Below are 111,017 nucleotides of genomic sequence, written 5' to 3' on the forward strand. Positions count from 1 at the left end.
GTAAAAATGATTTACCACTTGACGAATACGGTGCAGGGTGCACTGTGCATGTTAGAGCTATTCCAGAAAAGTTTGGGTCTGTCCATCCAGTCTGGCATGGCGCGAAAACGATGCGTTACGACCGCTCCGGTTCTCAAGCGAGGATGAAAGCCGGGACGGCATTTGAGGGCTGGCGGCGCCTTGACGAAAAGGGCCTGACCAGCGGCGGAGGAGCAAATGAGCGGATTGATTATGCCGGAGCCGGATGCGTCCGTTATGCAGCGGCGCGGGCAGATCGTGGATGATCTGCGCGGCATCGTACCGGGCGAGGGCGTGGTCGATACCGTCAATGCAATGCGGGTGTTCGAGAGCGACGGCCTGACTGCGCATCGCTCGCTACCGCTGGTGGTTGTGCTGCCGGAAACGGTCGATCAGGTCTCACAAGTTCTGCGTTATTGCCACGAAAACGGTATTCGCGTCGTGCCACGCGGCGCGGGCACATCGCTGTCCGGCGGCTCGATGCCCTTGCAGGATGCGGTGCTGCTCGGCATGTCCCGCTTCAATCGCATTCTTGAAATCGATTATCCAAACCGCGTTGCCGTGGTGCAGCCGGGCGTGACCAATCTTGGCATTACCAAAGCCGTCGAGCATGAGGGCTTTTACTATGCGCCCGATCCCTCGTCGCAGATTGCCTGTTCCATCGGCGGCAATGTCGCAGAAAATGCAGGTGGCGTGCATTGCCTCAAATACGGCCTGACCGCGAATAATGTGCTCGGCATCGAAATGGTGCTGATCACCGGTGAGGTGCTCCGCCTCGGCGGCAAACATCTCGACAGCGAGGGCTATGATCTTCTCGGTCTGATGACCGGCTCGGAAGGCCTGCTTGGCGTGGTGACGGAAATCACGGTGCGCATTCTGCAAAAGCCGGAAACGGCGCGCGCCGTGATGGTCGGCTTTCCATCCAGCGAACAGGCTGGCCAGTGCGTGGCCGATATTATCGGCGCAGGCATCATTCCCGGCGGGATGGAGATGATGGATCGGCCTGCCATCAAAGCGGCGGAGGATTTTGTCCGTGTCGGCTATCCGCTTGATGTGGAAGCGCTTCTGATCGTCGAACTCGACGGTCCGCCAGTCGAGGTCGATCACTTGATCGGTCGGGTCGAAGCGTTGGCGCTGCGCAATGGTTCCACGACCTGTATTCTGTCGCAGTCGGAAGAGCAGCGTCTGGCTTTCTGGGCCGGACGCAAGGCGGCTTTCCCGGCGGTGGGGCGCATTTCACCCGATTATCTGTGTATGGATGGCACCATTCCGCGCAAAGAGCTGCCGCGCGTGCTGTCAGGCATGCGCGACTTGTCCGAAAAATACGGATTGCGGGTGGCCAATGTGTTCCATGCAGGCGACGGCAATCTGCACCCGCTGATCCTCTATGATGCGAATATTCCGGGTGAACTGGAAGCTGCTGAAAACTTCGGCGCGGACATTTTGCGGCTCTGCGTGAAAGTTGGTGGTGTTCTCACCGGCGAGCATGGCGTCGGCATCGAAAAGCGCGATCTGATGCCGGAAATGTTCAACGACATCGACCTCGACCAGCAGATGCGCGTCAAATGTGCCTTCGATGCCAAGCATCTGCTCAATCCCGGCAAGGTGTTTCCGCAATTGCGCCGCTGCGCCGAGCTTGGTCGCATGCATGTGCATCGCGGCGAGCTGTCCTTCCCGGATATTCCCCGATTCTGAGTTGTGGTTTTGATCATGAGCGATGCAAATATTCTAAAGCCGCAAGATGAGGCGGGTGTTCTGGATGCGGTGCAGGATGCGCTGGCCAGTTCCACCCCGCTGGAAATCATCGGCCATGGCTCCAAGCGCGGTATCGGACACAGCGTCGATGCCGGTCGCGTGCTCGACGTGTCGCGGTTGACAGGCGTGACCTTGTATGAGCCGGACGAGCTGGTGCTTTCGGCAAAGGCCGGAACGCCGATGGTCGAGATCGAAAAACTTTTGGCTGACAACAATCAGTGTTTTCATTTCGAGCCGATGGATTACGGCCCGTTGCTGTCGGGCGAGGCTGGTCGCGGCACGATCGGCGGTGCGCTTGCTGCCAATCTGTCCGGTCCGCGCCGTCTCAAGGCGGGCGCTGCGCGTGACCATGTGCTTGGCGTGCGCGTTGTGTCCGGGCGGGGCGAATTGTTCAAATCCGGTGGTCGCGTGGTCAAGAACGTGACGGGTTATGACCTGTCCAAGGGCATGGCCAATTCCTGGGGCACGCTGGGCGTCGCCACAGAGGTGACGTTCAAGGTTCTGCCGAACCCGGAAACGGCAGCCACGCTTGTCGTGCGCGGGCTGACCGATGAACAGGCGGCGCGCGTCATGGCCATGGCGGTGGGATCGCGCGAGGAAGTCGCTTCCGCAGCGCATTTGCCGCCGACGGTCGCCAATCGCTTCCTTGATGGAAAGCTTGGCTGGGAAGCGGCGACCGTGTTGCGGCTTGAAGGTTTCGCGCCTTCGGTCGAGCATCGCAGCCGCCAATTGCAGGCGCTGCTTCGCCAATCCGGCGCGGTGGAAACGCTCGACGGGGCGCAGTCGCAGCAGCTTTGGCGCGAGGTGCGCGATGTGTTGCCTTATGCCAATGCGGGCGACAATCGCGCTGTCTGGCGCGTTTCAATGACGCCGATGCAGGGTTGGCAGATGGTGGACGAATTCCGCCGTCACGCGGGCGTCGACGCCTATTACGACTGGCAGGGTGGCTTGATCTGGATGCGGATGGAAGCAGATCCGGAAGCGCAGATCTTGCGCAAACTCATTGCCAGATATGGTGGCGGTCACGCGACGCTGGTGCGCGCGCCAGAGACGGTCCGTGCTGGCAATGATGTGTTCGAACCGCAACCGGCAGCGCTTGCGGCTTTGTCGCAGCGGTTGAAGCAGCAATTCGATCCGGAAAATATTCTCAATCCGGGCCGTATGCATTCTCATCAGGTTGGAGCGTGACACGATGCAAACTCATTTCAGCCCCGACCAGCTGCGCGATCCCGGTGTTCTGGAATCGGAAAAGATCCTGCGCAAATGCGTGCATTGCGGCTTCTGCACGGCCACATGCCCGACCTATGTGACGCTGGGCAATGAACTCGACAGCCCGCGCGGGCGCATTTATCTGATCAAGGACATGCTGGAAAACGGCCGTCCGGCGGATGAGGAAGTCGTGCGCCATGTCGACCGCTGCCTGTCGTGCCTGTCCTGCATGACGACGTGCCCTTCGGGCGTCAATTACATGCATCTGGTCGATCATGCCCGCGCGCATATCGAGAAGACCTACAAGCGCCCGTTCATGAACCGCTTTCTGCGTGGTGTTCTGGCGCAGGTTCTGCCCTATCCGGGCCGGTTCCGTGCCGCGCTGAAACTGGCGAAACTGGGCAAGCCGTTTGCTCCGCTGTTGCGCAAGAGCGACGCCCTGAAACCCATGGCGGCCATGCTTGATCTCGCGCCGCAAAACCTGCCAGCGGCAGTTCCCATCGAAACCGTCAGCGCCGCCAAGGGCGAAAAGCGCGGTCGCGTGGCAATTCTCAACGGTTGTGCGCAGCCTGTGCTCAATCCGGGTATCAATGCCGCCACGTTGCGGCTTTTGAACCGCTTCGGCATCGAAGTGGTGACGCCGAAAGGCGAAGGCTGCTGCGGTTCGCTGGTTCACCATATGGGCCGTGAAGAACAGGCGCTTGAACAGGCGCGGCACAATGTCGATGTCTGGACGCGCGAGATTGAGGCGGGCGGTCTCGATGCGATCATCGTCACGGCGTCCGGCTGCGGCACGACGATCAAGGATTATGGTTACATGTTGCGGCTTGATCCGGCCTATCAGGATAAGGCTGCGCGGGTTTCGGCGCTGGCAAAGGATATCACGGAATATCTCACCGGCATCGACCTGCCGGAACCCGATGCGCCGCAGGCGCTGACGGTCGCCTATCATTCGGCCTGTTCGATGCAGCACGGGCAAAAAATCGTGCGGCAGCCGAAAGATCTGCTCTCGAAGGCAGGCTTTACGGTAAAGGAACCGCTGGAAGGGCACCTCTGCTGCGGATCGGCTGGCACCTATAACATCATGCAGCCGGAGATTGCTGCCAAGCTGCGTGACCGCAAGGTGAAGAATATCGAGGCAACCGGCGCCACCCTCATCGCGACAGGCAATATCGGTTGCATGACCCAGATCGCCACCGGCAGCAAACTGCCGATTGTTCATACGGTGGAGCTGATCGACTGGGCCTATGGCGGGCCGAAGCCGGTTGCGCTCTCAAACTCCCGTCTTCACTGACGCGGCATAGTGCAACGGAAAGCCCTTGAAGCTTTTCGTTTCCTTCAAAACGAAGGTCGTCTGCATTTCCTTGATACGGGGCAGGCGGCGCAGGGTGGACATGGCGAAATCGGCGTAGGTGTCGAGATCGCGTGAGACCACCTGAAGCAGAAAATCAGCATCGCCAGCGATGCTGTAGCAGGTGATCACGTCGTCGAGCCCCATCAGCTCGGCGGCAAACTGTTCCGCCTCCAGCTCGCTGTGACTGTCAATCTTGATCCGCACGAAAGCCATGACGCCAAGGCCGATTGCCTTGCGATTGAGGCTAGCCCGATAACCATCGATCACGCCATCTTCTTCCAGCTTGCGCATCTTGCGCCAGCTTGGCGACGTGGACATGCCGACCTGATCGGCGAGAGCCTGATTGGTCAGGCGACCGTCTTCCTGCAAAGCTTCGAGAATGCGAATATCGGAAGGTTCCAGCACGCTCAAGAAATCCACCTCAATGTCGTCAGTTTAGGGTAGAATCTACCTTATCATGGCAATCAAGAGGTAAGAAAGGCAGGATCGACCAGAAGATGCAGTGTATTTCTCTCGCGGAAACACTGTAACTCTGGAGCCATCATGCAGGAAGATCTGCGTCTTGCCGTTATCGTCAACCCTGATCTGGCCCAAGGCCTGCTGGCAAACACGGTCGCGGCCATCTCGATCGGACTTGGCGCGCAACTGCCTTATGTTGCTGCGCGGCAGCTGGTTGATCGCTCAGGCGTCGCCATCGATATCAGCTCGGACCGTCCTGTGCCGATCCTGCAAGCGGACGCGGAAACGATCCGGTCGATACTGTTGAAGGCGGCGGTACATGAAGACAGGGAGGCGGTTGTCGCCTTTCCAGCCTTCGCACGGGCAATGCATGTCTATGCGGAATATGAAACCACGTTTCCGAACCGCGATCTTGCCGCCGAGCTCATCGATGGGGTGGGGATCGCCGGTCCTGCCAAATGGGTTCGCTCATTGACCGGCAGCCTGAAATTGCTGCGATAAAAAAAGCCGGGCAATTGCCCGGCTTTTTGTTCATATGTTTTGAATTAGCCCGCCGAGAATGTCGCCGGGTTCGGGCCGATACGGCCATCGGTCTTGTCCAGCTTGGTGATGGCATCGTGATCGGTGCCATTGAGGCTGAAATCGAAGACCTCGAAATTTTCCTTGATGCGGGCAGGCGTGACCGACTTCGGAATGACGATATTGCCGGTCTCGATATGCCAGCGCAGGATGACCTGCGCGACGGACTTGCCGTGCTTGGCGGCAATCGCCTTCAGCTTCTCGTCTGCCAGAATCTTGCCCTGCCCAAGCGGGCTCCAGGCTTCGGTAGCGATGTTGTGCTTGCCGTGGAACAGACGCAGCTCGTCCTGCTGGAACTGCGGATGCAGCTCGATCTGGTTGAGAACCGGCGTTACGCCGCTTTCCTTGATCAGGCGTTCAAGATCGGCCGTGCGAAAGTTCGACACGCCGATAGACTTCACGAGGCCTTCTTCCTTCAGCTTGATGAAGGCGCGCCAGGTTTCCATGAACAGGTCTTTGGAAGGCATCGGCCAGTGAATCAGATAAAGATCGACATAATCCGTGCCGAGCTTTTTCAGGCTGGTCGCAAATGCTTTCAGCGTCGATTCATAGCCCTGATCGCTGTTCCAGAGTTTCGTCGTCAGGAAGATGTCGCCGCGTGCAACGCCCGAATTGTTGATGGCTTTGCCTACGCCTTCTTCATTGCCATAGATGGCGGCGGTGTCGATGTGCCGGTAACCCGCTTTCAGCGCCTCGCTGACGGCTGTAACCGCTTCATCATTGCCCACCTGCCAGACACCGTAACCGAGCTGCGGAATATGGTTGCCGTCGTTTAGTTTTACGGTCGGTACGGTCATGATCTATCCTTTCCCTCCATCCAAATGCGACACCGGTTCATAATTCCAATACAGCCGCATTTGTGGCCGCCCTCTGGCGGCGCCGTCCATGTTTTTTCAAATCATCATTGGCAGCATATGGGTGTTCGCGGGAAAAGCAAAAGCCTTTTCAGGTTGTTTTTGGGCCTGTGGCAGGTTGATTTCATCAAAAAAACCAATGTTTCAGTATTATGAATGTAAAAAAGCCGCCCTGCGGAGAGGGCGGCTTCGTTTGACTGTAAAACTGTTCCGGAACGGATCAGCGAACGACAACGCGGGTGCCGATGGGAACACGTTCATAGAGATCGGTCACATCCTCGTTACGCATGCGGATGCAACCCGAAGACATGGCTTTGCCGATGGTCCACGGCTGGTTGGTGCCATGAATACGGTAAAGCGTCGAACCCAGATAAAGGGCGCGCGCGCCAAGCGGATTGTTGACGCCGCCATCCATGCGCGCAGGCAGGATGCGGCCCTTGCGGCGTTCGCGGGCAATCATTTCCTTGGGCGGCGTCCAGGTCGGCCATTCAGCCTTGCGGCTGATGCGCTGCGAACCTTTCCAGCTGAAACCTTGCTTGCCCACGCCGACGCCGTAACGCATGGCCTTGCCGTCGGACTGGACGAGATAGAGAAAGCGCTTGCTGGTATCGATCACGATCGTGCCGGACTTTTCACTGCCGGAATAGGAAACGCTCTGCGGCAGATAGGCCGGGTCGATCTGATGCTTGGATGGAGCTGTGGCTGGATTGCTTGCCGGGCGCTGGTAGGAAACCTGACGATAATTCGCCTTGGATTTCTGCTTTTGCTTGACCGTGGTGCGACGCACCGGCTGCTGGACGGTGCCGTCCGGCATCTGGCGCATGCGTGCCGGCTGGCCATGCAGCTGTGCTACCCACGGTGCGGATAGGTCGGGGCTGACAGCCACCGGCGGCAAGGTCGCGTAACGGTCATTGGCGAAAGCCATGCCGGTGCTGACGATGGAAACAGCAATCGCTGCAAGCGATCCGATCAAAAGAAGATGACGTGGTTGCATGGTCCAGATCCGTCCCTCTTTGCGCCATCATCCCGGTTGCGTTACCTGTCTGGGTCCATTGGCGCGGTTGCCCGGCTGCGGCTCCTGACACGTCCTGTCAGGAGAACAGCCCCTAATTTCATGATGGGATTGTGCGCCCCAATGGAATCGGAAAGGTAAATTTTGGTCGCGTGTTCTGCGCAGGCGACAGTCTAAGTAGAGTTGTGGTTAGCGTCAGGTTGCGTCACATGTTTAATGATCGATGAAGCTTTGCGCATGCCCCCGAAAAGTGGGAAACAGTTTTCGAACAAGGCTATGAGCAGGAAATTGGAGGCGGGAAATGAGTGATATTGCCGAAGTGAAAACCGGTCTGATCGTCAGCGAAGATGGCAAGACCCGTTGCTTCTGGCCTGGCATATTGCCGGACTATCTCGCCTATCATGACAATGAATGGGGTGTGCCGGTCTCCAACGATTATCGGCTGTTCGAGAAGATTTGCCTTGAAGGCTTTCAGTCGGGTCTGTCCTGGCTCACCATCCTGCGCAAGCGCGAGAACTTTCGCGCCGCTTTCGATGGCTTCGATTTCCACCGTGTGGCGCAATATGACGGCAAGGACGTCGAGCGTCTTCTGGCCGACAAGGGCATTGTGCGTCATCGCGGCAAGATTGAATCCACGATCAACAATGCAAACCGCGCCATCGAACTTGTCGCGGAAAAAGGCTCGCTTGCGGCCTATTTCTGGTCGTTTGAGCCGGGAGCGGAGGACCGCCCTGTCGTCGTGGATTATCCGACACTGATTGCCAATCCGAAAACCGATACTTCCATTCGCATCTCCAAGGATTTGAAAAAGCGCGGCTGGTCCTTTGTGGGGCCGACCACGGTTTATGCCTTCATGCAGGCCATGGGTCTGGTCAACGACCATATCGAAGGCTGCCATTGCCGCGCCCATGTCGAAAAGCTGCGGCTGGCATTCAAGCGCCCCCAATAAACCGGAGCCCAATAAACCGGAGATTGATAACCGGCGATCTTTCTGCGAAAAGCAGGGTTCATTCGGAGGAACAGCCATGGATTTGACGTCGCTCATTGCTTTCGCGGGTATTCTGGTCGTAGCCGCAGGCACGCCGGGGCCGAATGTCGGCGCGCTGGTGGCGCGCGTCATCAGCCGGGGGCACAAGGGCGTTTTTCCATTCATGTTCGGTCTCTGGCTTGGTGACGCCGTCTGGCTGTCGCTTGCCGTCTGGGGCCTGTCGGCTTTGGCCAACAGCTTCCACGCCGCGTTTCTAGTGCTGAAATATGCAGGCGTCGCCTATTTGATCTATCTGTCGTGGAAAATGTGGATCGCGCCGGTCGATGAAGAAGCGGATGAAAACGCTATTCCGCGCGAGGGTGAAGGGCGCAAGCTGTTCCTCAGCGCGCTTGCGGTCACGCTCGGCAATCCGAAGATCATGGTCTTCTATATCGCCATTCTGCCAACGGTCGTGGATATCACCCATGTTTCGCTGGTTGGCTGGGCAGAATTGCTCGCTGTCATGTTTGTCGTGCTGGCGGCAGTGGACACAGCCTGGGTGGTGCTGGCCGCGCAGGCGCGGCGTGTTTTGCGCAGCCCGCGCATGATGCGCATCGCCAATCGGACCAGCGCTGGCATGATGGCGGGCGCCGCCGTCGCCATTGCCGCACGCTGAACACGCTTCCTGCACTTGCCGCAACGGGCCTGATCGGTTAGGAAACCGGCAACACTCGGTTTTCGAGTATTTGCCGGTTCTTCCGGCATATATTGTATATACTTAGCGATCAGGCAGGAAAAATGGCCGATAAAGCGGACAAGATGAAGGCGCGGCTGCCGCGCGGGTTTGTCGATCGGGTTCCGGACGACTTGCGCGCCGCCGAAAAGATGATGGCGACGATCCGCGAAGTCTATGACCTCTATGGTTTTGAGCCGGTGGAAACGCCGCTGGTGGAATATACGGACGCGCTCGGAAAGTTCCTTCCGGATCAGGACCGTCCGAATGAGGGCGTGTTCTCCTTTCAGGACGACGACGAGCAGTGGCTGTCGCTGCGCTACGATCTGACTGCGCCGCTGGCGCGCTACGTGGCCGAGAATTTCGAGTCGTTGCCAAAGCCTTATCGCAGCTATCGCAATGGCTGGGTGTTCCGCAACGAGAAGCCGGGTCCTGGCCGCTTCCGTCAGTTCATGCAGTTCGACGCTGACACGGTTGGCGCGCCGAACGTCTCCGCCGATGCCGAAATGTGCATGATGATGGCCGATACGCTGGAGCGTCTTGGCATTCGCCGTGGCGATTACGCGATCCGCGTCAACAACCGCAAGGTTCTGGACGGTGTGCTGGATGCCATCGGCCTTGAAGGCGAGGGCAATGCTGCGAAGCGCCTGAACGTACTGCGCGCCATCGACAAGCTCGACAAGTTCGGTCCCGAAGGCGTGCGCCTTCTGCTTGGCAAGGGTCGCCTCGACGAAAGTGGCGATTTCACCAAGGGTGCCGAACTGGCTGATGCCGCGATTGAAAAGGTGCTGGCTTTCACCGCCGCCGGTGGTGCGACGGGTGCCGATACGATCGCCAATCTTCGCGCTGTCGTTGCGGGCAATGCCAAGGGCGAAGAAGGCGTCACCGAACTCGCCGACATGCAGGCGCTGTTCTCGGCGGGCGGCTATGATGGCCGCGTGAAGATCGACCCGTCCGTGGTGCGTGGTCTTGAATATTACACCGGCCCGGTGTTCGAAGCAGAGCTTCTGTTCGACGTGACCAATGAAGACGGCCAGAAGGTCGTGTTCGGTTCGGTTGGCGGTGGTGGTCGTTATGACGGCCTTGTGTCGCGCTTCCGTGGCGAGCCGGTTCCGGCAACGGGCTTCTCCATCGGTGTTTCGCGTCTGATGACGGCGCTTAAAAATCTCGGCAAGCTGGATGTGTCCGATGTCGTCGGCCCGGTTGTCGTGCTGGTGATGGACAAGGACACGGAAAGCCTCGGCCGCTATCAGAAGATGGTCTCGGATCTGCGCCAGCAGGGAATCCGCGCAGAAATGTATGTCGGTGGTTCCGGCATGAAGGCGCAGATGAAATATGCCGACCGTCGCGAAGCGCCATGCGTGATCATTCAGGGCTCGCAGGAGCGCGAAGCCGGTGAAGTGCAGATCAAGGATCTGGTCGAAGGCAAGCGTCTTTCCGCCGAGATCGAGGACAATGTGACCTGGCGCGAGAGCCGCCCGGCGCAGATCACCGTCAAGGAAGACGGTCTGGTCGAAGCGGTTCGGGAAATTCTCAGCAGTCAGGCGCAGGACCGCGCTCAAGCCGCAAAGTGATCGGAACCATGGCCGCAACGCGCACATCGCCGGTTTTCAACGCGCTTCGCACAGAGCTTGATGCGCGCGATGCCGATCTGGTGGAAATACCGCTGATCCAGCCTGCTGATCCATTTCTGGATATGGCAGGCGAGGATTTGCGCCGTCGTATTTTCCTCACCGAAAACGAAAATGGCGACAGCCTGTGCCTGCGGCCGGAATTCACCATTCCTGTTTGTCGCAACCATATTGCGCTCAATGCTGCGACGCCGAAACGTTACGCCTATCTTGGCGAAGTGTTCCGGCAGCGTCGTGATGGCGCGGCTGAGTTTCTTCAGGCCGGGATCGAGGATCTGGGTGCTGCCGATGAGGCGGCTTCGGATGCGCGCTCGATTGCCGATGCGCTGTCCTGTGTTCGCTCCGTCGTCCCGCAAGCCGGGCTCGATATCGTTCTGGGCGATCAGTCGGTGTTTGCCGGTATGCTCAAGGCGCTCGGTCTGCCGCAGGGCTGGCGCAAGAAGCTGCTGCGCTCCTTCGGCGATGCGCATTCCATGCAACTGGCTCTGGCTGAACTGACGGGCGCGCAACGGCGCGATCCGCTGCCGGAAACACTTGCCGTTCTTGTTGCCGAAGGCGATGAAACCGGCCTTGCGCGCATGCTGGAAACCGAAATGCTGGAAGCTGGCATTTCGCCGGGCGCTGGCCGTTCGCCTGCGGAAATCGCCCGCCGCCTGATCGAAAAGGAAGATCTGGCCGCCACGCGTTTCCCGGCTTCGGCGCTCGATCTGCTCAAGCAGTTTCTGGAAACCCATGTCACGCTGGATTCCGCATCGGTCACCTTGCGCGCTTTCGCATCCGAAAATGCGCTTGATCTTGGTGCCGTGCTTCAGAAGTTTGAAGCCCGGGCCGAAGCGATTGCTGCGGCTGGCATCAAGACCAGCGATATCGTCTATGACGCCTCGTTCGGTCGTCCGCTCGATTACTATACCGGCCTTGTCTATGAAATTCGCGCCTCCGGCGTGGAAAAGGATGCGGTTCTGGCCGGCGGCGGCCGTTACGACCGGCTTTTGACTATGCTTGGCGCTTCCGAAAATATTCCCGGCGTTGGCTTCTCCATCTGGCTGGACCGGCTTCAGGCATTGGCGGGAGCAACGAAATGAGCGTCACACTGGCATTGCCGTCCAAGGGTCGGCTGAAGGAGCAGACGCTCGCCGTTCTCGAAAAGGCCGGATACAAGGTGATCCTGCCGGATGACGACCGCAATTACCGCGCGCGCGTCGAAGGTGAAGACGATCTCGATATTCTGTTCCTGTCGGCTTCGGAGATTGCCCGCGAGCTGGGTTATGGAAGCGTCGATATGGGCGTTACGGGGGAAGACCTCGTGCGCGAAACACTGGCCCATGCCGATGAGCGCGTGGCCATCGAGGCGGAACTGGGTTTCGGCCACGCCGATGTCGTCGTCGCGGTGCCGGAAGTCTGGCGCGATGTGACCAGCATGGCCGATCTTGATGATGTGGCAGCGGATTTCCGCCAGCGTCATGGTCGTCGCCTGCGCATCGCCACCAAATATTGGCGCCTGACGCAGCAGTTCTTCTCGCAGAAGCACGGCATTCAGGTCTATCGCATCGTGGAAAGCCTTGGCGCAACCGAAGGCGCTCCGGCGGCAGGTTCTGCCGACATGATCGTCGATATTACGTCGACCGGCTCCACCCTGCGCGCCAATCGCCTCAAGGTGCTGGAAGATGGCGTCATCCTGCGTTCGCAGGCCTGCCTCGTTTCGGCGCGCCGCAGCCATGGCAATGCGCGCATCGCGGAAATTGCCGAGCGTATCCGCAAGGGTCTTGCTGCCTGACGCTTCTGTTATGGTCCGACATTCAATGAAAAAGCCGGTCTGGGTTCAGACCGGCTTTTGTCATTTTCAGGTTCAGCGTTTCGGTCTGCTGCCGACGAGGCCGTAAAAGGCGATGTAGACATAGCAGATGATCGGCATCAGGAAGGCATGATGAATGCCGACCGTATCGGCCAGCGCGCCCTGTATCAGCGGGATGATCGCACCGCCGACAATGGCCAGATTCAGGATCGCCGAGCCCTGGCTGGTGTGCTTGCCAAGACCGTGCAGCGCCAGACTGAAGATGGTCGGGAACATGATCGAGTTGAACAGACCGATAGCCAGAACCGCCCACATGGAGGCGTTGCCTGTTGTCGCGACAGTGAGGAGCAGCAACAGGATGGCTGCCACAGCATTGAAGGCCAGCGCCTTGCCGTCATCGATATAGCGCATGGCTGCCGAGCCGATGAAGCGGCCAACCATGGCTCCACCCCAGAAATAGGCGACGTGATGCGCAGCATCGGTTTCCGACAAGCCAACCACACTCGGGTCGCTCAGGAAGTTGACGAGGAAGCTGCCGACGCTGACTTCCGCGCCCACATAGACGAAGATGCCGATGGCGCCCAGCACCAGATGCCGGTACTGCCAGGCAGAACCTTCATCCGCGACGGTGCTTTCTTCGGCTTCGACATCCGGCAGCTTCAGGATAGCGAAGACGATGGCAAGAACGACAAAGGCGAGTGCCAGCAAGAGATAGGGGAACTTGACGGCATCGGCTTCGGTGGCGCTGTTGACGGCCCCTGTTGCAGCGGAAAGGATCAGCATCGCACCGAAGAGCGGGGCAAGCGTCGTACCGAGCGAGTTGAATGCCTGTGTCAGCGTCAGGCGGCTTGCAGCCGTTTCCGGCTTGCCGAGGATCGTGACATAGGGGTTGGCAGACACTTGCAGGATCGTGACGCCGGACGCCAGCACGAAGAGCGCGCCGAGAAACAGCCCATAGACCCGGTAGGACGCTGCCGGAATGAACAGGGCGCAGCCGATGGCGGCGACCACAAGGCCGACGACGATGGCGCGTTTGTAGGAGATCCGCTTCACGAGCGCTCCGGCAGGCAGTGAAACGATGAAGTATGCGCCGAAGAAGCAGAACTGGATCAGCATCGACTGGGTATAGTTGAGCTGGAAGACGTTCTTCAGATGCGGGATCAGGATGTCGTTGAGGCTGGTGATGAAGCCCCACATGAAGAACAGAACGGTCAGGCTGGTGAGTGCGAAACCGAAATTTCCAATAGGGGTTGAGCCAGTGGGAGACTGGCTGCTGGCTGCGGAGGAAACAGTCATTTTTCTCTACAATCTATGCTTGGGGAGGAAACTTGAATGCAATTGATCGTTCGCGGAGCGGTTGTTCCTAAACGCTAAAATAAGCGGCTCCATTATCTGACAGGCCAATATTACACAACTACCGGTGGACCGTTTTGAAAAGAGAATTCTGATAAAAATTGTGTGTTCGGGCTGGCGGTGCGAAAGCGGTGGAAAACAGAAAAAAACCGCGCCAGTTTGAAACACCGGGCGCGGCTTTTTTCATTTCATGCGGACCGCAGCCGATGCAAACGGCGGCGGATACGGCTTGTTTCGATCAGCCGCGCTTGGCGTCGATCGACAGCGAACCTGCACCATGCAGAGCAAGCAGGAAGAGGCCGCCAGCGATTGCCAGATTCTTCTGTGCCATCAGGGCGTTCATGCCTTCAGCGAAGTTCATGTGTGCAACGAGCGTTGCACCGATGGTGAACAGGCCGACGATTGCTGCCGCGATACGGGTCTGGAAACCGACCAGAATGGCAATGCCGCCAACAAACTCAACGAGACCGACAACCACAGCCGTAACCATCGGAAGCGGAAGGCCGAGGCCTGCAAAATAGCCAGCCGTGCCGGAAAGAGCCGTCAGCTTGCCGAAACCGGCAATGATGAAGAGGATCGAAAGGAACACGCGGGCGATGAGCGTTACAGCGCCGTTGGACTGTGGGGTAATCGAAGACATGAGGGAGTTATCTCCTGTTGAACTGAGCCACCAATTATCGACTAATGACTGTCAAGAAAAGCCGTATAATTCTCGACAGTTTGTTCACTGCATATAGACGATCATGTACGCCTGATTACTCAGGCGCGATCATGCGCTCCGCCCGGACGAGCCGGTCGTAGTCTTCAGCACTCACCAGCCCACTTGCCAGCGCTTCCTCGCGCAGGGTCGTGCCGTTCTTATGCGCGGTCTTGGCGATCTTTGCTGCACCGTCGTAGCCGATTGCAGGTGCCAGCGCGGTCACCAGCATCAGCGAACGATCCAGAAGTTCCTTGATGCGGCTTTCATTGGCTTCAATGCCGTCCACGCAATGATCGGCGAAGGAAACCATGGCATCGCTGAGCAAACGGATCGATTGCAGGACATTGTAAGCGATGACCGGCTTGAACACGTTCAGCTCGAAATGGCCCTGGCTGGCGGCAACGGTCACTGTGGTCTGGTTGCCGAAGACCTGCGTTGCCACCATGGTCATAGCTTCGGCCTGCGTCGGGTTCACCTTGCCCGGCATGATCGATGAGCCAGGCTCATTTTCCGGCAGGGACAGTTCGCCGAGGCCGGAGCGTGGGCCGGAGCCGAGGAAGCGGATATCGTTGGCGATCTTGAACAGATCAGCCGCCAGCGCGTTCAGGCTGCCATGGAAGTTGAGAATTGCGCCATGGCTGGCCAGCGCTTCGAACTTGTTCGGCGCTGTCTTGAACGACAGGCCGGTGATTTCGCTGACCGCATCAGCAAAGCCGCCGTCGAAACCGATCGGGGCATTGAGACCGGTGCCCACTGCCGTGCCGCCCTGCGCGAGCAGGAAAACATCGGCGAGGGACTGCTCGATGCGATGACGCGCATATTCAAGCGCTGCACGATAACCGGAAAATTCCTGACCGAGCGTGACCGGCGTCGCATCCTGCGTATGGGTGCGTCCGATCTTGATGATGTCCTTGAAGGCTTCTTCCTTGACCTTGAGCGCCTTGGTCAGATGCTCCAGTGCCGGGTAAAGGCGATTGACCGCTTCAACCGCCGTGGCGATGTGGATCGCCGTCGGGAAGCTGTCATTGGACGACTGGCTCATATTGACGTGGTCGTTCGGATGAACCGGCTTTTTCGAACCCTTCTCGCCGCCAAGCAGTTCGATGGCGCGATTGGAGATCACTTCATTGGCGTTCATGTTCGACTGGGTGCCGGAACCCGTCTGCCAGACGACGAGCGGAAAATGATCGTCAAGCTTGCCTTCGATCACTTCGGAAGCCGCAACGGCTACGACCTGACCCAGAACCGGGTCGAGCTTGCCAAGTGCTATATTGGTTTCGGCTGCGGCGCGCTTGACGACGCCCAGCGCGTGAACGAGCGGGAGAGGCATGCGCTCGCCGCCGATCTTGAAATTCTGCAAGGAGCGCTGTGTCTGTGCGCCCCAATAGCGGTCGGCGGGAACATCAATCGGTCCGAAAGTATCTGTTTCGGTACGCGTGGCGGTCATTTCATGTCTCCGGCTAGCTTTCGGCCCGTATCGGGCTCTGACGCAATGAATATAGCACTACCAACGAATTGGTAGCTCCGTCTTTTCCTTACGGAGCTATTTGACAAAATATGATTAGGAAATTCAACTTTATTTGAGCGTGAATTTCTGCGCCGGTCAGTTGCCTTCGTTTTCGTCGTCACCGCCTTCGGTTTCGGAGATCCACGCGGTCGGCTCGATTTTGCGCTGGGTCTTGCTGTCGGTGAATGTCCACCAGCCGGTATCGGTCTCATCCCACTGTCCGCCGCCAGCGTTTAATTGGGCGAGCGAACGATATTGCGCAATCGATTCATTGCGCTGATCGTCTTCGTCAGTCCACACGACGGTAATCTTGCGACCATCCTTGGGGGCAATATCGATTGGCAGTTCCTTACGCATATGATTTTCCGTCCTCTCTCACATTGCGATAACGATAGGGCAAAATCGGCGGGAGGCAAGCTGAAGCAGTCGAGCGCAAGCTTGAGCTGAATTTCGTAGTAAAATCTACGGGCCAGAAATTTGTGAAAATACGCCTTAAAGTGGAAAGGCAGGCCGAAGCCTGCCTTTCCTGTTGCCTGAGACAGGACTTCCGGGGTGCGGGGGCAAACTGGAAGTCCATCTCATGTCAACCGGGATTGACCATGATTGGTTGCCTCAAGTCAATGAGAACTTTCTAAAATAGAATTTTAACATCGGCAAAGGGGTTAAACGGTAAATTTTTTATAAATCACAGATAGTTACGTAATGTAATGAGAAAAGTGCCGATTAACCACTCTCCTGCATATGCGCGGGCTCATTATTGGTCTGGGGGTTTGGCTTAGTATTCGCCAATCAAGGATGACTTTTGGGTCTTTAGACATAAAAAAACCTCCGGCCAAAGCCGGAGGTTCTCTTTAAAGTAGTGCTTTATGGATTTCTTAGAAATCCATACCACCCATACCGCCCATGCCGCCAGGCATGCCAGCCGGAGCTGCATCCTTCTTCGGCAGTTCAGCAATCATTGCTTCCGTGGTGATCAGCAGGCCAGCAACCGAAGCTGCGTTCTGCAGAGCCGTACGGACAACCTTGACCGGATCAACGATGCCGAGAGCGATCAGATCGCCATATTCGCCGTTGGCAGTGTTGTAGCCAAAGGTGTCAGCGCCGTTCTCGAGGATCTTGCCAACGATAACCGAAGCTTCTTCACCAGCGTTGGTCGTGATCTGACGGGCCGGAGCCTGGATCGCACGACGAACGATGTTGATGCCAGCTTCCTGGTCAGCATTGATGCCCTTGGCCTTGATCTGAACCGAAGCGCGGAGCAGAGCGGTACCGCCGCCAGCAACGATGCCTTCTTCAACCGCAGCGCGGGTTGCGTTCAGGGCGTCGTCAACGCGGTCCTTCTTTTCCTTGACTTCAACTTCCGTTGCACCGCCAACGCGGATCACGGCAACGCCGCCAGCGAGCTTGGCAAGGCGCTCCTGAAGCTTTTCACGGTCGTAGTCCGAAGAGGTTTCTTCGATCTGCTGCTTGATCTGGCCAACGCGAGCGTCGATTTCGGCCTTCTGGCCTGCACCGTCGACGATCGTGGTGTTTTCCTTGGAAATCGACACCTTCTTGGCGCGGCCGAGCATGTCGAGCGTAACGCTTTCGAGCTTGATGCCGAGATCTTCGGAGATAACCTGACCACCGGTGAGGATCGCGATGTCTTCGAGCATGGCCTTGCGGCGGTCGCCGAAGCCAGGAGCCTTGACAGCAGCAATCTTCAGGCCGCCACGCAGCTTGTTGACGACGAGGGTAGCAAGAGCTTCGCCTTCAACGTCTTCAGCGATGATGAGGAGCGGCTTGGAGGTCTGAACGACAGCTTCGAGAACCGGCAGAAGAGCCTGGAGGTTCGAGAGCTTCTTTTCGTGCAGAAGGATGTAAGCGTCTTCGAGATCAGCAACCATCTTTTCAGGGTTGGTGACGAAGTACGGCGACAGGTAGCCGCGGTCGAACTGCATGCCTTCAACGACTTCGAGTTCGGTTTCGGCGGTCTTGGCTTCTTCAACCGTGATGACGCCTTCGTTGCCGACTTTCTGCATCGCTTCAGCGATCATCTTGCCGATTTCGGCTTCGCCGTTAGCGGAGATCGTGCCAACCTGAGCAACTTCTTCCGAGGTGTTGATCTTCTTGGCCTTGCCGAGAAGGTTTGCAACAACTTCCGAAACTGCGAGGTCGATACCGCGCTTCAGGTCCATCGGGTTCATGCCAGCGGCAACAGCCTTGGCGCCTTCCTGAACGATAGCCTGACCGAGAACGGTCGCGGTGGTGGTGCCGTCACCGGCAGTGTCGTTGGTCTTGGAAGCCACTTCGCGCAGCATCTGTGCGCCCATGTTTTCGAACTTGTCTTCCAGTTCGACTTCCTTGGCAACCGAAACGCCGTCCTTGGTGATGCGCGGAGCGCCGAAGGACTTGTCGATTACAACGTTGCGGCCTTTCGGGCCGAGCGTGACCTTTACAGCGTCAGCGAGGATATCGACGCCGCGCAGCATCTTTTCGCGCGCAGTGCGACCGAATTTTACGTCTTTTGCAGCCATTTTACTCTCCTGGGAATATCCCGGTCAGGTATGGTGAATTGGTTTTGAGGTAGGAGCGAAACCGCTCCGGGCTAAATGAAATTAGCCGACGATACCCAGCTGGAAGTGTTAGCCGACAATACCGAGAATGTCGGATTCCTTCATGATCAGCAGGTCTTCGCCGTTGATCTTGACTTCCGTGCCGGACCACTTGCCGAACAGAACCTTGTCGCCAGCCTTGACGTCCAGAGGAACCAGCTTGCCAGCTTCGTCACGAGCGCCGGCGCCAGCAGCGACAACTTCGCCTTCCTGCGGCTTTTCCTTAGCGGAGTCAGGGATAATGATCCCGCCAGCGGTCTTTGCTTCCGATTCAACGCGACGAACGACGACGCGGTCATGAAGCGGGCGGAACTTGATATCAGCCATGGTATAACCCTTGGTGTTATAGACGTTGAACCCTGTTATGCGGATCAAACCGATCCGCGCTGTTAGCACTCTCTCTTCCAGAGTGCTAACGTGCCTCTGAGATAGAGGCCTGATCTTTTAATGTCAAGATTGCCTGAAAAATTTGACAGGCGAATGATGGTTAATTTGCACCGTTCGCGAAGGGATCAAGCGACCCGACATGCGGAGGGCCATGTGGCCCGCTCCGCATATGGTGGCTCGGTTTGCAGGATCAACCCGAGATACGCAGGTTTGACAGCTCATCGCCAATCTGGCGGAACGTTTCCGACAGATTGCCACCGGTGGTGTTCCAGAACAGCTTGGCAGGCTTGCCGCCGTCGAGACGGACGCGAGAGTCAGACGAGCAGGTTTTCAGTAGCTCGATCTGGGCTTTCTCGTCCGTCTTGCTGGTGTTCAGGTCCACCGCAACGGTCATAACGATGATATTGGCATCTTTCGCATTGTTGCAAAGCTTGTTGAAGCGGGCATTCATCGCCTTGGTATAGACGCTGTTGTCCTGCGAGACAGACACGCCGCTTTCCTGAAACAGACGGGTCTGGCTGTAGCCCTTCGTGGTGCGGCTCGTATAACCATGCGCCGAATAGTAGGACAGGTTGCTGGCCTTATCCCTGTTCGATCCAGCAAGCGAATTATACGTATAGTACGTATTGGCGCCATCGGTGAGCACGATCACAACCTTGTCGTTGCCGCGGTCGGTCGATGGGCGGCCTTCCGTAAACGGCGCGCCCTGTACAAGTGTGCGCCATCCCCACGCCATGCCTTCGGGCACATTCGTACCGCCATTTGGCTGCATGGCCTTGATCGCCGTCTTGATCGTCGTCTTGCCTGCATCGGTGGAGATGTCGGTCAGGCGCGTGATGGCCGTGGTCGTGCAACTATAGTTTGGCCCACCACCAGAAGACTGCTTCGACAGCACATTGTTCAGATAATATTTCTTGAGGTCGTTCTGGCGGGCCAGGCCCGTCAAGCTGGTGTCGTCTGTCCACCAGCTGTTCAGCGTGAGGTTGGTCGGGTTTCCGTTCTTGTCGGCATCGTAATATTCCGCCGGGCCAAACATTGGCACGAACAGGGTTTCCGGCTTGCCGACGGATGGCGGGGTCACGTCCAGCGCCAGGGTGCCCGGGCGCGCCTCAACGCATCCTGCCCACGGAATCCACGATGCGGACGAGCGCTTTGCGAGATCGGCATAGAGAACAGCGCGGGAAAAGGCCTTGTTATTGTCTGTGCCCCAGCCTGTACCCGATTTAAAGTAAAGGCCGCTGCCTGTCGGGTTCTCGACAATACTGCGCGTGCTGTCGATCTTAACCGGAAGCGTGAAGTTCTCGAGATTGACCGGCGAGGTTCCGCTTGGGTCCATCCATGTTTCTTTGAGATAGCTGGGTCCGATGTTGACGGAGCCCGCGAAAGGCACCAGCGAGAACTGCACTGGCTTTTCAACGCGCGTGATCAGCGCCGATTGTGCAGCCATGGTGTCGACAAGCTGTGTTGCTGCGTCTTTCAGCAGTTGCAGACGCTGCGTGTTCGAGCCGGCGCCATTGTCATTCATGGAGCCTGAGTTATCGAGCACAAGCGCGACTTCGACGGTGTTTTTGAGCCGTACGAAGGAACTCATCGCATATTGCTTGTTGTCCCACTCGTCTGCGGAATTGGTCAGTTGCGCTGCTATGGAGCCGAACAGAGACGTATATTGGAAGTTGGCCGTGGCTTCGATCTGCTGGTTATCGTTCGATGTTTGCGGAAACTTGATGGCAAATGCGACGCGGTCTGCGGAAAGTGCGGTCAGGTTCACATTGAAGACCTTACTGCCATAGTCCTGCATGTCGGCTTCGCTTGCGCCGGTCGAAAAGCGCTTGCCGACTGCCAGCGCTGCAGCATCGAGGGCGGCCTGCACATTGTTGCGTGTGCGCATGAGATTGGTGGCGTCCATGGCGACCATGCCAGCAAGCAACAGCGGCACCAGCAATATCGCCGTCATCATGGCGAAATTGCCGCGTTCATCGCTGCGGAATCGGTTTGTTCTTTCGGAAAGGCTTCCGAAATTGGCTTTGCGCGCAACGCCTGTCATGCAGGCGACGAAAAGCCGCCTTGCTGGTCCGCTCCAATTATTCAAATCCACGCCCGCCCGAAAGGTTGTGTTGTTTTTTGTTAAACTGAAAGGTTGTGCGCTGTTCCTAGCAGCATCTTTCTAACAGTCGGTCACGAAGTGCGGTAAATGATCGGTGAATCTGCTCGACGGCTTATTGAGTCATTTCTTATGGGGTATTTGGACGCGGTGCTTTCTCGGCTTATTGGCGGTAAAGCTCGTGACAGTTTTGATAGGCTGCGTTAGATGGAGCGCATGCGGCTTGCATATGCGGGCGGCGTTCCAGCTCGAAAATGGAATATCAAGAGGAAGACTATGAAGCAGCTTGCAAGCCTCAACGACCTGACCGGCCAGTATGACGTGTTCTTCTGCGACGTCTGGGGCGTGGTGCATAATGGCGTCGCCGCACATCCGGCTGCTGTCGCTGCCTTGAAGCGCGCCCGCGCCAAGGGCGTCACGGTCATTCTCGTTACCAATTCTCCGCGTCCGCATCCGGGTGTCGAAGCACAGCTGGAAACGCTGGGCGTACCGGCGGATACCTATGACCGTATCGTCACCTCCGGCGACGTGACCCGCGATCTGATCGTTGAAGGTCCGCGCAAGGTTCTGCATATCGGTCGCGAAAACGAATTGTCGATCTATGACGGGCTGGATGTGGAACTGGTGGAAGAATTCGAGGCCGATGGCGTCGTCTGCACCGGCCTCGCCGATGACGATGTAGAAACGCCCGCCGATTACGCCGACCTGCTCCAGCGTCTGCGTTCGCGCAATCTGCCTTTCATCTGCGCCAATCCCGACATCATGGTCGAGCGCGGTCCGCGTCTTGTCTGGTGTGCGGGCGCTCTTGCGCGTGATTACAGCCAGTTGGGCGGTCGCACGCTGATCGCCGGAAAGCCGCATCGCCCGATTTATGAGGCCGCGCTGCATGCAGCCGAGGAAGTTCGCGGCGGCCCTGTCGACAAGAGCCGCATTCTCGGCATTGGTGATGGCGTACTGACCGATGTGAAGGGCGCTGCCGGTTTCGGTCTCGATGTGCTTTATATTTCGGGCGGCGTGCATGCTGCCGATTATGCGGACAACGGAACTGTCGATCTTGCAAAGATGGAAGCGTTTCTGGAGAAGCACGGGCATCGTCCGGTGGCGGAGCTTTACGCACTCGTCTGATAATTTCGTACAATGCGGGAATGATCGAACAAGCCCGGACTGAAGCAAGTCAAGACTCAGGCACACCATGACGAATTCTGATTTCCAACGTCTTTCGGGAACCGACGCCTTGCCGGAGCGTCTGCGCAATTGCGTGGTGGCCATCGGCAATTTTGATGGTGTTCATCGCGGACATCAGGCCGTGCTTGAGCGGGCGCTGGAAATCGCGGCCAAGGAAAACCTGCCTGCAGTCGTGCTGACATTCGAGCCGCATCCGCGCAGTTTCTTCAAGCCGGACGAGCCGATCGATCGGCTTACCGACGCGCGTGAAAAGGCATCGATCCTGCGGCACATGGGCTTTCACGCGGTTGTCGAGCAGCCTTTCACTGCCGAATTCTCCAGCCGGTCGGCGGAAGACTTTGTACAGCATATTCTGGTCGAAAAGCTGCATGCCAGCCGTGTCGTGACCGGCTACGACTTTCACTTCGGCAAGGGTCGACGCGGCACGCCGGAATTTCTCCTGCAGGCAGGCGAGGGCGCTGGTTTCCACGTGACGCTGGTGGATGCCTTTACCGATGAAGGCAATAATCTCGTTTCGTCCACACGCGTTCGCAATCTGTTGTGCGATGGCGATGTTGCTGGAGCGGCAGGACTGCTTGGCTATCGCTATGCCGTCTGCGGTGAGGTCATTCACGGCAAGAAGCTAGGGCGCACGCTCGGCTTCCCCACCGCCAATATGAAGGTCAGCGCCCAGACCAGCCTGAAACATGGCATTTATGCCGTTCGTTTCCGCAGGCAGGATGGCAGCCTGCATGACGGGGTTGCCAGTTTTGGCCGCCGCCCGACGGTGGATAGCGATGGCTCGCCGCTTCTCGAAACCTTCCTGTTCGATTTCTCTGGCGACCTTTACGGTGAAGTCGCCTGTGTTTCGTTCTTCGGCTTTCTGCGCGGCGAAGTGAAATTTGACGGGCTGGACCCGCTGATCGAGCAGATGAAGCGCGACGAGGAAGAAGCCCGCGCCTTGCTGGCCGGTGCCCGCCCATTGTCGGAGCTTGACCGTCTTCTTTCGTTTGAGTGAAGTGTAGCGGATTATTTTTCTACCTAAGATTTAAGTCAAATTTTACGTATTTCCGACAGAGAGTGTTAAACACCTTGCGAAGTTTCGAGGTGCTGTTTGTCGGAGATCTTGTTTTGCGTATTCTCTCACTGGCCCTCGTTGCAGGCACTCTCATTCCCGTCACCGGTTCCATTGCTTATGCCGCCGATGTGCAGCAGACAGATATCTATGCGGCGGAAACGGTTCAGCCGGCCCGCAAGCATTTCTGGTCTGGCGACTGGTATCTCAAGGTCGGCGCTGCCGGGCTGGTCGCGCCCAAGTTCGAAGGCTCGAACAAATATCGCTTTTCCGCGCAGCCGCTGATCTCGCTTGGCCGTCAGGGCGAAGCAACGCGGTTTTCCTCGCGCAACGACAATGTTTCCTTCGCGCTGATCGACAATAACCGTTTCCGCGCCGGTCTGGCAGGCAAGCTGCTGTTCGAACGCGACGATGATATTCACGGCCTGAAAGACACCAAGTTCGGTGGTGAAGTGGGTGGCTTTGCCGAGGTCTATCCGACCGACTGGCTGCGCGTACGCGGCGAAGTACGTCAGGGCATCCGCGCGCATAAGGGCGTTGTTGCGGATATTTCCGCCGACGCATTTTATGATGTGACGCCGGTTATCCGCGTTTCGGCGGGTCCGCGTGCAACTTTTGCGTCGAAGGATTACTTCAAGACCTATTACGGCGTTGATGCGCAGGAATCGGCAGCGTCCGGCCTGTCGGAATACAATCCGGGCGGCGGTTTCAAATCGGCCGGTTTCGGCGGCGTTATCAACTGGAAGGCGACAGACAAGATCGATACCAGCCTGTTTGGCGAATATACCCGCCTGCAAGGCCCGGCCAAGGATTCGAGCATCGTCAAGGAGCGCGGCTCACGCGACCAGTTCATGGTTGGCGTGTCTGCAACCTATCGTTTCGACTTCTCACTTGATTAAAGTGGTTCTGGGGTTTGACCACGTGTCAGACCGCATGAAGCGGACGCTACTGTGAAGATTTTCAGGGGCAGGGATGCAGTTTTATTGCGTCTTTGTTCCCCTGGCCTCTTTATTCCTGCAAAGCTCATTGCTAAAAGCGTGCCCATGATGACGGATTTTCGGCTTATCATGACGGCCATACGAATTATTGGCCCGGCCTCCCGCTTTGCCTGAATGGCTGTTTTGCCAGGCAATATCTGGCGCGGAGGTCCGGGAACGACCGGCTGTGCTCTTACAGTCCCCTGTTATCGTTGATCCACATGCCCGCCATTTCTGGCCGAGGCTTCACAGGCGAATACCGATCATGACTGAGACGACCAAGATCGATTACTCTAAAACCCTCAATCTGCCGCAGACGGAATTTCCGATGCGCGCGGGCTTGCCGCAGCGCGAACCGCTGTTTGTCGAGCGCTGGGAGGGGATGAACCTTTACAAGAAGCTGCGCGAGCAGGCGAAAGACCGCCCGCTTTATGTGCTGCACGATGGCCCGCCCTATGCCAACGGCAATATCCATATCGGCCATGCGCTGAACAAGATCCTCAAGGACGTCATCACCCGCTCGTTCCAGATGCGCGGTTACAACTCGAACTATGTTCCAGGCTGGGATTGCCACGGCCTGCCGATCGAATGGAAGATCGAGGAAAAATATCGCGCCGAAGGCAAGAACAAGGACGAAGTGCCGATCAACGAATTCCGCAAGGAATGCCGTGAATTTGCCGCCAACTGGATCAGGGTCCAGACGGATGAGTTCAAGCGTCTTGCGATCCTCGGCGATTTCGAAAACCCCTACACGACGATGAACTTCCACGCTGAATCGCGCATCGCTGGCGAGCTTCTCAAGTTCGCGGCTTCCGGTCAGCTTTATCGCGGTTCCAAGCCGGTGATGTGGTCGGTTGTCGAGCGCACGGCGCTTGCCGAGGCGGAAGTCGAGTATCATGACGTCGAGTCGGATATGATCTGGGTCAAGTTCCCGGTGTGGGGTGCAGGTTCTGCGAAAACTGTTACATCAGCTGAACTTCCCGATGCTTGGAGCCTGATAGGCGACCTCTCCGGTAGCGCCGTAGTGATTTGGACTACTACCCCCTGGACCATCCCCGGCAACCGCGCCGTGTCCTATTCGTCGCGTATCGAATACGGGCTTTACGAAGTCACGGAAGCCGAGAACGATTTTGGCCCGCGTCCGGGCGAAAAGCTCATCTTCGCCGACAAGCTGGCTGAAGAAAGCTTTGCCAAGGCAAAGCTTCAGTTCAAGCGCCTGCGTGGTGTTTCTGCCGACGAGATGCATTCTCTTATTCTAGCCCACCCGTTGAAGGGTTTTGCGGGCGGCTATGAGTTCGCGGTTCCGATGCTCGACGGTGATCATGTGACCGACGATGCGGGTACGGGCTTCGTCCACACCGCGCCAAGCCATGGTCGTGAAGACTTTGAAGCCTGGATGAACAATGTTCGTGAACTGGAAGCGCGCGGTATCGATCCGAGCATCCCGTTCCCAGTCGGTGACGACGGTTATTATACCAAGGATGCACCGGGCTTCGGTCCGGACCGCGAAGGCGGTGCTGCCCGCGTGATCGACGACAACGGCAAGAAGGGCGACGCCAACAAGTCGGTGATGGATCAGCTCATCGCCAATGACAAGCTCTTCGCCCGCGGTCGCCTGAAGCACTCCTATCCGCATTCCTGGCGTTCGAAGAAGCAGGTCATCTTCCGCAACACGCCGCAATGGTTCGTCTATATGGACAAGAACCTCGGCGACGGCACCACGCTGCGCTCGCGTGCGTTGAAGGCCATCGACGATACGCGTTTCGTCCCGGCTGCCGGTCAGACGCGCCTGCGTTCGATGATCGAAGGTCGCCCGGACTGGGTGCTTTCGCGTCAGCGCGCCTGGGGCGTGCCAATCTGCGTTTTCGTGGATGAGGAAGGCAACATCCTTCAGGACGATGCGGTCAACAAGCGTGTTCTCGATGCTTTCGAGGCCGAAGGCGCTGATGCATGGTTTGCCGAAGGCGCGCGCGAGCGTTTCCTCGGCAACCGCGCCAATGAGCCTTGGGTTCAGGTGCGCGATATTCTGGACGTGTGGTTCGATTCCGGATCGACCCACACCTTCACGCTGGAAGACCGCCCGGACATGAAATGGCCGGCAGACGTCTATCTCGAAGGCTCGGATCAGCATCGCGGCTGGTTCCATTCGTCGCTTCTGGAAAGCTGCGGCACGCGCGGTCGGGCGCCATATAATGCCGTCGTGACCCATGGTTTCACCATGGATGAGCACGGCAAGAAAATGTCGAAGTCGCTCGGCAATACGGTAACGCCGCAGGACGTCATCAAGGAATCCGGCGCGGATATCCTGCGTCTGTGGGTCATGACGACCGATTATTGGGAAGATCAGCGCCTCGGCAAGAGCATCATCCAGACCAATATCGATGCCTATCGCAAGCTGCGCAACACCATCCGCTGGATGCTGGGCACGCTGGCGCATGACGAAGGCGAAAACGTTGCTCATGCCGATCTGCCGGAACTTGAGCGCCTGATGCTGCACCGTCTGACGGAGCTGGATGAGGTTGTGCGCACCGGCTATGACACATTCGACTTCAAGCGCATCGCCCGCGCGCTGATCGATTTCATGAATGTCGAACTTTCGGCTTTCTATTTCGACATCCGCAAGGACGCGCTTTACTGCGATGCGCCGTCGAGCGTTCGCCGCAAGGCTGCGTTGCAGACCGTGCGTGAAATCTTCGACCGCCTGACGACCTGGCTGGCGCCGATGCTGCCTTTCACCATGGAAGAAGCATGGCTCGATCGCTATCCGCAGTCGGTTTCGGTCCATGCCGAGCAGTTCCGCCCGACGCCTGCCGCATGGCGTGATGACGTGCTGGCCGAAAAGTGGCGCAAGGTGCGTGCGGTTCGCCGTGTCGTGACCGGCGCGCTGGAACTGGAACGTGCAGACAAGCGCATCGGTTCATCGCTGGAAGCAGCGCCGGTGGTCCACATTTCCGACAAGAGCCTGAGCGATTCGCTCGACGGTCTCGATTTCGCGGAAATCTGCATCACCAGCGGCATTGCGTTCAGCGATGCAGCGGCACCGGAAGGTGCTTTCACGCTTGGCGATGTGAAGGGTGTGGCCGTCGTGCCTGCTCGCGCCGAAGGCGAGAAATGCGCGCGTTCGTGGCGTTATACCACGGATGTGGGTTCCGATCCGGAATTCCCGGAAGTGTCGGCGCGTGATGCCGAAGCACTGCGCGAATTGAAGGCGCTTGGCAAGCTCGAAGCCTGATAACAGAGATTGCAATCCGCTCCGGTTTCATCCGGGGCGGATTGTTTGTTTGTGCGACAGGGGTTGCGGTCTCGCGCGTGAACATGGTGAAATAGAGGTTAATGCCGGATTGCCGCATGGGTTCCTCTCATGTACAAGGCAGTCCTCGAATAAATTCACGATCTGCCTTGGAGTTGCCGGTTTTTTGAGGCAAGGCACGCTGGAGCAAGCCTCGCGAACAAAGAATCGACAGGCGTAAAAGAAGTGGCGCTAATGAAGATTGACGGACGAGTTCTGATACTTATGACGGCTGTAGCGGGTCTTTCGCTGTCAGGCTGCATGTCTTCGCCGACCTACGGAACGGACAAGTCGTCGGGCGCGCAGCTCTTCGACGACGTTTCCAATATGGCGAGCTTCGGTCAGGGCAAGAACAAGAAAGAGCGCATCGATTACAAGCCGCGTCCTGATCTTGTGCGTCCTTCTCCGGGCGATAAGGGCCAGCTGCCTGCGCCGCAGGAAAGCGTTGCAAGTGCTGGCGGTGCAAACTGGCCGGAATCGCCGGAACAGCGCCGCAAGCGTCTGCGCGATGAAATCACCGCCAACCGCGACAATCCGAACTTTGTCTCGCCGGTTGAGGCTGATGGTCCGGTTGCAAGCAACCTGAAGACTGCACTGCCGGGTGGCAACAGCCGTCGCGAAGAATATGATTCCCGTTTGCCAACCGTTGATCCGCAGAAAATGGCGGCCATCAAGGCAGAACGGGCACAGCAGGCACAGGGTTCGGCCACGAACCGCAAATATCTGAGCGAGCCGCCGCTGGCCTATCGTGAACCGGCATCCACCGCCGCCACCGGCGAACTGGGGCAGGACGAGGCGCAGAAGGAACGCGAGCGCAAGAAGGCCGCTGGCAAGTCCAAGGGCTGGCGCGATTATCTGCCCTGGAACTAAGTTCCGGAAATTCTCTATATTAGTTTAAGCAGCCATGGCGGTATAAGCGCTATGGCTGTTTTATTTTGAGTATAGTATGAAGGTTTTCTGAGCGGGCAGGCAGTACCCTTAGAAAATACATTACATTTTTGTCATCTTGAGCATCATGACTTCTATTTGATTTCGATCAAAGACTTCTTGTCTGTATGCAGCATGATAGGGCATCGCTTCAAAGGTATAGTTCAATGAGCAGCGCAAATACGATCTGGGACAGCCGCAACGGTTATGGTGTGGTTTCCCGCAGCTTTCACTGGCTGATGGCGTTGCTGTTTTTATGGCAGTTCATGTCGGCTATTCTGCGTGTTTTGGCGCGGGACAGTGCGGTTTTCACGTTTTTCTGGTCCGCGCACCAGCAGCTCGGCTTTGCATTGCTGGTTCTGGTTCTGCTGCGTGGTATATGGGGCCTTTCCAATATCGGTCACCGTCCGCACAAGGATGGCCTGATGGGCAAGGCGGCTTTGCTCGGTCATCTGGCCATTTATGCGCTGATGTTTGCCGTTCCGGCGCTCGCGCTGATCCGCGCCTATGGTCGGGGGCGGAGCTTTTCTTTCCTCGGCATGCCGATCTTCGATCCGGCTGGCGTGCAGAACGAAACGCTGAACAGCATTGGCAGCACGCTTCACGGGCCGCTCGGCTGGACTTTGCTGGCGGTCGTCGTTTGCCACATATTCATGGCGCTCTTCCACCATTTCGCACTGCGTGACGACACCTTGCGTCATATGACGGGGCATAAGCCGAAGGGCTGACTGGTCTCTTTGTTTTATAAGAATCTGAGGATAAAGAACCCGGCTAGAACGCATAAGGCGGCGCAAAGACCATAGGTCCAGCCGAAGCAACTGAGCCAGATTTTGGCTCGCTCGACCCGATCCTTGTTCTCCGGCGCGGGTGAAGGTTTTGAGTGGGGGCGCGGGAAGATTGTTGAAAGGGCTGCCGCCAGTCCAATGATCAGCACAGCCACAACCAGAAATACCAGTTCGATCAGATATATGGACCGGGTCACAAGGCCCGTCCCATAAGCCCAGCTGTATATCTGCCGTTGAAAAGACAATGGCCCGAACGCCAGTAACAGAGAGAGGGCCGCGACGCTAAGCAGACCGAAGCGCCTCATCGTGACGGCGACGGGCTGCGATTGACGCCTTTCAAACGCTGCGGACTGGCGGCGATTGGTCCGTGCCTGAATCCAGGGCATGTAAATAATCGCAATGAAGCCGACCAGAATGTAATTCAGCACATCTTCCGCCGCGATTGCCGAATCCGGATAATATTTATTGATGAGAATGATTGCGCCCAGCCAGCCGAGAAGCAGGGTGGCGACGAGCAGCACGACAAGCGCAAAAACCAGAATATTCTGTCGGCGGCTTATGGCAGGTTCGGACATGCGGGTTCAGCGCTTCTCGCGGAAAAAATCCTTGAGGATTTTCTGTGCTTCGCCTTCCGAGAAGCCCGGATAGATCTCTGGCACATGATGACATGTGGGCTGGGTGTAGAAGCGGGGGCCGTGCTCGACGCCGCCACCCTTGGGGTCGGAGGCGCCGTAATAAAGGCGGCGGATGCGCGCAAAAGAGATCGCGGCAGCACACATGGCGCAGGGTTCCAGCGTCACATAGAGATCGCAGTCGATCAGCCGTTCTGAACTCAATGCCTCGCCGGCTTGACGAATGACCAGCACCTCGGCATGGGCGGTCACGTCGTTGAGCTCCCGCGTGCGGTTTCCGGCGCGGGCAATGATCTGCCCGTCATGCACGACGACGGCGCCAATCGGCACTTCGCCGCGCGCACCTGCGGCACGCGCTTCATCCAGCGCGGCATCCATCGGTGTTGCTATGTCGGTAACGGTTGCGGAGGCCGCCTTTTTCATGTGCACTCCATTTCATGCACGTCCATTTCATTGCATGGATCGGGAAATTTCGCTCGCAAGCACTGGAGCGATTTGTTACTGCATAATTCTCGAAATCGAAACCGATTTGCGAACAGATTTATACGGCGTTTTCGTTCCAGACATTCCTTTGCCTGCTTTCGACGGTGCAAGGTGACACGGAAACGCTGCTGAGAGGCCAATACCAGATGACTAAAGACGACGATAACAAGGGCGGCAAGCCGCCTCATGGCCGTAACGGACGCCCCGGTGGCGCCGGCGGCGGGCGCTCAGGCGGCCCCAAGGGTGGTTCGGGACGATTTGATCGTTCTGATCGCCCCGAGCGGTCTGACCGTTCGGACCGCCCGGGTCGCGACAGCCGTCCGCGCCGCGATGATGGCGACCGGGACGATGCGCGCCGCGCTGGTCCGCGCCGGGGTGCCCCGCGCGATGTGGAAATCGAAGAAGATACAAGCGAACGTATTGCCAAGCGTCTGGCGCGTGTCGGCATCGCTTCGCGTCGCGAAGCCGAAACGATGATCGCCGCCGGGCGTATCGCGGTAAACGGCAAGGTGCTGGATAGCCCTGCGGTCAATGTGAAGCGCACTGACGTCATCACCGTCGACGGCAAGCCGCTGAAGCAGGCCGAGCGTACCCGCCTGTGGCTTTACCACAAGCCTGCTGGTCTCGTGACCACCAATCGCGATCCGGAAGGTCGCCCAACCGTGTTCGATGCACTGCCAGCTGAAATGCCGCGCGTACTGTCGGTTGGTCGTCTCGACATCAATACCGAAGGACTTCTGCTGCTCACCAATGATGGCGGGCTGTCGCGGGTTCTGGAACTGCCGTCCACCGGCTGGCTGCGCCGTTATCGCGTGCGCGCCCATGGCAAGGTTACGCAGCCGCAGCTCGATGAACTGAAGAACGGTATCGCTGTTGATGGCGTGTTCTATGGCAGCATCGAAGCCGAGCTTGAACGCGTTCAGGGCGCGAACGTCTGGATCAATATCGGTCTGCGCGAAGGCAAGAACCGTGAAGTGAAGAATATTCTCGGCGCACTCGGTCTGACCGTCGGTCGCCTGATCCGTGTGTCTTTCGGCCCGTTCCAGCTGGGTGATCTTGAAGAAGGCGCTGTGCGCGAAATCAAGGGTCGCACGCTGCGCGACCAGCTTGGCGACAAGCTGGTTGAGGATTCCGGTGCCGATTTCGACGCGCCGATCTTCAACGAGTTCTCCAATGCCGCTGTGCAGGGCCGCACTCGTCGCGAGATGGAAGAAGCCCAACCGGAGCAGGAAGGCGAAACCCGCCGCGCACCACGTGAGCGCGAATGGATTTCCAGCCGTCCGGAACGTCGTCGCGGACGCGAAGACAAGACGGAGAAGGTTGAACCGCGCCGTCGCGGCAACGCCAATGTCTGGATGGCGCCCGGTGCGCGTCCAAAGGGTGAAAAGGCCGCTGCCAAGCCTGCCCGCGTCGAGCATCAGGTGCCGCATCGCGGCGCAAAGTTCAGCGGCGACATGCAGGTGCGTCCGCGTCGTTCGGACGATGCAGAGCAGGGTCGCGACGAGGGTGGCGAACGCCGTTACAACAAGCGTTCGGAAGGCCCACGTTCAAGCGGTCCGCGTGCTGGCGGAAAGCCGGGCGCAGAAGGCCGCTCTTACGGCGCTCGCTCTGAGAGCCCGCGTTTTGAAGGTTCCCGCTCTGAAGGCGGACGGCCGGAAACGCGCGAAAAGCGTGAGGACGGTCACAAGGAACGTCGTCCCGGCAAGCGCGAGCGCGCCGAGCTGCGCGATGCCGCTTCCGGCGAGCGCTCGCAGGGTGGTTTTGAGGGTCGCAAGACGTTCAAATCCGACAAGCCATATAAGTCCGACAAGCCGGGCGGTGCACGCGGCGAGGGTCGTTTCGGCGGTTCCGATCGCGATACGCGTTCGGGCGCACGCAGCGGTGCCGGTCCACGCGGTTTCAGCGATGGTCCACGTCGTGGACCTGACGGTGGTAAGCCAGCAGGTAAATCGGGCGGTAAGCCAGGCGGACGCCCAGGTGGCAAGCCGACCGGCGGAAAGCCCACTGGCGGAAAACCAGGCGGTGGCAGATCGGGAGGCGGCGGTGCGGATCGTCGGCGGTAAGTTTCGCGGTCGCCCGCTTGTAACACCGTCCACCAACGCCATTCGCCCCACCACGGACCGCACGCGCGAGAGCTTGTTCAATGTTCTCGCGCACAGCTTCCCCGAAAAGGTGGAAGGTGCGCGCGTGCTTGACCTTTTCGCAGGCACTGGCGCGCTCGGTCTTGAAGCCCTTTCGCGCGGTGCGCGTTATGCGACCTTCGTGGAGGAATCTGCGGAGGGCCGTGGGCTGTTGCGCCAGAATGTCGAGGCGCTTGGCCTGCAAGGTCATACAAAGATTCTCCGTCGTGACGCCTGCCAGCTTGGCATTGTCGGCACGATGGAGCCGTTCGATCTGATCTTCGCCGATCCGCCTTATGGACGGCGCATGGGAGAAAAAGCATTTTTGTCGGCGCTTCAGGGCGGCTGGCTTAATCCTGACGCACTTTTGGTGCTTGAAGAGGCAGCTGAAGCTTCGCTTGAGCTTGACGAACAATTTGTTGTGCTTGACGAGCGCAACTATGGCGGCACAATCATTCGGCTCATCCAACTCAAAGCCGATTGAGATGATTTGCAGCGGTGTTTGCCGCCGCGTTCTTTCTGTTCGGCGGTAGCATCGCCGATATTGATTTGAAGCATGCCGCCCGGAAAGGCCGGGCGGAAATGAAACCGATTGGAGATGTCGCTTGGTGAATAACACCTCCCTCCGACGCCTGTTGTTATCGACCGCTCTTGGTTTCGCGCTGGCTTTGCCGCTCGCAACCGGCTCCGTTGAAGCTCAAAATCAACCAGCCACCCAAACCGATGTCGCCCAGCCGGCCCCTGCGCCACAAGCGCAAGGCGATCAGGCCGCCCTGCCAGAGATCACCCAGTCCGACGGTGTCAGCAATTTCACCTTGCCCAATGGCCTGAAAGTCGTGGTCATTCCCGATCATCGCGCGCCGGTTGTGACGCAGATGATCTGGTATCACGTCGGCTCGGCTGACGAAGTGGCCGGCGTTTCCGGCATCGCGCATTTCCTTGAACATCTGATGTTCAAGGGCACGAAGAACCATCCGGCAGGTGAGTTTTCGTCCAAGGTCGCATCGATCGGCGGCGAGGAAAACGCTTTTACCTCTTATGACTACACCGCCTATTACCAGCGGGTTTCGCCCGAAGCGCTGGAAATGATCATGGGTTTCGAGTCGGACCGGATGGAGAATCTGGTTCTGAACGAAGAGGCCGTGACGACCGAGCGTGAGGTCATTCTGGAAGAACGACGCATGCGCGTCGATTCCAATCCGGGTGCGATGCTGAGCGAAAACACCGATGCGGTGCTCTTCTACAACCACCCCTATCGCAAGCCGGTTATCGGCTGGCGTCAGGAAATGGAAAAGCTGAGCCTCAAGAACGCCATCGACTTTTATCAGCAATATTACACCCCGAACAACGCCACACTGGTCATCGCCGGTGACGTGACGCCGGAACGCGTGCGTGAACTGACGCTCAAGACCTGGGCCAACGTGCCGAAGCGCGCTGAAGTTCTGCCGCGCGACCGCCCGCAGGAACCCGAAAAACACGCGGCCCGCGTGGTGACGCTGCATGATGCGCGCATCAGCACGCCGTCGTTCCGCATGTCCTGGCTGGTTCCGTCCTATGCCAATGAAAAGCGGTTCCCCGATGTGAAGCCGGGCGATGCGCCGGCACTTGATCTGTTGGGTGAAATTCTCGGCGGTTCGTCCCGCTCGCGCCTCTATCAGACGCTGATCGTCAAGAACAATATCGCCGCCAATACGGGTGCGACCTATAGCGGTGACGCGCTCGATGACGGCACGTTCTCCGTCTATGGTGCGCCGCGCGACGGCGCAACGCTGGGCGATGTCGAGAAGGCGGTGGAAGCCGAACTGGCGCGGATCGTCAAGGACGGCGTGACCCAGACCGAGCTGGATCAGGCGCGCAACCGCTTCCTGAAGGCGGTAATTTTCGCCCGTGACAGCCAGGCTGGCATGGCCCGGATTTATGGTTCGACGCTTTCAGTCGGCCAGTCGGTCGAAGATATCCAGAAATGGCCGGATCTCATCAAGTCCGTGACGGTCGATCAGATTCGTGACGTGGCGGAGCGATATCTCGTCAAGGACCAGTCGGTGACCAGTTATCTTCTGCCACCGAATGCCGAGCCGGAAAATGCCCGCGAGAACCCCAACGCGCCCGCAAACGGTGCCAGCGGCAATGGTGCAGAGGGAGCGATCCAGTGAAGACCATGATCATGCTGAACTTCAAACGCGTTTTTGCCTCTCGCGGTCCGCGTTCGCTCGCAAGCGCTCTGGTCGCATCCATGGCGCTTCTCGTAATTTGCGCGTTGCCGGCGCGCGCCATCGAGATACAGGAAGTCGTTTCGCCAAAGGGCATCCGCGCCTGGCTGGTGGAGGACAATTCGGTACCACTGGTTTCCATGCGCTTCTCGTTCAAGGGCGGCACGTCGCAGGATCCGGCTGGCAAGGAAGGCCTCGCCAATCTGATGACCGGTCTGTTCGATGAAGGCGCCGGTGATCTCGATTCCGATGCGTTTCAGGAGCGGATCGATAATCTGGGCGCGGAAATGAGCTTCACCGCCACGCAGGATGCTGTTGCTGGCGGTGTTCGCATGCTGGCGGAAAATCGCGATGCCGTGACCGATCTGGTGGCGCTGGCTGTGAACAAGCCGCGCTTCGACCAGCCTGCGGTTGACCGCATTCGCAGTCAGGTCGTGGCAAGCATTGAGGCGGCGCAGCGCAATCCCGGCACCATCGCATCGCGCCGTTTTGCAGAAGTGCTTTATGGCAACCATCCTTATGCGCGGCCAGATGAAGGCACGGTCAAATCGCTTCAGGCGATAACCCGTGACGATCTCGTGGCGTTCCATCGCAAGAATTTTGCCCGCGACCGGCTGATCGTCGGCGTGGTCGGTTCCATCAACGCCAAGGATCTTGGCGTGATGCTCGACAAGGTGTTCGGCGATCTGCCCGCAGCGGCGGAACTGGTTCCGGTGCCTGATGTCAAACTGGCTCTCGGCACGACCACCAGCCTTTCCTTCGATATGCCGCAGACGTCGATCCGGTTTGTCTATCCGGCAATCCCGCGCAAGGATCCGGACTTCTTCGCGGCCTATCTGATGAACCACATTCTGGGCGGCGGCTTCACCTCGCGGCTTTATGCCGAAGTGCGTGAAAAGCGCGGTCTCGCCTATTCGGTTTCTTCGCAGCTGGTGTTGCACGACCACGTGTCCGCTTTGGCGATCTCCACGGCGACGCGCCCGGAAAAGGCGCAGGACTCGCTCAAGATCATTCGCGAGCAGGTGGCTGCCATGGCCAGTGACGGTCCGACGGAAGCAGAGCTTGCCGCCGCAAAGAGCTTCCTCAAGGGATCTTATGCGGTGAACAATCTCGATTCTTCGGGAGCCATTGCCGAAACGCTGGTCAGCTTGCAGGATGCGGGACTACCGCGTGATTATATCGACAAGCGTTCGGTGCTTATCGATGCCGTGACGCTCGATCAGGTCAAGGCCATTGCCAAGAAGCTGCTCGAAGCCGAACCGGCGATACTGATTTACGGACCCGCTAAGAGTTGAGGCTCTGCGATATTCGGGCAATGGCGGCCTGAAAATGGCGTGGTTTGAGTTTATGCGTATGATCTTATCCGAAAAGTCTGCAACTTTTCGGGATCATACGACTTCCGGTGCTCATGTACTTTAAGTACACTCCGCTCCGGTTCTCAAACCCCACCATTCTCGGCTCTCCATAGCCCGAATCTCATCAGAGCCGAAGGCGCCTCTCAAGAGGATAAAATGTTGGATAATGCCATGCCATCCACGCCCCGCATTGCCGTCGCTTTCGGCGGTGGCGGAGCGCGGGGCATTGCGCATCTGCATATCATCGAAACCCTTGATGAGTTGGGCATCAAGCCTGTCGCCATTGCCGGATCGTCCATCGGATCGATTGTCGGCGCTGGCATGGCCAACGGCATGAGCGGCAAGGAAATACACGACTATATGGCGGCGATTTTCAATCGCCGTTCGGAAGTGGCGCGCCGCATGTGGCAGACGCGTCCATCCCGCTGGGTCGAGCTGCTAAAGGGCGGTTTTCGTGTCAGCCAGTTCAACATCGAGAAAATCATCGATGTCTTCCTGCCCGTATCGCTGCCGGCCAAGGTCGAAGATCTCAAGATTCCGATGAGCATCACTGCGGCAGATTTCCACGCCGCGAAGGAAGTTCAGATCGTCGATGGGGATTTGCGTTCTGCAATCGCCGCTTCCTGTGCCATCCCCCCGGTCTTTGCGCCCGTGCGTCGCAATGGTCGCATTCTGGTCGATGGCGGCCTGTTCAACCCGGTGCCGTTCGATCTGCTTTTCGATAAGGCGGATATCGTCATCGGCATTGATGTTGTAGGCGCGCCGCCCGGTGACGACGATTATATGCCGACGACATTCGAAGCGGTTATCGGCGGTAACCAGCTGACCATGTGCTCGATCATCGAGAACAAGTTCCGCATTCGGCCACCGCATATTTTCCTGCGACCGGATGTCGGCCGGATCGGGCTGCTCGATTTCCTGAAATTCGATCAGATACTTGCCCAGAGCGTCGGTGTTCGCGATGAACTGAAACAGGCCCTCGATCGCATTATCGAGGGCGATAATCTTCCGACTCTGTCTTAGACTGCCACCTTATTCGGCGGGGATTGCATCTTCCATCGTATCATCATTGGCGGCAGGTGACGGCGCATCGACCGTCTTGTCGATACGCTGGCCTTCGCGCGTTGGCTTGACCAGAGGTTCAGGCGTAACCGGCTTGTTGAACAACAAATGCCGTCCGGCCATGATGCCTTCAGAGGCCTGCACATGCAGGCGATCCTCATCGCGCTGGCGCACATCTTCGCGGATGGCATAGGCATTGTTCTCCGCCATGCCCAGACCTTCCAGCGCGCGCTGCCCGAAGAGCAAACCGGATTCGAAGGTTTCGCGTAGCTCGTATTCCACGCCCTGCGCCCGCAACTGCAAAGTATGCTCGCGGTCATAGGAGCGCACAAACAGGCGCACATCCGGATAGTCCGACTGGATCAGATTGACGATATGGTTCGTCGTTTCCTTGTTATGGGTACAAACCGCAACGATCTTGGCCTTGCGAATGCCGGAAGCTTCGAGCACGTCCTTGCGGGTGCCGTCGCCGAAATAGATGCGGAAACCGAACTTGCCAGCGGCGCGCACACGGTTGGGCGACTTGTCGATCACCGTCACGTCGATGCCGCCCGCCAACAGGATCTGCGATGCAATCTGGCCGTAACGGGAAAAGCCGATCATCAACACGTCGGACCCCGCGCCTTCGAAATCCTCTTCGATTTCATCGACGGGCTTGTCCTTGATGAGAAGTTTCGAGCCGATGGCCACGGAAAGCGGGGTCAACGCCATGGATACGGTGACAGCCGCCACCAGTTCGGAGCCGAGAGCGCTTGAGATGATTGCGGCGGCGGAAGCAGCCGAAAACAACACGAAGGCGAACTCGCCGCCCTGCGGTAGCAGGAAGGCGATGCGTACGGCATCATTATGGCTGGACCGGAAGATGCGGCAGAGCACATAGATGACAGCGATCTTCGCCGCCATGAAAACCGGCACGGCCAGAAGGATCGTCTTCCAATATTCGAGAATCACGCTGAGATTGAGCGACAGGCCCACAGCGACGAAGAACAGGCCGAGGAAAATACCGCGGAACGGTTCGATATCGGCTTCCAGCTCGTGGCGATAGGAGGACTCGGCCAGGAGTACACCAGCGATAAACGCACCCATAGCCATGGACAGACCGGCTGCTTGCAACAATCCTGCCGATCCCAGCACGACAAACAGGGCAGCAGCGATCATCACTTCGCGCGCGCCGGTATTGGCGATGATCCGGAACATCGGATTGATCAGATAGCGCCCGGCAACGACGAGCGCGGCAATGGCGGCAACGGCGGTTGCAAGGTGAAAGCCCGCGCTCGCCTGTGACGGTTCATTGGGCGACAGTGCGGGAATGATCGCCAGAATTGGAACGATGGCGAGGTCCTGAAACAGCAGGATGGCGAAGGCGCGCTGCCCGTGCTTCTGGTTGGTCTCGGCGCGATCTTCCAGCACCTGCATGGCGAAGGCTGTCGAAGACAGGGCGAGGCCAAAGCCGATGATAATGGCAGCTTCCGGGTTGAGCCCTGCCAGATAGATTCCGAGCCCTGTCAGAACAGCGCCGCACAAGAGAACTTGTGCCGCGCCCAGCCCGAAGATCGCATGACGCAGTGCCCAGAGCCGCGACGGCTTCAGTTCGAGGCCGATGATGAAGAGCAGGAACACCACGCCAAGTTCGGAAAAGTGCAGGAATTCCTCACCGTCGGCGATAAGGCGCGCAACGGGTCCGATCGTGATGCCGGCAGCCAGATAGCCCAGCACTGTGCCAAGCCCCAGACGCTTGAACAGTGGCGCGGCGATGATGGCGCCGCCAAGGATCATTAGGGCCTGTAGGTAGAGATTTCCACCGGTCGGAATCATGCTGCGTGCTCTTGTGGTTCGGAGACGGACGGGTCTCGCGACTTGAGGATTTGGAGAAATGTGGACGGGCCTGCCTTGATGCCCCTCGATTTCGGCAATATAGAAACAAGATATGGCTGCAATCAGCCCGATGTCGACCAAATTGACGATATTTTTTTAGCAAGTCCCGGTCACGACCCGTTGCACATTGCAATGTCCGGTCAGGCGGAGGCGAGCTTGCCAAAGCGGGATTGTGCAATGATTTCAGATAATTCGGCGGAAAAGCTGGTCGAGCGTGCGGCCCAGTTGGTGAAAGCTGCCGAACGTGCGGGCGCCGATCATGCTGACGCTGTCGTGATGCGTGCCCGCTCTGTCAGCGTCTCGGTGAGACTTGGCAAGGTTGAGGGAACCGAATCGTCGGAGAGCGACGATTTTGCGCTGCGCGTTTTTGTCGGACGGAGGATCGCTAGTGTTTCCGCCAATGCAGGCGCTGATCCCGACCGTCTGGCGGAGCGCGCCGTCGCCATGGCGCGTGTTGCGCCGGAAGACCCCTATGAGCAGCTTGCCGATCCGGCGCTGCTGGTGAAGTCGCCGCGCGATCTTGATCTTTACGACACGACCGAAATCGATACCGAACGTCTGACGCAGGATGCGCTGGCGGCAGAAGCCGCTGCGCGCGAGGTCAAGGGTGTGACAAATTCCGGCGGCGCGGGCGCATCGCGCAGCCTCGGCGGGCTGGTGCTTGTCACCTCCACCGGTTTTGCCGGTCATTATGCCGCCACCCGTTTCGGACGGTCGGTTTCGGCCATTGCGGGCGAAGGCACCAAGATGGAGCGCGACTATGATTTCAGCTCGCGGCTGCATTTTGCCGATCTCGATACGCCAGACGCCATCGGGCGTCGCGCCGGTGAGCGCGCGGTGCGCAGGCTTGGCGCACGGCAGGCGAAGACCGGACCGGTCACGGTGGTTTATGATCCGCGGCTGGCGCGGGGCATTGCCGGGCATCTGGCCAGCGCCATCAATGGCGCGTCGGTCGCGCGCAAGACGAGCTTTCTGCGCGACAGTCTGGGCAAGCAGATATTGAAGCAGGGCATCACGGTGACGGACAATCCGCTGCGCATGCGTGGATCGTCGTCCCGTCCTTTCGACGGTGAAGGCATTGAGGGTCAGCCACTGACCATGGTTGAAGACGGTGTGCTGAAGCACTGGCTGTTGTCTGGTTCCAGCGCGCGCGAACTGGGTCTGACGGGCAACGGACGTGGCGTGCGCTCCGGTTCCGGTGTTTCGCCTGCCTCGACAAATTTTGCCATTGAGCCGGGCACGCAATCGCCGGAAGATCTCATCCGCGCTGTCGGCACGGGTTTCTATGTGACGGAAGTTTTCGGCCAGGGCGTGGATATGATCACCGGCCAGTATAGCCGCGGCGCTTCCGGCTTCTGGATCGAAAATGGCGAACTTGCCTATCCGGTCAGCGAAGTCACCATCGCGTCGAACCTGAAGGACATGTTCCTCAATCTGACACCGGCGTCGGATATCGACCGCAATTTCGGGATGACCGCGCCGACCCTCGTAATCGAAGGCATGACACTTGCCGGAAACTGACAAACACAGCGAAACGCATGACGAACTGGCGCTGTTGCGCGATGCAGCCCGTGAAGCCGGGCGCATCGCGATGCGTTATTTCGGACGCTCGCCTGAAGTCTGGTTGAAGGATGGTCATTCGCCGGTCAGCGAGGCTGATCTGGCGGTTGATCGCTATCTGAAAGACGTGCTTCTGACGGCGCGGCCTGATTATGGCTGGATTTCCGAAGAAACCGGCGACGAGCGCGCCAAGGCAAAGCGGCGGCGGGCTTTCGTCGTCGATCCCATCGATGGCACCCGCGCTTATATTGCCGGTCAGGACCAGTGGTGCGTGAGCATCGCCATTGTCGAGGACGGCAGGCCGATTGCCGGGGTTCTGGAATGCCCGGTTCGCAAAGAACTGATCGAGGCCGGGCACGGACTTGGCGCGGTGCAAAATGATGCGCCGATCCACGTCAAATTGCCGCCGGAAGGCGAGAAGGTCACCATCGCTTCGGCGCGCAACATGACCGCCGCGCTGCCGGAAAAATGGCGTGACAGGGTCAAGCTGCACGCCTATGTGCCGTCGCTCGCCTATCGTATTGCGATGGTGGCGCGGGGCGAGATCGCGGGCACCTTCATTCGGCCAAATTCGCATGATTGGGATTTGGCCGCAGCCGATCTCATCTTGAGTGAGTCGGGCGGGGCTATTCTGACAAACGATGCTCTTCCGCTCATTTATGGCGGTCCGACGCGGAGCCATGGGGCTCTTGTCGCGGCCAGCGGGAATTTGCTGCGTGAAATGTTGAGTGTTGTCGCGGAGTGACCGTTGGGTTAATCATGCCGCGAACCAAAATTGTTCAGGGATTATTGTCATGAGTGTCGAAGGCGACAAAAAGCAGCTTCTTCATCTGGTGTTCGGCGGCGAGCTGTCGAAGCTCGGGACCGTGCAGTTCCGCGATCTCGAAAACCTCGATATCGTCGGCATCTATCCCAACTATGAATCCGCAAAGACCGCCTGGAAGGCCAAGGCCCAGCAGACCGTCGACAACGCCCATATGCGTTATTTCATCGTGCACCTGCATCGGTTGCTCGATCCCGAAGGTGTGACGCTGCAGGCGGACTGAGCAGTTTGCCCGGTCCAGACCAACATACAACCGAAGGCGAAGAGCGTCCGGTCCAGTCAGCGGTAGAACCCGTCAGGCGCAAGAAAAAAGACGGCTTTGCGAAGCGTCTTTGGAAGCGTGTGCGCGGGCCGCTGACGCAGTCGGCTGTCGTCAAAACGATTTTGGTCTGGCTTATCACGAGCTATTTCAAGCTCGTCTATTACACCAATACACGTCTGGAAGGATCGGCCGACCCGCAGGCGCTGGTCGGCAAGGACGATCCTTTCATCGTGACCTTCTGGCACGGCCAGCACCTCATGGGACCGTTCATCTGCCCCAAGGGGATCGAACTTGTTGCCATGTTCTCGCGCAGCGCCGATGCGGAACTGAACGCCCGCGTGGCGGAAAAGCTGGGGCTGATGACGGTGCGCGGTTCCGGCGGACGCAGTTCGCGTGCGAAGCCGGAAAAGGGCGGTGCGCGTGCGCTCCTCACCTTGAAGAACGCGCTGAAAAAAGGACAGTCGGCATCGATCATCGCCGACATTCCTCATGGCACGCCGCGCGAGGCGGGCGAGGGGATCATTTTGTTGGCGAAATTGTCCGGGCGACCAATCATTCCGGTTGCTTATGCCTTCTCAAGAAACCATGTTTTGGAGAAGTCGTGGGACAAGACGACGATTCCACTGCCTTTTGGACGGTCCGTTGTTGTGCGCGCCGACAATGTCTGGGTGGATGCCGACGCCGATGAAACGCAACTGGAAGAAAAACGCATGGAACTGACGCGCCTGCTGAACGATGCCACGGAGCGCGCCCATGCGGCATTGGAGAAAGCGAAATGAGCGAACGCTGGGCGCGCAATCTATTGTCAGCCTATCGTATGTTCGGCTCCGCCGCCTATCCTTTCATGGGGCCTTACATTGCCTATCGCGCATCGCGCGGCAAGGAAGAGCGGCAGCGCCGCGGTGAGCGTTATGGCAAGTCAGCCGTCGCCCGCCCGCAGGGACCGGTCATCTGGGCCCATGCCGCCAGCGTTGGCGAAAGCGTTGCCATTACACCGCTGATCGAAAGCATTGCCGCAACCGGCATTCATATCGTGATGACGACGGGCACAGTGACGTCCGCAAAGCTTGTGGCTGATCAGCTGGGCTCCAAGGTCATCCATCAATATGCGCCGCTCGACCTGCAACCGGCGGTCAATAATTTCCTCAACCACTGGAAACCGGATCTCGCGATTGGCTGCGAATCCGAAATCTGGCCCGCAACGGTGCTGTCGCTCGGCGGTCGTCATATTCCGCAGGTGCTGGTCAATGGCCGCATGTCGGATCGCTCTTTCGCCAGATGGCAGAAGCGGCCTGCGCTGGCCGAAGCCTTGTTCGAAAATTTCGCCCATGTCGTGGCCCAGTCGGAACTCGACGGCGATCGTTTCCGTGCGCTCGGTGCGCGTCCGGTCAGTGTATCGGGCAATCTGAAAGTCGATACCGCGCCTCCGCCTGCCGATCCGCAGGCCTTGTCCACATTACAGCGGCAGATTGCCGGACGGCGCAGCTGGGCGGCGATCTCCACCCATGACGGCGAAGAGGCAATCGCTGCCGAAGTGCACCAGATGCTGAAGGTACGCTATCCGCATCTCGTGACGATCATCGTGCCGCGTCATCCGGATCGCACGCCTGCAATCGAGGCGATGCTGGTGGAAAAGGGTTTGAAAGTCACCAAACGCAGCACTGGCGCGCCGATTGAAGCGGATACCGATATTCTGCTGGGCGATACGATTGGCGAAATGGGGCTTTATCTCCAGCTGACCGAGATTGCTTTCATCGGCAATTCGCTGACCAAGGAAGGCGGACACAATCCGCTGGAGCCGGCCATGATGGGCACAGCCGTGCTGACCGGCAAGAATGTGCAGAATTTCCGCGAGTCCTTCCAGCGCCTGATCAAGAATGGCGGTGCGCGCATCGTGAAGGACCGGAACATGCTCGCCGGGGCGATCAATTTCCTGTTCAACAATCCGCAGCATCTGCGCGGCATGATCAATGCGGGCGTCAGCACCGTCAAGGATATGCGCGGTGCGCTTGATCGCACGCTTGTCGCGCTGGAACCTTTCATCCAGCCGCTTGTGTTGCAGGCGCAGTTCCCCGGCAATCGCAACGAGGTTGCCTACGTCCACGGCGGCATCTGATATGGCGAGCGAAGCGCCGCCATTCTGGTGGGAAAAGCCCGATTGGCGCGCCCGGTCGCTGGCCCCTGCCGCCTGGATTTACGGCTCCATCGCCGGGCGACGCCTGATCCGCTCTGAACCGCCCAAAATTGCTCTGCCCGTTCTCTGCATTGGTAATTTCACGGTCGGCGGCGCAGGCAAGACCCCGACGGCAATTGCCTTTGCCAAAGGTGCAAAGGCGCGGGGGCTGAAACCGGGCATCGTCTCACGCGGCTATGGCGGCAGCTATCAAGGCCTGCATGTGGTGGATCCGGGGCATGACAGCGCCCGCTATGTCGGTGATGAACCGCTGTTGCTTGCACGTCATGCGCCGGTCGCACTTTCTCCTGACCGTGTGAAGGCCGCGCAGCATCTGCAATCGCTCGGCTGCGATTTCATTATCATGGATGACGGATTCCAGAGTGCCCGGCTTCATGCCGATTTTGCGCTGCTGGTGGTGGATGCTGGGCGCGGGATCGGCAATGGCCGTGTTATCCCGGCAGGCCCGTTGCGCGCGCCGCTGACCGACCAGATGCGCAAGACCGATGCGTTGCTGCGGATTGGAAAGGGCGATGCGGCGGATTTCGTGATCCGTCAGGCGGCCCGAGCGGGACGACCGATCTATGAGGCAAAGCTCATTCCATCATCGACGGCAACAGTGGCGGGGCAGCGCTGGCTGGCCTTTGCCGGGATTGGCAATCCGGACAAGTTCTATGCGAGCCTTGCCCAGGCAGGCGGTACGATTGCGGAAACGCGCTCGTTCCCTGATCATCACAGCTTTGAGCCTGACGAAATTCGCGATCTGATCGATACGGCCCGCCGTAACGGTTTGGGCCTGATCACCACAGCGAAGGACCATGTACGTCTGGCGACCATGGTCGGTGTACCGGCTGAATTTCTGTCGAAACTGGCGGTTCTCGATATCGATCTGAAATTTGAGCGCACAGACGCGCTCAATCATATCCTTGATACGGTGATCGAGCGCTTTAAAAGCCGGTCGTTATAAGCGAACTAGGCCTTCTTGCGGCTGCGCATTTCCGGATTGAACTCAAGCTCGCGCTCGAAGGAAATGTGGCCGGTTGCATAGGCTTCCTGCCGCGCAACGCTCCAGTATTTCAGCTCGTCCAGCGGAATTTGCGCGCCGGTAACGGCACAAAGCACATAGGAACCGTGCTTGACGATTTCATAGTCGCCGTCGAGATAACGCAGGACAGCTTCGGAGGATGAGCGGGGCGATTCAAATCTGTTCATATGTGTAAAACCTTTGCACTGGATTCTAGCAAGTGCCGACCTTGGCGTCCAGCGGTGCTGGATGAGCAGCTGTAAGAAAAGCCATTAACGCCTGCCGAAAAGCCGCTCGATATCGCTCAGCTTCAGCTCGATATAGGTCGGGCGTCCGTGATTGCACGTGCCGGAACCGGGCGTTGCCTCCATTTCGCGCAGCAATGCGTTCATTTCTTCCGGCTTGAGGCGGCGTCCAGAGCGCACCGATCCATGGCAAGCCATGGTGGCCGCGACATGGTTGAGCATGGCTTTCAATCCGTCGGAGGTTTCATGCTCGGCAATCTCGTCGGCCAGATCGCGGATCAGCTGCTGCACATTCATTTCGCCCAGCATGGCGGGCGTCTCGCGCACGGCGATGGCGCCGGGTCCGAACTGTTCTACGCCCAGCCCGAACCGGGCCAGCGTTTCGGCATGGCTTGCCAGCCGCTCGGCGTCTTCTTCGGGCAGATCGACCACTTCCGGGATCAGCAGCATCTGTCCCGGTATCGGGCGGGAATGCAGCGCGTTTTTGAGCGCCTCATAGACCAGCCGTTCATGGGCCGCGTGCTGGTCCACGATGACGAGGCTGTCCTCGGTTTGCGATACAATGTAATTGGCATGGATTTGTGCGCGGGCAGCACCCAGCGGCTTTTGCTGCAACTCGGCCGGGGCTTCGCTCATCGTCGCGCGCGCATCGGCAGTCGGAATGTTCACGACGTCGATTGTCGCCTGCTCGCTTTCATGGAAACCAGATGCGCTGCCGAAATCAAGCGGTCTATGCGCTGGATGTGCGGTCTGCGGCGACCATTCGCTTCGAGGCGCTGGCCGATACGGTCGCCAGCTCGTGGAGGCATAGCTGCTGGATGCGGCGCGCGCGCCTAATGAGGACTGTGGCTGAAATCCTTCTGCGCGAAAGGCCTGCAACATGGCTTCCGCACCGCTGGTTGCCGGGCGGATGCCGGATTGGGCCAGCGCTTGCTTGATCGCGCCGACGATAAGGCCGCGCACCAGACCGGGGTCGCGGAAGCGCACATCGGCCTTGGCCGGGTGCACATTCACATCGACCAGTGCCGGATCGAGCGTCAGAAACAGCACCGCGACCGGATGGCGGTCACGGGCAATGACATCGGCATAGGCCCCGCGCAGCGCGCCAAAAATCTGCTTGTCGCGCACCGGGCGACCATTCACATAAGCGAACTGGTGCTGCGCATTGCCGCGATTATGGGACGGTATGCCGACAAATCCTGCAAGCCGAACACCATCACGCTCGGCATTGATGGCCAGCGCGTTTTCGCCGAAATCCTGACCCAGAACCTGCCCGATGCGTTCCAGCGTAGCGTCGGCGCCCGTGCCGGTCGCAGGCATTTCCAAAGGCGAGCGGTCGGTGCCTGACAGCGAAAAGCGCACATGCGGAAAGGCAATGGCGATGCGCTTCAGTACATCTGTGATGGCGGAAGCTTCGGCGCGGTCGGTCTTCATGAATTTAAGACGGGCGGGTGTCGCATAAAACAGGTCGCGCACTTCGGCGATCGTGCCGCGATTGAGTGCGGCAGGGCGCGGGCCTTCGAGATGGCCGCCTGAAACGGAAACCTCGAAACCGGCATCCGCGTCCTGCGGACGCGATTTCAGCGTCAGCTTGGCGACCGAGCCGATGGAGGGCAGGGCTTCGCCGCGAAAGCCGAGCGCTCGAATATCGTGCACGTCGTCGGAAAGTTTGGATGTGCAATGGCGCGAAACCGCAAGCGGCAGCTCGTCGGCGGGAATGCCGGAGCCATTGTCGGTGACGCGCAGCAGCGTCTTGCCGCCGCCGCCGGTCACAACCTCGATACGGGTCGCGCCAGCGTCGATGGCGTTCTCGACAAGTTCCTTGATCACGCTGGCCGGTCGTTCGATGACCTCGCCCGCGGCGATCTGGTTGATGATGGTTTCGCTTAAGTGTCGAATGGGCATGCGGCGATTATAGGCAGATTCGCAGGCCGCTGTAATAGCACCGGGCTGCTTCTGAACCGAACCTTTGAAACCGCAGGACTGACGCCTGCGGTTTGCTGTGTAACAGCGTCAGGCCGCCTGAGCTTCAGCCTCTTCATTGAGGCCGAGCTGAATAGCGGGTGCAGGGTATCCAAGCAGGAAGCCTTGCACCTGATTGCAGCCTTCTTCTTGCAGAATATCCATCTGCGACTGCGTCTCTACACCTTCGGCCAGCACGGGAATATCGAGGCTCTGACCGAGCGCCAGAATGGCGCGCACAAAAGCCTTTGACTGCACATTCTGTTCCAGATCGGTGACAAAGCTGCGGTCGAGCTTGATCTTGTCGAAGGGGAAGGAGCGCAGCGTCGCCAGCGACGAATAGCCGGTGCCGAAATCGTCAATCGCGATGCTGACCCCAAGTGCCTTGATTTCGCGCAAGATTTGCAGGGCACGCGCCTGATCGCGAATGATCGCGCTTTCGGTTACTTCCAGTTCCAGAAGCTTTGGCGAAAGGCCGGTCTCGGTCAGGATATCCCGAACCGTTTCCACGAGGCCGGTATGGCTGAGCTGTAGCGGGGAAATATTGACCGCGATCCTGCGGGCAACGGGCCAGCTTGCCGCTTCCCGGCAGGCCGCACGCAGCACCCATTCGCCAAGCTGGGTAATGACGCCGGATTCCTCGGCTATAGGAATGAACACGGTTGGCGGAACCAGACCATGCACGGGATGACGCCAGCGCAGCAGAACTTCATATCCTGATACGCCGCCATCCTTCATGCTGCGCTGAACCTGAAAATTCAGGAAGAACTGGTTTTCGTCGATGGCCGTCCAAATGTCGCGGGCCAGCGCTGCGCGCTTGCGTGCTGCTTCATCCATGCTGCTTTCATAGTAACAAATCTTGTCTTCGATGCTTTGCTTGGCGCGGTACATCGCCATGTCCGCATTGGACAAGAGCTTTTCCACATCCTCGGCATCGGTCGGATAGATTGCGATACCAAGGCTCGCACCGGGGCGGACAACGGCATTGCCGAGGTCGACAAGATCGCAAAGCGCGGTATTAAGGCGTGACATGAAGCTGCGCAGGTCGTCTTCGTCCTCAAATGTCTTGAGGGCTGCGAATTCATCGCCGCCAAAGCGACCGATCAGCTCACCGCTTTCCAGATGCTCGGTCATGCGGGCGGAAATCTCGCAGAGCAGCCTGTCACCAGCAGCATGGCCGTAGAGGTCGTTGACTTCCTTGAAGCGGTCCAGATCGATGCCGATCAGCGCGATACGATAATGGCCGTTATCGGCATTGATCTTCTCGCGGTTCAGGCGCTCGACAAACTGGGTGCGGTTCGGCAATCCGGTCAGCGAGTCATGGCGGGCAATATGTTGTAGCTGCCGCAAGTTGGACGACTGGACGTGACTGTCGATCAGATAGCTGGCAAGCGCGGTGCAAAGCACGAGCAGACCGACGCCGCCGACCGAAACGGCAAGAGCGAACTTGTCGGCCAGTGCTGCTTCTTGCAGATAGTTCATCGGCGTGACGGTCATTGCTGCCATGCCGGTAAAATGCAGGCTGACAATGGCGATCGTGAAGGTCAAAACTGCCAGACGATATGAGGTTGGATAGCGCAAGCGCATCAGAACCTGACCGGACAGCGAGCCGAACAAAACGGCAAGCACGATGGACGCATAGAAATAATCCATGTTCCATTCGATCAGCCCGTCGACGCGATAAGCCAGCATGCCGATATAGTGCATGGCGGCAATCGAAGCGCCGACCATAGCGCCGCCAATGACCGGGGCGAAACGCGGAAAGCCGCCGGTCATGACTACGAAGCCGATCCCGATGCCGACAACGGCAATCACCAGCGACAGGATGGTCAGGTCTGGCAGCAGCACCACGGGCGCGCTCGGCTCATAGGCCAGCATGGCCACGAAATGCGTGCTCCAGACGGTTGAGCCCGACGCGATGGCCACCAGAAAATGCCAGCCATAGCGAACCGCGCCATGGCATTTCGCTGCCTTGCGGACGAGATTGAGCGTGATCGCTGAACCGACGAGGCAGATCAAGGCTGCCAACGTCGTCAGCCACGCTTCATGCTGCGTGGCAATACAATTGAGAACGGTAATCATGGAGTGGATTGGCCCCGATAGCCCTATTAAACGAGGTCAGGGCATTGAACTGCCCAAAGTGATCGGCTTGGCTGTAAAGTCGGTCCGTTGCGATCCGACAGAAAAACCTGGCTGCTTAGGTGGTCATTACAAATGCAGAGACTCGATAGGAACCGAGCGGCCGATATGCCCAGATCGTATCAACGCACATCGGCGCATCATAGTCGCGTAACACATCTTAGCCTCTAAAAACCCAAGCCCGAATTTGATGATCCTTTGGTTGCATAGCAATTACTGATTAGCGGTTAACGCGAATATCAAGATTGTGGGCAAGTGGAAATTTTCACAAGAATGTTATAATAAAGTGACTGCTTTTACAACGTTTTTGGCGGTAAAGCGCGCTTTTCGCAGGTGTTGAGATGTCGTGATGGTCTGTAAAATAAGCTTATGATTTACATCCTAGGGTTTAGTCGCTTTTAGGTATTCACTGTGCCCTCTTGGTTCCTCGCTTAAATTCCGTTATTGCAGATATTGTTTATTTAACGGGGGATATCGGGCATGGGCGACGGCGCGGAGAGTATTTCATCTTCCAAGCCCCTGGGTGGCATGGCGGCGGCCAGTCCGATTGTCTTTTCTGACACTCTGGGACTATTTCAACGCGCTTCCGGCACATGTCTCGATACGGTTGTCGTGTTTGCAAGCCCCTGGGGGCTGGAAGAGCTTTGCACCACACGGAAATTCTGGCGCATCATCGCCGACAGGCTGGCGAGCCGTGGAATTGCGTCGTTTCGCTTTGACTGGCCGGGCACTGGCGACGGGGGCGATGACATCGACTTTTCTTCCGGGCTGGAACTCTGGCGAAAGACGCTAATCGAAGCGGCGGACAAAGCACGGCTTTTGTCGGGCGCAAGCCGCGTCGTGGTCATTGGACAGAGCCTTGGCGCAGCAGTCGCCGCCGAAACCGGGCCGCGTATCGAAGGTCTGGAAGCGCTGGCGTTGTTGTCTCCGGTGATTTCCGGTCGCTTTTACACGCGGGAGCTGGCGGTGTGGTCGAGCATGGTCGATGCCGATCTGGGCCTGCCCGATGCGCAGCGGATCAAAGGGGCGGTTTCCATCGCGTCTCTGACGATGACGCCCGAAATTGCGACTGAAGTGAAGAAGATCAATCTTCTTTCATTGCCAGAAAAGCCTGCGGACAAATGCCTTCTGCTCGCAAGGATCGACCGCCCGAATGATGCGGAACTGGCAGAGCATCTCGAAAAGCTGGGCGCGGAAGTTACCGTGGAAGCCTTCACCGATTACGACAAGCTGATTTCCAATCCTGTTATTTCGCGATTGCCTTTAAATGTTGCGGATCGACTGGTCGATTGGGCGGTGGCGCTTGCCGGTTCCAGACCGGCCCGGAATAGTGCCGATGAAAGCGGCCTTGGCGGGCAGATCGTGGGCGATGGCTTCATCGAAACGCCGGTCGCATTCGGCGCGCGCAACCGTTTGTCGGGTGTGCTTTGCGAGCCCTTGGGAGAAAGAAAGGGACAGACGGTCCTGTTCCTGTCGTCTTCTTATGATCGGCGCGTCGGGTGGGGGCGGACCACTGTCGATATGGCGCGCAAGCTTGCGCGAGACGGCGTGCCGTCGCTCCGCTTCGATATTGCCAATGCCGGTGACAGCCCGCCCAATCCGGGCATGCCGGAACAGGTGCTTTATACGCACGCGCCGGAGGCCGATGTGGCCGATGCGCTCGATTACCTGGACGAGATTGGGTTTGGGCGTCCGGTGTTGGCTGGGCGTTGCAGCGGCGCGTTTCTTGGGCTGCACTGTGCGGTGCTGGACGAGCGGGTATCGGGCGCGGTGCTGGTCAATCCGGTGACATTCTATTGGTCGCCAGAGCTTTCAGTTGACGATGTGGTCCGGGAAGGCAATCGCACACTGGAAGACTATGGCAGCCGCGCCATGCGTCTTGATACGTTCAAGCGTCTATTCCGTGGAGAACTCGATATTCGCGCCATCCTGCGCAATCTTGTGCGGGGTGTCAGTGGGCGGGTGCTCGGGCTGGCACGCAAGCTCTTGCGCAGTCGCACGGTCGAAGGCCGGGCGATCTATTCTGCTTTCGATGAATTGAAGTTGCGGCAGGTGCCGCTGACGCTGGTCTATGCCGAAAAAGACACTGGTCGCGAGCATTTCAATTACTATTTCGATCAGGCGGGCGACAAGGTGCAGGGATTCGACAATGTGAAGGTTGCAGTCATTCCCGACGCCGATCACAATCTGACGCCGGAACATGCGCGCACGGTCTATATCGATGCTGTCCGCTCGCTGGCTTTGAACGCTGGTTAAAACCAGACGGTTCGCGCCGATCCGGCAATGCGAATTTCGCCGGACGGTTTGCCTTCGCCATCATGGCGGGGGAGAAATGCCACACGTTTCGTCTCGCCGGGGGCGAGATGGAACCAGTTTTCTGCGGCTCTCCAGCCTTCCGCGTCGATGCTGACCGATTGCGCCAGCACGGATGTGCTGAGATCGAGAAACCAGTTGTTGCTGTCTTCCACGACACGGCATTCAATTGTGGCGTCGTGGAATGCTCTGGTTCGCCCCTGCGGAAAATGAAAAGCCTCCGCAAGCGTGGCGTCGCCGCGTTTTAACCGGGCAACCGTCACGTCATGGGCCGGGGGGCCGAAGCGATAGGCATAAGTCGTGTCGAAAAATGCGCCAAACAATTCGGTCGCCGGTATTGTGACGCCTGAACGTGCTGAAAGCGAAAGATCGCGGCGACCGCTTACAACCGTCTGCGCACCGGCGCGCAGGCAGGCGAGTTCCAGTGTCAGATCGTCGGTATGGGGTTGTTCGTTCAGAACATGAATGGCCAGCCCGTTGACGCCTTCGTCGGTCAAGGCAACTTGCACCGGGCGAAAGGCGCGTCTCAACCCATGCCATGCGGGTTTCGGTTCGCAGGTCGCATCGACCACGCCCCAGCCAGCGCCGGGCAACACGTCCTGAAATGTCCAGACCAGAGCGCCGAAGCAGGTGCTTGCCGGACGCCGCCATTCGGCAAAGGTCGCCTCCATTACTTCCGCCGTGACGGCGCGGGAAAGATGGAGATATTGCTCCATGTCCTCCCGCCGCAAGCGGGCAGGGTCGTAGCCATAAAGCATTTCCAGATAGGCATCGCGCACGTCTTCGAAATCCCATGAGACGCCGCGATCACGCGGAACACGGGCTTTCCAGCGCGGATCATGGACTGCGGGCACATCAAGATGTGCCTTGAGCGTGCGCGCTTCTGGAACATTGGAGAAAGCCAGACTTTCGGTCGCAAAGCGCACTTCGGCGCGGCGCGCATCGTCCAGTGGTCGGCAATAGGCGCTCACGCCGTAATAGTGGCTGACGCCTTCATTGCTGATGAAGGGCAGCGCCCCATCGCAGGGCGAGTTCGGCACATAAGGAATGTCAGGGCAGAATTCGCGCACGATGGCAGGCAGAATTTCTTCGGTCAGCGCGCCTTTCCAGATTGTCTCGGGCAGGCCCATCATGGCGCCCTGCTGGTAAATCTCGCTGCCGCCGCATAACACGGTCAGTGAAGGTGCATGGCGGATGGCGGAAAGAAGCTGTCGTGCTTCAACCTGTACCTTGGCGACGAAGCCTTCGTCTTTCACCGGATAGTCGAAATTGGCGAACATGAAGTCCTGCCAGACCATGATGCCGAGTTCATCGCAAAGGGCATAAAAGTCGGGCGTTTCATAGGCCGTAATGCCGCTGATGCGCAGCATGTTCATGCCCGCATCCTGTGCGAGCTGCAACCACGGTTGATAGTCGGCGCGTGCGCCCGGCAGGCGGACAATGTCGGCAGAACTCCAGACCGCGCCGCGACAAAAGACTTTCTCGCCGTTGATCACCAGCGCGAATGATTTTCCGTCTGGTCCGCGATCAACGCCGATGCGGCGAAAGCCGGTGCGTCCAAGCAGCTGCTTTTTGGCGTCGATGGACATTTCCACATCATGGAGCGTCGGCGTGCCATGAGTGTGCGGCAACCACGGTTCCACAGCGGAGATTGTCAGTTTTGCCAGCCAGCGACCGTCTGCTTCCCGGTCACAGGTGATCTGCGAACCTGCGCAATGCAGGGTCAGATTTTCAGCCTTGCCCGCGTAGGTAAAACTGACGGTAAGTACTCCGTCGCCATTTTCATGAAGCGTGGATTGGATGACAATGTCGGTAACAGCTTCCGCGTCGGCTCGGCTGATCGTCACCGGACGCCAGGGGCCAACGGCATGAACTTCCGGGCACCAGCCCGGCATATGACCAAGCGCTGTCGTGCGGATAAGACGCAAGCCTTGCGTGTTCATCAATTGCGTGCGCCAGCGTGCACGCGGGCCCCTCTGCTCCAGCCGGGGACCGAGAGCACGAAAGCAGAGCGCCAGCTCATCCGCACCCGTCAGCGTGACCGGCAGGTCGTGGGCGAGGAACATGCTGTCGCTCTTGTGCACCAAAGCGCCGTTCAAATAGACTTCGCAGATCGTGGCAAGGCCAGCAAAATGCAGCATTGCCTCACCGGGCGGCTCGGAGAGGTCGAGAAAATACCACGCATCCTGATTGTTCAGCGGCGTCGGAGCTGTGCGGCTGAATTGGCCTGCCTTTTCAAACGCTTCCGCCACCGTGCCCGGAACCGGCGCATCGCGATATGCCCCATTGCGCGAGACATCGCCCGGCGTTGCGGCCTCATTGGCTGCGGTCAGGAAAAGCCGCCAGCCCTCAGTGAGCGGGCGGCCCGTGGTAGTTTGTTCAGGCAGCATCGCGACCAAGTTCTGTTTCAAGCGCTCCTGTCATGCGATCCCATGCATCGGCGGCAGGCACCAGCGCGCTTGCCAGCGTATCGAACTTCTTGCGCATCACTGCACGCGCAAGCTGGAACTGCACCGCCTTGGCAGTTTCGGCGATCTGGATAGCGTCGGCGCTAGCAGCGGTAAAACGCTTGCCTTCGCCCAGCCATTGCAGATGGCTTGCGGCCAGTTCGAAATTCGCGCCGAGCTGGCGCAGCGTGTTGAACGCATATTTGTGGAAGAAGCCGAAGGGACGTTCGGCAATAGCTTCCACTTGTGCCGGAAAAACAGTTGCGAAAGCGCGGATCGGATTATCCTTGGGCCTGCGCGCAAAGTGGCGCGGCAACAGAATTTCCGCCACGCGCCGCTGATGCGCTTCACTGGGCACATCCTTCGGGAATTTCGCAAATTCCGTATAGGGCAGGAAGGGCAGGTCGGCTTCCGTCAGGTGACGCTGGAAAACGCCGTCGAAATCCTCGCCCTCCAGATGGTAGAAGCCGCCATTATGGAAATAATCGAGCGAACGGTTCTCTACATCCATGCGGTTGATCGCGATGGTGGTTTTGCCATGCTCGGTGCGATAGCTCACGCCATGCGTATCAGGCATGAAATAGCTGTCCATCTCGACCATGCACAGCCGCCCGCGCACAATCTGTTCCGCGATATGGCCTTCCACACTGTCGAAGATGGCAAGCTCCGTCGCCCGCACGCCGTAGAGCGCTTCGAGGTCTTCGAGCGGCACCTTGAAGAAGGTGAACTGGTCGCCCTCGAAATCCTGCGTCAGTGTAAAGCCCAGCATGGCTTCGGGAGCGACCCGAAGCGATGCCAGCACTTCGATCCAGAGATCGACATAGCAATTGGTTTCAGGCCAAATGCGTGTCTGCGCATGCAGCGCATGCGGCGCGTAGCCTTCTGGCGAGATATGCGGAAAGACTGCCTGCATGTCGCTTTAGAGCGCGTTCCGATCTGATTGAATCAGACCTGCGCTCTAATCCCTTCTATTTTAAGCACAATCTTATCGACCTTCGTTTCACTCCGGTCGGATTATGCTTTAACCCCACAATTCGTTGCGTACGCTCTCCGGCCAGGCTTTGACGTCGAGGCCATGATGATGGAACAGCGCCAGCGCGATGCGTTCCAGTCCGAAGCCGACGCAAGCCGTGTGCGCAACTTCGCCGTCATGCTGCGACAAGCCCCATTTCACACCGAACTGGTCCTGATGATAGTTGAAGCTCATGCAGGCGGTCGGCTTTTCGACGCTGGTGATCGGGATCAGTAGTTCGAATTTCAGGTTCTGGTCGCGCTGGTTGTTGACCAGCATACGGCCTGCGCGTCCGAAGAAGGGATCGTTCGCCACGTCGATTTCAACGGGCAGGCCGACCTTCTTCATCATGTCCGTGCCGCGCTCGATCCAGAGCTGGCGGAATTCCATCACATCGGCTTCTGTGCCCATGCGCACATATTCGCGCATGCGGAACAGCTGCTGACGGGCAGGGTCCACCGAAGGTTCATGACGGAAGCAATAGGATTGCAGGTCATAGAGGCCGCCGCCCTGCGGCAGCGGTCCACGCTTGGCAATCGTTGGATAGAGCGGATAGCAGGCGGCGGGTGTCAGGACGATGTCCGTTGCCTTCTGCTCCAGCGTCCAGTCTTCGCCAGAATCCATGCATTTGATGAGGTTGATATGGTCCAGCTCGCAACCGCAGAAACTGTGCACCGTGCCGGCCAGCTGCGGGAAGCTCTTCATATAGCCGCTTTTTTCAAAGTAAGCGCGATTGAGGCCGGGCGGGAAGCGGATCGTTTCCGCGCCATCAGCACCGCCGGTGCGATCAACGAGGCGCTCGAAGGCGACGATGACATCTTCAAACTGGCCGGAGCGTCCGTAAAGGCCGTCCACGCCGGTTTCAATCAGCAGTCCGGCATCAAAAACCCGGTTGAGAAAAGATCTTTGCGCGTCCATGGCGTTATCCCAAGAGGCTGGTGTTCTGTTTGTGAATGAGCAGCATGGTGGCGGTGTTGCCGAGGATGCGCTCGTTGGAAATCATCAGCTGGGCCGAATGCGCATCGCGCAAATGACGGCCAAGGCTATAGGGCGTGCCGTTCTTGTAGCCCATGATGCCGCACACCAGCATGGCGTGGTTGATCACCTGCAAGATCGTCTGCGAGGCAGCGACCTTCAGATTGTTCATCGCGATGGCAAAGCCCATGGAGGCGAGCTTGTCCGCGTCGTGCTTCGCGTCCTTATAGGTCTTGAGGCAGGCGACGATTTCCGATTTCAGCATTTGCAGCATGTTGGAGGCTTCGGCGACGCGTAAAGCGCCCGGCTGCGGTGCGCCCGGATTACGGCGTGCTGCGGCGCGCACGAAAGCCTGTGCGCGGTTCACGGCATCGACGGCGATGCCATACCAGAGCGAACTCCACAATGTATGGGACTGCGCCAGCATGGACTGCGCGGCGATCTCGGCAAACGGATGCGGCAGGATCTGTACCTTGTCCGCTTCGCCCCGGAACACAAAGCCTTCCGAACAGGTGCCACGCATGCCGAGCGTGTCCCATTCATTGGTCTTTTCCAGCGTGTACTGGTCTTTCCGGAAAACGGTCATGACCTGATCGGATGAGGCCGCATCCTTGTGTGAACGCGACGTGATCAGGATGGCATCGGCATAAACGCCATAGGAAATAACCGTGGCATTCTTTTCCAGACGGCAGGTGTCGCCGTCGATTTCGATCGCGCAGATGGAATTGCGCAAATCGCCGCCAATGCCGCCTTCTGTCGTCGCCGAGGCGAGCAGCAACTGCTCGTTCGCGACGTCACGCATGAAGTTGCGATGCCATTCAACCGATTGCCCATGCTCCACCAGGCTGGAAAGCTTGATGTGGTGCATCGCGAAGATCATCGCGCTTGCAGCACAGGATTGTCCCAGAATGCAGCACAGTTCTGCAATCTGGTCGATCTCGGCGCTTTCGCCGCCCAGATCGCGCGACACCTGAATACCGAGAAGGCGCTCGGCCTTCATCGCATCGATGGCTTCTTGCGGAAAGCGTCCTTCCTTGTCGACGCTATCGGCAAATTTTCCGGCGATGGCTGCTACGCGACCGGCACGCTCGGAAAGACTATTCCCCCCGCCTGCATTCATTACGCGGCCTCATTATCCTTGAGGATGGTGGTGATCGTCTGTTCAATCGCGCTGATGCTCGCAAAAGACTTGCGATTGAGAAACTGGTCCGGAAATTCGATGTCGAACTTGTCTTCAAGGCCAAGCATCAGCTGAACTGAGGCGAAGGACGACAGGCCAGCCGTATAAAGATCGGCATCGTCTGCGATGTCGGTCACGGCTATGGGCAATCCGCCAACTTTGGTCAGAAGTTCCCGAATAGATTCATTCATGATTCATTTCCCCGCGTTTGGTGCACAGATCGACGGAAGCGTCTTCATCCGGCGCACCATTTGCCTATGTCAGCTCTTGAAGGTCTACAACCCCTGCTTGAGGCGATATTAGTATCAGGAAGCCTTTATATTATGTTGACAGGACGGGGCGGTTGTCGGTCAAATGTGCAAAGCGTCGCATATAGTTAAATATTGATGATGGTTGCCGCTGCTGTTAATCTGCAAGATCAGGCCAAAGTTGGGAGAAAGTTGCGTGTAAATTCTTTTCTACGCCTTTAAATTTATCGAAGATAATATTCATATTCCTTTATTGAGAAAATAATATTATTTGGTAAAGATAAGAGAAATACACAATATAATGGCCATGAAGTCTTGAAATGATCGATATCATATACGTTATTACGCCGATATTCGCGCTCATGGCATTTGGTTTTCTTGCGGTGAAGGCGGGTTTATTCCCGGCCGCTGGTGTTGGCAGTCTCATCTCCTTCGTGAATAATTTTGCAACGCCCTGTTTGCTGTTTTACTCGATTACGACGAGCGACTTTCGTTCCGCCTTCGATCTCAAGATCATCGGGCCGTTTTATGTGGCGGCGATTATCTGCTTTGTGCTTGGCATAACGATTGCCCGCAAAGTCTATGCAAACCGTCCGGGCGAAAGCGTGTCTGTCGGTTTCACGGGTACATTCACCAACACAGTGCTGATCGGCTTGCCGATCATGACGCGTGCCTATGGCGATCAGGCGCTGCCGGTCACTTTGTCGATCATCGGTCTGCACGGGGCTATCCTGCTGACGGTCGGCATGATGACGATGGAGCTGGTACGCCGCGACGGCGAGGTTTTGAGCAAGACAATCGTTGTTGCTCTGCGCCGTATTGGCTCCAACCCGCTCATCTGGGGTATTGCCGCTGGCATTATCGGCTCGAGCCTCGGTCTTCAGCTTATAGAACCTGCGGATGCGTTTTTCTCGATGATGGCGCAATCGGTCGTGCCGGTCTCGCTGTTCGGCATTGGTGGTGCGCTGACCCAATTCAAGCTCTCGGAAAACTGGAAACAGGCCCTCATTGCATCGATCATCAAGCTGATGGTGCATCCGGCGCTGGCCTATGTCCTGATGATCTGGGTGCTGAAGGTGCCGGTGGAAGCCGCGCGGTATGGCGTGCTGCTCGCGGCTATGCCCGCCGGTGTGAATGTCTATATATTCGCGACCTATTATAATCGCGCCTCCGGTGTGGCGGCCAACGCCATCCTCATTGGCACACTGCTTTCAGCAGTCACCATGTCTTTCTGGCTTTATGTTCTCGGCAGTTAGTGCGGGGCCGGTTGTGTCTCACACCTGTCAGACTGCGCGTCTGCGCTTCATGGTGATTTCGTAGCGTTCCCACCCGACAAGCACAAAACTGGAAGCGACGATCAGCAAGGCGCCGACGAAAACGTTCGTTGCGGGGACTTCTGCCCAGATCGCGTAGCCGTAGACAAAGGCCCAGATCAGGCCGGTATATTCGACGGGCGCAAGCGCGGAGGCGGGCGCGTGGCGGAAACCTTCATAAAGAAGATATTGGCCAAGCGTGGCGATCAGGCCGAGACCAAACATGAGCGCCCAGCCCATGGCGTCGGGCCATTGCCAGATCCACGGAAAGGAAACCGCGCAGGCGATGCCAAAGATCAGGCTCGTGGCGAACATCTGGGTCAGCGTTGTTTCGCTGCGGCTGACAAGCCGGATCAGGATCGTGCTCCATGCCCAACAAAAGCCAGCCACCACGCACATGATGGCGGGGATCAGATTTGGCGAATGACCGGGGTTGGCCGCGATGAGAACACCGACGAAACCGCCGAAACAGGCGATCCAGCGACCGGTTCCAATGCGCTCCTTCAAAACGAGAATGGACAGGAACATGACCATGATGGGCGCAGAGAAATAAAGTGTGGTCAGTTCGGCAAGACCGAGAAACTTGGCTGCATTATAGAACAAGAGCCACGCGAACAGCATCAGCCCGGCGCGCAGCACAAGTGTTCCGCGATAGGGGCTGTGCATGATCGACGGGTGGCGATAATGGCGCACCAGAACGCCGGTAATCACCACGATGACCAGACTGCGCATGAAGAGGATTTGCGGCACGGCATAACTGGCGACAAGCCATTTTACCAAGGCATCCTGCAGGGCAAAACATGCATAGCCCGCCGATGCCAGCGCAATTCCGACCAGCGGCTTCGTTTCCTGCATGCCCGTTGACATAATGACCCGCCAAACCCGTTATTATTCAACGAGCAGTTACTCCCGGTGCAGAGCAATGTCATGTCAAAAATAATGATCGATTGATCAGGGTTTCTGACAGGACGCGCGCGCAGTTTTTTCCACTCATGCGTGCGGTAATACTCGGGTTTCCATGCAATGTTGAAAATTGTTTTCTGAAGACAATGTAAAATACGACATGTGCCGTATTTTATTAAATGTTTCTTTATGTCTATTCGATGACCTCTTGTCGTAAATACATTTTAGTGACAAATAAAATAAGCAATTCGGGGCAAGGGGACGTTATGCGGTCGGGGACACTGGCGGGGGCGCTTGGCGCGTCGGGATGGCGTTATTTTTGTGCGATGTTGCTGGGGCTTTACGCAATATTGTTCTGTTCGATATCGGCGCATTCTGCCCCGATTATCTCCTCGAACTCTTTCGGTGGTCCGAAAAATACAGCAGTGCCGGGCACACTGACAGCCACGGGGAGCGGAGGCGTGCTTACGTTCAACCTCGTCACTGCTCCTTTAAATGGAACTGTTGTGCTTAATGCCAGTGGAAGTTTTACATATAGGCCTAATGCCGAATACACGGGCGTTGATTCATTCGATTTCGTGGTGACAGAAGTCGGTGGAACGACCGGAGGGTCTTCACAAGGCACTGCTTATTTCACAATATCTGATGTGTTTCCGCAGGTAACTTCCGTGAGTGTTCCTGCGTCTGGCTACTACGAAACCGGCGATACGCTGACGTTCTCAGTAACTTTTGATGCAATTGTAAATGTGGGAGGGCTGCCGTCTATACCTGTCCTTATCGGCGCAACCACACGCAGTGCATTTTATCAATCAGGAAGCGGAACTAACGTTCTAACTTTTTCCTATACTATCCAGGCTGACGATAAGGATGCAGACGGGATTAGTCTTGGCTCAGCGATAGACTTGAATGGCGGCGCCATTCAAGCCATCGGCGGGCTGTCAGCCAATCGCACATTTGTTAATGTTGGCGCGACGAACGGTGTACTTGTCAATGTAAACACGCCCACATTGAGCATCACGAATTCGTCGTCACCTTTCGATAATGTCCAGATGCTTGTGGTTACTTTTTCTGAGGGAGTGACGGGGCTTTCAGAAAATGACTTTATTTTGTCAACAACGGGTACTGTCGGGGCGACCCCTATATTGGTGCCGACGGGGAGCAGTTTGGTCTATTTGCTTCACGTTGTTGTTTCGGGTAGCGGATCGGTTATGGTAAGTCTCCCTGCGGGAGCTGTTATAAATGCCGACGGAATAGGCAATATTGCATCCAATGTCTTGAATGTACCGATAATGCAGTCAGCCGATGCGAATTTGCAGAACCTCATTCCCAGTGCCGGAACGTTAGCGCCTGCCTTTGACCCCAACACGATCTCATACACGCTGAATGTAGCAAACGACGTCGAGACAATTACTTTTACCCCAACGCTTTCGGATACGAGGGGTACGGTTGTCATCAACGGGGCAACAATACCCAATGGAACGGCCACCCCTGCAATTAATCTGGCGGTTGGAAGCAATACGGTTACCACGACTGTAACCGCGCAGAATGGAACCACCACCAAGACCTATACTGTCAACGTTATCCGCGCGCAGTCGGGCAATGCCGATCTCGTGGGGCTGGCTCCCAGCGCCGGAACTCTGGACCCTGCATTTTCGCCGAGCACAGCCACGTATTCGTTGACGGTCCCCACAGATACATCGTCGCTCCAATTGACACCCACATCAGCAGACCCGACGGCCACCATCGCGGTCAATGGAGCAACCGTACCATCCGGTAGTGCGAGCGCTGCACTGCCACTCGGCATCGGTACCACGACCCTGACGGTTGTTGTCACAGCGCAAAATGGAACGACGCGCAGCTATACGGTCAATGTCACGAGAGCTGCATCAGCGGATGCAACACTTGCTAGCCTCGTTCCCAGTTCTGGATCGCTGGACCCGACATTTGACAAAGAGACACTCAGCTATTCGCTCAATGTTGAAAACACGGTCGAGAGCATAACCTTCGCCCCAACGGTTTCCGAGCCCTCCGCTCGCGTAACCGTTGCAGGGGGCAGTGTTGCGTCGGGAAATTCAAGCGCTCCCATAGGACTGGCTATTGGTTCGAACACGGTTTCGATTGTCGTAACTGCGCCAAGTGGGGCCAATCGCAGCTACACGGTTGTGGTCAACCGTGCGGCCATGGTTTTCCCCGATCCGACGCTTGATCCCGAAGTGATCGGTTTGTTGAACGCACAGACAAGTGCCGCACGACGCTTTGCGCAGGTTCAAACCCGGAATTTCCAAAACCGGCTTGAGCAGTTGCATGATGAAGGCGACCGGCGGAAGTCCAGCCTCGGCGTGCGACTTGGCGGTCCATCGTCCGCACAGCAACCGGAAGACCCGGCCAATCCCTCTTCGTCAGCATCGTCGACAGGTATTTCACCTCTCGGCTATGCCCCCGAAAAGCGCGACAGCTTTCCGGGCAAGGCGATCGGCTTGAAAGAGCCGGAGCAGCCTGCGCCGACTATCGATCCAGACCTTGGACCATTCGCATTCTGGAGCAGCGGTTTTGTGAACTTCGGCCAGCGCGATAGCGGCAAGCTCGATCTGGACTATACGCTTGTCGGCGTGAGTGGCGGCATCGACTACCGGTTCTCGGAACGCTTCGTTGCGGGCTTCGGTGTTGGTTATGGACGGGATCGCACAGATATTGGCGACAATGGTACTGAGAGCCGCGCCAATGCTTACAGCGCCGCTGTCTATGGTAGCTTCAAGCCGATCGACAATTTCTTTATCGACGCGCTTGTCGGCGGCAGCATTCTCGACTTTGACTCCACCCGTTTCATCACGACAGACGGCAGTTTGACCGATGGCAAACGGGATGGCCATCAGCTGTTCGGATCCCTGACGGCTGCTTACGAATTTCGTCAGGAGACGTGGCTGGTCTCGCCCTATGGCCGGATGGAAATGTCGCGCTCCTGGCTTGATGCTTATTCTGAAGGCGGCGATAGCATCTACCGGCTGACCTATGGTGATCAGACCGTGGATACTGTCACGGGCGTGGTTGGTTTGCGCGCCAATTACTCCATCGACTACACTTGGGGACGCCTGACCCCTGGTGTCCGCGCTGAATATGCCCATGATTTCCAGGGTTCCAGCCGGGCCGCCATGGGATATAGCGCGCTTGGCGGGCTTCCCTATGCGCTTGATGTTCAGGGCGAGAGCAACGATAGCGCCAATGTGGGTCTGTCGCTTGATTTCAGCTTCGATAATGCCTGGACCACAGGCGTCGAATATCGAACCGGCTTCGGTGGTTCTGGCGCAAGAGATCACGCGATAGCACTGCGGGTTGGTGCGAAGTTTTAATCAAAAGGCGGCCGAATGGCCGCTTTTTTCTTATTCTCCACGCTCGTTCTTCATTTGACGGAACAAAAGTGACACAACACTATTTATAAGGTGAGCAATTATTAGCCGGATGCACTATGGACCGTTATGGTGGGGTTCCTAATCGAAATCTGCCTTTGAACGCAGCGCAAACCAGATTGCCCACTCTGGCCGCAATGGCCGGGGTGATTGCTGTATTCTATTTCGCCAAAGATGTTTTTCTGCCGCTGGCCATTGCAATCCTGCTGACCTTCATGCTTGCGCCGATTGTGGCCTTCCTTCGAAGGTTCGGGCTGCCCAGACTGGTGGCAATCATCACCAGCGTTGCTGGCGGCTTTCTGATCATCGCAGTGTTCAGCGCGATTCTGGCTTTTCAAGTAACGGAAGTTGGACAGAATATTGCAACCTACCAGTACAACATCATCGAAAAGATACGGAACCTGAAGAAGGCAGGTACGGAAGGCGGAATTATCGACCGTCTGAACCGGTTTGCCGAAAGGGTGGGCGCCGAGATCAATAGTCCGGAAGATAAGCCGGACGTTCCCGGCATCAATCCGGAGCCGGAAAGAAAGCCGGTTCTGGTCGAGATATTCTCGCGTCGAAGCCCCATTGAAACACTGGAAAGTATCATAGGGCCACTGGTCAGCCCCTTGGCTACAACCGGCCTCGTCATTGTGGTGGTTGTGTTCATGTTGCTTGAAAGGGAGGAACTGCGCGACAGGTTCATCCGACTTGTCGGCTATGGCGATCTGCACCGAACCACAGAGGCCCTACAGGAAGCTGGTAGTCGTGTGGGCCAGTATCTGCTGACGCAGCTTATGGTCAACATCGCTTATGGTGTTCCATTGGGTATAGGCTTGTGGTTGCTTGGTATACCCAATGCGCTGTTGTGGGGCATGCTTGCCATTGTCTTGAGGTTTGTGCCCTATATCGGACCAGTGATAGCCGCGGTGATGCCGATTTTTCTGGCCTTTGCGGTTTCACCCGGCTGGACTTTGCTTATCTGCACGATTGCGCTTTTTATTGTTGTGGAGCTCATCAGCAACAATGTGATTGAGCCCTGGCTCTACGGGTCCAGAACGGGTCTGTCACCACTGGCAATCATTGTATCAGCCATTTTCTGGGCGTGGTTGTGGGGGCCAGTGGGGTTGGTGCTTTCCACCCCATTGACGGTTTGTCTTGTGGTCTTGGGTCGGCACGTGCCACAGTTTGAGTTCTTCGAGATATTGTTCGGTGATGAGCCGGTTCTTGATCCCGAGGAAAGACTCTATCAACGCCTGCTCGCTGGAGACCCTATTGAAGCGACAGACAACGCGGAAGAGATACTCGAAGAGAAGTTTCTGGTTGAGTATTATGGCACGGTTGCAATTCCAGCTCTTCTTTTAGCAGAGCAGGACAGAGCGCGCGGTGCGCTGAATGACAAGCAGCTCGACGATGTGACGAACAGCGCAAACATGTTGGTCGCCAATCTTCGCATGATCGCGAATGAAGAACTCGACAATGATGAAGATGTCACCGTTGAAACCGCATCCGAGGAGAGGGCCAAGATTGAACTTCCATCCGGTGATGGAAAGGTGGTCGTCAGCATTGGAGGGCATGACGCACTGGACGATATAACTGCCGAAATGGTGGGGCAGGCGCTGTCGGTTCAAGGTGCGCAGGCCACCGTGATTGGCCATGCGGGACTGTTGCCAAGTCAGTTGAGTAGAGAAGCTATTGCCGCAGCATCGGCGGTCGTTGTTTGTTATCTGAATGTGGAATCTGCAATACGCGGCAGGTTTTCAATCCGACGGCTGAAGCGCTTTAATCCAGATGCCCTGATTGGCGTTGCAATATGGTCGCTTGAGTCAACCAAGAGCGACAAGGAAGCCGCGGAGCTTCAAGGTAGAATACAAGCAGACTTTGTGTCATCTGAGATTGTAGACGTTGTGATTAATTGTCTTTCGGATCAGGAGCCTTCAAAGCTACAGGCCTCTGGATCGGCAGGCGGCAAACGGCGACCATCAGCGGAATAGCGTTGTCTCGACCAATCGGCCAATGCGCAACAAAAGGCTCACCACTCTGCTGATTGGGCAGAGATTTGTGTGCTCGCCATTTCGTATCGAAATCGCTCCGCGATGGACCAAGCCAGGAATAACGCACAAGCCACAACAACCGTGGCCACATAAGTGTTCGGGCTCATTGGATTATCCGATGTTCAGTAATTGCAGCGCAAATACTTATCGGGACCGTTGCTGACAAGCTTCAATAAGACATGGCAGCTATGCGCGGCCGCATAAAACCTCGTTTGTGCTAGAAAGGATCGCTCTCGATGTCTTTAAAGGCCCGAATCGAGCGGTTTTTCTTTGAAGCGCAGCCATCAGCGGTATGATCGGCGCTTCAATTTCATCAGAAAATATTGCGAAGCGTCGTGTTCGACGAGCACAGGGATCACAACAAATTAAACTTGACTATTATAGTCATATATAAGATGAGAGGCAGACACGCTGCCTTGTGGCGGCGCGCCAGTTTGTTCATTCCCATCCGACCGGGTTAATTAAAGTTTCGACCAATGTGGAACTTGCACCGTCTCTTCCAGAACCATGCCCGGGAGCTGAACCGGTTCTTTCGGCGCAGGGGGCATAATGCGGAAACGGCTGCCGATCTCACACAGGACACATTCGTCCGGGTTTTGACCGCAACGCCAGAGACGGACAACAACCCCCGCGCTTATCTGCATCAGATCGCTCGCAATCTGTCGATTGACCTCTACCGGCGCGAGTTCCAGCAATCCGATCTCGCAGAAGATGAATGGCAGCGGATTGCCGATACCACGCCGACGCCTGAAGCCGTGGTCTATGACCGGCAGCGTCTCGCGATCATCGAAAGCGCGCTCCTGGAATTGCCTGAAAAGACGCGCAGAGCCTTCGAGATGCATCGCCTTGATGAAAAGACGATTGCTGAGGTTGCATCCGAGCTTGGCCTTTCCGTGTCGCGGACTTGGACACTGATCAAGCGTGCCTATCTGCATTTGCGCCAGCGGCTGAAGGAAGACGCTTCCTTTTGATCGCTGTTCTGCCGCTTGCGGGTGAAAATTTCCGCCGCTCGTCCGTTTCACCAATTATAGAGAGATTGCTCCGGCTTGCGGAGTTGCAGCGCCACGAGGAACCGTTCGTTGATGGATGACAAAGTTTCGAAAAGCGAAAGGCTGTTCGAGGAAGCGCTGGACCTCGTCATCGGCATGCAGGACGATCCCGGTAATCCGGTCGCGCTTGACCTCGTTGCGCGCTGGCGCGCACGCAGCGCCGACCATGAGACGGCCTGGCGTGAGGCAATGGAAATTCATGGCATGGCCGGAAAGGTCATGCAGGCGCAGCGCAGCGCAGGAGGCCCGGGGCGAGGAATGTCGCGCCGTTCGGTTCTGTTTGGCGGCGTAGCCGGTCTGGCTGCCATCGGGGTGGGTTCCATGCTTGGGCCGCAGCTCGTCTTGCAGGCGCGCGCCGACTATCTGACAGCCACCGCCGAACTGCGGCGTGTCGCACTGGAGGACGGAACGCAGGTGACACTCGGCCCGGACAGCGCGATCCGGTCGCGCTTCGGCGAGCACGCCCGCAATGTCGAGCTGTTGGCAGGCATGGCTTTTTTCGACGTCGCGCCAGATACGGCGCGCCCATTTCAGGTGCGGACGGGCAATCTGGTGGCAACGGCGCTGGGAACAGCTTTCGACGTTAGCAATGATGCAGGCTATCTCGCTGTGTCTGTGGATCATGGCGCTGTGGATGTGAAGGTTCAGGCGGAAAGCTTACCCGCACAACCACCGGTCGGTGCAGGCGAATGGCTGTCCTTTGACCCACGCAGTTCCAGCTTCGAGCGCGGCATCCGCGACGTCAGCCAGATCGCGGCCTGGCGGGAAGGGCTGCTGGTGGCGGATCGCGATAGCATTGCCTCGGTTGTGGCCCGTATCGCACGCTGGAAATCTGGTCGCGTGGTGCTGGCTCAGTCGAGTTTCGGTGCTGAGCGCATTTCAGGTGTGTTTGACCTCAACCAGCCGTTATCGGCGCTCGAAGCTGTGGTCGAACCCTATGGCGGCAAAGTCCGCCAGATATCACCCTGGCTCACGATTATTTCCACGATCTGATTTTTCTTCCTCTTTTTTTGAAGCAGGGGGAGAAAATTACACAGCTCCGTCCGTTTCAGATAACAGGGCCGGAAGTTAGCTGCTGCCATACGACAGCCCATTTCCATAAATGGCGGATTGGAGTGGTTGAGCTATGGGGCTTGATGTCAATAATCGTGTTCGGCGGCAGTTTGGAATAGGTATTCTAACCACGGCGCTTCTGGGATCGACCTGCGTTTTCGCACTGTCATTGGCGACAAGTGGTGCCGCGCAAGCCCAGACAACAAGGCAGACTGCGTTCAACATCCCCGCCGGGTCGCTGTCCGGTGCGCTTGCCGCATTCGGCAAGCAGGCGGGATTGCAGGTGACCTATCTGCCGGAACTGGCCTCGGCAAAGCGTTCCACCGGTGTTTCCGGCACGATGACATCAGAACAGGCGCTGACGAGGCTTCTCTCCGGGTCTGACATTTCCTATCGTTTTACAAGCGGCAGTACGGTGGCGCTTTCCGGCCAGGCGGCAGCGGGGCAAGCACCGCTCGATGTGGCTGGAACCACGCTTCTTGATACGATCACGGTGACGAGCGGCAGCGGTGTCGCGGCGTCAGATGCGCCTTATGTGACACCGGCAGCGACGAACTATATTTCCGCCGAGACAATCGAGCGGTTCAGGGGTTCCAGCCCCGCTGATATTTTCCGCGGCACGCCGGGTGTGATGTCGGGCGAAGCCCGCAACGGTGCGGGTGCGGTTGATGTGAATATTCGCGGCATGCAGGGCTTCGGGCGTGTTGCCACCACCATCGATAGCGCAGAAAACGGCATCACTGTCTATCAGGGCTATCAGGGTCTTTCCAACCGAACCTATATCGACCCTGACTTTATCGGTGGCATCGATGTGCGCAAGGGGTCGGACGCCACGTCGCGCGGTATTGCGGGCAGCGTCGCTATTCGCACAGTGAATGCGGACGATATCGTCAAGCCGGGCGACACCTGGGGTCTCCGCGTGAAGGGAGAATATGCCGGAAACTCCGCAACGCCGCATGGCGGCGCGAAGGGCGGTTATGAGTGGCCCTATTCTCCGGCTAACAACCCCGTGGCCGTTCCTTCAAGCGATGGCTTGGACAGGCCGTCTCTTCTTACGCCGACCGCCGGTTCAGGCAGCATCGTGGCGGCCATGAAGGAGGAAAACTACGATCTCCTTGCAGGCTATGCCTATCGCAAGCGTGGCAATTACTATGCGGGCAAGCATGGCCCTGCGGCGGAACCGATCAATGTCGGACCGCGAAGGATCTGCAACAGTTCGGGCAGCTGGTGTGAAAACTGGCCGTCTTATGTCGAGAACGGCGGTCTGACGAATTACCGTGCGGGCGAAGAGGTGTTGAACACACAGCTCCAGACAGAGTCTTATCTGACCAAGGCAACGCTGCGTTTTGACGGCGGCCACGAGCTTCAGCTTGGCTATAACGGTTTTCGCAGCGAGGCGGGCGATCTTCTCGCCTCGCGCTTCACCAGCGAACGCACCCAGCCGACACAGCAGGAGCTGACATCGGGCACCAAGCTCGATACGGGCACGCTGCGCTATCGCTGGAACCCGGACGACAACGATCTGATCGACATGAAGGCCAATCTGTGGCTGACCAAGCTGGAGATGCGCAATCCGCGTCGCGGTTCGCCAATACCGACATCGGAATCGGTGGGTCTTCCGTCCGACTACAGAACTGGTGCGGACACGGTCATGTGGGGCGGCGATGTATCGAATACGTCAAGTTTCGATTTGAGCCGCTATGGTTCGGTCGATCTCACCTATGGCGTTTCCTATCTCAACGAGGATACCAAGCCGAGCGGATATACCGAGCTGCTGGAAGGCTGGTTGCAACTGCCAAGCGTCTATCGCGACGAAGCCGCCGTCTACACCAAAATGTCCTACAAGCCGGCGGACTGGCTGACGTTGAATACAGGTCTGCGCTATTCGCATTACTGGTCGCATAACCGTGGTGAGAGTTCCAATGTGGAAGCGGAGCCGAGCGAGCGTTCGCAGGGCGGGGTAAGCCCGACGGCGGGCGTTGTGGTCGAGCCTTTTGACGGCGCGCAGCTCTATGTGAATTATTCGAACGCACTACGCTTCCCAAGCATCGTTGAGTCCATGGGTGTCTTCACTGTCATCCAGCCTGATCTTGCTCCAGAGCGGGGCAACAATTGGGATATCGGTGCAAATCTCAAACGGAGTGACGTGTTCCAGAGCGACGACACACTCATGATGAAGCTCGGTTACTTTAACTGGGACATCAAGAACTATATTTCGCGTGAATGGTGGAGCAGCCCGCTCGGCTATTCGAGCATGCGCATCCACAATATCGACCGGGCCCAGTTTTCCGGTCTTGAGTTTTCCAGCCGGTATGAGGCTGGTGGTTTCACCGCAGATCTCTCGGCAAACTACTATCTCGACGTGGAGTTTTGCCGAACCTCTGACACATGCGGAAACAAGTCGCTCTATGGCGACTATGCGACCAACCATGTTCCGCCGAAATACTCGGTTGATCTCACACTGTCGCAGAAAATGCTCGATGACCGGCTGACGCTTGGCGGGCGTGTGTCCTATATTGGCCCGCGCGCAATCGGCCATGGCGATGTGACTGCAACCGGCGCCAGCGAGTTCATCTCGCAGACGCGCTGGAAGCCTTATACGCTGGTGGATGTTTTCGCCGAGTACAAGGTCACCGACAGCCTGACGGCGACGGCGCGCATCGAAAATCTGACCGATCAATATTATGTCGATCCGCTGGGTCTGGTGAACCAGCCGGGACCGGGGCGCACCTTCTATGCTGGTCTGACGAGCACATTTGGTGGGGATCAAAAACTGCCGCAACTGTCGCCGTTCTCCCGCTCGCAAGGCGGCGCGCCGGGGATCGACTGGACCGGGTTCTATGCCGGTGTTCATACCGGCATGTCATCGGGGCGGACATGGGGCACAACCACCGCTCTTGATGGCACTGTGGACCCCATCTCTTCATCTGAATCGGCTGATCGCGGCTTCGGCGCTGCGCCGCTCTATGGTGTGCAGGCCGGTTATAACTACCAGTTCGGCAACCGTGTCGTGCTTGGTATAGAAGCTGATGTAAGCAAGACGCGGATGCGTGGTTCGCAGACCGCCATGATGCAGGAAGACTGGCTCCAGCCGGTCAATGACACAATGGGTATTCAGTCCGTGACCCATTACGACGTTGACTGGACAGGCTCGGTTCGGGGGCGTCTCGGCTATGCGCTCGACAATCGCTGGCTTGTCTACGGCTCAGCGGGCGTGGCCTTCCTGCATGAGAGGCAGACACGCGATCAGTACCGCTATTCGATGGACATTATGGGCAAGGAAAGCACGGCCATGTTTGCCGTTGACCAATCTTCGGGGATGCGCGCCGGACTGACCATCGGCGGCGGTGTGGAATATGCGATCAACGACCGCTGGTCGGTGAAGGCCGACTACAATTACAGCCGGTTTGGAAACCGTAACTTCGCTTTCGAAAACGGACGGACCGGAACCAGCGGCAACTACACGACATCGGAACAGATTGGGACGGAGATCGTGCCGCCGGAGCCGATTATCTGCGAAATCCTTGGTGGAGAGTTCTGTGAGCCGAGCGAGCGCCCGATTTACGAGACTGTCGAACACCAGGGAAGTTCCAGTGTCGTGAATGGACGCAAGGCATCGAACTCGCTCGATACGCATACGGTGAAGCTCGGCCTCAACTTCCATTTCTAGGTGGGCGGTAGGAACGGTTCGCACCATCGTCCAGATGGATGAGCCGTTCCTGCGTATCACATGCTCTTGTGAAGGAGATGTTCCAATGAATGCCATTGAACTATCAACCAGCAATGTCGATGTCCCTTCCAGTGAAACAATCCGCTATCCCGATGAAAGGCAGCGCGCTGGCTATCTCTCACTTGGCTTCATGCTTGGCGCTGCTTCTTTGGTTGGGCTGCAAGTCCCGCTGATGCCATCAACCTTGTTTGCCTTCTGTGCGCTTCTCTGCCTTATCCAGCTGTCATCGCGCGCCTTGCACTGGTTCGAGACGAACGGCGTTGCGCGCCATACGCTTTCGCTCTGGCGGCGGCTCGGCGCGTTTCCGCGTCTTTTCCGGTTGGCGATTTTCGTCTTGTTGACGGTGCTTTGTACGGTCGTGCTGGTGCTCGGTCCGCGCCCTTTTTGGCATCTCGAATTGACGATCAACGCGTTGCTTTTTGCAGGACTGCTGCTCTTTGTCGGGCCGCAGCGACGGGCAGGGCCGTGCGCCTGATGTGTCAAAGGATGCAGGCCAGCGTGACATGAACCATATGGACGACAACCGGGGGCTCGAGACCAGTTTTGTGGAGTTTGTCCTGTGGGCTGCGGCTGGGCTTGTGGTTCTGTCCGTTCATGTCGGGGCGGCGCTTTGGCTCCTGCGTGAGCCTGCAATGGCGGCCGCCGACAATACACCGCCTGCCGCGATCATGATCGAGCTTGCGGAAACGCCGGAAGCCCAGATGACGGAAGAAAACGAAATCTCTCCCGATCAGGAAACCGCCGATGCAAGCACGCCTGCGAAGAAGCTGGAGGAGCCGATTGAAGAGCCGGAACAGCCGGAGGAAATAGTGGAGCAGGAGCCTGAGCCGGTTGAAGACGAACCGGCGGAAGAGCTGGTTCAGCTCGACAAGGTCGAGGTTCCGCTGCCGCTCGCAAGGCCCAAGCCGCAGGAACCGGAAAAGCAGACCGTCCGGAAAGAAGAGCCGAAGAAAAAACCAGTGAAACGGCGCCAACAAGAGCAGGCCGCATCGCGGCAGGCCAATCAGGCGCAGGCGCAGGTAACACAATCCAATCGCAATGCGGCCCGCCAGTCGGCATCGGGCATGTTTGCCTCTTCAGTCAGTCCGGCCCGCTGGCAGTCACGGCTGATGGCGCATCTGGAGCGGCGTAAGCGTTACCCGGCGGGCGCGAAGTCTCGCCACGAGGAGGGTGTCGTCTATGTTCGCTTTCGCATCGATGAAACAGGCAAGGTATTATCAGCTTCTCTGGCACGTTCGTCGGGTTTCCCGGAACTCGACGATGAAGTCCTGTCGCTGGTGCAGCGCGCTTCGCCGGTTCCCGCACCACCGCCTGACGTCAACAGGACGGTTACTGCTCCGGTGAAGTTTTCGCGACGCTGACGGTTGCCGGACAATTCGTGGCCGAAAAGGCGGATAGTGACAGCGCGTCTGGTCGTGCTATCACTTGTCACGTGAGGAACCTGATGCTCGGGAGGAGCAATGGCGACGAATACTGTAAAGGGCCCCGCGTCCTATTTTCCGTCTATAGAAGCTAAATACGGGCGTCCGATCGCTGAATGGAAAGAGCTGATCCGCGGCCAAAGCGGTAAGAAGCACATGGAGCTGGTCGCATGGCTCAAGCAGGAACATGGCATGGGCCATGGTCATGCCAATGCCCTTGTCGCGGACACACTGCGCGAGTGATTGCTCGCTAACCTTGGTTCAGCAGATTTTGCATTCGTGTAGATGGCGTCAATCCAACGAATTGGATTGACGCTTTTCGCGGTTATTAGAGGTGATCGCGCGGAATGGTCCGGTTCCATTCGCGGGTCGTCACCGCTTCACCATTTTCCTTTGCCGTCAGCACGCCGGAAATATAGAAATTTGCGGCGTCCGAATGCATTTTCGTAGTGCTTTCGATATCGATCATCCAGCCTTCGCGGCCCATCTGATAGGCCTGTGTCAGCACATAAGATGCCGATAGCGGGTCATTGTCATTGATGCGCAGTTCACGCTTGAGGCTGTGGCTCAATTGCGTGCCGAGATCGTCAAAGCGCAAAATGCCTTCGCCGAACAGTCCACCAATGCCTTCCGTCACATAGAGCGTTTCGCCGGTAACGTGATCCTGTTCAGTCCAGCGGCGCACGCTACCCGGATCAAGCTGGGTCATCGGTGTTGCAGGACCATGCGCGGGCTTCTGGAAGGAAACCTTTGCATCGTCGGCAGACGGCTGACGTACAGGCAGGTCGAGAACCGACGTGGCGGTGTCGAGCGTCAAGGTCACGCGCTTTGGCGATGGCCAGACCATCGGCCAGTAGCCGGTCGCAACCGAAAGACGGATGCGATGGCCCTTCTTGAAGCTGTAGCCGCTATCGTTGAGCTTGATCGCGATCTCATAGGTCTTGCCGGGCACCAGCATTTCCGGTTTGTCGTGGCCGTTGATGTGGTTGAGGTTGAAGACCTGATAGCTGACGCGGGTGATACGGCCATCGGGCAGAACATCGCTCAGACGCAGCGAAACCTGTGCAACCGGCTGATCGACGGTGAATGTCAGGCGAGCAATGGGCGCGCCCAGAATTTCGAGGTCTTCGGCGAGAACAGCGGTGTCGAAGTTGAGCGAACCGCCATCGTCAAGACGCTGATCGGTCGGGTGTTCGCCGGGGCAACCTGTCGCCATCCATTCGCCACCGGCCTTGCCATGGCTGCTAGGCGAGGAGATGGACAATATGCCCTTGCTAGCATCGGCCTTGCCCAGCGTGAAGTCAGCGCCAAGCGCGAAAGGCTTCGGCGTGATTTCGGTCGACGGCCAGTTCTGTTCGCCAACCCAGCGACCGTTGGTAAAGTCACGCGAGCCGGTTGGCTCGATGGTGTCGCAGACATAGGCGCGCAGCTTCGGCTCGTCCATGATGCCGGTCTCTTTGCCCTTGAGCCACTGGTCCCACCAGCGCACAGCTTCCTGCAGGAAGCCGATTGCCGGACCCGGCAGACCGTCCTGCGGATAGACATGGCCCCATGGGCCGATAATACCACGCGCAGGAACCTGAAGGTTTTCAAGCAGGCGCGGAACGGCATTGGTATAGCTGTCGGCCCATGCGCCAATGGCGAGAACCGGGCACTGGATTGCAGACCAGTCTTCGCAGACCGAGCCATGCTTCCAATATTCGTCGTAATGCTGGTGTTCGAGCCAGAGCGCCGGGAAGAATGGCAGGCGCTCCAGACGTTCAATCCATGCATCGCGCCAGCCAGCGCCCACAATCGCCGGATCGAGCGGACGCGACTGATAGGCGAGCATGATCGTGCCCCACCAGAGATTATCATTGAGCAGCAGACCGCCCATGTAGTGGATGTCGTCACGGAAACGGTCGTCGGTCGAATAGGCGGTGATGACCGCCTTCAATGCGGGCGGACGGCAGGCTGCAACCTGGAGACCGTTGAAACCGCCCCAGCTCTTGCCCATCATGCCGACATTGCCGCTGCACCATGGCTGCTCAGCAATCCAGGCGATGACTTCCAGCGCATCGTCCTGCTCCTGCTGGATATATTCATCGGCCATATGGCCATCGGATTCGCCCGTGCCGCGCATGTCAACGCGGATCGCGGCATAGCCGTTCTGCGCGAAGTAGCCATGCATTGGTTCATCGCGGCCACGTGTGCCGTCGCGCTTGCGGTACGGAATATATTCGAGCACGGCAGGAACGGGATTTTCCTCGGCGCCTTCAGGCAGCCACAGGCGCGCACCAAGACGGGTGCCATCCTTGAGAGTAATCCACAGATGCTCTGTGATATTGACGGTCATGATCGGTTCCAATGTCAGTAAAGAGGAGCCGGTGCGGCATTAACGCCGCATCGGTAGTTTAACTGGCGCCACGTGCTTTCAGGATGTCGTCCAGCCAGTCACGGCGCAGCTCCGGAACGGATGTGATGAGCTGCTCCGTATAGGGCTCATAAGGCGGTTCGAAGATTGCCTTCGTGGTACCGGTTTCGACCACCTTGCCCTTCTGCATCACCATGGTGCGGTCGGCGAGCCGACGGACGACGCCAAGGTCGTGGGTGATGAAGAGATATGACACGTGCAATTCGTCCTGCAACTTGCGCAGAAGTCTGAGAATTTCCTCCGCGACAAGCGGGTCGAGCGCCGAGGTGACTTCATCGCAGATGATGAGATCAGGCTTGGCAGCCAGCGCACGGGCGATACACACACGCTGTTTCTGTCCGCCCGAAAGCGCGCCCGGCAGGCGGCTTGCGAAATCGGCAGGCAGGCCGATGAGTTCAAGCAGGCGCTTGACCTCAATCTCGCGCTGGTCCTCATTCATGCCGAAATAGAACTTCATCGGACGACCGATGATTTCACCAACGGTCTGGCGCGGGTTCAACGCCACGTCGGGTAGCTGGTAAACGAGCTGAATGCGGCGCAGTTCTTCACGGCTACGCTTTTTGTAGTTCGCTTCCAGCCGATGCCCGGCAAGCGTGATGATGCCGCTCGAGTGCGGCGGCAGGCCTGCAATGATGCGCGCAAGCGTCGATTTGCCGGAACCGGACTCGCCCACAACTGCAAGCGTTTCACCGCGACGGATATAGCAACCCACATCGGTCAAAACGAGTTTCTTGCCGTAATAGGCGGTTGCGCTCTTCACTTCGAGCAGGATTTCGCCGGTCTTGTGTTCGGCCTGTTCGCCCGAAATGCTGGCTTCACGTTCGGATACCAGACGCTGGGTATAGTCCTGCTTGGGTGCTTCGAGAATTTCTTCCGCAGAACCAAGCTCGACCATCTTGCCATGACGCAGAACCATGATGCGGTCGGCGATTTGCGCCACCACGGCGAGGTCATGCGTGATGTAGAGAGCAGCGGTGTTATAACGCTGGATCAGGCTGCGCAAGAGTGCCAGCACTTCGATCTGGGTCGTCACATCAAGTGCGGTGGTCGGCTCGTCCAGCACCAGAATATCCGGGCGGCAGGACATGGCCATGGCGACCATGGCACGCTGCAACTGGCCACCGGAAACCTGATGCGGATAGCGGTCGCCAAAATTGTCCGGGTCTGGAAGCTGTAGCGCGTGCAGCAGTTCCAGCATCCATGCCTTTGCTTCCGCTTTGGTCATGAGGCCATGATAAAGCGGGCCTTCCATAATCTGGTCGCCGATGCGGTGCGCCGGGTTAAACGACGCTGCCGCACTTTGCGCCACATAGGCGATGCGTGCGCCGCGCGCCTTTTCGCGGGTCTCGCGAGTGCCGTCCATCAACGAAATATCGTCAACGACAATGGTGCCCTCAGCGATCCTGCAGCCGCCACGGCCATAGCCCATCGCGGTCAGACCAATGGTGGATTTGCCAGCACCGGACTCTCCGATGAGGCCCAGCACTTCACCACGCTTCAGCGTCACATCGACATGATCGACAAGCGTTGCGCCATTGGGTGCTTTGACGACGAGGTCGGAGATTGAAAGAACGATATCCTTGCTCATCGATCAGCTCCCTGCGTGGTCGTGCGTCCGGCCAGAAGCCAGTCCACGACAAGGTTGACGCCAACGGTGAGAATGGCGATTGCAGCCGCCGGGAACAGCGGTGCGTAGAGGCCGTAGAGAATGGCCTGCTGGTTGTCCTTCACCATGCCGCCCCAGTCCGCAAATGGCGGCTGGATGCCGAGACCAAGGAATGACAGACCGGCTACGAACAGGAAGGTGAAGCAGAAACGCAGGCCGAATTCCGCGATCAGCGGCGGCAATGTGTTCGGCAGGATTTCACGCCAGATCAGCCAGCCGAGACCTTCGCCGCGAAGACGAGCGGTTTCGGCATATTCCAGTACATTGACGCCCTGCGCCACAATACGCGCCAGACGGAACACGCGGGTGGAATCGAGCAATGCGATGGTGATGATCAGCACCGGGAGAGAAGAGCCGAGCGCCTGAAGGATGACGAGCGCCGAAATGAGGACCGGAATGCACATGACGGTATCGACGATGCGCGACAGGATCGTATCGACCCAACCACCGAAAATGGCGGCAAGGAAACCGAGAGGCACGCCGACGCTGAACGACAACAGCGATGCAGCCAGTGAAACACCAATCGACATCTGCGCACCAAAGAGCAGGCGCGAGAGCATGTCACGGCCATTCTGATCGAGACCGAACCAGAACTGTGCCGATGGCGGATCAAATGGTGCGCCGACAATATCTTCCTGACCATAAGGCGCGATCATTGGGCCAAACAGGAACATCAGGAGGCAGAGGGTGACGATGGCGAGACCGACCCACGCCGTCAGGGGAATAGATTTCTTCATTGTCTTCACCGTGGGTGCCTCAGGCGCGGATTGAGCGCGATGGCAGCGACATCGGCGATGATATTGAGAATGACATAGGCCGCACCGAAGACGAGGGCCGCAGCCTGCACGAGCGGAAGGTCACGCTTGGAAACGGCGTCAACCATGAAGCGGCCAAGGCCGTTATAGTTGAAGACCGCTTCGACCAGCACCACGCCGGTGATGAGGTAAGCGATGTTGAACGCCACCACATTGACGATTGGCGCTGCCGCATTGGGCAAAGCGTGCTTGGTCACAACACGCTTGGTGCGCAGACCTTTCAGATAGGCGGTTTCAACATAGGCCTGATCCATAACCGACAAAACGGCGGTGCGCGTCATGCGCATCATCTGCGCAACGGTCACCAGAACCAGCGTCAGTGCGGGCAGGGCCGTGGCCTGAATCCATTCAAGGAACGTCATGCCTTCATAGGTATCGGCAAGGCTCGGCAGCAGGTTGAAGCGGATCGACAGGAACAGGATCAGCAAAAGGCCGAGGAAATATTCTGGCAGCGAAACGAAGGCGAGCGCCACGATATTCACAACGCGGTCGAAGATGCCGCCGCGCTTAACCGCGGTAATGAGGCCAAAGAGAATGGCGATCGGGACGCTGATGACTGCTGCAAAGGCTGCAAGCGCCATCGTATTCCAGAATCGCGGCCACAGGAGATCGGCAACCGGTTGCTGGTTGGCAAGCGAGGTGCCGAGATCGCCGGTCACGAAACCTGCCAGCCACGCGAAATAGCGTGCGAGGACCGGTTGATTGAGACCGAGGCTTTCGCGCAGCGTCGCAAGCGCTTCCGGCGTGGCATTCTGACCGAGAATGGCGGACGCCACGTCACCCGGCAAGATCTGCGTGCCGGCGAAAATCAACGCCGACACGAGGAACAGCGTGAGGAGCCCGAGCCCCACACGCTTAACAATTAGAACGAACATTTATGCTTCCAGCCAGACTTTTTCGGCAAGGCGCGCACCCATCAGATTGAACATCGGATGCGTGGTCACGCCCTTGAGCTTCTTGGAGGTGGCGTCGAGATAGTCGCCGAACATCGGAATAAGCGCGCCGCCATCATTGCTGATCATGGCCTGCAATTCGGCGTAGCTTTCCTTGCGCTTGGCCTGATCGAGCATCGCACGGGCTTCAAGCAGCTTGGCGTCGAAATCGGCGCTCTTCCAATGCGTATCGTTTTGCGATGCGTTGGATGCGTAGGCGACCGACAGGGCCTGATCGGCGGTCGGGCGACCACCACGATAAGACATGCAGAACGGCGCTTTCATCCAGACATTGTCCCAATATCCGTCAGCCGGTTCACGCTTGATATCGATCTCGATGCCCGACTTGGCGGCGGCGGTGCGGAAGATCGCAGCGGCATCGACAGCACCCGTGAAGGCTGCATCGGAAGCGGATAGCTGGATTTTCAGCGAATCCATGCCAGCCTGTTTCAGATAGAACTTGGCCTTTTCCGGGTCATAGGCGCGCTGCGGCAGTGCGGCGTCGAAGAACGGGTCGGTGCTCGGGATCGGGTTGTCGTTGCCGAGACGTCCATAGCCGCGCAAGGCGGTCTTGAGCATCTGTTCACGGTCGATGGCGTGCTTGACGGCAAGACGGACATTGTTGTCGGTAAAAGGTGCCTGCGTGCAATCCATCAGGAAGGAGAAGTGCTGGCCGCCAGACGACTGGACGATGTTGAGGTTCGGATTGCGCTTCAACAGATCGACGGTCTTGAAGTCGAGCTGGTTGATGGCGTGCACCTGACCGGACATCATGGCGTTGGTACGGGCAGACACGTCGTTGATAACGATGACTTCAACCGCATCGACCCATGCCGTGTTCGGCTTCCAGTAGTTTTCATTGCGCGTGAAACGCGAACGCACGCCTGGCTGGAAACGCTCGAAAACGAAAGGTCCGGTGCCGACCGGCTTGTTGAAATCGGTCCAGTCTTTCGGAACGACGAGGAAGTGATAATCGGACAGGATGTAAGGCAGATCGGCATTGCCGCTCTTCAGCGTGATCTTGACCGTGCCAGCATCGACCTTGGCGACATCGGTGAATTCCGAGGCGAGCGAACGCGCGCCAGATGTAGTTTCGCCGCGATGCAGGTTGATCGAATAAATGACGTCGTCGGCGTCAAGCGTCTTGCCGTTATGGAAGGTCACGCCCTGACGAACCTTGAAGGTCCATTCCTTGGCGTCGGCTGATGGCTCCCAGCTTTCGAACAGTTCAGGCACAGCCTTGTTGTCGGCGTCGATTTCGACAAGGCCGTTCATCAGCATGTAGGCCTGATTGACCGGAACCCAGTCCTTCAGAAGGCGCGGATCAAAATTGTCGGTCGTGCTGCCGCCGCCGATGCCGAGCTTGAGCACTCCACCTTTCTTTGGCGCGCCTTCGCCTGCCGCCGCAGCGGGCGAGGTGATCAGGCCGCTCATGCCGGTGATGCCCACCAGACCGAGGCCGGCTGCGCTCGCCATGAAAGAACGACGCGTCAATTGAAACTGGCTTTTTTGCTCAGGCATTCTGTACCCCTGTGTTTAAGTCATAGCTTATCGGCTTTTGCGGGTGGGGTAGCTTACTGTAGCCCTTATTTTCAAGGGTTGATGTCGGATTTCTGGGTATGACTTTTAAGCATACCCCCATGCGAAATGTGTGTCTTGGCATTTGCGCGAACAGGAATAAAGGAGCGTCCAACAGTACCGGCAGGGGCGCCTTTCCGTAGGGGAAGCCGTCTCTGCTTTTTCAGATTTGGATGATCCTGGAGATCGAAAATGGGTTTGCCGGATGTTATCGGCTTGGTGGGCGCGTTCTTTTACCTTCTTGGCTATGCGCTGATTCAATTGCGTATTTTTACCGTCGACGATCCGGTCATTCCGCTGCTGAATGTGCTGGGCGGCGTCGCCCTGATCTATTCGCTGGCCTGGAATTTCAACCTCGGCTCTTTCATTTCGCAGGTTGCCTGGCTGGTCATCACCGTTTTCGGATATATCCGCTTCCGCATGGTGTCGCGCCGCCGCGCCGCACTCCCGCAGGAATGATGCGTTTCGCCGGTCCCATCATCTTTACGTGATAGGATCGGTTCCATTGCTTGCAATCAGCCAGTCGGCCACTTCCCGCACGATTTTGCGCTGGTGACGGTCGGCTGGCCGCATCAGATAGAAATAGGCGTCCGACCGCATCATATGGCTGTGTACGGGCACCAAAGTCCCGCTCGCAAGCTGCTCCTTGATCAGCCATGTCCAGCCGAGCGTGATACCGATGCCTTGCGTTGCCGCGGCGACGCAAAGGCCGTAATCGCCAAGTCGCCATTCCAGCGCGCCGGGCGGCGGCGACAGTCGGGCGTCGTGCCACCATTCCGGCCATCCCTGCCACTCGCGCATCGTATCTTCGATAGCGAGCAGCACTGGCGCTTCCTGCTCCATGATGTTGGGCACGCCCGGCGCTGATACCGGCACGACTTCCTCTCGACCGAGGACCGTCAGATTGACGCCAATGGGGCGTTCTTTGCGATAAAACAATGCAAGGTCAAACTCATCGAGCCGTAAATGGGCGACGTCATCCGTCACGCGCAGCCGGATTTCGATGCCTGAAATCTCTGCTTTCAACTTGCCTATGCGCGAGAGAAACCACTGGTCGGCAATGCCGCGCGAACAGGCGATGGTGATCTGCCGGGGGCCGATCCACGCCCGAAGGCCATCTGTGACAGCGCTGAGATCGCCAAGCAGTCGGCTGACTTCCGAGGCATAACTTTCGCCGATAGCGGTCAGCTGTACGCCGACAGGCAGACGATTGAAGAGCTTGGAACCAATGAAAGCTTCCAGCTTGCCGATCTGTCGGCTTACGGCGCTCTGGGTCAGGCCCAGTTCCAGACCTGCACGGGAGAAACTGCCAAGTCTGGCTGCGCTGTCGAAAACCACCAGCGCATTGAGCGGCGGCATGGATTGACGACCGACTGCCACTGTTGACTACTCCCGTTTGCCAGAAGGCATGAATTACAATTTCGGTTTGGTTTTGTGTATCCGAACCGCGTTCGTCAAGCCCCTGTCAGGGAATATCCAACCGCTCAGAGAAACGGTTTGCCAGCCTAAGACGCTTTCGGTGTGGCGATATCTTCGAGCAGAGCGGAAGCGTTGGCGGATAAAGGGCAGCCTTTTTCACCGAGATACTGCACGGCATTGCGCGCCAGGGTGCGATCTGCGGCATTGCCTATGAACGTTGTCAGCGAATTTTTGAACTCCAATACGATGTTCTCGGTTCCTCGCATGGTGCGATAGTCAACGCGCGACACGCTGGAATATGGCCTGGAGCGCAAGCGAAAAAGCCGGAATTCAATGCGGTCATCATGGAGCGTAAGCCGCGGCCCAATATTGTTGTGACCCCAAGCTATCCAGGGAATGGCTTTCCATCCGCCGAAAGATGCCCTCAGCGGTATATTCAATGAGTTCTGCGTGTTCATTGCTTCTAGCTAATGGAAGAGCGGGTCGGAGGAAAGTCGATTGTGGCTGCGCTGTAGCGGCGCTGACAGGATGGCTGCCGTTGGTGTCGTGTTGTGCGGACGAGACCAAACAAATCAGCCGTTACGAAACCAAATCTGATCCGCCGAATTTTCCAAGTAAAACTCAGTGATCCGGATCGACTATCTATCGATAGATATCCATATCGTCTGCGGCTGCTGCGCCAAAACCACGCGCATAGGAATGGCCGCTATAAACCGCAGCGGCGATGATCGATGGTGCATAACAGTCACCAATTGAGGTGACAGATTTTATACCCGCGTCCTGCCATTCATCCCGGCGTGCTTCCAGCGCAGTCGGCAGGCCTTTGTCGGGATGGCGACTGGTGACCGGCACCAGCGTTCCGCATGGAATTTCGGTTTCCTTGCCGGAATAGACACATGCGATAGACAGGCTGTCGGGTGTTTGTCTGGCGAGCCTGTGTAGCGGGATTATCCTGACGCCCAAGTCTATCAATCTCGTTTGAATCTTCGATTGTTCGAGCGTGTGTTCACTCCACGGGGCTACGATTGCCGCCGGTGTTACCAGTGTCGTATCAATGCCGCGGCTCACCGCCAGTTCGGCCAGTACCGAGCCGAGATAGTAACGGTCATCATCGAATATCACGAGAGGTCCGCGACAATCATCAAGTGATGTTTTGTCCTTCAGGATGGTGTCCACACTGAGTGTGTGTCCTTCCAGTGTTTCCGGGGGTTGCCTGTGGGAGCGACCGACCGCATCCGTGCGCCAGCGCGCGCCGGTTGCCAGCACCACATTTGCAATTCCGTAGGTCAGGATTTCATCGGCGTCCAGATGGCTGTCGAGATACATCTCCACATTGGTCGCGCGCTGCAATTGCGTCATGCGCCAATCGCGAACACGCGCCCAGCTTGCAAGACCGGGCAGGGCTGCTTCCTCCGTCACACGCCCGCCCCAATGGGTGTTCTTTTCGGCGATGATGATTTCTGCGCCGCGCTCGGCCATGGCACGGGCAGCTTCCAGACCGGCGGGTCCTCCACCGACCACCAGAACTTTCTCGGTGGTCTGTAGCTTGCCGATTTTTTCGGGGTGCCAACCCTTACGGGCTTCTTCGCCAATTGTCGGGTTTTGGGTGCATCGCAATGGTGCAACGATGTTGTCGCTGGCGGTGCATATATTGCAGCCGATGCATTCGCGAATGTCATCGACGCGACCAGTCCGGATTTTCTCGGGAAGAAACGGGTCGGCAATTGACGGGCGCGCAGCGCCGATAAGATCGAGAACGCCGGACCGGATTGCCTGCACCATCGTGTCCGGTGATGTATAACGGCCGACACCCACGACCGGTTTGCTGGTGAGCGATTTCACAAAGGAGATATAAGGCTCCTGAAACCCCTCCTGTGAAAAGCGGGATGTCTGGCTGTCGTTGGACCAGCCGGACAGGTTCACATCCCAAAGATCAGGCTCGTCGGCGAGGGCGGCAATGACATCCCGTCCTTCACCATTGTGCTGGATACCCTGATCACCCAGAAATTCCTCAACCGCAAAGCGCACCGCAATCGCGCATTTGTCACCGACAGCGTCACGCGTATCCGCCAGCACTTCACGAAACAAACGCAGGCGGTTCTCGAACGACCCGCCATATTCGTCTGTGCGGCTATTGTAGCGTTGCAGCAGAAAATGCTGCAACAGGGTCATGTCGTGGCCTGCATAGACATAGACAATATCGAAACCGGCCCGCTTGGCGCGCAGTGCTGCATCGCGATGCCACTTGCGAAACCGCGTAATGTCGGCCTTGTCCATCGCTCTCGCCTGCACCGGATCTTCCACATCGACAATCATGTCCATGGGGCCAAGAGGCGCCAGTCTGGTCAGGCGGTTGGAGACATGGATACCGTTATGCACGAGCTGGATTGCAGCGAGACTACCATGCTGGTGAACAGCGTCGGTCAGCTTCTGGAGGCGGTCGGCATCCTTGTCGTCCCATATGCGACCCTGATTGGAAGGCGTGATATCCGATGTTGGATGGATTTCGGTTTCCTGTGTGGAAACCACGCCCCAACCGCCCTCTGCCTTCATCTCACGCAGGCGAAGATCATGTTCGGGATAGCGATGCCCCATGCCGCTACAATGCGGAACCTGATAGAAGCGGTTCTTCGTCGTGACGGGACCAATCTTGATCGGCTCGAACAGAATTTCGTGACGCTTGTCCATGGTCGCTCTGCTTATCATTTGGAAGAATGTCACCCCTTTCGGGGTGACTCAATCAGAGGTGAATCTTTGCCGCGTCTAACGCGCCAGAGACCTTTTGAAGCGAGCTTCGAGTTTAGCCTGACCATATTCCAGAACGATGGAAAGGGCCCAGTAGATCATCGATGCGGTGATCAGCATTTCGATGTGCCGGAACTCGGTCTGGCCCTGTGTGCGGGCGAGATACATGAGTTCCCATACGCCGATGACGGAGACCAGTGACGAGTCCTTGAGCATTGCGATGAACTGGTTGCCGGTCGGCGGAATGATGATGCGCATTGCCTGCGGAAGAATGACCAGCCACATGGTCTGCGAAGGGCCAAGGCCGAGCGCGAATGCGCCTTCTTGCTGTCCACGCGGAATGCTTTCGATGCCTGCGCGGAAGATCTCGGTCATATAGGCGCCATAGCATAGCGACAGCGCCAGAATACCGGCAGGGATAGGCCCGATGACATAGCCCACCTGCGGCAGTCCAAGGTAGATGATATAGATCTGCATCAACAAGGGCAGGCCACGGAAGAGCGAGGTGTAGAATGTCGCCAGCCCATAGACGAGGCCGTTCTTTGATAGCTTGGCCACAGCGCCAACCAACGCCAGAATGGTCGCGAAAAAGATGGAGGCTGCGGAAATATAAAGCGTTGTGACGACACCCTGACTGATCAGAAATCCGATCTTGCGGGCTATGAATTCAAACGAAAGATTGAATGAGTAGAAGAAGATCATCAAGAGCAGGAACAGTTCCAGCCATATTCCGGATATCTGTGCCCAACGCGGAAAAAGTCTCAGAAAACTCCAATTGGCGAATATGATAACGCTAAGCAGTATAGAGGAGATCAGCGTCGCTTTGGTGAAACCCGCTTTCGCGACTTTGGGGTCGATACCAAGCCAGTTTGTTATGCCGGAGAACCGGATATTCATGAAACAGAAGAGTGCCGTCAGGATAACAAAGAACGCTATCTGAACAGTACGCTTGGCGGCCTCCGGCCGCATCAGAAAAAACCTCCCGAGCATGTTCTCTCCTCTGTTAGCTTGCCTTTCGCTCAGCAAGCCAATCCTGCATCTGCAATTTCCAATAGGTAAGCTGTGCGGCTGCGAGGCCAGCGGCTCCGCCAGCCCAGACCAATCCGAATTTTTCGAATAGCTTGTAGCGGTCACTCTGTCCGCAGATGGCTTCCGCCACGACCTTGCCGCCAATGGCGGTTGTGTTGAGCCCATGGCCACCAAAAGCGGTGCAATACCATGTGCGGTGGTCCAGTTGTCCTATCTGGGGCATCAAATGTCTGGCGTAAGACATTAGGCCCGACCACGCCAATTCCGTCTTGAGTGACGCAAGCTGGGGATAGGTTCCCACCATCTCGTTGCGCAACTCGCGCACCACGCCGGGCGTATTGGCTGCTCTTGTGGTGATGCGTCCGCCCCACAAAAGTCTGCGACCACCATCAATCACACGATAATAATCACCAGCGCGGCGGTTATCACCAATCGCGGCTGTTGTGCGGATTGCCGATGCAATCAGTTCAGGCGCTTCTTCACTCACCATCACATAGGTGGCAATTGGCAGGTAGGCCCGCCTGATCTGGCCCACCAGACCGTCAGTATAACCACCAGTGGTGATCAGAACTGCGCCTGTCTTGACCTGTCCCTGAGCTGTTTTGACAAGCTTGCCGTCCTTGTGGTCGAGCAACTGCACCACACGGCTATGCTCGAATATCCGCCCACCAAGCCGCTCTATCTCGCGCGCCAGCGCCCGGAGATAATTCAATGGATGGATATGGAATGCGTTAGGGTCGTAAACCGATTGGAAGTAGCGCTGCGAATTCAGGATGCTGCGCGTTTCCGCCGTTGGGTGGAAGTCTATTCTGTAGCCGTAATCGCGTTGCAGCGCATCGGCGTAGTGTTTCAGGCTGTCACCATCGTCATAACGGCGCACATGCAAAATGCCGGGAATGGACTGGGCTTCATCGATCTTCAGCGTGTCGATGTTTTGCCGAACGAATTCGACACCTTCAATCGACAATTGATGCAGTGTCTTGGCAACAGACTTGCCAGCCCGGGCAGCAATTTCATCGCCGCCTGACGCAAAGCCAGGGCTGACAAACCCGCCATTGCGCCCGGAGGCGCCAAAGCCGATGCTCTCGGCTTCCAGAACAACAACTTTTTTGCCTGCGCGCGACATCTGCAAAGCGGCTGACAATCCAGCCAGCCCGCCGCCGATCACGGCAACATCCGCTGTTATTTCGCGTTCAAGTGTCGGGCGCACCAATGCGTCCGCCGTCGTCTGGCTGTAATATGTGGCCGGATAAGTCATCGCAACACCAGGAAAAGCATATCGGATGAGCCACCTTCACGATGGCTCATTTCGATATTGATCTAAGGATAATGTCAGTCGGCGCTGTAGTCTTTGCCGTACCACTTTGCAGTGAGTGTCGCCAAAGTGCCGTCAGACTTCATCTGCTTGATGATTTCGCCAATCTTGGCGGTCCATTCCGGATCGTTCTTTTCCGCGATGACCACGAGTGGTTCACGGAAGGCATATTCGCCCTCAAGAATCTTCACCGGATAACCGTTCTTGATGGCGTTCTGCGCGGTCTGTTCCGGCGCAATGATCGCATCAATGCGAACACCATCACCCAGTCTCAGATCGTCGAATGGCAGCATGGAATCCGCGAAGGTGCGAATTTCGCCCGGTTCCAGCTTGTATTCGATTGGGGGAAGGCCCGGTGCGTCAATCTCCAGCTGCCGACGCGCGAAATCTTCCGACGTCGTTGCCGTTTCTACGCCAATGACTTTGCCCTTGAGATCAGCAACGGATTTCGCCTCGCTGTCCTTGTGAACGACATAGACATAGGGGCTGTAATAATAGACACCGGCGAAATCGATGACATTGGCGCGTGCCTTGGTCGGCGTGACCGATCCGACGCCGACGTCATAGCGACCCTGCCAGCGTCCGCCAGTCAGTGTTGCCCAGTCCGGTGTTTCGAACGATACGCTGACGCCAAGGCGCTTGCCGATCTCGTTGGCCACGTCCACGTCGAAGCCTACGAGTTTGTTGGAATCATCCAGAAAGCTTTGGGGTGGCCAACCCGCATTGGTTGCAACAACCATGGCCTTTTTTTCCATGACGCGATCCAGCGTCTCTCCTGCATAAGCAGAAAATCCGGTAGCGAGAATAGCGCCTGCGATACCCATTATTGTTATTATTTTTTTCATTTTATCGAACCCCTCCTCTGGTTTGATGCTTGAGCATCGCATAAACCCGGAAGCGACGGCTAGGCGGCCCGAATAAGTAGGTTATGAAATTAGCGTATGATGATATGCTTTTCTTGCAGGATGTGGGTTCAAGCCTGCTTGTGTTCGGGGCCGCTCATGCGAGAGGCCCCGCTGTGATGAATGAATGCGTCTTATCGTCAGTTTTACCGACTATGGATTGCGCACAGCCATTGCAGTGACTTCGACCCGCATTTCCGGGGTGGCTAGGCCTGCAACGCCCACGGCGCAACGAACCGGAAACGGCTTTTTGAAAAAGCGCAGATAGACTTCGTTAAAAGCCGGGCGTTCATTGATGTCGGTCAGATAGATCGTCAGGTGAATGACATTCGCCAGACTGCTGCCCGCCTTTTCGAGCGATGCTTTGAGACTATTCAGCGTGCATTCGCTCTGAGCGGTTATGTCGCCGGTTTCCATGGAACCATCTGCCCGGATCGGAACATGGGTGGTCACCAGGAAATTGACGATGCCTGCAACATCGGAAGAGATTTCGCTCTCGTCCGTATCTTCAAGGAAATAGGGCGTTGTGCCGTTTGTCATGGTCTTCTCCAATCGTTAGCGGGCATCCATATTCTGTGACGCGGTTTTCGGATAAGTTACGCATTAAAACAAGCAGCCAGAGCGTTGTTATTGCTCAAACTGAATGTGCATTGTTCTTTCTTGCCGCGAACCGCCTCTGCGTGAGGTAGCAACAATGTGTAGTCACGCGGCGGGTAAACTATTGCGATGGTGGTTGGGCGAGTCTAAAAGCAGGCCAGAAGCGCGAGGCTTCTGGTCAATGACGGCCAATTCCGGTCTGAAAGCAATCCATGACTGAAAAACATTCTCATCGCGGGCTTGTTGTAGCCGCGATTATGGCAAGCATGGCCATGATCGCCGTCGAGGCAACGATTGTGTCGACCGCGATGCCGCAGATCGCAGCGCAACTTGGCCAGCTCAATCTTTATTCCTGGGTTTTCTCGTCATTCCTTTTGACCCAGACGGCGACGACGGTGGTGTTTGGCAAACTGGCCGATATCTATGGGCGAAAGCCGGTTCTTGTCGTTGGCATTGCCCTGTTTCTGGTCGCTTCGGTGCTGGCGGGCTTTGCATGGTCGATGCCGTCGATGATTGTTTTCCGGCTGTTGCAGGGCATTGGGGCAGGGGCGATCCAGCCTGCGGCCATGACCGTGGTGGCAGATCTTTTTCCGGGAGCGCAGCGCAGCAAGGTTCAGGGATATCTTGCCAGTGTCTGGGCCTTGTCAGCCGTTGTCGGCCCTTTGCTTGGCAGTCTGATCATTCACAATTTGAGCTGGGCCTGGGTGTTCTGGATCAACGTGCCAGTCGGTATTCTGGCCGCATCCGGCTTTCTCCTTTTCCTGCATGAAGAAAAGCGGTCTAGTCGCGTATCAGTGGATGTGCTTGGCGCGGCACTTTTCGCTGTTTCCATCTCCTCTTTGATGATTGCACTCACGCTCATGGAGAGCGCAGTTTCGCTGGAGGGAATTCTGGCGCTGGCGCTTTTCGGTGTCTCGCTGGTCGCCTTCATCTGGCAGGAACGCCGCGCGAAGGAGCCGATGGTTGCGCCCGATTTGTGGCTGAAGCGTCCTATCGCGTTCTCCAATCTTGCGGTTTTCCTGGCGAGTATGTCGATCATGGGACTGACGACATTCCTGCCGATGTATGTGCAGACGGTTCTCAACCGTTCTCCTGTGGTCGCGGGCTTTGCTCTGACCATGTTGCTGCTGGGCTGGCCGTGCGGAGCGACAATTGCATCGCGACAGTTTACGCGGTTTGGACTGCGCCCAATCATGATTGTGGGCAGCATTTGTATTCCGATCGGAACGTCGTTGCTCGTCATGCTCACCCCATCAAGTTCCGCTACATTGGCAGGAGCCGGTTCCCTCATCATGGGGTTCGGTATGGGACTGCTCAACATCGGGGCACTGATCCTGACACAGGACAGCGTGAGCTGGTCGGAGCGCGGCAGTGCTACGGCATCAAATGTCTTCTCGCGCAATTTGGGCAGTACGCTCGGAGCGACTGTTCTGGGCGCGGTGCTGACCTATGGTCTTGCGAATGCCAATCACGGTGAGGCGATTACATCAGAACAACTTCGCGACCTGCTGAATGGTGCGGAGATGTTGATGGATCAGCAGGCGCTACGGCTTGCGCTTCAAAATGCGCTGCACGCGACCTTTGTGGCGATGATGCTGATCGCGGTCCTGATTGTGCCAATCTGCCTTTGTGTCCCACGGGTCAAAAAGACCTATGAAGAACAAGTGGTGACCTGAGCGCGTACCTTTATCTGCAACTTGGCTCATGTTTAAGTCTCTGACATGATGCCAATGTTGTAACTAAAATGACGCTCTTTGTAGCGATCTCACATTGCCGCTAACGCCTCGAGCAAGACCGTTTCAGTTCCGGTTTTGCCAGATTTGAAGAAGAAGATGATTCGGTCATTGCCTTCGCTGCGGCAAAAGCCCGTTCCGATTCCATTATCGGGTAGGGCGCGAAGTCGTTGCAAGCCAAGGCGCTTTATGACGCCACCAGATGTTTCACCACCGACAACGATAAGCTTGTCGATACCCAGTTCAGAAATGGCTGCAGCGAGCTCCGATATAAGCTTTTCCCCTTTTTCGCTTGCGCCGCGAACGCCCAGCTCTGTCTGGATTTCTTTAACACGGGTATCACTGACCGCAGTTGAAATGAGGTAAGGCTGTTTGCCGTGATGATTTTTTGCCCATTTCATTGCTTTTGACATCATGGCGTCGATATCGCCATCTTTTATCAGGTCAAGAGTCAAAACCGGGTGCTGTTTGGCAAAAACCGCAATCTGTCCATCCGCAATGGGGCCAACTGTTCCAACCAGAACCGCAGCAGTGCCATTGCTTGGTGCCGGTGGCGCAAACGTTACAGCTGGCTTGGGGGCAAAGCGGTCAATTCCTAGCTGAATGAGAACAGCATCGGAGCTGACCATCGTTGGTTGTGCTCGTGCCAGTTCGGCCGCGATCTTGACGTCGCCGTCATCGCTTGCATCGACAACGCAATAGCATTTGCCAGCATTTGCGAGCTCATCAAGATGTGCTTGCGCTGTGTCTTTGCCTTTAAGCAGTATGGAGTGGGGCAAAAGTCCTATCGGTTCTGCTGTCTGTTTTCCGATGAAACGAACCATGTCGGGATCGCTCATTGGCGTGGCGGGGTCATAGCGCTTGACAGATTCAGAGATGAGGCGGCTTCGATAGAAGAGATAGCCTTGATGAACCGTGGCGTTGAACTTGGGAAAGCCGGGGCAGAATAGAAGATTGCTCGGGTTATAGCGTGCGCTCAACAGGTCGGCGGCAGGCCCAACGTTACCCTGTTCCGTTGAATCAAAACTGGCACAGACTTTGTAAATGACTTGATCGCATCCGATTGCATCAAAAGCATCAGCTGCGTGTGTGATCTGTCGTTTTGCTTCATCCGGCTCAGCAAGACGCGTTCTGCCGGCCCATATGACGACAGCTTCGCCTGCACATTCGCGGATAGCTTCGATATCTGTCACGACAGCGGTTCTAATGCCAGCTGTTTCATAGTAAGCAGCGACCATCAACGCGCCTGTCATATCGTCAGCGATGATCCCAAGAGTGCCGTTATTCCCCATTTTTATCCTCGTATCATGCCATGCGTAATTGCGCGTCATAGATAATGAAATTTAATTCCAATTAAGTATCATTTTGATGGACCGCGTCAATTACCGGGATTATGAAGTTAGGCATCATCACAAACTCTTGGCTGCCAACAACGGGGAACAGACGATGCCAACCGATTTTGATCAGAGCCTTACAGCACGTCGCGCAATCGTGGATGCGATGCGTCATATGGAACAGAAGGGCTTCAATCACGGCAGCAGCGGCAATATCAGTATTCGGGAAGGCGAACATATCTGGGTTACGCCGACCGGCGCCACATCGCGTATGAAGCCTGAAGACATGAGTCTTGTTTCGGTGGAAGGCGAGCATCTTGCGGGCAGTGTCCCTTCCAGCGAGTGGCGCATCCATACCGAAATCATGCGCAATCATCCCGAAGCCGGTGCTGTGATCCACTCGCATGCGGATAGCTGTGTTGCATTGTCGTGTCTGCGTAAGCCATTGCCCGCTTTCCATTATATGATTGCTTCATTTGGCGGGAACGAGGTTCCCTGTGCTGATTATCGCGTATTTGGTTCTGATGCTTTGGCTTATGAAATCGTGCGCGCGATGGGCAACCATCGCGCCTGTCTGATGGCAAGCCATGGTATGGTGGTGTGGGGCAGGGATATGACCCATGCAACATTGCTGGCAGAAAAACTCGAGACGTTGGCACGCCAGTACATATTAGCTTGTCAGATTGGCGGTCCGGCGCTCCTGAGCGAAGCTGAGCTGGATGAAGTTCGCGAGCGCTATGGATATTATGGCAGTAAACCGATGCCGCGCTGATGGCTGATAAGAACAGGCCCGAATGAAAATTCGGGCCTGATTTGCATTATGGATCAGGCGCGGGAAGGTCCCGTTTCCTGAAACCGGTCCAGAACATTGCGGGTAATGGTGGTGGTATAGGCGCAGTTGCGCTTGAGGCCCATTACCCATTCACAAAGCCCGGCAGTTACCACTTCACCGTCACCTTGCTTCATGGAAACGAGCATACCCGCACCATGTGCCAGGCGTTTGCGCGCGGCTTCATAGCCATCAGGCGCCATTTCGCAGATGCCTTGCAGATCGCTATCGCGAACATAGTAACGATGTCCCTGACCGTCGAGTTCATATTCGTAGATCGAAGCTGGCGTCATGGCGAGAATTTCGATCTTTTCGGTCGGTACGCCATGCTCTTCTACGGCATAGGGGAAGCCGTTCTTGAATGAATAGTTGAGCCCGTCGACCTCATAACCGAAGATCTGGGCTTCGTGACCAAAGATATCCGCATAACGCAGATGCGTGCCTTCGAAGATCCAATGCTCTGGTTGGTAGACGGTAAGCCCGCGAGAGCCACGGGGAGAGAAACCGCCCCAGCTGCCATACATTCCGTTTTCACCGTTAACACCGACAGTCGAAGCCCCCGGCCAGTTAACCGCGCCACTTGCCCAGTTCGCAGTGCATAGGTGTTTCTGATCGGTTTGCATGATGGGGTCTTGCGTAGGCGCTTTGGTTTTCCAACAAACCTGTGTCTGACCATCATTTTCAAGACGGATCTGCCAGAGGAAGTTGCCGCCAAAGCGCGCGAGATGCCCGCCGCGAGCGACGAAATCCTCGACGGTTTTGCGCATGTCCCATGACCAATATTCATCATGGCCAACAGTGACCAGACAATTGTAATCGTCGAGGATGCCGGGATTATAGTGGAGATCGGTCTGGGTTATATAGTCGATCTGATAGCCCGCTGCCTCAGCCCAGGTCACGAAATAGCGCTCATACTGGGCGTAGCCCGCGGACGAATAATATTGCGAGAACCCCATCGTATAGCCCCATTCTTTGGATGGGTATCGGGTTGCATCGCCCATGTCTTGCCAGACCGGATTACAGACGCGCGCTGCCCCTTGCGGCAACCAGATCATGCCTTTCGACCATGGACGACGCAGGCTCAAAATCGGCGAGCCTTCATTCTTATTCGGACCCCATGTTCCGAAATAGTGGTTCGCGCCGCCCCAGTCATTGTAAGCCATCCAGGTGCCAGTTGCGAACATCAAGAGAATGCGGCCCGAGCGCGTCTTCTTCGTCGGGCGGACCACGACGAAATGATGTTGAACGAAACGCTCGCCATCGGGGCGCATGCATGTCGAGACAACGCGATAGAAGCCCGAGCGCGCATCGTCGGGAATTTTCCAGCTATAAAGAACTGGCCAGTCGCAGCCGTCTATATAGGCCGTTTCTGATGTTTTGGTGAAGCTACCAGGAAGGTCGAAAGCCTCGTCCATCATCTGAGGTTCGTGGCCGTCACGATATATCTGGATCGACCATGTTTTGGCTGTGGTGGAACCATGAAACTCGACCGTTTCACCGGGGTCGTAAGACATCTTCTCTGTGTAGACGAAAACTTCGGGCAGAGCAGGGTCTTCACGCGGAAACTGATAGCGATAGTCTGAAAGAAAGTGCTCGTCCGCAAAACCTTTGCGAACCGCCCATGGCTTGATCGCATGTGGCCCCATTTCGGGAAAATTGAACTTGTCGCGGGACATTGTGAGCTTCCTCCTTGAATCAAAAATTCTGATTGCTGTTCAATGCTGAACGATCGGCATCGCCGGGATTGTCTTGTTCGTATTGCTGAAGGCGCTTCAGAAGGGCAGCGCCTCCTTCTATGAGGTCGAGTTGGACGGCGAGGCGTAACGCATAGCTGTCGCGGTTGCTGAGCGCCGTTAAAATGTTCTCGTGCTGGTGGCGTCCGGGATAGCTCGGTTTTGCCGTTGGATAGAGTTCCGAAACAAGTGGGCCGACCCTGATCCAGAGACTTTCAAGCACGTCAATCAGATGTGCCATCCGGCTTTGTTTGTAGAGCGCGAAATGGAAATCCGAATTTATCTGCAGGGCCGCGCGCCAATCTTCCGTGCGCTCGGCTTCGGTCAGATGCTGATGAATGGTTTCCAGTCTGGTGATGGTTTCATCGGATATGTTTGTCAGCGCATGTTCTGCTGCGAGAGGCTCCAGAACGAGCCTCATCGCGCGGATTTCCTTGTACTCAGCCAGCGTTAAACGCCGTACGCGAATATAAAAGCGCGGTTTGATTTCAATCGCGCCTTCGCGTGACAACTGCATGAGCGCTTCGCGAACAGGTGTCTCCGATGTGCCCAGATCCTGAGCCAGTTGACGAACCTTGAACCGCTGATGCGGTTTGAACTGTGCTCGCAGCAGCCCTGATTTGAGCTGCTGGTACACAATGTCTGAAAGGTTGTCCCTTTCGTCGCCCGGCTGTTCGTTCACGCTTTTTCCTTACCGGGTGGAGATTGCCTTGAAAGCGTCGTCCGTCCGGGAAAGTGCGTCGTCGATCACCGCATCCGTGTGTGCGCAGGAAATGAACATGTTGTGCTTGTGGTGCAGGTAAACGCCGCGGTTCAGCGCTTCGCGACAGAAATGTGCGCCAAGCTGTGCATCTGTATCGCCGACAAATTGTACCAGCGGCATTGCGGCAGGTCCGGTTTGCAGCAGCTCAAAACCATGTGCGCGTGCCTGAGCATCAAGACCGGTACGCAGGCGTTCGCCCGCATGTTTCATGCGTGCAGGACCATCAATACGCTTCAGTTCCTTGATGGTGGCAACCGCTGCTGCCATGGATGCACCGGCATACCAAAAGGAACCAGTCATGTAAGCTTGTCCTGCAGATTCACGGAAGCGGTTGGTTCCGGTGACTGCCGCAAGCGAATAACCATTGGCTATTGCCTTGGAATAGGCGGCAAGGTCCGGTTCGACGCCGGTTCCACGCCAGCTTCCACCCAGATCAAGGCGGAAACCGCCACGCACATCATCAAGAATGAGCGCCGCACCCGCCGCATCGCAAAGGGCGCGTGCCGTCTTGGCGAATTCTGTGGAGGGAAGTTCCTGCGGGATGGCAAGGTCGTGCTTGAAGGCGGAGACAATGATCGCAGCCAGATCGCCACCGGCCTGTTTTGCGGCGGCAGTGAGGCTTTCAACGTCGTTGTAAACATAGTGGACGAGGTGAGCACGATCTTCGGCCGTTACGCCGACGAGTGATGGCGTACACCATGGCACAGCACCGTGATAGGCCCCCTTTGCGACCAGAACCTTGCGGCGTTTGGTTGCGCCGCGTGCGATTGTTACGCAGCTGGTCGTGGCGTCGGTGCCGTTCTTCTGCAGCAATGCCCAGTCGGCATGGGGGACTGTTTCAACGAGCAGCTCTGCAAGTTCAACAGCGTGCGCTGTAGGGCCGTTGAGACAATCGCCTGCCTCTATCTGGCTGAGTGCAGCCGCGTCCACCTGCGCATGGCGGTGACCCAGAATGATGGGACCCCAAGCACACATGAAATCAATATAGCTGTTGCCGTTGACATCCGTAACATGCGCGCCTTCGCCTGATGCGAAATACTGCGGATATCCCTCTGGAAGCGACGCTGCGCGCTGATGTCCCCACATGCCGTTAGGGATCACACGTTCTGCGCGTGCACGAAGCTCTGCGTCTGGATTGTGTTCGCTCAGGGTTTGGGCCGAAGTGGAATGCGCAGGCATTGATAGTCTCCCATTTGACGACGCTTTTACGTTCATCACTTCAAATTATGATATATCAAAAATGATCCGTGTCGCGATGATATGTCAAGGGTGATTCCAATAATTGAGATAAATATTGCCGCATCGAGGGGGTTTGGCGTCGCTGGTGAGAGAATTCTGGAATTCTGCAGCATGATCGGAGGGAAATACTAGGTAGAACAGTGCGGAAAAACAGGTTCGGCTATTTTGATCGATAAATTTGATATATCATTATAGACATGGATGCGAAATGCGGGTTAAGCTCTGCCAACAACAAAAACATCAGGGGAAAGCATGGCTAGCCAAAAGAGCACGCCCGATTCCGGGCTGGGTATTAGCATTCAGGGAGTGACTAAAAATTATGGGAGCCACACAGCGGTAGACGGTCTAGATATGGAGATCGCGCCGGGTGAGTTCCTTGCCCTGCTGGGGCCATCGGGTTCCGGCAAATCAACTATCCTGATGATGCTGGCCGGGTTCGAGCGCCCCGACAAAGGGCGTATTCTGTTTGGAAGCAACGATTACACCCGCGTACCTCCGCATAAACGCAATATCGGCATGGTGTTTCAGCATTACACGCTGTTTCCCAATATGACGGTGCTCGATAATGTGGCTTTCCCACTTAAAACAAGGGGGGTGCCAAAAGAAGAACGGCATCGTATTGCCCGCGAGGCACTTGTACGCGTGCGACTTGCCGATTTCGCCAATCGCAGCCCGAAGCAATTGTCGGGTGGGCAGCAGCAGCGTGTTGCGCTGGCTCGCGCTATTGTCTATTCGCCGCGCGTTCTTCTGATGGATGAGCCTTTGTCGGCGCTGGACAAAAATCTGCGTGAAGAAATGCAGATCGAGATCAAGCGCCTTCATGCCGAACTGGGCATGACCATCGTATTCGTCACCCATGATCAGAGTGAAGCGCTGACGATGGCGGATCGCGTTGCTATCCTGCAAGGCGGGCATATCCAGCAAATTGCTAGCGCGCGTGAACTCTACAACCGCCCCGCCAATCTGTTTTCCGCAAGCTTCATCGGTGAAATGAACCTCATCCCGATCGTGTGGGATGGGGCCAAGGCGCAAGCCGCCGACGGGACCGTGGTTTCGATACCATCCGAAAATGTCATGGGTGCCAAATCCGGCAATGCGTTGATGGCCGTTCGTCCGGAACGTCTGGTTCCTGCGGAGCGCGGATTGGAAATCACCGTTCGTGATGTGATATATGCTGGTCCAGACACGGCCATTTTGGGTGCAATGGCTGACGGAACCGAATTGCGCGCAAGACTAGCGAGTGCGGCGGTTCCTGACATTGGTGCAGGACAAAAGCTGCGATTGGGCTTTGCTCCCGAAGCAAGCCTCGTCTATTCCCGTGCGAGCTGAGCCGATGTTGAAAATGTTCTTTGAGCCAGATGGGCGCAAGCTATCGAAAGGCGGAATGCTGCTTCTGCTTTTGCCATTCTTCTCGCTGCTTCTGCTGTTCTTTATCTATCCGCTGGTCAGTCTGCTTGCGTTGTCAGTGACAGAGCCATCGGTTTCATTGGACAACTATCAGCGGGTTTTCTCCAACCCGGTTTATATCAATGTGCTCGGACGCACGGTCTTGATTGCCGCGTTGGTCAGCGTGATCGCGCTGCTGATGGCCTATCCCATTGCTTGGCTGATGGCGCATTCGAGTGGGCCAAAGCTGATCTTCATAACCGCCTGTATCCTGTTGCCATTCTGGTCGTCTGTGCTGGTGCGAACCGCTGCCTGGGCCGTACTTTTGCAGCGTAATGGATTGGTCAATCAAGGTTTGCTGCAACTTGGGTTCATCGATCAGCCGCTGAAACTGCTTTACACCCAAACCGCAGTTCTCATTGCTATGACGCATGTACTCTTGCCGTTTGTGGTTCTGCCAATCTATGGCGCTATTCGTAACGTGCCGCGGGATTATGCGAGAGCTGCTGCCATCCTCGGCGCTGGCCCAATACGAACCTTTTTCGAGGTCATTTTTCCGCTCACCCTGCCGGGAGTTATGGGCGGGATGATCCTTACCTTTCTCACCGCACTTGGCTATTTCATCACGCCTTCGCTGCTTGGTTCGCCAAAAGAAATGATGATTGCGACGCTGATTTCCCAGCAGCTGCGTGAAACACTGGATTGGCCATTCGCAGCAGCACTTGTGGGTATTCTTACACTTCTGGTGATGGCTGTTTCGCTGGTCTTCGGTCGTGTGTTCAAGTTCAACCGGATGATGGGAGGCAATGCATGAACAGCCGCAATTTGCTCCTCAATGCCTATGTCTATCTGGTGCTGTGTTTTCTCGTTGTGCCGATCCTTATCATTCTGCCAATGGCGTTTAGTGAGACGGATTACATCACCTTTCCGCCACGCGGGTTTACGTGGCAATGGTTTGGTGCCTTCTTTCAGTCTGCACAATGGATGAGTGCAACAGCATTCAGTGCGAAGATTGCATTTTTCACCGCGATTTCGAGTGCAATTATTGGGTTATGTGCAAGCTATGCGATTGTGCGCGGCAAGGGTGCGCTCGCGACCATTTTCCAGACTTTGCTCATTGGCCCCATCGTTGTGCCGCATATCGCCTTGGCGATTGCGCTCTATCTGATGTTTCAAAGTGTCGGACTGACAGAGACAACGGCCGGTTACGTTTTTGCACACACGATCATCGCACTGCCCTTCAGTGTGTTTACGATTGTAGCAGCGCTCTCGCAGGTCGATCCCGCTTTGGAAGATGCGGCAATGTGTTGTGGCGCCAATCGCTTTTTGGCCTTTCGCGCCGTGACCTTACCGCTGATATGGCCGAATGTTTTATCGGGCGCGTTGTTTGCCTTCGTCATATCGTTCGATGAGCCGGTAATTTCGTTCTTTCTTGCAGGCGTGCGAGACAAGACCCTGCCGCGCATGATGTTCGATGATATCGAGCAGAATCTGACACCGATTATCCCAGCAATTGCCGTGATGCTCACGCTGCTTTCGATCATCGTTCTGGTGGGGGCTGCAGGACTGCGCGCGCTTGCTACGCGTTCACAGCAGGTCGTGACTGAAGAATAAGAAAATCATAGAAGTGAGGGAAACATGTTCAAGAAAACAACCAGACTACTGATGTGCGCCGGGTTGCTGCTTGCAGCCGGATCGATTGCGGCCAAAGCTGACAGCGTCGTTTATGCGACGACTGGTGGCCAGATGCGCCAGACGCTTGAGAAAGAGTTTTACGGCCCCTTCAAGCAAGAAAGTGGCACGGATGTCGTGCCGTTTGATATTGAGGTACCGGATCAGTGGGCGCGTGTCGAAGCCATGAAGCGCGCCAACAAATATGAGTTTGATATTGTTACGGCAACAGGTCCCGACCTGGTCGACAAAGCCGATCTTCTTTTGACGATTGATTGCTCGAAACTACCGAACGTCGAAGCGAAAGGCGTTGAAGGATCTTGTAAAGAAAAGGGTGTTGCAAGAACGACGGGCGGTATGCTGCTGGCCTATGACACATCCGTTTACAAGGACAAGGTACCTCAGACATGGGCCGACTTCTGGGATGTGAAGACATTTCCGGGGCCGCGCGGATTGCCGGACACCGGTGATCGTGACTGGTGGTTGCCGGCTATCGCACTGATCGCTGATGGCGTGCCGCGCGACAAGATTTTCCCGATGGATCTGGATCGGGCTTATAAAAAGCTCGACGAGATCAAACCGCATATCAGCGTGTGGTGGAAGACTGGCAATCAGGTGGCACAGATCATGCGCGATCAGGAAATCGCCATGACGATGTCCTATTCCGGCAGAGCTTTGAGCGCCATGAATGATGGCGCACCATTTAATGTAAGTTGGAATGATGCAGTGATGGATACAGGCTATTTCGCTATCCTGAAAGATGCACCTAACCCGGAAGGCGCGCTGAAGTTTATCAATTACTTCTACGGTCATGCGGAAGGTCATCCTGCCTTCATCAAGACAGCAAACTACGCGACCCATTCAAAAGAAGGTGTGGCTTTGCTGCCTGAAGCTGAGCAGAAGAATTACGCTACCTCTCCCGAAAACTACAAGTTGCTGCTCGTACCGGATTTCAAGTGGATTGGTGAAAACCGCAACATGCTTCGTGAGCGCTGGCAGAACTGGCTTGCTGAATAAGCAAAGTCCCAATGAAGTGTCAGGCCGGCGCCCGAGTGGCGTCGGCTTTTTGTTTAGATCAATCTGTATACGCTGACGACTTCAGATGTCTGACAAGAGCTGCCCCGCCTTCGATAAGGTCCATGCGGATGGCCATGCGCAGAGCGTAAGAGTCTCGATCACGCAAGGCTGCCAGAACCTGTTCGTGCTGGTGAGGTCCGGCATAAGATGGCACAGCGTTGGGATAGAGTTCCGACAGGATTGGGCCAATACGCATCCAGAGTGCTTCAAGCACATCAATCAGATGCTTCATGCCCGAACGACGATAGATGATGAAATGGAAATCGAAGTTTGTCTGCAATGCTTCAGGCCAGTCTCCGCATTTTTCTGCAGCGATCAGCCTATTATGCAGGTCTTCAAGCTGGAGAATGTCGTCTTCGGTGATATGCGGCAATGCGCGCTCCGCCGCCATAGGTTCAAGTTCCAGGCGCATCGCACGAATCTCTTCGTATTCATTGGCCGAAAGTTTGCGCACACGGATGTAATAGCGCGGCTTGATCTCAATGGCTCCTTCGCGCGAAAGCTGGATCAGTGCTTCCCGGACAGGGGTTTCCGATGTGCCCAATGAACGTGCAAGATCGCGAACCTTGAGCCGCTGCAGCGGAAGAAGTTGCGCCTGCATTAGCTGCGATTTGAGCGTATTGTAAACAGTGTTGGACAACACCTCACCAGATTCCGCCTGAGCTTCGTTGACGTTTGCTTCGTCGGGTTCAGTCAAGCTGCTGTCCGGTTCGTTCACGATATTCATCAATAGGCTCCAATCGCCGGATGCGTCCTTGTCGGGCGGTCGAATATATCAACTCCTTGGCACGACTCAAATGCCCATATGTTTGCATGCCAGAACCATCTGTGCATCAAGCATTGGCACTCCATTGATGATCCTGCACCCTTTAGCCTGAGCCAACTGTAGCAAACGTGTCATCGGCGGGTTGACGATGATGTCGGATATTGTGGTGTTGGAAGAGACGCCTGTCAGATCAAGCGGAAGCTCGTCTTCCTCGGCCATTCCTAGCGAAGTCGTATTGACGATGAGGTCGAAATGGGTGCCATGATCCTGTCCGCTTTGGAATGAGCAGTTTGGATAGGCCGACTGTATATCAGTGGCGAGAGCTGCGGCTTTTGCATTATCGCGATTGGCGATCCACAAGGAACGCACACCAGCCTTTGCAAGAGCAAAACCCACAGCGCGTCCAGCGCCGCCTGCTCCCAGCATCAAAACAGACATGCCGCTAGGTTCGATACCATTGCTGCGCAATCCTTCGATAAAACCGGGGCCATCCAAATTGTCACCAACAAGGCGACCACTTTCCTCCCGACGCACAAAATTGACAGCACCGATTTCTTGCGCCGCTTCGGTTACAGCATCGAGAAGCGGAATGATCGCGATTTTATGCGGGATAGTCACGCCAAAGCCACTTACATTGCCCATTTTGCGGATGGATTTGGTGACTTGCGCAAGATCATCAGGGTGAACATGCAAGGGAACCGCCGCTGCATTTTTACTGGTCTTGTCGAAGTGAGTATTGAAGACGTGGCTTGCCCGCACATGACCGACCGGGTGCGCCAGCACAAAAAGGATTTTGCTCTTGCCGGTAACTTCCATGATTTAGGCCCTCGTCATTTCGCGCGCGATGATGATGCGCTGAATTTGTGACGTGCCCTCATAAAGACGGAAAAGGCGCACATCGCGATAGAAGTGCTCAACGGCATAGTCCTGCATATAACCGGAGCCACCATGTATCTGAACGGCGTGATCGGCGACGCGTCCCACCATTTCGGAACAATAGAGCTTGCAGCTTGCTGCCTTGCGAATGATTGCCGGATCCCGATCATCGAAAGCGCGCGCTGAATCGAGTACCATGCATCGCGCCGCATAGGCCTCAGTGCTCATATCCGCCAGCATGGCCTGGATCATCTGGTGATCCGCAATAGGCTTGCCGAACTGAATACGGCTTTTGGCGAAGCCGACAGCTTCATCAATCAATCGCTCTGCCATGCCCGTGCATACGGAGGAAATATGCAGCCGACCACGGTTGAGAACTTTCATTGCTGTTTTGAAGCCGCGACCTTCCACACCACCAATGATGTTTTCCGCAGGGACGCGAACATTCTCCAGATAGACATCGCAGGTCTGCGTGCCGCGTTGCCCCATCTTATGGTCCGCCTTGCCGACGGTTAGGCCGGGGGAATTTCGGTCAACCAGAAATGCCGTCACGCCGGAAGGCCCAGCTTCGCCAGTTCTGGCCATAAGCGTAAACACACCGGCAATCGGTGCGTTGGTTATGAAGCGCTTTACGCCATTAAGAATGTAAGTATCGTCGTCTTTTACAGCCGTGGTTTTGACTGCGCCTGCATCGGACCCCACATCGGGCTCTGTCAGCGCGAAGGAGCCTATGATTTCTCCACTGGCAAGCCTCGGCAACCAATAGGTTTTCTGGGCTTCGGTGCCGTCAGCGATAATCCCCTGCGACCCGATACCGTTGTTTGTGCCAATGACAGAACGAAATGCCGGAGAGGTATAGCCGAGCTCAAAACCAACGAGAACCTCTTCCTCCATTGTTAGCCCAAGTCCATCATATTCTTCAGGAATTGAGAGGCCGAACAGGCCCATGGCACGCATGTCGTCGATGACATCGGTGGGTATGCTGTTTGTTTCTTCCACCTGCCTTTCGACGGGCATCAGTCGCTCTCTGACGAAGCGTCTGATCGCTTCTAACAGTGATTGAAAAGTCTCCGGGTCGCGGATCATGAAGTGCCCCTTCGCGGGTGATTTCAACAAAGATGAAACACATCGCGTTTTGCAGAAATATCCTATTGCTAAGAGAATGTTTCATAGATTAAAGTTCGAGACAATATAAAATGAAATTAAATTCCATTTGTGGATTGGGCATAATTGGAATGGGTTCAGGGGAAGTTGGGGAGAGGATGACCGAGCTTACCGATGTGGTGATCGAAAGCCGCCCGGCGGCAGGTGTGGCCTTACTGGAAATCAATCGTCCAGAAGCACTCAATGCATTGAATATGGATATCCGCCAAAAACTGTCAGAAGTAGTTGATCGGCTTGCGAGTGATGCGGAAACGCGGGTTATCGTCATTGCGGGAAAAGGTGGAAATTTCGCCGCTGGTTCAGATGTTAAAGTGTTCGCACAGACTGGCGCGGGAGAAATTCTCGCCCAGCGGCTTCATCGTTACTGGGAGAGTCTCAGTCGTTGCCCCAAGCCTTTGATCGCTGCCGTGGAAGGCTATGCGCTGGGCGGTGGTTGTGAGCTTGCAATGCACGCTGATATTATCGTTGCATCAAAAACCGCAAATTTTGGTCAGCCAGAAATTAAGCTCGGATTGATGCCTGGCGCAGGGGGGACGCAACGGCTCTTACGGGCAATAGGCAAATATAAGACCATGCTGCTTGCTCTGACGGGAGAAATGCTTTCGGCAGTGGATGCAGAAAGATATGGTCTTGTCAGTCGATTGACGGACGAAGGGCAGGCGTTGGAAGAGGCGCTAAAGCTCGCCGGAAAAATTGCCCTGATGCCACCGCTTGCAGCCGAACAGATCAAGGAGGCTGTCACTCATGGCGAAGATGCACCTCTTGAAACAGCTCTGAGATTGGAGCGCAAAGCGTTCCAGCTGCTCTTCGACACGGACGACAAGCGGGAAGGTATTGATGCCTTCTTGTCTAAGCGCAAGCCTCAGTTCAAGGGGCGCTAGTATGGCTGCAATGTCGGAGCATTCTGGTCTTATCAATAGAGTTGGTATCGTTGGTGCAGGGGTTATGGGGATCGGTATAGCTGAAACCATGGCCGCCGCTGGTGTGTCTGTTTATATGTTCGACCAGTTTCCGGGAAAAGCTGAGGCTGCAAAGCAGGAGCTGTCAAAGCGTTTGGATAGTCGCGTCGCGCGCGGAAAACTGAACGTAGATAAGGCCGCACACATTCTGGACCGGATCACGCCTGTCGATGCTCTTGGCGATTTGGATGTGGCCGACCTTGTCATAGAAGCTGTGGTTGAAGACATTGGTGTGAAGCGGGAGCTGGTCGCCGCTCTCGAAAAATGCCTCCCGCCTGAAGCAATCATCGCGACAAATACATCGTCTTTGTCGGTAACTGCAATTGCCGGAAAAGCTCAACGTCCACAGCGTATAGCTGGATTTCACTTTTTTAATCCCGTTCCGCTAATGCGGGTTGTGGAAGTGATCAAAGCTGCACTGACTAATGACAGGGTTCTTGATGTTCTAAAAGAGTTAGCTTTGCGGATTGGTCATCGACCAGTTATGGCTTCCGACACACCAGGTTTTATCGTTAACCATGCCGGTCGTGCTTATGGCACGGAAGCGCTTGCAATGATCCGGGAAAATATCGCAGATTTCACCACGATTGATGCAATTCTCAGGGATGCTGCCGGGTTCCGCATGGGGCCTTTTGAACTTCTCGATTTGACGGGACTTGATGTGTCCCATCCCGTCATGGAGGCGATTTTCGGGCAGTATTATCAGGAACCCCGTTATCGCCCTTCGGTTATCACACGGCAGCGCCTTGATGCCGGTCTGCTTGGCCGCAAAAGCGGGCGCGGCTTTTATGATTATTCAGATGATGCCTCTACGGCTGTAGTAAGCGATGGCCCGCGCAGCCTGCCCAAATCGGTGGCGATTATCGGCGATACACCCGACAAGGCGCTGCACAAAGTCGCACAGCAGGCAGGCGTTCCAATCATCAATGATGCAAGTGCGAGCGCGCTGGTTCTGATCGGTTTGATTGGCGATGATCTAACCTCCGCAATTGTGCGGGAAGGTCTGAACTCTGCCAACACCATTGGCTTTGATCCGCTATTTGGCATCGACAGACACCGAACGCTAGTCGCTTCACCGGGAGCAACTGACCTGACGCGGCAACAGGCCCTCGCTTTAGTGCAGTCCGATGGGGGCAAAGCATCGCTGGTTGAAGATACATGCGGAACTGTTTGCCAGCGTGTTCTGGCAATGATTGTGAATATCGCAGCCGACATCGTTCATCAAAACATAGCGTCAGTCGATGACCTCGATGCGGCCGTGCGTTTAGGACTCGGCTATCCATATGGACCGCTTGAATGGGGTGACCGGATCGGAGCCGATATTGTCGTCCGTATTCTGGATCGGATGTTTGGGAGAACCGGCGATCCGCGATACCGCGCTAGCCTGTGGCTGCGCCGCAGGGCAGAACTGAAACTGCCACTGGCAGAATGCAATTAGGGAACCTTTATCATGGCCGAGAAAATTGAACTCAAACCTTCTGCGCCCTGGTATCGGCTCAATGTGACGGAAGATGACTGGCGCGCTGCTAAAGCCGGTGATCTGTTGAAATGGTATAGCCAGATGAAGCTCATCCGGCGCTTTGAGGAAAAAATACTCGACTTTGAAAAAGCAGGGCTGGTTCATGGTCCGGCTCATGCCAGTATCGGGCAGGAAGCTGCGGCAGTGGGCGCCATGTCGATGCTCGGTTCTGATGATCAGATCAATGGTACGCATCGTGCGCACCATCAGGTGCTGACAAAGCTGATCAATGCACAGACGCCATCGGATTTCGATATTCTCCAATCCGATTTTACCGACGACATGAATGATGCCGTCTATCGCTTAATGGCAGAGATTATGGGGCTTAATCCCGGCTATTGCGGTGGTCGTGGCGGCTCCATGCATATGCGCGATGCCGCATCCGGTATTGCAGGCACAAGTGCTATCGTTGGTGGCAATATTCCTCATGCAGCCGGTTATGCACTTGCCGATAAACTGCTTGGCAGAAAGGGCATATCGGTCGCATTCTTTGGCGATGGCGCTTCCTTGCAGGGAGCTACCTATGAAGCGATGAACATCGCTGCACTCTATAGCCTTCCGGTGATTTTCTACGTCGAGAACAATCTCTACGCGGTATCGACTCATATTCAGGATGCCACACGCGAAACCCGCATTGCGTCGCGCGGCCCAATGCTGGGCTTCCCTGGCATTGAGTGCGACGGAATGGATGTTGTCGCTGTTCATCACGCAATGCGCAATGCCTGTCAGATCATCGAGGAAGAAGGCGGCCCGGTCGTTATTGAAGCGCAATGCTATCGCTACCTTCATCAAAGCGGGAGCAAGGCCGGAAGCGATTTCGGCTATCGCACAGGCGAAGAAGAGGAAGAGTGGAAGCGCCGTGATCCAATCGCTCAGGCAGAGCGGCGCCTGAAGGAGCTTGGCATTGTCAGCGATGCAGAGCTTGCCGAGATCGACGTGAAAGTCAGTGCTGCAGTGCAGGCCGCAGGATCTCGCCTGACTGAAACAGCACCCGGTAGCAATGTGCTGCGGATACCTGATGCTCTATGGCCTTCAGCAGAAAGCGTCGATGAAGGCATACTTGGCGACGGGCAGGAGTTTTCGGATGCTCGTTTTAGAGAAATTGAGGACTATTCCGCCGATGAGCTTGTGAAGGTGCGTTTTGCGGCTGCTGCGTCCGATGTGCTTGGTCGGGCAATGGAGAAGGACCCGACAATCATCGTCATGGGTGAGGATGTTCACCGTTTTGCCGGCGGCGTCAGCGGGTTCACCAAGAACGCACTTGAGCTGTTCCCGGGAAGAGTGCTCGCCATGCCGATTGCGGAAAATGGTTTTACGGGTATCGCACTGGGAGCTGCCTTGCGGGGACTGCGCCCGGTTGTAGAAATCATGTTCGGTGACTTCTGCTTTGTTGCTGCTGATCAGATTGCCAATGGTATTTCCAAAGTCCGTCATATGTTCGGCGATGGTTTTCCTGTGCCGATTGTGATGCGCGTTCGCGTGTCGCCGCACACTGGTTACGGCTCCCAGCATTCAGGTGACCCATCGGCACTGTTCGCCATGTTTCCGGGTTGGCGCGTCGTGTCTCCGACCAATGCCTTTGACTATGTCGGTTTGATGAATAGCGCGCTCAAGTCAAACGACCCTGTTGTTGTTATTGAGCATGTTGAGTTTTATCAGCGTGAAAGCCTCGTGCCCAAGGAAGACCGTGATTATTGTATTCCTCTCGGGAAGGCCCGCATCGTGAGATCAGGCTCGGCATGTACGGTGCTTTCGACATCTGTGATGGTACAGGCCTCCGTCAAAGCTGCGGAAGAAGCCGGCATAGATGCCGAGATTATCGACATGCGCAGTCTCGATATGACAAGCATTGATTGGGAGCTGATCGGCCAGTCTATAGCCAAGACCAATCGTGTGGTGATTGCCGAGCAGGTCGCGAGCGGGCTTTCGCTCGGACGGCATTGGGCTGCTGAAATTCAGCGGCGTTTCTTCAACGATCTTGATCATGAAATCCTCCATGTGACCGGCAGTTTGTCGTCACCGGTGGTTTCACTGGTCTTGAACAAGGCGGCTCTCGGGTCATCGGAAAAGGTTCGGGCGGCGCTGGAACAAATCACGCGCAATGCCCGATGAGTTTGAACATAAGAAGAGAAAAATGAGGAACGATATGAAAAATGGGAAAACGGGGCTGAACCGCCTTTTGATGACGAATTTCAAAAGCCTGATGATGGCTGCAACGCTGCTGACTGCGGTTCCCGCAGCCTATGCGCAAAACGCGGATTCCCTTGTGATCGCGCGCAACATGGACATCAACTCGCTCGATCCACACCGCACCTTCTGCGATACTTGCCAGATTTATGACTCTGCCGTTTATGAAGGTCTTTTGTCGCTGGACAAGGACAACAAGGTCATACCGGTACTCGCTGAAAGCTATACAGCGAATGGAGACCAAACTGAATTTACATTCAAGATAAACCCTAAAGCGGTATTCTCGGATGGTTCGAAGGTTGAGGCCAAGGACGTGAAATGGTCTTGGGAGCGCTTGAAGAATGTGAAGGCAAGTCCTTCATTCCTTGCTGATACGATCGCCTCCATTGATACGCCTGATGAAGCAACAGTGGTTGTAAAGACGAAGGCTCCCAATTCCGAGTTCTTCAATGTCGTGGCCTCGCCCTATTTCGGCATCATCAACAGTGCTGTTGCAATTTCGGAAGCCAAGGCTGTAAACGGTGAAGATGCAGCAGAAAAAGACAATGCCGAGGCCTGGTTCCTCGCCAATTCAGCTGGTAGTGGTCCATTCGTTCTGGCTGCTTACGAGCCCAATTCCGAACTTCGTCTGAAACGGAATGAAAAATATTGGGGCCAGGCTCCGAAAGTAGGGGAAGTCGTCATCCGTCAGGTGAAGGATGCAGTTGCACAGGCACAGATGCTTGAAAATGGCTCTGCAGATATTGCCATGCAGATCGATCCGGAAACTGCCAAGACTATCCGTAATCCCGACGTGAAGATCGATTCCATTCACTCCTATAACTTCATCTATATTGCACTTTCACCAGGTGCAAAATCCAACGAAGTGCCGCTGACACCTGAAGTACGCGAGGCAATTTCCACGGCAATCGATCGTGAAACCCTGCTCGATTTCATGCTGGGCGACAAAGGCCAATTGATTGGTGCCGCCATTCCGATTGGCTTCCCAGGCGGGTCTGATCATAAGATACCTGAATACAATCCTGACAAGGCGAAGGAACTGCTTGCAAAGGCAGGACATCCGGATGGCTTTAAGCTTGAGGCGACTTATCCAAACCTCAACGTTTACGGTGTTGATTTCACGCAGATGATGCAAAAGATCCAGCAGGATCTATCCAAGGTAAACATCAAGGTTGAACTGCAGCCTGTTTCTTTTGCAACATGGCGCGAAAAGGTGAATGGTGACGGTACGCCATTGACGGCTGTTTATTATGCGCCTGATTTCTTTGGCACATCACAATATGTCGATGCGTTTGGTCTGGCGAAGGGCAGCCTGTGGGCCAAGCGCGCCGGTGAAGCGCGGGATCCGTCATTTGTGATTGGCGATATTCAGCAGGTCATGGCTGATGCTCTTAAGGCACCTGTCGATCAGGCTGATAAGGTCTGGTTTCAGGCTGGTGAGAAAATGGCTGCTGCCAATGTCATCATTCCGATGCTGAGCCCGGACGTTATTCTGGCTTACAACAGCAAGGTGACTGGCGTTCGTTACTCGGCTTGTTGCAACTTGCCGTTGGCCGAGATTTCAGTCGCCAAATAAGATACCGTACAGCAAACAAAAAAGCCGGAGATTTCTCTCCGGCTTTTTCCATTTCCAAAGTGTTTTAGCGTAAGCGCTGTCCTGACCCCACCTTCCGGATCATCGCTTGATCATTGATGTTCAACCTCGAAAGAGGGCTAGGACATATGTCGATTTCAGAACTTACGCTTAAATCCAAGGATGAGCCGATACGCCGGTTTGAGGTGTTCACAGGCAATGGCCGTCGTCGCGAATGGAGCGACGATCAGAAGGCGCAGATCATTGCGGAGAGTTGCGAGCCTGGCGTCACGGTGTGCTCTGTGGCGCGGCGGCATGGATTGACGCCGCAGCAGTTGTTCACATGGCGACGGCTCGCCCGAAAGCCGCTTGATGTGTTGTCGGTGCCGGAGCAAGCACCAATGTTTGCACCAGCAGTCGTCGTGTCGCCCGAGAATTCGGAACCGAAGAGGGCGCGGCAAGCACGTTTGCCAAGAAGAACTTCTCCGGAGGCGGCCATTGAATTGCGGATTGATGGAGCCTGGCTGCGTATTGCCTCTGGCACCGATGCTGCAACCATTGCCGCCGTCATCCAGGCGTTGAAGGCTCAGTCGTGATTGGCCCGTCCGGTGCGGTAAAAGTGATGATCGCCACCAAGCCTGTCGACTTCCGCAAAGGTGCTGAAGGATTGGCGGCATTGGTAAAGGCCCAGATGGGTGCCGACCCGTTCTCGGGCACGATCTACGTATTCCGGGCCAAACGAACGGACCGGATCAAGCTGATCTTCTGGGACGGCAGCGGCGTGTGCCTGGTCGCCAAGCGGATCGAGGATGGCGAGTTCCATTGGCCTCGAATGCAAGACGGTGTGATGCATCTGACGGCCGCCCAGTTCTCGGCTCTGTTCGAAGGATTGGACTGGAAACGCGTGCATGCGCCGAGCGAAACGCGCACGCCGATAAAGGCCGGATAACGGGCGCGACCAATTGAATCAGAGCCATTCAGCGTCTCGCTCCGAGCGGCAAAATATGCTGTTCTCGATCCATGACGATGACGGCAGACGAGCTTCCGGATGACCTGAACGCGCTGAAAGCAATGGTGCTTTCGCGTGAGGCGGAGAATGCCCGCCTGCGGCAGATCATCAAGGAATTACAGCGTCACCGCTTTGGTCGACGGGCAGAGACGCTTCCAGAGGACCAGCTTCTGCTTGGGCTTGAAGAGGCCGAACAGATCGAGGCTGCCGGGCTGGAAGAGAAGGAACAAGGCTCGACTGCTCTGCGCCAGGCGCAGGTCGCTAAACGGCGTACGAACCGGGGTTCACTGCCAGCGCATCTGCCGCGCGTCGAGATCGTGGTCGATATCGATAACCATGCCTGCCCCTGCTGCCGCAACGACCTGCATCGGATCGGCGAGGATGTCAGCGAGAAGCTCGATCTTGTGCCCGCCCAATTCCGGGTGCTCGTGCTGCGCCGCCCGAAGTATGCCTGCCGGGCCTGTGAAGAAGTCGTTGTCCAGGCTCCGGCCCCGGCAAGGCTGATCGAGGGCGGCATCCCGACAGAGGCAACCGTCGCCCAGGTGCTGGTATCTAAATATGCTGACCACCTGCCGCTGTATCGCCAGGCGCAAATCTACAAGCGTCAGGGCATCGACCTCGACCGTTCGACGCTCGCCGACTGGGTCGGTCGCGCCGCCTGGCATCTACGCCCGGTCCATCAGCGGCTGCTCGATCATCTGAAGTCATCGTCCAAGCTCTTCGCCGACGAGACGACGGCCCCGGTGCTCGATCCGGGACGTGGCAAAACCAAGACCGGCCAGCTTTGGGCTTATGCACGAGATGACCGGCCGTGGCAGGGCGATGACCCGCCCGGTGTCACCTATGTCTATGCGCCAGATCGCAAAGGCGAACGACCGATGGCCCATCTCGACGGCTTCGTCGGCATCCTGCAGGTAGACGGCTACAGTGGATATCGCCCGCTCGCGGCAAAGAACACCGTGTCGCTGGCCTTCTGCTGGTCCCACGTTCGACGCCGCTTCTATGAGCTTGCTGCCGCTGGTCCGGCACCCATCGCCAGCGAGGCGCTGCGACGCATCGGCGAACTTTACAGGATCGAAGAAGAGATACGTGGCCGGCCCCACGAGGAGCGTCGTGTCGCCCGTCAGGAAAAAAGTCGTCCGATTACCGACAGCCTCGCTCCCTGGCTGCGTGAACAACTCGGCTACATCAGCCAGAAGACAAAACTCGCCGAAGCAATCCGCTATGCCTTGTCACGCTGGGACGGCTTGACCCGCTTCATCGACGATGGCCGGATCGAGATCGATTCCAACGTCGTCGAACGGTCAATCAGGCCAATTGCCCTCAATCGCAAAAATGCGCTATTTGCCGGTTCTGACGCCGGGGCCGAACACTGGGCGACTATCGCCTCGCTCATCGAGACGGCAAAGCTCAACAATGTCGAGCCACTGGCCTATCTCTCAGACGTCCTCACCAAGATCGTCAACAATCATCCAAATAGCCAGATCGACGACCTGCTGCCTTGGGCCTATGCCGCAACGCACGATCTCAAAGCCGTGGCCTGAAAACAGCGCTTAC

Annotated in this window: 91 protein-coding genes and 1 pseudogene; 51 read left to right on the forward strand and 41 right to left on the reverse strand. The window is 56.9% G+C overall.

The window, feature by feature from the left end:
• The first annotated feature begins 216 nt into the window (after positions 1–216).
• From ACTJKP_RS15380 to glcF, 3 genes are read left to right on the forward strand one after another with little or no spacing between them, the layout of a single operon-like run.
• The gene (locus ACTJKP_RS15380; RefSeq protein ID WP_138783510.1) at positions 217–1,713 is read left to right on the forward strand and encodes an FAD-linked oxidase C-terminal domain-containing protein; all 1,497 of its coding nucleotides are present in this window, start codon (positions 217–219) and stop codon (positions 1,711–1,713) included.
• Positions 1,714–1,728: 15 nt separating this feature from the next.
• Positions 1,729–2,961, forward strand: coding sequence for a glycolate oxidase subunit GlcE (gene glcE / locus ACTJKP_RS15385; RefSeq protein ID WP_440631277.1), 1,233 nt, complete (start codon positions 1,729–1,731; stop codon positions 2,959–2,961).
• A 4-nt stretch (positions 2,962–2,965) separates the two neighbouring features.
• Positions 2,966–4,276 carry a glycolate oxidase subunit GlcF gene (glcF, locus tag ACTJKP_RS15390; RefSeq protein ID WP_440631278.1) on the forward strand — a complete coding sequence of 437 codons (1,311 nt, stop codon included), beginning with the start codon at positions 2,966–2,968 and terminating at the stop codon, positions 4,274–4,276.
• On the opposite strand, the gene ACTJKP_RS15395 is transcribed toward glcF, so the two are convergent.
• Positions 4,256–4,747 carry an Lrp/AsnC family transcriptional regulator gene (locus ACTJKP_RS15395; protein ID WP_440631279.1) on the reverse strand — a complete coding sequence of 164 codons (492 nt, stop codon included), beginning with the start codon at positions 4,745–4,747 and terminating at the stop codon, positions 4,256–4,258. The genes glcF and ACTJKP_RS15395 overlap by 21 nt on opposite strands.
• 132 nt (positions 4,748–4,879) lie before the next feature.
• On the opposite strand from ACTJKP_RS15395, the gene ACTJKP_RS15400 reads away from it, so the two are divergent.
• Entirely contained in the window at positions 4,880–5,296 is a 417-nt protein-coding gene (locus ACTJKP_RS15400) for a DUF2000 domain-containing protein (RefSeq protein WP_440631280.1), read from the forward strand.
• A gap of 44 nt (positions 5,297–5,340) precedes the next feature.
• Here the strand turns inward: ACTJKP_RS15400 and ACTJKP_RS15405 are convergent, their stop codons facing one another.
• Complete coding sequence (locus tag ACTJKP_RS15405; protein ID WP_440631281.1) at positions 5,341–6,171, reverse strand: aldo/keto reductase; 831 nt, start codon at positions 6,169–6,171, stop codon at positions 5,341–5,343.
• 277 nt (positions 6,172–6,448) lie between these two features.
• Complete coding sequence (locus tag ACTJKP_RS15410; protein ID WP_078338965.1) at positions 6,449–7,222, reverse strand: L,D-transpeptidase; 774 nt, start codon at positions 7,220–7,222, stop codon at positions 6,449–6,451.
• 319 nt (positions 7,223–7,541) lie between these two features.
• Between ACTJKP_RS15410 and ACTJKP_RS15415 the strand changes: the two genes are divergently transcribed.
• The 5 genes from ACTJKP_RS15415 to hisG all read left to right on the forward strand — a co-directional run bounded on the left by ACTJKP_RS15415 (position 7,542) and on the right by hisG (position 12,345).
• Positions 7,542–8,189 carry a DNA-3-methyladenine glycosylase I gene (locus ACTJKP_RS15415; protein ID WP_078338964.1) on the forward strand — a complete coding sequence of 216 codons (648 nt, stop codon included), beginning with the start codon at positions 7,542–7,544 and terminating at the stop codon, positions 8,187–8,189.
• Between the two features lie 76 nt (positions 8,190–8,265).
• Complete coding sequence (locus tag ACTJKP_RS15420) at positions 8,266–8,883, forward strand: LysE family translocator (protein WP_078338963.1); 618 nt, start codon at positions 8,266–8,268, stop codon at positions 8,881–8,883.
• Between the two features lie 122 nt (positions 8,884–9,005).
• Positions 9,006–10,514, forward strand: coding sequence for a histidine--tRNA ligase (gene hisS / locus ACTJKP_RS15425; protein WP_113533892.1), 1,509 nt, complete (start codon positions 9,006–9,008; stop codon positions 10,512–10,514).
• Between the two features lie 8 nt (positions 10,515–10,522).
• Positions 10,523–11,653 carry an ATP phosphoribosyltransferase regulatory subunit gene (locus tag ACTJKP_RS15430; RefSeq protein ID WP_440631282.1) on the forward strand — a complete coding sequence of 377 codons (1,131 nt, stop codon included), beginning with the start codon at positions 10,523–10,525 and terminating at the stop codon, positions 11,651–11,653.
• Positions 11,650–12,345: an ATP phosphoribosyltransferase gene (gene hisG / locus ACTJKP_RS15435; RefSeq protein ID WP_078338961.1), complete on the forward strand. Its 696-nt coding sequence runs from the start codon at positions 11,650–11,652 to the stop codon at positions 12,343–12,345. Before ACTJKP_RS15430 ends, hisG begins: the two co-directional genes overlap by 4 nt.
• Before the next feature lie 72 nt (positions 12,346–12,417).
• On the opposite strand, the gene ACTJKP_RS15440 is transcribed toward hisG, so the two are convergent.
• The 7 genes from ACTJKP_RS15440 to ACTJKP_RS15470 form a co-directional block, all read right to left on the reverse strand.
• A complete protein-coding gene (locus ACTJKP_RS15440) occupies positions 12,418–13,659 on the reverse strand; it encodes a sugar MFS transporter (protein ID WP_440631283.1) in 1,242 nt (413 codons plus the stop codon).
• Between the two features lie 295 nt (positions 13,660–13,954).
• A complete protein-coding gene (locus ACTJKP_RS15445) occupies positions 13,955–14,356 on the reverse strand; it encodes a DoxX family protein (RefSeq protein ID WP_078338959.1) in 402 nt (133 codons plus the stop codon).
• A 115-nt stretch (positions 14,357–14,471) separates the two neighbouring features.
• Positions 14,472–15,863: a class II fumarate hydratase gene (fumC, locus tag ACTJKP_RS15450; RefSeq protein WP_440631284.1), complete on the reverse strand. Its 1,392-nt coding sequence runs from the start codon at positions 15,861–15,863 to the stop codon at positions 14,472–14,474.
• A 156-nt stretch (positions 15,864–16,019) separates the two neighbouring features.
• Positions 16,020–16,280, reverse strand: coding sequence for a hypothetical protein (locus ACTJKP_RS15455; protein ID WP_440631285.1), 261 nt, complete (start codon positions 16,278–16,280; stop codon positions 16,020–16,022).
• A 518-nt stretch (positions 16,281–16,798) separates the two neighbouring features.
• Positions 16,799–18,439: a chaperonin GroEL gene (gene groL, locus ACTJKP_RS15460; RefSeq protein ID WP_078338956.1), complete on the reverse strand. Its 1,641-nt coding sequence runs from the start codon at positions 18,437–18,439 to the stop codon at positions 16,799–16,801.
• A gap of 108 nt (positions 18,440–18,547) precedes the next feature.
• Complete coding sequence (gene groES / locus ACTJKP_RS15465) at positions 18,548–18,844, reverse strand: co-chaperone GroES (protein ID WP_078339070.1); 297 nt, start codon at positions 18,842–18,844, stop codon at positions 18,548–18,550.
• 250 nt (positions 18,845–19,094) lie between these two features.
• Complete coding sequence (locus tag ACTJKP_RS15470; RefSeq protein ID WP_440631286.1) at positions 19,095–20,999, reverse strand: pilus assembly protein TadG-related protein; 1,905 nt, start codon at positions 20,997–20,999, stop codon at positions 19,095–19,097.
• A 282-nt stretch (positions 21,000–21,281) separates the two neighbouring features.
• On the opposite strand from ACTJKP_RS15470, the gene ACTJKP_RS15475 reads away from it, so the two are divergent.
• The 6 genes from ACTJKP_RS15475 to ACTJKP_RS15500 all read left to right on the forward strand — a co-directional run bounded on the left by ACTJKP_RS15475 (position 21,282) and on the right by ACTJKP_RS15500 (position 29,165).
• Positions 21,282–22,130 (forward strand): TIGR01459 family HAD-type hydrolase, encoded by an 849-nt coding sequence (locus tag ACTJKP_RS15475; RefSeq protein WP_440631287.1) that lies wholly within the window; start codon positions 21,282–21,284, stop codon positions 22,128–22,130.
• 67 nt (positions 22,131–22,197) lie between these two features.
• Positions 22,198–23,187: a bifunctional riboflavin kinase/FAD synthetase gene (locus ACTJKP_RS15480; RefSeq protein ID WP_078338953.1), complete on the forward strand. Its 990-nt coding sequence runs from the start codon at positions 22,198–22,200 to the stop codon at positions 23,185–23,187.
• A 203-nt stretch (positions 23,188–23,390) separates the two neighbouring features.
• The gene (locus ACTJKP_RS15485; protein WP_440631332.1) at positions 23,391–24,143 is read left to right on the forward strand and encodes a MipA/OmpV family protein; all 753 of its coding nucleotides are present in this window, start codon (positions 23,391–23,393) and stop codon (positions 24,141–24,143) included.
• 343 nt (positions 24,144–24,486) lie between these two features.
• On the forward strand, positions 24,487–27,453 hold the full coding sequence (ileS, locus tag ACTJKP_RS15490; protein ID WP_440631288.1) for an isoleucine--tRNA ligase: 2,967 nt from the start codon (positions 24,487–24,489) through the stop codon (positions 27,451–27,453).
• A gap of 252 nt (positions 27,454–27,705) precedes the next feature.
• Positions 27,706–28,380 (forward strand): hypothetical protein, encoded by a 675-nt coding sequence (locus ACTJKP_RS15495; protein WP_078338951.1) that lies wholly within the window; start codon positions 27,706–27,708, stop codon positions 28,378–28,380.
• 224 nt (positions 28,381–28,604) lie between these two features.
• Positions 28,605–29,165: a cytochrome b gene (locus ACTJKP_RS15500; protein WP_440631289.1), complete on the forward strand. Its 561-nt coding sequence runs from the start codon at positions 28,605–28,607 to the stop codon at positions 29,163–29,165.
• A 14-nt stretch (positions 29,166–29,179) separates the two neighbouring features.
• Here the strand turns inward: ACTJKP_RS15500 and ACTJKP_RS15505 are convergent, their stop codons facing one another.
• A complete protein-coding gene (locus ACTJKP_RS15505; protein ID WP_440631290.1) occupies positions 29,180–29,743 on the reverse strand; it encodes a hypothetical protein in 564 nt (187 codons plus the stop codon).
• Between the two features lie 60 nt (positions 29,744–29,803).
• Positions 29,804–30,277 (reverse strand): nucleoside deaminase, encoded by a 474-nt coding sequence (locus ACTJKP_RS15510; protein WP_440631291.1) that lies wholly within the window; start codon positions 30,275–30,277, stop codon positions 29,804–29,806.
• A gap of 206 nt (positions 30,278–30,483) precedes the next feature.
• Between ACTJKP_RS15510 and ACTJKP_RS15515 the strand changes: the two genes are divergently transcribed.
• From ACTJKP_RS15515 to ACTJKP_RS15535, 5 genes are all read left to right on the forward strand, one after another.
• Positions 30,484–32,400: a pseudouridine synthase gene (locus ACTJKP_RS15515; RefSeq protein ID WP_440631292.1), complete on the forward strand. Its 1,917-nt coding sequence runs from the start codon at positions 30,484–30,486 to the stop codon at positions 32,398–32,400.
• Entirely contained in the window at positions 32,381–32,941 is a 561-nt protein-coding gene (gene rsmD, locus ACTJKP_RS15520) for a 16S rRNA (guanine(966)-N(2))-methyltransferase RsmD (protein ID WP_440631333.1), read from the forward strand. Before ACTJKP_RS15515 ends, rsmD begins: the two co-directional genes overlap by 20 nt.
• 124 nt (positions 32,942–33,065) lie before the next feature.
• Positions 33,066–34,610, forward strand: coding sequence for a M16 family metallopeptidase (locus ACTJKP_RS15525; RefSeq protein ID WP_440631293.1), 1,545 nt, complete (start codon positions 33,066–33,068; stop codon positions 34,608–34,610).
• An 11-nt stretch (positions 34,611–34,621) separates the two neighbouring features.
• The gene (locus tag ACTJKP_RS15530; protein WP_176168321.1) at positions 34,622–35,962 is read left to right on the forward strand and encodes a M16 family metallopeptidase; all 1,341 of its coding nucleotides are present in this window, start codon (positions 34,622–34,624) and stop codon (positions 35,960–35,962) included.
• Between the two features lie 219 nt (positions 35,963–36,181).
• Entirely contained in the window at positions 36,182–37,045 is an 864-nt protein-coding gene (locus ACTJKP_RS15535; RefSeq protein WP_440631334.1) for a patatin-like phospholipase family protein, read from the forward strand.
• Positions 37,046–37,054: 9 nt separating this feature from the next.
• On the opposite strand, the gene ACTJKP_RS15540 is transcribed toward ACTJKP_RS15535, so the two are convergent.
• On the reverse strand, positions 37,055–38,899 hold the full coding sequence (locus ACTJKP_RS15540) for a monovalent cation:proton antiporter-2 (CPA2) family protein (protein ID WP_078338944.1): 1,845 nt from the start codon (positions 38,897–38,899) through the stop codon (positions 37,055–37,057).
• Positions 38,900–39,136: 237 nt separating this feature from the next.
• Between ACTJKP_RS15540 and ACTJKP_RS15545 the strand changes: the two genes are divergently transcribed.
• The 6 genes from ACTJKP_RS15545 to lpxK all read left to right on the forward strand — a co-directional run bounded on the left by ACTJKP_RS15545 (position 39,137) and on the right by lpxK (position 44,744).
• Positions 39,137–40,480 (forward strand): TldD/PmbA family protein, encoded by a 1,344-nt coding sequence (locus ACTJKP_RS15545; RefSeq protein ID WP_440631294.1) that lies wholly within the window; start codon positions 39,137–39,139, stop codon positions 40,478–40,480.
• Positions 40,467–41,264 carry a 3'(2'),5'-bisphosphate nucleotidase CysQ gene (locus ACTJKP_RS15550; protein ID WP_440631295.1) on the forward strand — a complete coding sequence of 266 codons (798 nt, stop codon included), beginning with the start codon at positions 40,467–40,469 and terminating at the stop codon, positions 41,262–41,264. Before ACTJKP_RS15545 ends, ACTJKP_RS15550 begins: the two co-directional genes overlap by 14 nt.
• 49 nt (positions 41,265–41,313) lie before the next feature.
• Positions 41,314–41,565, forward strand: a complete 252-nt coding sequence (locus tag ACTJKP_RS15555; RefSeq protein WP_078338942.1) for a DUF4170 domain-containing protein — start codon at positions 41,314–41,316, stop codon at positions 41,563–41,565.
• Between the two features lie 119 nt (positions 41,566–41,684).
• Positions 41,685–42,383 carry a lysophospholipid acyltransferase family protein gene (locus ACTJKP_RS15560; protein ID WP_078339066.1) on the forward strand — a complete coding sequence of 233 codons (699 nt, stop codon included), beginning with the start codon at positions 41,685–41,687 and terminating at the stop codon, positions 42,381–42,383.
• Positions 42,380–43,720 carry a lipid IV(A) 3-deoxy-D-manno-octulosonic acid transferase gene (waaA, locus tag ACTJKP_RS15565; RefSeq protein ID WP_440631296.1) on the forward strand — a complete coding sequence of 447 codons (1,341 nt, stop codon included), beginning with the start codon at positions 42,380–42,382 and terminating at the stop codon, positions 43,718–43,720. The genes ACTJKP_RS15560 and waaA overlap by 4 nt, the downstream gene beginning before the upstream one ends.
• A 1-nt stretch (position 43,721) precedes the next feature.
• The gene (gene lpxK, locus ACTJKP_RS15570) at positions 43,722–44,744 is read left to right on the forward strand and encodes a tetraacyldisaccharide 4'-kinase (RefSeq protein ID WP_440631297.1); all 1,023 of its coding nucleotides are present in this window, start codon (positions 43,722–43,724) and stop codon (positions 44,742–44,744) included.
• 5 nt (positions 44,745–44,749) lie between these two features.
• Here lpxK and ACTJKP_RS15575 read toward each other — a convergent pair whose 3' ends face one another.
• The 3 genes from ACTJKP_RS15575 to ACTJKP_RS15585 all read right to left on the reverse strand — a co-directional run bounded on the left by ACTJKP_RS15575 (position 44,750) and on the right by ACTJKP_RS15585 (position 49,090).
• On the reverse strand, positions 44,750–44,989 hold the full coding sequence (locus tag ACTJKP_RS15575; protein WP_078338939.1) for a DUF2093 domain-containing protein: 240 nt from the start codon (positions 44,987–44,989) through the stop codon (positions 44,750–44,752).
• Between the two features lie 84 nt (positions 44,990–45,073).
• Positions 45,074–46,951: a DNA mismatch repair endonuclease MutL gene (mutL, locus tag ACTJKP_RS15580; RefSeq protein ID WP_440631298.1), complete on the reverse strand. Its 1,878-nt coding sequence runs from the start codon at positions 46,949–46,951 to the stop codon at positions 45,074–45,076.
• Positions 46,952–47,059: 108 nt separating this feature from the next.
• Positions 47,060–49,090, reverse strand: a complete 2,031-nt coding sequence (locus ACTJKP_RS15585; protein ID WP_440631299.1) for a putative bifunctional diguanylate cyclase/phosphodiesterase — start codon at positions 49,088–49,090, stop codon at positions 47,060–47,062.
• Between the two features lie 537 nt (positions 49,091–49,627).
• Here ACTJKP_RS15585 and ACTJKP_RS15590 point away from each other — a divergent pair.
• Entirely contained in the window at positions 49,628–51,403 is a 1,776-nt protein-coding gene (locus tag ACTJKP_RS15590; RefSeq protein ID WP_440631300.1) for an alpha/beta fold hydrolase, read from the forward strand.
• Here ACTJKP_RS15590 and ACTJKP_RS15595 read toward each other — a convergent pair.
• The 5 genes from ACTJKP_RS15595 to ACTJKP_RS15615 form a co-directional block, all read right to left on the reverse strand.
• Positions 51,400–53,850: a glycoside hydrolase family 2 protein gene (locus tag ACTJKP_RS15595; protein WP_440631335.1), complete on the reverse strand. Its 2,451-nt coding sequence runs from the start codon at positions 53,848–53,850 to the stop codon at positions 51,400–51,402. The genes ACTJKP_RS15590 and ACTJKP_RS15595 overlap by 4 nt on opposite strands.
• The gene (locus tag ACTJKP_RS15600; protein ID WP_440631301.1) at positions 53,840–54,820 is read right to left on the reverse strand and encodes a DUF1839 family protein; all 981 of its coding nucleotides are present in this window, start codon (positions 54,818–54,820) and stop codon (positions 53,840–53,842) included. The genes ACTJKP_RS15595 and ACTJKP_RS15600 overlap by 11 nt, the downstream gene beginning before the upstream one ends.
• A 108-nt stretch (positions 54,821–54,928) precedes the next feature.
• Complete coding sequence (locus ACTJKP_RS15605; RefSeq protein ID WP_440631302.1) at positions 54,929–55,837, reverse strand: amino acid--[acyl-carrier-protein] ligase; 909 nt, start codon at positions 55,835–55,837, stop codon at positions 54,929–54,931.
• A gap of 4 nt (positions 55,838–55,841) precedes the next feature.
• A complete protein-coding gene (locus tag ACTJKP_RS15610; RefSeq protein WP_440631303.1) occupies positions 55,842–57,014 on the reverse strand; it encodes an acyl-CoA dehydrogenase family protein in 1,173 nt (390 codons plus the stop codon).
• A complete protein-coding gene (locus ACTJKP_RS15615; protein WP_078338932.1) occupies positions 57,014–57,265 on the reverse strand; it encodes an acyl carrier protein in 252 nt (83 codons plus the stop codon). Before ACTJKP_RS15615 ends, ACTJKP_RS15610 begins: the two co-directional genes overlap by 1 nt.
• Positions 57,266–57,642: 377 nt before the next feature.
• Between ACTJKP_RS15615 and ACTJKP_RS15620 the strand changes: the two genes are divergently transcribed.
• Positions 57,643–58,578, forward strand: coding sequence for an AEC family transporter (locus ACTJKP_RS15620; protein ID WP_440631304.1), 936 nt, complete (start codon positions 57,643–57,645; stop codon positions 58,576–58,578).
• Positions 58,579–58,605: 27 nt separating this feature from the next.
• Here the strand turns inward: ACTJKP_RS15620 and ACTJKP_RS15625 are convergent, their stop codons facing one another.
• A complete protein-coding gene (locus ACTJKP_RS15625; protein WP_151588917.1) occupies positions 58,606–59,502 on the reverse strand; it encodes a DMT family transporter in 897 nt (298 codons plus the stop codon).
• 362 nt (positions 59,503–59,864) lie between these two features.
• Here ACTJKP_RS15625 and ACTJKP_RS15630 point away from each other — a divergent pair.
• From ACTJKP_RS15630 to ACTJKP_RS15670, 9 genes and pseudogenes are all read left to right on the forward strand, one after another.
• Positions 59,865–60,152, forward strand: a pseudogene (locus ACTJKP_RS15630) (Ig-like domain-containing protein); the annotation flags it as partial.
• Between the two features lie 675 nt (positions 60,153–60,827).
• The gene (locus ACTJKP_RS15635) at positions 60,828–62,885 is read left to right on the forward strand and encodes a cadherin-like beta sandwich domain-containing protein (RefSeq protein WP_440631336.1); all 2,058 of its coding nucleotides are present in this window, start codon (positions 60,828–60,830) and stop codon (positions 62,883–62,885) included.
• A gap of 116 nt (positions 62,886–63,001) precedes the next feature.
• Positions 63,002–64,918, forward strand: coding sequence for an AI-2E family transporter (locus ACTJKP_RS15640; protein ID WP_440631305.1), 1,917 nt, complete (start codon positions 63,002–63,004; stop codon positions 64,916–64,918).
• A 536-nt stretch (positions 64,919–65,454) separates the two neighbouring features.
• Positions 65,455–65,949: an RNA polymerase sigma factor gene (locus ACTJKP_RS15645; RefSeq protein ID WP_440631306.1), complete on the forward strand. Its 495-nt coding sequence runs from the start codon at positions 65,455–65,457 to the stop codon at positions 65,947–65,949.
• A gap of 111 nt (positions 65,950–66,060) precedes the next feature.
• Complete coding sequence (locus ACTJKP_RS15650) at positions 66,061–67,020, forward strand: FecR family protein (RefSeq protein WP_440631307.1); 960 nt, start codon at positions 66,061–66,063, stop codon at positions 67,018–67,020.
• A 133-nt stretch (positions 67,021–67,153) separates the two neighbouring features.
• Positions 67,154–70,750 carry a TonB-dependent receptor domain-containing protein gene (locus tag ACTJKP_RS15655; RefSeq protein WP_440631308.1) on the forward strand — a complete coding sequence of 1,199 codons (3,597 nt, stop codon included), beginning with the start codon at positions 67,154–67,156 and terminating at the stop codon, positions 70,748–70,750.
• Positions 70,751–70,835: 85 nt separating this feature from the next.
• The gene (locus ACTJKP_RS15660; protein ID WP_440631309.1) at positions 70,836–71,285 is read left to right on the forward strand and encodes a DUF454 family protein; all 450 of its coding nucleotides are present in this window, start codon (positions 70,836–70,838) and stop codon (positions 71,283–71,285) included.
• Positions 71,248–72,171, forward strand: a complete 924-nt coding sequence (locus ACTJKP_RS15665) for a TonB family protein (RefSeq protein ID WP_440631310.1) — start codon at positions 71,248–71,250, stop codon at positions 72,169–72,171. Before ACTJKP_RS15660 ends, ACTJKP_RS15665 begins: the two co-directional genes overlap by 38 nt.
• Before the next feature lie 99 nt (positions 72,172–72,270).
• Positions 72,271–72,474 carry a DUF4287 domain-containing protein gene (locus tag ACTJKP_RS15670; RefSeq protein ID WP_078338923.1) on the forward strand — a complete coding sequence of 68 codons (204 nt, stop codon included), beginning with the start codon at positions 72,271–72,273 and terminating at the stop codon, positions 72,472–72,474.
• An 85-nt stretch (positions 72,475–72,559) separates the two neighbouring features.
• On the opposite strand, the gene ACTJKP_RS15675 is transcribed toward ACTJKP_RS15670, so the two are convergent.
• The 5 genes from ACTJKP_RS15675 to ACTJKP_RS15695 are packed head-to-tail and all read right to left on the reverse strand — an operon-like array spanning position 72,560 to position 79,578.
• A complete protein-coding gene (locus ACTJKP_RS15675) occupies positions 72,560–74,566 on the reverse strand; it encodes a CocE/NonD family hydrolase (RefSeq protein WP_440631311.1) in 2,007 nt (668 codons plus the stop codon).
• A gap of 58 nt (positions 74,567–74,624) precedes the next feature.
• Positions 74,625–76,232: an ABC transporter ATP-binding protein gene (locus tag ACTJKP_RS15680; protein ID WP_440631312.1), complete on the reverse strand. Its 1,608-nt coding sequence runs from the start codon at positions 76,230–76,232 to the stop codon at positions 74,625–74,627.
• Positions 76,229–77,047 (reverse strand): ABC transporter permease, encoded by an 819-nt coding sequence (locus ACTJKP_RS15685; protein WP_121539578.1) that lies wholly within the window; start codon positions 77,045–77,047, stop codon positions 76,229–76,231. The genes ACTJKP_RS15680 and ACTJKP_RS15685 overlap by 4 nt, the downstream gene beginning before the upstream one ends.
• Positions 77,048–77,052: 5 nt before the next feature.
• On the reverse strand, positions 77,053–78,000 hold the full coding sequence (locus tag ACTJKP_RS15690) for an ABC transporter permease (protein ID WP_151588922.1): 948 nt from the start codon (positions 77,998–78,000) through the stop codon (positions 77,053–77,055).
• Positions 78,001–79,578, reverse strand: a complete 1,578-nt coding sequence (locus ACTJKP_RS15695; protein ID WP_440631313.1) for an ABC transporter substrate-binding protein — start codon at positions 79,576–79,578, stop codon at positions 78,001–78,003.
• Between the two features lie 249 nt (positions 79,579–79,827).
• Here ACTJKP_RS15695 and ACTJKP_RS15700 point away from each other — a divergent pair, with 249 nt between their 5' ends.
• Positions 79,828–80,094, forward strand: a complete 267-nt coding sequence (locus ACTJKP_RS15700) for a CBU_0592 family membrane protein (protein ID WP_061348194.1) — start codon at positions 79,828–79,830, stop codon at positions 80,092–80,094.
• Positions 80,095–80,118: 24 nt separating this feature from the next.
• Here ACTJKP_RS15700 and ACTJKP_RS15705 read toward each other — a convergent pair whose 3' ends face one another.
• The 7 genes from ACTJKP_RS15705 to ACTJKP_RS15735 all read right to left on the reverse strand — a co-directional run bounded on the left by ACTJKP_RS15705 (position 80,119) and on the right by ACTJKP_RS15735 (position 87,585).
• A complete protein-coding gene (locus ACTJKP_RS15705) occupies positions 80,119–81,015 on the reverse strand; it encodes a LysR family transcriptional regulator (protein ID WP_151557507.1) in 897 nt (298 codons plus the stop codon).
• A gap of 125 nt (positions 81,016–81,140) precedes the next feature.
• Complete coding sequence (locus ACTJKP_RS15710; RefSeq protein ID WP_440631314.1) at positions 81,141–81,512, reverse strand: hypothetical protein; 372 nt, start codon at positions 81,510–81,512, stop codon at positions 81,141–81,143.
• Positions 81,513–81,696: 184 nt separating this feature from the next.
• Positions 81,697–83,742: an oxidoreductase gene (locus tag ACTJKP_RS15715; protein ID WP_440631315.1), complete on the reverse strand. Its 2,046-nt coding sequence runs from the start codon at positions 83,740–83,742 to the stop codon at positions 81,697–81,699.
• A gap of 75 nt (positions 83,743–83,817) precedes the next feature.
• Complete coding sequence (locus ACTJKP_RS15720) at positions 83,818–84,789, reverse strand: amino acid ABC transporter permease (protein WP_440631316.1); 972 nt, start codon at positions 84,787–84,789, stop codon at positions 83,818–83,820.
• Between the two features lie 13 nt (positions 84,790–84,802).
• A complete protein-coding gene (locus ACTJKP_RS15725) occupies positions 84,803–86,086 on the reverse strand; it encodes an NAD(P)/FAD-dependent oxidoreductase (protein WP_440631317.1) in 1,284 nt (427 codons plus the stop codon).
• Positions 86,087–86,160: 74 nt separating this feature from the next.
• Positions 86,161–86,988, reverse strand: coding sequence for a transporter substrate-binding domain-containing protein (locus tag ACTJKP_RS15730; protein ID WP_078338913.1), 828 nt, complete (start codon positions 86,986–86,988; stop codon positions 86,161–86,163).
• A gap of 210 nt (positions 86,989–87,198) precedes the next feature.
• Positions 87,199–87,585, reverse strand: a complete 387-nt coding sequence (locus tag ACTJKP_RS15735; RefSeq protein WP_440631318.1) for a RidA family protein — start codon at positions 87,583–87,585, stop codon at positions 87,199–87,201.
• Positions 87,586–87,854: 269 nt separating this feature from the next.
• Between ACTJKP_RS15735 and ACTJKP_RS15740 the strand changes: the two genes are divergently transcribed.
• Entirely contained in the window at positions 87,855–89,318 is a 1,464-nt protein-coding gene (locus ACTJKP_RS15740; RefSeq protein ID WP_138783551.1) for an MDR family MFS transporter, read from the forward strand.
• 89 nt (positions 89,319–89,407) lie between these two features.
• On the opposite strand, the gene ACTJKP_RS15745 is transcribed toward ACTJKP_RS15740, so the two are convergent.
• Positions 89,408–90,628, reverse strand: a complete 1,221-nt coding sequence (locus ACTJKP_RS15745) for a four-carbon acid sugar kinase family protein (RefSeq protein ID WP_440631337.1) — start codon at positions 90,626–90,628, stop codon at positions 89,408–89,410.
• Between the two features lie 193 nt (positions 90,629–90,821).
• Between ACTJKP_RS15745 and ACTJKP_RS15750 the strand changes: the two genes are divergently transcribed.
• Positions 90,822–91,481, forward strand: a complete 660-nt coding sequence (locus tag ACTJKP_RS15750; RefSeq protein WP_440631338.1) for a class II aldolase/adducin family protein — start codon at positions 90,822–90,824, stop codon at positions 91,479–91,481.
• Positions 91,482–91,534: 53 nt separating this feature from the next.
• Here ACTJKP_RS15750 and ACTJKP_RS15755 read toward each other — a convergent pair whose 3' ends face one another.
• The 3 genes from ACTJKP_RS15755 to ACTJKP_RS15765 are packed head-to-tail and all read right to left on the reverse strand — an operon-like array spanning position 91,535 to position 95,213.
• On the reverse strand, positions 91,535–93,214 hold the full coding sequence (locus ACTJKP_RS15755; RefSeq protein WP_440631319.1) for a N,N-dimethylformamidase beta subunit family domain-containing protein: 1,680 nt from the start codon (positions 93,212–93,214) through the stop codon (positions 91,535–91,537).
• Positions 93,215–93,233: 19 nt separating this feature from the next.
• Positions 93,234–93,953 (reverse strand): GntR family transcriptional regulator, encoded by a 720-nt coding sequence (locus ACTJKP_RS15760; protein ID WP_440631320.1) that lies wholly within the window; start codon positions 93,951–93,953, stop codon positions 93,234–93,236.
• A gap of 9 nt (positions 93,954–93,962) precedes the next feature.
• Complete coding sequence (locus ACTJKP_RS15765) at positions 93,963–95,213, reverse strand: aminotransferase class III-fold pyridoxal phosphate-dependent enzyme (RefSeq protein ID WP_440631321.1); 1,251 nt, start codon at positions 95,211–95,213, stop codon at positions 93,963–93,965.
• 312 nt (positions 95,214–95,525) lie between these two features.
• Between ACTJKP_RS15765 and ACTJKP_RS15770 the strand changes: the two genes are divergently transcribed.
• The 4 genes from ACTJKP_RS15770 to ACTJKP_RS15785 are packed head-to-tail and all read left to right on the forward strand — an operon-like array spanning position 95,526 to position 99,347.
• Complete coding sequence (locus ACTJKP_RS15770) at positions 95,526–96,602, forward strand: ABC transporter ATP-binding protein (RefSeq protein WP_440631322.1); 1,077 nt, start codon at positions 95,526–95,528, stop codon at positions 96,600–96,602.
• Between the two features lie 4 nt (positions 96,603–96,606).
• Positions 96,607–97,473, forward strand: coding sequence for an ABC transporter permease (locus tag ACTJKP_RS15775; protein ID WP_440631323.1), 867 nt, complete (start codon positions 96,607–96,609; stop codon positions 97,471–97,473).
• Positions 97,470–98,273: an ABC transporter permease gene (locus ACTJKP_RS15780; protein WP_078338903.1), complete on the forward strand. Its 804-nt coding sequence runs from the start codon at positions 97,470–97,472 to the stop codon at positions 98,271–98,273. Before ACTJKP_RS15775 ends, ACTJKP_RS15780 begins: the two co-directional genes overlap by 4 nt.
• 24 nt (positions 98,274–98,297) lie before the next feature.
• Entirely contained in the window at positions 98,298–99,347 is a 1,050-nt protein-coding gene (locus ACTJKP_RS15785) for an extracellular solute-binding protein (RefSeq protein WP_440631324.1), read from the forward strand.
• A gap of 58 nt (positions 99,348–99,405) precedes the next feature.
• Here ACTJKP_RS15785 and ACTJKP_RS15790 read toward each other — a convergent pair whose 3' ends face one another.
• From ACTJKP_RS15790 to ACTJKP_RS15800, 3 genes are all read right to left on the reverse strand, one after another.
• A complete protein-coding gene (locus tag ACTJKP_RS15790) occupies positions 99,406–100,134 on the reverse strand; it encodes a GntR family transcriptional regulator (RefSeq protein ID WP_440631325.1) in 729 nt (242 codons plus the stop codon).
• A gap of 66 nt (positions 100,135–100,200) precedes the next feature.
• Positions 100,201–100,989 carry a shikimate dehydrogenase family protein gene (locus ACTJKP_RS15795; RefSeq protein WP_440631326.1) on the reverse strand — a complete coding sequence of 263 codons (789 nt, stop codon included), beginning with the start codon at positions 100,987–100,989 and terminating at the stop codon, positions 100,201–100,203.
• Between the two features lie 3 nt (positions 100,990–100,992).
• The gene (locus tag ACTJKP_RS15800) at positions 100,993–102,135 is read right to left on the reverse strand and encodes an acyl-CoA dehydrogenase family protein (RefSeq protein ID WP_440631327.1); all 1,143 of its coding nucleotides are present in this window, start codon (positions 102,133–102,135) and stop codon (positions 100,993–100,995) included.
• A gap of 110 nt (positions 102,136–102,245) precedes the next feature.
• Here ACTJKP_RS15800 and ACTJKP_RS15805 point away from each other — a divergent pair, with 110 nt between their 5' ends.
• The 7 genes from ACTJKP_RS15805 (at position 102,246) to tnpC (ending at position 111,004) form a co-directional block, all read left to right on the forward strand.
• The gene (locus ACTJKP_RS15805; RefSeq protein WP_440631328.1) at positions 102,246–103,094 is read left to right on the forward strand and encodes an enoyl-CoA hydratase-related protein; all 849 of its coding nucleotides are present in this window, start codon (positions 102,246–102,248) and stop codon (positions 103,092–103,094) included.
• A 1-nt stretch (position 103,095) separates the two neighbouring features.
• Positions 103,096–104,610, forward strand: a complete 1,515-nt coding sequence (locus ACTJKP_RS15810) for a 3-hydroxyacyl-CoA dehydrogenase (protein ID WP_440631329.1) — start codon at positions 103,096–103,098, stop codon at positions 104,608–104,610.
• 12 nt (positions 104,611–104,622) lie between these two features.
• On the forward strand, positions 104,623–106,803 hold the full coding sequence (locus ACTJKP_RS15815; RefSeq protein ID WP_440631330.1) for a dehydrogenase E1 component subunit alpha/beta: 2,181 nt from the start codon (positions 104,623–104,625) through the stop codon (positions 106,801–106,803).
• A gap of 91 nt (positions 106,804–106,894) precedes the next feature.
• Entirely contained in the window at positions 106,895–108,454 is a 1,560-nt protein-coding gene (locus tag ACTJKP_RS15820) for an ABC transporter substrate-binding protein (protein WP_440631339.1), read from the forward strand.
• Between the two features lie 146 nt (positions 108,455–108,600).
• Positions 108,601–109,047: an IS66-like element accessory protein TnpA gene (tnpA, locus tag ACTJKP_RS15825; RefSeq protein ID WP_181375986.1), complete on the forward strand. Its 447-nt coding sequence runs from the start codon at positions 108,601–108,603 to the stop codon at positions 109,045–109,047.
• Complete coding sequence (tnpB, locus tag ACTJKP_RS15830; RefSeq protein WP_109366349.1) at positions 109,044–109,400, forward strand: IS66 family insertion sequence element accessory protein TnpB; 357 nt, start codon at positions 109,044–109,046, stop codon at positions 109,398–109,400. Before tnpA ends, tnpB begins: the two co-directional genes overlap by 4 nt.
• Before the next feature lie 71 nt (positions 109,401–109,471).
• Positions 109,472–111,004 (forward strand): IS66 family transposase, encoded by a 1,533-nt coding sequence (tnpC, locus tag ACTJKP_RS15835; RefSeq protein ID WP_121539677.1) that lies wholly within the window; start codon positions 109,472–109,474, stop codon positions 111,002–111,004.
• Positions 111,005–111,017: the final 13 nt, after the last annotated feature.

The organism is Brucella sp. 22210 (assembly GCF_052045675.1).
Classification (GTDB): domain Bacteria; phylum Pseudomonadota; class Alphaproteobacteria; order Rhizobiales; family Rhizobiaceae; genus Brucella.

What these genes read in the sequence shown, in the direction of transcription:
- ACTJKP_RS15380 (WP_138783510.1), top strand. Translation starts at nt 217, where the DNA reads ATGAGCGGATTGATTATGCCGGAGCCGGATGCGTCCGTTATGCAGCGG.
- glcE (WP_440631277.1), top strand. Translation starts at nt 1,729, where the DNA reads ATGAGCGATGCAAATATTCTAAAGCCGCAAGATGAGGCGGGTGTTCTG.
- glcF (WP_440631278.1), top strand. Translation starts at nt 2,966, where the DNA reads ATGCAAACTCATTTCAGCCCCGACCAGCTGCGCGATCCCGGTGTTCTG.
- ACTJKP_RS15400 (WP_440631280.1), top strand. Translation starts at nt 4,880, where the DNA reads ATGCAGGAAGATCTGCGTCTTGCCGTTATCGTCAACCCTGATCTGGCC.
- ACTJKP_RS15405 (WP_440631281.1), bottom strand. Translation starts at nt 6,171, where the DNA reads ATGACCGTACCGACCGTAAAACTAAACGACGGCAACCATATTCCGCAG.
- ACTJKP_RS15410 (WP_078338965.1), bottom strand. Translation starts at nt 7,222, where the DNA reads ATGCAACCACGTCATCTTCTTTTGATCGGATCGCTTGCAGCGATTGCT.
- ACTJKP_RS15415 (WP_078338964.1), top strand. Translation starts at nt 7,542, where the DNA reads ATGAGTGATATTGCCGAAGTGAAAACCGGTCTGATCGTCAGCGAAGAT.
- ACTJKP_RS15420 (WP_078338963.1), top strand. Translation starts at nt 8,266, where the DNA reads ATGGATTTGACGTCGCTCATTGCTTTCGCGGGTATTCTGGTCGTAGCC.
- hisS (WP_113533892.1), top strand. Translation starts at nt 9,006, where the DNA reads ATGGCCGATAAAGCGGACAAGATGAAGGCGCGGCTGCCGCGCGGGTTT.
- ACTJKP_RS15430 (WP_440631282.1), top strand. Translation starts at nt 10,523, where the DNA reads ATGGCCGCAACGCGCACATCGCCGGTTTTCAACGCGCTTCGCACAGAG.
- hisG (WP_078338961.1), top strand. Translation starts at nt 11,650, where the DNA reads ATGAGCGTCACACTGGCATTGCCGTCCAAGGGTCGGCTGAAGGAGCAG.
- ACTJKP_RS15440 (WP_440631283.1), bottom strand. Translation starts at nt 13,659, where the DNA reads ATGACTGTTTCCTCCGCAGCCAGCAGCCAGTCTCCCACTGGCTCAACC.
- ACTJKP_RS15445 (WP_078338959.1), bottom strand. Translation starts at nt 14,356, where the DNA reads ATGTCTTCGATTACCCCACAGTCCAACGGCGCTGTAACGCTCATCGCC.
- fumC (WP_440631284.1), bottom strand. Translation starts at nt 15,863, where the DNA reads ATGACCGCCACGCGTACCGAAACAGATACTTTCGGACCGATTGATGTT.
- ACTJKP_RS15455 (WP_440631285.1), bottom strand. Translation starts at nt 16,280, where the DNA reads ATGCGTAAGGAACTGCCAATCGATATTGCCCCCAAGGATGGTCGCAAG.
- groL (WP_078338956.1), bottom strand. Translation starts at nt 18,439, where the DNA reads ATGGCTGCAAAAGACGTAAAATTCGGTCGCACTGCGCGCGAAAAGATG.
- groES (WP_078339070.1), bottom strand. Translation starts at nt 18,844, where the DNA reads ATGGCTGATATCAAGTTCCGCCCGCTTCATGACCGCGTCGTCGTTCGT.
- ACTJKP_RS15475 (WP_440631287.1), top strand. Translation starts at nt 21,282, where the DNA reads ATGAAGCAGCTTGCAAGCCTCAACGACCTGACCGGCCAGTATGACGTG.
- ACTJKP_RS15480 (WP_078338953.1), top strand. Translation starts at nt 22,198, where the DNA reads ATGACGAATTCTGATTTCCAACGTCTTTCGGGAACCGACGCCTTGCCG.
- ileS (WP_440631288.1), top strand. Translation starts at nt 24,487, where the DNA reads ATGACTGAGACGACCAAGATCGATTACTCTAAAACCCTCAATCTGCCG.
- ACTJKP_RS15495 (WP_078338951.1), top strand. Translation starts at nt 27,706, where the DNA reads ATGAAGATTGACGGACGAGTTCTGATACTTATGACGGCTGTAGCGGGT.
- ACTJKP_RS15500 (WP_440631289.1), top strand. Translation starts at nt 28,605, where the DNA reads ATGAGCAGCGCAAATACGATCTGGGACAGCCGCAACGGTTATGGTGTG.
- ACTJKP_RS15510 (WP_440631291.1), bottom strand. Translation starts at nt 30,277, where the DNA reads ATGAAAAAGGCGGCCTCCGCAACCGTTACCGACATAGCAACACCGATG.
- ACTJKP_RS15515 (WP_440631292.1), top strand. Translation starts at nt 30,484, where the DNA reads ATGACTAAAGACGACGATAACAAGGGCGGCAAGCCGCCTCATGGCCGT.
- ACTJKP_RS15530 (WP_176168321.1), top strand. Translation starts at nt 34,622, where the DNA reads ATGCTGAACTTCAAACGCGTTTTTGCCTCTCGCGGTCCGCGTTCGCTC.
- ACTJKP_RS15540 (WP_078338944.1), bottom strand. Translation starts at nt 38,899, where the DNA reads ATGATTCCGACCGGTGGAAATCTCTACCTACAGGCCCTAATGATCCTT.
- ACTJKP_RS15545 (WP_440631294.1), top strand. Translation starts at nt 39,137, where the DNA reads ATGATTTCAGATAATTCGGCGGAAAAGCTGGTCGAGCGTGCGGCCCAG.
- ACTJKP_RS15555 (WP_078338942.1), top strand. Translation starts at nt 41,314, where the DNA reads ATGAGTGTCGAAGGCGACAAAAAGCAGCTTCTTCATCTGGTGTTCGGC.
- waaA (WP_440631296.1), top strand. Translation starts at nt 42,380, where the DNA reads ATGAGCGAACGCTGGGCGCGCAATCTATTGTCAGCCTATCGTATGTTC.
- lpxK (WP_440631297.1), top strand. Translation starts at nt 43,722, where the DNA reads ATGGCGAGCGAAGCGCCGCCATTCTGGTGGGAAAAGCCCGATTGGCGC.
- ACTJKP_RS15575 (WP_078338939.1), bottom strand. Translation starts at nt 44,989, where the DNA reads ATGAACAGATTTGAATCGCCCCGCTCATCCTCCGAAGCTGTCCTGCGT.
- mutL (WP_440631298.1), bottom strand. Translation starts at nt 46,951, where the DNA reads ATGCCCATTCGACACTTAAGCGAAACCATCATCAACCAGATCGCCGCG.
- ACTJKP_RS15585 (WP_440631299.1), bottom strand. Translation starts at nt 49,090, where the DNA reads ATGATTACCGTTCTCAATTGTATTGCCACGCAGCATGAAGCGTGGCTG.
- ACTJKP_RS15590 (WP_440631300.1), top strand. Translation starts at nt 49,628, where the DNA reads ATGGGCGACGGCGCGGAGAGTATTTCATCTTCCAAGCCCCTGGGTGGC.
- ACTJKP_RS15595 (WP_440631335.1), bottom strand. Translation starts at nt 53,850, where the DNA reads ATGCTGCCTGAACAAACTACCACGGGCCGCCCGCTCACTGAGGGCTGG.
- ACTJKP_RS15600 (WP_440631301.1), bottom strand. Translation starts at nt 54,820, where the DNA reads ATGCAGGCAGTCTTTCCGCATATCTCGCCAGAAGGCTACGCGCCGCAT.
- ACTJKP_RS15605 (WP_440631302.1), bottom strand. Translation starts at nt 55,837, where the DNA reads ATGGACGCGCAAAGATCTTTTCTCAACCGGGTTTTTGATGCCGGACTG.
- ACTJKP_RS15610 (WP_440631303.1), bottom strand. Translation starts at nt 57,014, where the DNA reads ATGAATGCAGGCGGGGGGAATAGTCTTTCCGAGCGTGCCGGTCGCGTA.
- ACTJKP_RS15615 (WP_078338932.1), bottom strand. Translation starts at nt 57,265, where the DNA reads ATGAATGAATCTATTCGGGAACTTCTGACCAAAGTTGGCGGATTGCCC.
- ACTJKP_RS15620 (WP_440631304.1), top strand. Translation starts at nt 57,643, where the DNA reads ATGATCGATATCATATACGTTATTACGCCGATATTCGCGCTCATGGCA.
- ACTJKP_RS15625 (WP_151588917.1), bottom strand. Translation starts at nt 59,502, where the DNA reads ATGTCAACGGGCATGCAGGAAACGAAGCCGCTGGTCGGAATTGCGCTG.
- ACTJKP_RS15635 (WP_440631336.1), top strand. Translation starts at nt 60,828, where the DNA reads ATGCAGTCAGCCGATGCGAATTTGCAGAACCTCATTCCCAGTGCCGGA.
- ACTJKP_RS15640 (WP_440631305.1), top strand. Translation starts at nt 63,002, where the DNA reads ATGGACCGTTATGGTGGGGTTCCTAATCGAAATCTGCCTTTGAACGCA.
- ACTJKP_RS15645 (WP_440631306.1), top strand. Translation starts at nt 65,455, where the DNA reads ATGTGGAACTTGCACCGTCTCTTCCAGAACCATGCCCGGGAGCTGAAC.
- ACTJKP_RS15650 (WP_440631307.1), top strand. Translation starts at nt 66,061, where the DNA reads ATGGATGACAAAGTTTCGAAAAGCGAAAGGCTGTTCGAGGAAGCGCTG.
- ACTJKP_RS15655 (WP_440631308.1), top strand. Translation starts at nt 67,154, where the DNA reads ATGGGGCTTGATGTCAATAATCGTGTTCGGCGGCAGTTTGGAATAGGT.
- ACTJKP_RS15660 (WP_440631309.1), top strand. Translation starts at nt 70,836, where the DNA reads ATGAATGCCATTGAACTATCAACCAGCAATGTCGATGTCCCTTCCAGT.
- ACTJKP_RS15670 (WP_078338923.1), top strand. Translation starts at nt 72,271, where the DNA reads ATGGCGACGAATACTGTAAAGGGCCCCGCGTCCTATTTTCCGTCTATA.
- ACTJKP_RS15675 (WP_440631311.1), bottom strand. Translation starts at nt 74,566, where the DNA reads ATGACCGTCAATATCACAGAGCATCTGTGGATTACTCTCAAGGATGGC.
- ACTJKP_RS15680 (WP_440631312.1), bottom strand. Translation starts at nt 76,232, where the DNA reads ATGAGCAAGGATATCGTTCTTTCAATCTCCGACCTCGTCGTCAAAGCA.
- ACTJKP_RS15685 (WP_121539578.1), bottom strand. Translation starts at nt 77,047, where the DNA reads ATGAAGAAATCTATTCCCCTGACGGCGTGGGTCGGTCTCGCCATCGTC.
- ACTJKP_RS15690 (WP_151588922.1), bottom strand. Translation starts at nt 78,000, where the DNA reads ATGTTCGTTCTAATTGTTAAGCGTGTGGGGCTCGGGCTCCTCACGCTG.
- ACTJKP_RS15695 (WP_440631313.1), bottom strand. Translation starts at nt 79,578, where the DNA reads ATGCCTGAGCAAAAAAGCCAGTTTCAATTGACGCGTCGTTCTTTCATG.
- ACTJKP_RS15700 (WP_061348194.1), top strand. Translation starts at nt 79,828, where the DNA reads ATGGGTTTGCCGGATGTTATCGGCTTGGTGGGCGCGTTCTTTTACCTT.
- ACTJKP_RS15710 (WP_440631314.1), bottom strand. Translation starts at nt 81,512, where the DNA reads ATGAACACGCAGAACTCATTGAATATACCGCTGAGGGCATCTTTCGGC.
- ACTJKP_RS15715 (WP_440631315.1), bottom strand. Translation starts at nt 83,742, where the DNA reads ATGGACAAGCGTCACGAAATTCTGTTCGAGCCGATCAAGATTGGTCCC.
- ACTJKP_RS15720 (WP_440631316.1), bottom strand. Translation starts at nt 84,789, where the DNA reads ATGCTCGGGAGGTTTTTTCTGATGCGGCCGGAGGCCGCCAAGCGTACT.
- ACTJKP_RS15725 (WP_440631317.1), bottom strand. Translation starts at nt 86,086, where the DNA reads ATGACTTATCCGGCCACATATTACAGCCAGACGACGGCGGACGCATTG.
- ACTJKP_RS15730 (WP_078338913.1), bottom strand. Translation starts at nt 86,988, where the DNA reads ATGAAAAAAATAATAACAATAATGGGTATCGCAGGCGCTATTCTCGCT.
- ACTJKP_RS15735 (WP_440631318.1), bottom strand. Translation starts at nt 87,585, where the DNA reads ATGACAAACGGCACAACGCCCTATTTCCTTGAAGATACGGACGAGAGC.
- ACTJKP_RS15740 (WP_138783551.1), top strand. Translation starts at nt 87,855, where the DNA reads ATGACTGAAAAACATTCTCATCGCGGGCTTGTTGTAGCCGCGATTATG.
- ACTJKP_RS15745 (WP_440631337.1), bottom strand. Translation starts at nt 90,628, where the DNA reads ATGACAGGCGCGTTGATGGTCGCTGCTTACTATGAAACAGCTGGCATT.
- ACTJKP_RS15750 (WP_440631338.1), top strand. Translation starts at nt 90,822, where the DNA reads ATGCCAACCGATTTTGATCAGAGCCTTACAGCACGTCGCGCAATCGTG.
- ACTJKP_RS15755 (WP_440631319.1), bottom strand. Translation starts at nt 93,214, where the DNA reads ATGTCCCGCGACAAGTTCAATTTTCCCGAAATGGGGCCACATGCGATC.
- ACTJKP_RS15765 (WP_440631321.1), bottom strand. Translation starts at nt 95,213, where the DNA reads ATGCCTGCGCATTCCACTTCGGCCCAAACCCTGAGCGAACACAATCCA.
- ACTJKP_RS15770 (WP_440631322.1), top strand. Translation starts at nt 95,526, where the DNA reads ATGGCTAGCCAAAAGAGCACGCCCGATTCCGGGCTGGGTATTAGCATT.
- ACTJKP_RS15775 (WP_440631323.1), top strand. Translation starts at nt 96,607, where the DNA reads ATGTTGAAAATGTTCTTTGAGCCAGATGGGCGCAAGCTATCGAAAGGC.
- ACTJKP_RS15780 (WP_078338903.1), top strand. Translation starts at nt 97,470, where the DNA reads ATGAACAGCCGCAATTTGCTCCTCAATGCCTATGTCTATCTGGTGCTG.
- ACTJKP_RS15785 (WP_440631324.1), top strand. Translation starts at nt 98,298, where the DNA reads ATGTTCAAGAAAACAACCAGACTACTGATGTGCGCCGGGTTGCTGCTT.
- ACTJKP_RS15790 (WP_440631325.1), bottom strand. Translation starts at nt 100,134, where the DNA reads ATGAATATCGTGAACGAACCGGACAGCAGCTTGACTGAACCCGACGAA.
- ACTJKP_RS15795 (WP_440631326.1), bottom strand. Translation starts at nt 100,989, where the DNA reads ATGGAAGTTACCGGCAAGAGCAAAATCCTTTTTGTGCTGGCGCACCCG.
- ACTJKP_RS15800 (WP_440631327.1), bottom strand. Translation starts at nt 102,135, where the DNA reads ATGATCCGCGACCCGGAGACTTTTCAATCACTGTTAGAAGCGATCAGA.
- ACTJKP_RS15805 (WP_440631328.1), top strand. Translation starts at nt 102,246, where the DNA reads ATGAAATTAAATTCCATTTGTGGATTGGGCATAATTGGAATGGGTTCA.
- ACTJKP_RS15810 (WP_440631329.1), top strand. Translation starts at nt 103,096, where the DNA reads ATGGCTGCAATGTCGGAGCATTCTGGTCTTATCAATAGAGTTGGTATC.
- ACTJKP_RS15815 (WP_440631330.1), top strand. Translation starts at nt 104,623, where the DNA reads ATGGCCGAGAAAATTGAACTCAAACCTTCTGCGCCCTGGTATCGGCTC.
- ACTJKP_RS15820 (WP_440631339.1), top strand. Translation starts at nt 106,895, where the DNA reads ATGATGGCTGCAACGCTGCTGACTGCGGTTCCCGCAGCCTATGCGCAA.
- tnpA (WP_181375986.1), top strand. Translation starts at nt 108,601, where the DNA reads ATGTCGATTTCAGAACTTACGCTTAAATCCAAGGATGAGCCGATACGC.
- tnpC (WP_121539677.1), top strand. Translation starts at nt 109,472, where the DNA reads ATGACGATGACGGCAGACGAGCTTCCGGATGACCTGAACGCGCTGAAA.